We start from the raw sequence: 115343 nt of genomic DNA on the forward strand, positions 1-115343 counted from the left end.
CGCTCCCGGCTACCGGCGCCAGGGATTCGAGGTTGCCGGCATAGGTCAGGCAGTCCATCACACGGACTTCGTCCAGGGTATTTTCGATGATATGACGAACTACGGCAGAGCCGATAAAGCCTGCGCCACCTGTTACAAGAATCTTCATGATAATCTGGTCCGAAATAGTTTCTTTAATAAAAGGGCACGTCATTTTTAAATGCCCTTTTAATATAAGAGAGCAATTAATGAAACTGTTGATATAGAAAAACATGTAATGTCTTTCAATAACAAAAAGTATTTTCATTAAAGGCTTAATAAATTTATGAAAGGAGATTAAGTATTTCTATTGTTTTATTCTCCATTAGGCTGATATCCGCTCTGGACTCTACGTTCAGACGCACCACCGGCTCCGTGTTGGACGTGCGCAGGTTAAAGCGCCACTCAGGGTATTCAATACTGATACCGTCCGTTGTGTCGATGTGTGCGGCCGCCGGCTCATACTGCGCCCGGATGCGCGCTATCGCCTCCGCCGCATTCCCCAGCTTGCGGTTGATCTCCCCCGACGCCGGGAACGCCGCCTGGCGGTCCGCCACCAGCGATTTCAGCGAACTGTTCTTCAGGCACAGCAGCTCCGCCACCAGCAGCCACGGGATCATCCCGCTGTCGCAGTAGGCGAAGTCGCGGAAGTAATGGTGCGCGCTCATCTCCCCGCCGTAGATGGCGTCTTCCTGGCGCATCCGCTCCTTGATGAACGCATGCCCCGTCTTCGACATCACCGGCTGGCCGCCGCTGCGGGTCACGATGTCCACCGTGTTCCACGTCAGACGCGGGTCGTGAATGATTTTCGCCCCCGGCTGCTTCTGCAGGAACGCTTCCGCCAGCAGGCCGACAATGTAGTACCCCTCGATAAACGACGCCTCGTCATCGAACAGGAAGCAGCGGTCGAAGTCGCCGTCAAAGGCGATACCCATGTCCGCCTGATGCGCACGCACCGCGTCGGCGGTGTCCTGGCGGCACTCCGGCAGCAACGGGTTCGGGATACCGTTCGGGAAATGGCCGTCCGGCTGGTGATGCACCTTGATAAAGGTCACCGGCGCCCCGGCCGCCGCGAAGCGTTTCTCCACCTCATCAATCACGTGTCCCGCCGCCCCGTTGCCGGAGTTCACCACCAGCTTCAGCGGACGGGTAAAGTTCGCCAGGTCCACGTAGCCCATCAGGTGGTCGACGTACTCCTTCAGCACCGATATCTGACGCAGGGTTCCGCGACGCGCCGGGTCCACCGGTGGGAACTGGTTTTCCTCCGCCAGGCGCTGGATATCCCGCAGGCCGGTGTCGCCGCTGATGGGCTTCGCGTTCTCGCGCACCAGCTTCATGCCGTTGTAGTTCATCGGGTTATGGCTCGCCGTCACCTCGATGCCGCCGTCCACCCCGAGGTGGAAGGTGGCGAAGTAAATCTCTTCGGTGCCGCTCAGGCCGATATCCAGCACGTCGGTGCCGGCGTCCATCAGCCCGCGGGCCAGCGCCAGCTTCAGCGACTCGCTGGTGAGGCGCACATCGCCTCCCACCACTATCTTCCCGGGTTTCAGAAATTCGCCGTAGGCGCGGCCGATACGGTAGGCGATGTCCTCGTTCAGCTCCTCGCCCAGTTCACCACGGATGTCATAAGCCTTAAAGCATGTTAACTGTGTCATTCTGCGTTTTGTCCCGAAAAAAATTAGCAACGACCATACTGGTCTTTAATACGAATAATGTCGTCCTCGCCGAGGTACGACCCCGACTGGATCTCCAGCACTTCCAGCGGAATACGGCCCGGGTTTTCCAGGCTGTGCTCGGCGCCAATCGGAATAAAGGTGGACTGGTTCTCGGTCAGCAGGAACTGCTTGCCGTTGACCGTCACCTGGCCGGTGCCGGCGAGGATGACCCAGTGCTCGGCGCGGTGGTGGTGCATCTGCATCGAGAAGGCGCCGCCCGGTTTCACCGTGATGCGGTTGACGTTGAAGCGCGGGGTCTGGACCACCACGTCGCAGCGGCCCCAGGGACGGTAAATCTCGCGGTGGCGCTTGTACTCGCTGCGCTGGTTCTGCTTGAGGAACTCGACCGCCTTCTTCACGTCCTGGGAACGCTCGCGGTTCATCACCAGCACGGCGTCCTTGGTGCTGACAATCACCAGGTTCTCCACGCCGATGGCCGCCACCAGCTTCTCGTCGCTGTTGATGTAGCAGTTTTCGCTGTTGTGCACCCACGCGTCACCGCTGAGGACGTTGCCCTGCTCGTCTTTCGGGCTGACCTCCCACAGGGCGGACCAGGAGCCGACGTCGCTCCAGTCGGCATCGAGACCGACCACCACCGCGTCGGCGGTTTTCTCCATCACCGCGTAGTCGACGGACTCGTCCGGGCACTCGCAGAAAATGTCATGCGGAATACTGATGAAGTCGCTGCCGTTGTCGGCGGCATTGACCGCGGCCTGGCAGGCTTCGAGGATATCCGGGCGGAATTTGGCCAGCTCGGAGAGGTATTTTTTGGCGCGGAACATAAACATGCCGCTGTTCCAGTAGTACTCCCCGGAGGCGAGGTAGGCCTCGGCGCGCTCGCGGTCCGGCTTCTCCACGAAGCGGGCCACCTGGTATGGGGTGTGGGCGCTGTCGGTGAGCGCCACGCCGCGCTGGATGTAGCCGTAGCCGGTTTCCGGGGCGTTCGGCACGATACCGAAGGTGACCAGATGGCCTTCATCGGCATACTGCTCGGCGACGCGGATGGCGTCGTGGAAGACCGGCTGGTTATTGATGATATGATCGGCAGCGAGCACCAGCATCAGCGGGTCGTCGCCGTGGCGGGTGGCCTGGAGGGCCGCCAGGGCGATGGCCGGGGCGGTGTTGCGCCCGACCGGCTCAAGAATAATGTTGTTGGACAGCTTGTTGAGCTGACGCAGCTGTTCGGCCACCAGGAAGCGGTGCTCTTCGTTACAGATGACCATCGGTTCATGGATTTCAAGGCCCGAGAGTCGGGTGATGGTTTCCTGCAGCATGGAGTTCTGCCCGTACAGCCGGAGGAACTGTTTCGGGTAAAGCTCGCGAGACATCGGCCAGAGACGACTGCCGGTACCGCCAGCCATTATCACAGGAAGTAACATATTAATTTCCTTTAATTAAAACCCTGTTATTTAACACCCAGTAATTTACTGAGGCCAGAAGCAGATTAATATAGGCGTACAAGATAATAAATATGGCAAATTCTTAAAAAGGTTAAAAATTAGATATTAGAAATATTTTTAGAAAGGAAATGCTTAAGGTCAGGTTGCAACATTAAATATAAAATTAAAAACAGTCAGGCCAAATGGCCTGACTGTGTGAAGAAATTTATTCCAACCACTCTGTGTGGAATACACCTTCTTTATCAGTACGCTTATAAGTGTGCGCACCAAAGTAATCACGCTGAGCCTGAATCAGGTTAGCTGGCAGAACTGCGGAACGGTAGCTGTCGTAGTAGGCAATTGCGGCAGAGAACGTCGGTACCGGAATACCATTCTGCACGGCATAAGCCACCACATCACGCAGCGCCTGCTGATAGTCATCAGCGATCTGTTTGAAGTACGGCGCCAGCAGGAGGTTAGCAATGCCAGCGTTTTGCACATAAGCATCGGTGATCTTCTGCAGGAACTGCGCACGAATGATGCAGCCAGCGCGGAAAATCTTAGCGATCTCGCCGTAGTTAAGATCCCAGTTGTATTCATCAGAAGCAGCACGCAGCTGGGAGAAGCCCTGAGCATAGGAAACGATTTTACCGAGGTACAACGCGCGACGCACTTTTTCGATAAATTCCGCTTTATCACCGGCCGGTTGAGCCTGCGGACCACTCAGCACTTTCGACGCGGCTACACGCTGGTCTTTAAGCGAAGAAATATAGCGAGCAAACACGGACTCGGTGATCAGAGACAGAGGTTCGCCGAGATCCAGTGAGCTCTGGCTGGTCCACTTGCCGGTACCTTTGTTTGCTGCTTCATCAAGAATAACATCAACGAGGTATTTACCCTCTTCATCCTTCTTGGTGAAGATATCTTTGGTAATATCGATCAGGTAACTGCTTAGCTCGCCTTCGTTCCATTCGGTGAAGGTTTGCGCCAGCTCTTCGTTGGAAAGTGCCAGACCGCCTTTCAACAGCGCATAAGCTTCAGCAATCAGCTGCATGTCGCCATACTCGATGCCGTTATGAACCATCTTCACATAATGGCCAGCACCGTCAGCACCGATATAGGTCACACATGGCTCACCGTCTTCAGCAACTGCAGCAATCTGCTTCAGAATCGGAGCAACCAGCTCATAGGCTTCTTTCTGCCCACCAGGCATGATGGAAGGCCCTTTCAGAGCACCCTCTTCACCACCGGAAACACCGGTACCGATAAAGTTAAAACCTTCGGCAGACAGCTCGCGGTTACGACGGATTGTGTCCTGGAAGAAGGTGTTGCCGCCATCAATGATGATGTCGCCTTTGTCGAGGTAAGGCTTCAGGGAATCGATGGCGCTGTCGGTGCCAGCCCCGGCCTTCACCATCAACAGGATACGGCGTGGTGTTTCGAGGGATTCAACGAACTCTTGTACTGTATAGTAAGGGACCAGCTTCTTGCCTGGATTTTCGGCAATCACTTCTTCGGTCTTTTCACGGGAGCGGTTGAAAACGGAGACGGTATAACCACGGCTTTCGATGTTGAGCGCTAGGTTGCGCCCCATCACGGCCATACCGACAACCCCGATCTGTTGCTTGGACATTACATACTCCTGTCAGGTGTGGTCACTGCGACAAATTCGCAGTTTAAGTGGTCACTATGTTAGCGCAAAGATGACAAATATAATAGAGAAAGGATATTGAAAAATCTGAACTGAACAGGGCTTATTCAAGGTTAAAAACACTATAAAAAACAATCAATAAGCGCGGTATGAATAAAAATAAAGCATGCCAGTCTGAACACATTACTACCTGAGTATCAGATATGCCAACAAATCTTTAAAAAAAGGATATGTTAAATTTAACCTCAACAAAAAAAATTAAGTATCATAATTTGTAAAATTCAATATGCAGACTTATTAATAAACCCTTTAAAAACAGTTAGAAAAATTATTTTTAAATCCAACCAAATACTCCACCCACGGATATATAACAGATCGTACTCAATTCTTTTCTCCATTTTTTCAAGAGTATCCGTTTCCCCTCTCCATCCATTAATTTGTGCAAGACCAGTAATACCAGGTTTAACTTTATGCCTCAGCATATATCCTTGTATCAAAGATCTATATTGTTCATTATGTGCAACTGCATGAGGTCTTGGTCCAACAACAGACATTTGGCCAAAAAGAACATTAAAAAATTGAGGTAACTCGTCCAAGGAAGTACTTCTTAAAAATCTACCTACTTTCGTTACCCTGGTATCATTCTTAGTTGCTTGTTTAACACTGCTGTCATTTTCCATAACCGACATACTTCTAAATTTCCAAACTTTGATAGGTTTACCATCCATACCGTATCGTATTTGCCTAAATATAACTGGCCCAGGTGAGGTAAACTTAACGGCACATGCAATAACAATCAGAATTGGCGAAATAATAAACAGAATAATCGATGCGACGATTATATCCTCAAGTCGCTTAAAAACCATATTAATGCCATTCAATGGTGTATCGAAAAGAGGAACGACAGGAACTCCGTTAATTTCTTCGGTACGTGACTGCAGAATATTGAATGTGAATATATCAGGTATTAATAAAACAGAACAAGTAGTATTAGTTAGCTGAGAAATAACATTTTTAATTACAGCTTCATCCTTCATGTTTAAAGCGATATAAACTCTATCAATTTTACCATCTTTTGCTTCATGAATTAGTGCATCCAAACTTCCACCATAAGGAACACCATCTAAATCTATTTGCGCATTATCATCATATATTCCCTTAACTACAAAACCTAACCATGGCTCCTCCATAAACCCTTTAAGTAAGTTGATACCTACAGGGGTTGCCCCAACAACAGCAACAATACGGTTGTTATAGCCTAATTTCCTTAGAAAACCAGCACATAACCGAATTCCAGAACGGCAAAAAACAAACCCGATCGTAACAAAAAAAAACCAAATAATTAACACATGAAATGGAATATCGAAAGATGGCGTAAGTGATACTATACCCAGTGTTAATAAAAAACTAAGGGACCAATTTTTAAGAATAAGAATTAATTCAGTAGAAATTTTAACACCACGCCAGGAACGATAGAAATCAGTAATCCCACCTATCATTTGGAAAATCACTATTACCGACAAAGCAATTACAAGATCTTTATATCCGAAGTCAACCCCACTGAAAACACAAACTAAATATAACCCAAGAAAAACAATAGATATGTCTGAAAATCTTTGAACCATTGATATTAAAGATGCATTAGCATTAGCACGAGCACGATGCGTGAAAGTTTTCATAGAAATCTCACCATAACCATGGCAGGGTATTGTTTAAACATAAATATTTTTAACCCCAAAACGTTTAATAAGTGATTTTTTTAGATTCCTGAAATTTTAACCACTTGTCCTTAATGAAATTGTCCATTTCGTTTTTAAATCGCGATGATGAAAATCTAAGAGAATTTAACCGACAATTTTCAGGTTCGAAAATTTCAGAATTCTTTTCGAAAGCATTTACTTGACTAATAATCGATTCAATAGTTTGTTCACTGAAAAATAAACCTGTTGGATTATCTACTCCTAAAGGCCGGATTGTTTCCAGCGAACCTCCTTTGCCAAATGCAATAACAGGGGTCCCGCAAGCTTGAGCCTCAACAGGGGTTATACCAAAATCTTCTTCAGCTGCAAAGACGAAAGCTTTTGCGTTTTGCATATGCTCTAACATTATATGATTGGGTTGATATCCCAAGATTTCAACATTTTTTGAAGCTTTTGACTTTACCTTACCTATTTCACTGCCATCACCTATAACTACCAGTTTTTTTTCAGGCATTTTAGAAAATGCTTCAACAATCAAGTCAATACGCTTATATGGCACCATTCTTGATGCAGTAAAGTAATAATCTTCCTTTTTATCATTGAGTGTAAATCGTTCTACGTCTACAGGAGGATAGATGACCGTAGACTCACGATTGTATACTTTTTTGATACGCCTTGATATAAATTGAGAGTTTGCAATGAAATGATCAACTCCATTAGCCGTTCGATAATCCCAAAGTCTGATTTTATGTAATAAGTATTTTACAATAGAGGCTTTAATTCCTTTATTAAAGCCTGCTTCCCGTAGATATTGGTGTTGTAAATCCCATGCATAACGTATTGGTGAATGGACGTAACTTATGTGTAATTGGTCAGGACCGGTTAAAATACCTTTAGCAACAGCATGACTACTAGATAGAATAATATCATGCGAAGAAACATCCAATTGCTCAATCGCTAAAGGCATTAATGGCAAATACTTTTGGTAGTTCTTTTTGGATTTTGGTAAATTTTGAATAAATGACGTTACAGCATTTTTTCCATGTAATTCATTCCGAGCTTCAGGCTGCAAAAAATCAACTATAGAGTATAGCTCTGAATCTGGAAAAATATCCAGGAATTCTTTTATTACACGTTCAGCCCCTGCATAAGTGACCAGCCAATCAGCAACAATTCCAACATTCGGTTTTTGTGACATAAGGAATCCTAACACACCATAAATTTTTGTTTAAAGGTTCTATATCATAGAAAGACAGTAATAAACCTAAGCTTACCAGCAACCTTTACTTTTAAGAGAACTTACAATTGGTTTATCATCCCAATTATATTTATAAATACCAAACCCCGGTTCTGTAGGATGCGAATTATTTGGTAGCCCATCTCGTATCTGATAAATAATAACAGCAGAAATGCCAATTTTCTTTGCATCACAAATAGCATTACTAATAAATTGGTTTTGCGAGCTTTCACTTACACCTTTATTAGAGTTTGCTGTACTCCAGCCTATTTCTGTAATAAAAAGAGGTTTATTAGAAAATCCCCTACTTTGTTTAATAAGGCTAGACGCATATTTTATTTGTGATAGATAGGCCCAGTAGCCGTTATATGGTGGAGTCCTATATATAACATAAGGATGAATACCAATTACATCAGTATAGTTGGCCATATCTTGTGACAAGAAGACTCTCAAGAAATCCTCAGAAGTAAGACCCAACTCTTTATTAAATGCACCATTAGAAAATTCACCGGTAATGATGACTGACGCCGGATTTATTTTTTTTATGACCGGATAAGCAGCCTTAACTAATATCTTGTAATCGCGAACACTACCTACTGAAGTTGCTCCGGCTGTACCATTCCATTCATTCCATATTTGATAATATTTAACACGTCCCTTAAAATGATTCACCACATATGATGCATATCTTACATATGCATCAATGCTATCTTTATCTGTAGGCTTGTCTCCATTTTGATAATTCTTATTGCCATAAGCCAGTATCAAAATAGGCTCTAAACCTAATGCTTTTTGCTCATTTATTACTTCATCCCATTTTTGCGGGATTGATAATTGGCCTTTATTGATTTCAACATCGCGCCATAAAGCATCCATTCTTACATACTTAATACCAGCCGCTTTTATTTTGGTATTGGCAGTGCTTGGGTTTAACGAAGTCGGATTATTTGATAATAAATGAGCCGCAATTCCTAGGTTGAAATCTTGTGCATAACTGACGGAGAAATAACAAACACAGCATATACATACAAACCATTTTGACATATAAGCCTCATCTGCATAGCAGCTAAGTTATTTAATATTATTGATATAGCCAGAAATATTAGTAAACAAAACAGGTAATGAAAAGTCTTTAGTAGCCTTCTCTCGCCCATTATTAGCAACAATTTTATACTTATCTCTATTAGCGTTAATGTCATTTATAGCTTTATTAAGACTTTTTATGTCCCCTGGCGGAACTAATATACCATAAGATTCATCATTGATTATTTCAGGAACACCTCCAGAATCAGTCGCTATAACAATACGACCGGCAAGCATACCCTCAACTACAACTCGTCCAAAAGGTTCTGGAGAAGTCGAAGAATGTATAAATATATTACACCATGAAAGATGCTCTTTAATATCTAATGAGAAAGGACAAAACTCTACTCTATGTTGCAAATTATAATCTGATACAAGTTTTTTTAAATGATTAAAATATTCATCTTCTCCGAAGTTGGCAGAACCTACAATTCTTAGTTTTACGAATTCAAGATCTTTAATTGCTTCGATTACAATATGTTGCCCTTTCCAAGGAGATATGCGACCTAAAGATAATATATTTAAAGACTCATCATAGAAGTTAATATTATCAATATCTAAAAAATCGTCGCTGTTAACCGCATTTAATATAACTGTACATTGTTTACTATTACCCCCAGAAGATACAAAGCACTCTTTAGTATAAGAAGAATTTGCAATGACATTTGTATGGAATACTTTGGTAAAATTAATGACAGTTTTTATAACAATGGGAGAAAAATTATCTTTTGTCAGTGCGTCTCGCAAGTGAAGTATAACCTTCTTTCTTATACCAATAAGACTCAAAGAAGATATTACATACGATTTAAAAGAGTTTGTATACACTATGTCATACTGCTTCAATAGTTTTCTAATAGTAAATAATTTGGAAGCCAGTAAAAAAGCAGACTTGCAAACTTTGAATATACTAACATCTCTTCTTAACGGATATAATATTTTTTCTAAATCATATAGTTTTACATCAACGTTTTTATCTTGAAGCATTTTGTGAAATGCACCATCTCCGAAGAGTAAAACGGATGAGTTTTCTTTCAAGTGAACAGCTATATCGAATAATGAAAGTTGAGCCCCCCCAATACGAGATGTATGGTCAACAAATATTGTTTTTTTCATGATAGTTCCTTTTTATTGGTGCATATATTTTTAATACGCATAGAAATATACTCACCAAAATTTTTCCATGTATTATTTTTGATAAAGTTAGACAAATTATCAGAGTATATATCTTCTATATTTTCAATCAAGCCGCCAATTTCAGAGTAATTAGAAAAAGTCTTGCATACTCCTTCTTTTTCCAGATCCTTGAATGCCCCAACATCAGGTCCAATAGCAAGACCACCTAAAGCAATGGTATCCATTAATGCACCAGAACTTGAGATGGAACCTGACTTGTAAGGAAATAATACGCACTTACTGTCTTCAATTAACAAAGCTAATTCTGAAAAATCGACTTTCCTATTGTGAATTTCAATGTTATTTGGGCAATAATTCAAAAGCTCCTGAAAATAACTTTCATTTTTACACCTACCAATTATTAGCATTTTATCAATATTTATTGTTTTTGTAGAACTATAGAATTTTAGAAACTCCAGTATTCCTTTATAAGGTTCAATAGTCCCCCAAATAATTGCATCATATTTTTTATTTTCTTTATTGATTTTGTAGGGTGGTGATTTTATATTTATTAATGAATTATTAATTGGATGATGTACGAATATAATTTCGCCTTTTGTCTTTTTATTACCTTTTAAAAAATCCTCAGCCTGCCTAGAATGAGTGATAATTATATCACTTTGATTATACAACAAATGCAACATTAGTTTAACAAGCTTATTCTTCCCTTTGTGCGGAAATATATTATGCATTACCCATATGATTTTTACATCCCGTACTCTTAGAACAATAAAAATAAAAACAGCAATAATAAATTGAATTATCGCAAACCTTTTAGTCGCAACATTCTCTATCCAATTTAAAATCACAACATCGCTCTTAAAAGAAGAGAAAAAGAAGTCTAAAATGTCCACGGAACACTTTGATTTCTTATTGATGTTAAAATCAGTGTTTAAGGAATCAATAAACTCTTGGCAATAGGGATTGTTTACTACTTTTGCTTCATCATTCCGAGGTGGTGGATAAAAATATATGTTCATTATATTACCTAGACTTGGCTTTCGCTTTTTTTAAAGCAAGTAAGTTGATAAAGACATAGTCTTTCAATGAAATGTTATATTTCTTGAGCTTTGACAACCAATAAAAAAAATTATAAAAATAGTTTTTTCCATTGAAGAAACCACTATACGCTAGTGTATGAATGTTTTTTTTACGTTTCAACTTACCTAAGTCTTTTATAATTATATGTTTGATTTGCTCGTCTTGTTCATTAAGATTGGAGCATTCTGATAAAAATTTATTATACCAATTATACTCATATACAATAGCTTGTAGTTTTAACTCAACAGAACCAGAAGATGAAATAGTTATCGGACTTCTTCTGTAATTTAATAAGGGCTTATTAATATGAATGATACCATTATTCCGCATTGCTTGATATGCAGTTATATCATCAGATGCCCAAGCTAACTTATTATAAAAAAAACCATTATTTTCAATCAGGAACTTACGTTTATAGATAAAATCAGAAATAAATTGCTGACGAAATCCATTTAATCTATGCCACATGTTATCTAGCAAAGATTCATATTGAGGCCAACTTTGAGTTAACGATATAGTAACTGAATTTTCGTCAATTATTTTTGATCTGCAGTGGAATACATTAAACTCTGGATACTTCAAGATTGTATTATAAAACTCTTGGAGATAATTCTTATCCAAGGTATCATCATCACCCATCAGTAAAAAATAGTCACCTGTTGCAAATGATAAACACTTATTCCAATTACCTATAACTTCTTCAGCACCATAATTTTTTTCATTTCTAGTATAAATTATGCGATCGTCATTAAACTTATGTATTATACTATCCAGATCTTCTGGAGATGCATCATTTACAATTATTAACTCAAAATTTACATATGTCTGATTAATTATACTTAGTACGCAATCATATAAATACTTAGCCTTGTAAGCTGGTATGCCGATCGAAAATTTAATGTCATTCATTCTATATCCCATTATTAATTAAAAAACCTAAGAGTATTGGTATTTTAGTTTGTTAACCCTGCTGAGATTATCCATTTCTAATAGATAAAAAGAAATACATATTGGTATTATGTCTTTAAATATCCATGACGATGTTACAGATACACATGCTATATAAATTATAAACATCTTTGCGTAAACAATATCAGAAGAAACAGATTGTTTAGCAGCTCGCAGAAACATGAGTATATATAGAAATAACCCAATAAAGCCAAATCGAATAAAGACTTCTGCATATCCAACGTCACTTAAAAAATAGGCAAATTGCTCTTTAATGTTCACTTCCTTATGCCCATATAGTGACTCTACATGTGGAACCCCGTTCCCAAAAATATCAGTGAATATATTTTTGGAATAAGAGGTTAAAAAATATTGATACTCTAATAGTCTAACATTTTCATTACCCGTGTTATGATCTTGTAACTGTTTAGTACTAATGTAGATTAGTCTACTTACTAAACTATCATCGTTCACATTAATATTAATGCCATTCACTATGATAACGAGAGTAGTTAAAGCAACTATAATCCAAAGCCATTTCGTTTTTCTCAAGAGATATACTGTAGAAATCAAAAAACTAAACAGAATCATTTGGCGAGCAACTTGCAATATAATTATCGCGAATAAAAACACAAAGCATATAATCCATTTAACATTTCGCTCATAAGCATATTTAGTTACAGCAATAAAAAAACCAAGAACTAGAAAACCCTTCCCTTCTAATGATAATCTAAAAATACCTCGGCTATCGTCAATGCCAGCATCAGGGTCAGAACTAAAAATCACTTGTGGGGCTTTTATCATACCATAGCACCATAAGATTATATAAACACAACAAAAAAGGAATGCAATCCTCTCTAATTGTTCTTTTTCGGGTTTTACTTTCATTAAAAGGAAAAAATATATCAACCCTAAATATGGTGCTGTCGCCCTAAAAGATAATATTATATCTTGCCCCCAAAATAGTAAGGAGCTGAACATGGAAAAAACGATAATTAAAAGTAAAAGACGAAATGGAATTTCATACTTGGATTTTCTCTTTATTTTAAAAAGACTTGGCAGTAAATAAATGATCAATCCCGAAATCATTGCAAAAAATAACAATTTTGCAATAGTTACATTAATGCTAACATAATGATAGAATTGATAAAAAATTACGGGGTATATATATAACATATAAAGCCCGATATTATTTTTATTTATTTTCATTACAAATCTCTTTAAATAATCTTGTTGTTATGGTTTATAATTTCTATATCACCAATAGCACCCATCTTCAACTTTTGAAAACCCCTCAATCTTAGTTTTTTGGCCGGGTCTAACCCAATGCTCATTATAAAACCTACTAATTTGTGGCAAATCATCCCAACGTTTTCCTTTAATACCGAATAGAACCTGAGTCCACCCAGCCAGATGAATTGATTGTTTCCCTAAATCCTTTATAAAAGAAGCTAAAGGTAAACCGTAGGCTCCACAGCCAATTATTGCCACATCGAAATCCATTTTCTTAATATCATTTTGCATCTTTTCTAACGCCTCAAACCATGTTTTGAACTCAGTTTTGTTATCGAGCATAGAAACTATTGGTTTGTATGTTAGTAGTTCAAAGTTAGGTAATACATCAGGATCTGACCATATATTCTCGCGATTCTCATATTGGCTTTTTATTTCATCAATGAATGGATGTATAACTAAAACTTTACGTCCCTCTAAATTTTTAGTCCAAGGTTGCTTATATAAAAACGGCGCGTAATATCCATTTAAATTTACTTTAACTGAGTTTACTAGGTCTTGGGAAAAGTACTTTTCATTATAAATATAACTACCAAGCACATCGATATTTTTAATTCCCTGATGATAAACTTGATAAAATTGTGCTAATAACGAACAATCATTAGGAAAGAAACCGGCGTTACTGCATAATGAATCAAGTTTAATCTTCCACCAAAGTGTTGGTTTTTCACCTCGAAAATAATCAATATAATCTTTTAAATTATAGGACTTTTGCTTATTACATAGATGAGATACAAGTGCATTCAATTCTATGGTGCCAAATTTAGCTACCATAATTGGTTTTTGGCTTTTGATTATGTTTGAAATATAATCATTTGCCTCCTGCCCCTTTAGTTGCACATAACCTTCATATAATTTTGTACCTTCTTTTCGCCCAGTAGCATAGACTATTATTTTTCGAATAATTCTAAAAATCACCATGGCTTCAACCTATAAGTATTATTTAAATTTATCGAGCACTGGGAAAGGAGCAATCGACAATAAGTTATCCTGCATTTTTTTAAGATCAGTGGTTATCCTACTGATTTTGGCATGTTCTAAAAATGCCGATTCATAATCTTTTACTAATTCTTCATAGTTTTCAAAACCATCGTATGGCTTAATTCCTACAGAATCAAAATAATCATAGAATTTTATACCATCAGTATTTATATCATTATGCTTAATCCACAATGTAGGTATATCATATGCTTGCGCTACAATGACTCCGTGCAGTGAAGTAGAAAGAATGTATTCACAAGAAATTATCTCATCAACAACAAACTCTATATCCTTCGTTTTTAAATCTATAACTTTTATATGTTTATTACTTCCATACTTGTTTTTAAAATAATCATAGTCTTTAAGGTGAGGAATGATACCAACCTTATACTCTATTTTCTTTTTAGGGTAATATACTCGTGGTAAAAGTAAGCCAGGATCCCCCCAAATAGAACAATATGGAAATCCTTCTTTATGGAGCTTTTCTGCTGAGAACCGCCCTCTCACAGCATGTAATGTGCCACCTTCGGCCCTCTCAAAATTGTTCATATAGCCACTTCCCCAAACGGAAAAGTTATTTCGTGAGCGATCAAGCAAAGAACCGATTCCTAATACAACATTCTCGCGACTGTTATACGGTAACATTCGATTAAAATCGTACTTTCTGAATGTTAAAAGACATTTTGCCAATGACCTTAACTCTTTATAATATGATGGTGTTTTGTAATTTCTATATTTAACAGGTAGCCCTGATAATTTTGATATCAAATAAGGATTAAGTGCATCCCCAAAGTTTTCAATATTACACCAATGTACTTTAACTTCTTTCATTATTTTAACCTTTCTTTTTAAGTATTTTTGACATTTTGTTAAATAAATAAATTCTTTCTTCGTTTGTTATACCAATAGAACAAATTGTGGTTATCGTACAAATGAAACAGAGCATGAAAATAATTACAATGGAAACTATATCTTGACCTACTAACCAATAATTCTTGACTAATATTGGAATAACTGAAGCTATTACAGATACACTCAAACAACTAAAAATTACTTTTTTGAAGTATATAATTATTTTTGTTTTTAATAACTCTCTGTAAATCAATAACCTGACTACAACACAAATTAATGAAAGCGCACAAGTAAGAATTACTGTTACTTCAGGCGATAACCCCAAACTTAACAGCATATAGGCAAGAGGTACAGACGTCAGCAGGATGCAACCAACGATAGTTTGATATTTTCTTATATTACCTGTGGCTTGAATGGCTGAAGTTACTGTACCTGAAATAGTTTCAATCAAAATATTAATAATTACTAGCTGACAAAATAATACTGTATGGGGAGGAATGTTTATTAGCCACCATTTCAATATTGTGTCTGTTTCTAGCAGAAACGGGAGCGCAACCACAAACATAAAATAGTACGTGACGCGAGAACTTAATAGTACGATACGTTCCATTTCATCATGCTTACCCTCAGCATATAACTTAATAATATGAGGGTTTGCAGCCATCTGAACATTTCCAACAAATGTTGTAACTTGAGCCTTTATTTGATAAGAAATACTTCTCGCAGCGTTTACTACTGGTCCAAAAAAAATATTTAATGTAATGTTTATCCCTTGGTCAACCATTATATTTGCTATTGATGTAAAAGAATTCCAACCAGCATAACTCGTTAATTCTGAATATATTTTTCTTTCTTTTACTAACATTAACTTCGTTTCTATAAATGCTAACTTACAAAACACATAGTATGCGAAAGTTATTACGACAGCGACCAAAAGCATTAATAATGAATACAACTTCAACTTATCAAATGAAATATATACAATGGTGAAAGCTAAACCAAGTTTAAGCAATGCCTCAATGATACTGCTCCAGGCAAAAAAACTCATTCTTTCTTTTGCAATAATAAAAGATGTAAATGGCACCCTAATGATTGTAAATATAAATGTAAAGATGGACGCATGATATACAAATATAGCAGCGTCATATCTTTCTTTAGGTATATTTAAATGATTACTAACGAACCAATAACCAACAGATTCCGCAAGAATAAAGATAATGATTGCAAAAGCAAGATATATAATAAATGTTGCAGAGAATAGCCCTCTTAGTTTTTCAACATTACCTTTACCTATTTCATATGAAAAAAATCTTTGGGATGCACTAGCCATTGTATTGCTGATAAACGAAAACATCAATACAACACCACCAGTCACATTATATATGCCAAAATCGGTAACCCCTAACGTATTTAGTACAACTCTCGACATATATAAATTAACTAGTAGCATTATGCTCATGCGTATATATAGCATGAAAGCATTCTTTGCGACTTTTTTACCACTCATTATTGTATCCACGGTTAATAGACATGATATCTATATGATTTTGACATATCGATAAGTCAGGAAAGGCATATCATTTAACCATGATATGCCCATCTCTAATTATTTTTTATCTGTATAGCTATAACCGTAATGATTGTATCCGTAACTATAGTAACTGCTTGCTTTTTTAACTACACCATTTAAAATACATCCTTTAACTTTCACACCGCTTTGTTCAAAACGTTTATAACTTACTTCAATTTCTTTCGCAGTATTTAGTTCAAATCTAGCAATTAGCATTGTTGTTCCTGCATAATTGCCAATTATTGCTGCATCGGTCACTGCTAAAATAGGTGGTGTATCAATAATGATTAAGTCGTAATTCTGATTTGCCCAATCTAAAAGTTCATTGAACTTCGAATTCATCAATAGCTCAGCTGGATTTGGCGGTACTATACCTCGAGATATAAAATCAAAACCGGGCTCTTTCAATCGTTTAACTGCCTTATCAACAGTCACTGTACCTGAAAGTATTCCCGATAAACCATTGTCGTTTGATACATTAAATAGTTTATGCGTATATCCTTTGCGTAGATCAGCATCGACGAATAAAACTTTCTTACCAGTTTGTGCGATTACTGCGGCTAAGTTAGTACTAACAAAAGTCTTACCTGCGTTCGGGCTAGCACCAGATATCATAAGGATGTTGTTTCGAGATTCTAACATTGCGAAATGAAGGCTCGTTCTTAATCCCCTTATAGCCTCTATAGCTAGATCTGCAGGGTTCTCGACAGCTAAAAATCCAGCAGAATACTCACTATTCGCTTTCTTTTTAACACTAATTGTTTTTGCTGCCTGCATTGCTTGTTTAGAAAAGGCCTCTGCTACCGGAATACTCGCATAGACATTAATCCCGATTTCCTCTAGTTGCTCTGGTGACTCAATTCCTCTTCTAAGGAAAATTTGTAAAAAGACTAGTCCAATCGACACAACCCCACCACCTATTATACCAAGAAGCACAATAATGGCTTTTTTAGGTTTTATTGGCTTTGGCTGAGTAACGGCATTGTCGATAATTCTAACGTTGCCAATGGCACTGGATTTGGCAATGTTTAATTCTTGCTGTCTGTTCAACAACTGCATGTATACTGCTCGCCCAGACTCGACATCGCGACTTAAACGGAGTATTTCCTGTTGCGTTTCTGGCATAGCAGCCACACGCTTATTCAGTTTTCCTTTCTCATCCTGTAATGTTTTCCTTTTCTCCATTAATGCTTTATATGTTGGATGCTCTTTTGTATAAAGTTGTGATATTTCTGATTCTCTAAATGTCAATTCATTTAACTGATTATCGACATTAACAATTTGATCCAATACTGATTTAGCTTCTAAGGATAAATCAACCGAATCATTTTGGCGTCTGTACAGATTTAATTTATCTTCTGCATTATCTAACTCACTCCTTACTTTAGGTAATTGAGCACTCAAAAATTCTAAACTTTTTTCATCCTGCGCAGCTTGTCTAGATATGTTTTGAGCTAGATAATTATTACTAATACTATCAATAATATTCTCAATTAGTTTTGGATTGTCACCTATTAAAGATAATATTAATATCCCGGTGTCTTTTCCTTGATCAGAAACTGTTAATTGTTCCTGGATATCTGAAATTGCTTTCAACTTGCTAACATAGGATACAGTAAAAGAGGTGCCGGGTTGAGCAGATATACTGTCAACTTTAATCGAAACGCCTTTCTCCTCAACTAATTCTCCAACAACACCTTTGAACTTGAAGTCATCCGTTTCAATTATATAATTTTTTTCATCCTGAACTATCAAGTTAACCTGAGGTGTATCACCGTCCATTTTCGGTATATAGAGATTGGAAATTTTAACTTCTGACTCTTTTTTACCAGAAATTCTAGCCCAACCTCGTCCAAATAAAGGGAAATAATTCTCCTGCACACGAATTTGTAAATTCAAGTCATCGACAGTTTTACCTAAAATCATTCGTGATTGTAACAGTGCAATTTCCGGAGCGGATTGTGGCTGACTATCAGGTAACATTTGACTCAAATTACTTAAAATTGCGTTTGCTTGTTTTTGCTCTACTTGGACTAATGCGTCAGCTTGATAAATTGGGGTTGAAAAAATAGCATACACTAAGGCTAATAACGTGAATAATGCAGTTATTGAAATAATTAGTTTACGATGATCAATTAACTCACCGATGATTCGACCTAAATCTATTTCATCTGCTTCTTTTGTATTGGTATGTTTATTTCCCGATGACATGAAATTGTTCCTGATCTTATGAGCTTAATTTTTCAATCCAGCTATCGCCAGCTAGTTTGATTAATTGATATACAGATGCGAATGCTTCGTCACTTTTCCGATACGGATCGGGAATCTCTCGATGATTCATCCAATGACCAAAAAGCATTGTTTTACCTCTAGCTTCAGGAGCTAACTTTCCAATTTCTTCAATATGAGTTTTATCCATGACTAATATCAACTCATATTTCCTCGCTAACTCAGATGTGAACTGTCTAGCTTTGTGACCCGCTAGGGAGAGATCGTTTTGCAAACTTATTTTTTCAGCACTCGGATCTGCGGAACGATCCACTAATGCTCCAGTTCCGGCCGAGTCTATTTTTTTGGTTGGTAGATGTTTTCTCAAATATCTTTCACCAATGGGAGAGCGACATATGTTCCCTGTACAAACGACAAGAATTGAATCGAACATTTATGGCCAGTCCTTAATGAATTTTGCTGTTTCAGTCATATCATGTACACCAGAAATGGTTGGTACAAGCTGCGAAATTACGCGATTCCAACGAACCAAAGGTGCAGTTGTCACATACACAATATCATATGGTTGTAACTGAAACTCAGTGCCAAGAACCATAGCAGAAGCATCTTGCGCATTAAGTTGATAAATATTTGCTATTTTACCCTGCTTATCACCCTTTAACTGGCGAATGACAAATACCCCTGTTGCGTCGCTGAATGCTTGAGACATACCTTCGGCATTACCTAATGCTTCCGCTAAAGTCATTCCACTCCGATCCATTTTCATGGTACTTTGTTTACCCACTTCGCCCATAACAAACACTTTCAGATCGTCATTGCGGGGTACAAAGAGAATATCTCCGGGGAAAAGCAAGTGGTTCTCAGTTAAGTCGCCTTTTTGCATTAACGCGTACAATGAAACTTTAGTATCTTTACCGTCATGCGTTAATACAACATTTCGCCAATCTGCATCAGGGGCGAGACCTCCTGCAGCGTTAATAGCATCCATAACTGTTAATGGAATGTTCGTTATCGGCTGCTGGCCCGATTTTGCAACCTCACCGGTTACATAGACTTTCTGAGATCGAAACGCTGCAACGCTTACATCCACCTGCGGGCTTTCAATATAGGTGGTCAAACGGCTGGCTATATCCTGACGTACTTGGCTAAGGGTTTTCCCCGCCACCTGTACCTTACCGATATAAGGATAGAAAATAGTGCCATCGGAGTTAACCCAGTTACCAGTGTCGCTGGCGCTTCGGTATTGGCCTGCAGGCGTTGTCAATTCTGGGTGATCCCAAACAGTGACCATAAGTACATCGCCAACCCCAATGCGATATTCATAACTACGCAGTAAATTATCCAGCTGCGGATTAGGACGAGCAAGTACACTTTCAGGGCGAAGCTGATCGATCAGCCCCGGCGTCATTGGATACACATTAACCAGTTTATCCAGATCGTAGTCGCTGTCCGGCAGCTCAACCACGTTCTTCCGCAGACTATTTAACCCTTGACCGGGGATAATCGTACAACCCGATAAAAACCCGATTGCCAACGCTAATGCCGAAAATCTAACAAGTTTTTTCTTCATAATGTCACATCATCAGTAAATCAAAATTTGCCAATTCCTGAGCAGCTGTCATAGCCGTTGCTTCCCTGCCGGCTTATGGAGAGATAAAAGCTGACTGCGTCCTGCAGCGCTACCACCCTCTCTCCCCTGTTTTCAGCATTCAGCCTTATAAACTAAACGGTATTTCTATCCCTGCGCTGGCCCCAACGTCATCGCTGTCGCTGTTGTTTGCGTTGGTGTACCACAGTGAAGTATTCAAACGGACCGACTGATAAACATCTCCGCTCCACCCCAGCTGTACACCCTTCAAGGTATCAGCATGAGGGAATGCTTTATTGATCGACTGATCCTCCGGGTTAACCTTCGCGTATACCAAACGCGTGCTCCAGCGCTGGTTATCCTCCGTAATAAGCTCAACCTTACCGGCAACGAGTTGACCATCCCCGCCCATCGCATCACCCAGCGGATAGCCCTGCTGATAGTAACCATCTTTATAGATGTGATGGTTGTAGCTGTAATTGGTTCGGCTCATATTACTGCGTGTATCATGCGCTTCCAGATACCAGTTAACCGCATCCTTACCCCAACCGTGATGGCCTTCCACTCCGCCCAAAAACATATTCGCGGATGGCAGATAGCCAGACTCATCTTCACCAATCATTTGTCCATAGAAACTTACTGGCCAGCCGAGGGTTGGCTCGAGTTTAAACTTAAAATCAAACCCTGCCAGTTGGTTACCCGGCTCGTTAGCCGTACCAGTATTATCTTTTCCGGTAAAGCCATCCCAGAAGCTGCTAAAGGATTGCGGGCGCCCTTCCCCACCCCACTGCATAATACGCGATGCGCCTAATTCTAAAGACTGGAACGGTGTGAAAGTAAAACGTCCGCCGATAATTTTGGCATGGGGTACAGCGGTATATTGATTCATTTGACTAGCAGAGATTTGGTACTGCCATGGGCCCACCCAGCGCAGCCACCAGGTTTCCGGCGCCGCCTGTTCGGCTCTCTGCATCAGGAAACCGGTCATCGGCCGCATCGCATCCCCGCGGATCAAGCTACCTTCATACCCAGGCCCCCACCACTGCGGAACCTGACCAAAGGAGAGCCACTGGTTCCAGAACTTCACCGCGCCGTAGGCGCCGCTGGCGTTGAAACGCGATCCGTTGCTGATTCGCTCTCCCCCTTCAACGTTGCCCTGGAGGTGAACGTCCCACCACTCGCCGCTGTTATTGAACGCCAGGCCTAACGAATTATCCGCCGGCTGCGTCTGGCCAAACCCCTGCGGGGTGCCCGGCTGGTCGGTTGAGGTGTAGCCGGTGACCCGGAAATCAGCTTTTAAAGCAGACAGTCGCTGGTTGATACGGGCCAGGACCACTTGTTCAGAAGAATAGGACGGTTTGGCCTTTTTTAGCGCCCGGGCGATTTCTTCCTGACTTAGCGGCCAGGTTGACAAGCTCAGATGGATGACCCCACGATCGGAAAGCCAGGCAAGGTCGTTACGCAGATCATTATCATTTACTACTAACCCGGCCGCGTAAGCCTGGACTCCCAGTGAGGAAAGCAAGCCCAGCGTCACGGCAATGCGCGCAATTTTTATCATTGTACAAGATCCATTTTCAGCCCCGCTGTCGTATCTCAATGAGAATGAGGGGAATACCAAGATAGAAAGCGCTCGCGGCACCAGCTGACTTCACTGTGCAACACCTGCGAGGCAAGTACAGTTACCCTAAGCTGCTTGTCACCCTTATCACATCCACCCAGCTCACAATGTAGGCGAATTTTACCGTACAGGCTATCGATGAGACGGGAAAGTTGGTGTACAGGCGATATCAGCAGCCGCTCCTGACCCCTTATATGGGGATATCTGATGAGCATGATAGATATCTTATGGCGTTAATCACCCAAAGTGCATCGATTTTTATAGACGTTCAGAGAAGGTATTTTGTGCAGCAGCACGTGGTTTCAGCGACGCTACCGCCCCTGGCTTAACAGCTACCAGCGCACTGACTACCTGAACGGCGTATTTAATCGGCCTGTGGGTGATAAATTGGTCAGGCCTTTATTTTTTGCGGCGTTAAGTCTACGGGATTTCGGTCACAATTGGGAGTCTTGCTGCCGAATATCTGCCAATTAATCCCATCCGCTGTTTTATTGGCGGAAAATAGCCGGCTCGCCAATAAAGATTATTTATTGTTCTCAACTATCGAACATCTGCCTGGCGCTGCCACACCAGCACAGATACAGCTAACCAGTTGAAAAAATTAAAATTTCTTGCGCCACTGACATCATCCAAAAATCAGATGATGGCGCCATAGTCAACTACAATTTCTAATAGTTTCTCGTTGCTGGGTTATTCATCCAACGTGGAACAGGTGCTTTCTGAACGCATTTAAGAAACGTCTGACCACGGCTATATCCAGGCAAATTGACAATAACAATGTAGTAGCACTGCGTTATTTCATAAATATGAATTATCAATTACCTGGCATATAGTAGATTATTTTCTTATTTGTCTAATTAACCGGCGAAAACTTAATTTCCCCTGTAAAACAAATGGCGATTACCAGACCTGCTTGTGAAGGTCTTCTCTGGTAAAAGGTTTATCCAGCGGCCCAATTGCGGTGGCGATTTGCCCCAACAGGGATTGAGTCGGTGCTTTACTGCCGCTATGTAACAGGACAAGCGGGACCATCACCAGGCACGCAACCCCACCCCAAGGTATAGTCTTATTGTCGGAATTAGAAATGCCTTTTTGCAGCAACAGGAACAAAGCGCTGCCAGCAGCACCGAGCAGCAGGCCAGCGATCACTTCCGAGACGGAATGCGCATGGATGACCAGCCGTGAATAACCCACTACAGCGGCCAGAATATAGCCGGTGGCGACGGCTGCTTTTTGCAAACCCGTGGAAAAACGGGCACTGAGCAGCCACAGGAAGATAGGCCAGAAGGCTGCGGAGAGCGCTGAATGGCCGCTGAAGCCGGTGTAATCCAGCTCGCGAATGCCCAGGCCCCAGCCCATAAAGGCCAGTTTGGAGGCGCAGACGATGGCGCCGGTGATGCCGAACAGCAAACTCCACTGCCACGCCAGCAACCGCGACGTTTTACGCAGTATCAGGACAATAAACAGCGCCGCTGCGCTGGGCAGCAAAACGGTGCTATCGCCAAAAAATGAGATGAGTTGCCAGTTCATATACCTGTGATCCTTCGATGATGTCCACTGCCGTGCTCAGGGATTATCCGTAATGTCTGTACCAGCTCGCATGCCAATTCATTTCACATTTTTATGCATGCAAGTGAGATGTTTAAAGCGGAAACATGATCGCAGTCAAGTTTTATTTTTGGCTGACGTTGACCGCTTTCCCTGCGCTTTAAGAATTGTCGCACTAAGTGACTATTCACAAAGCATTATTGCCGCTACTCCGACCATTGCACCACAGAGGCCAGAGACAAACTACCAGAAGTCTCCGAAGCCATACGTTTCTTTACAATCGTTATAACATTCACGTTATGAATAATTTCTGCATAACGTTATGAGCGGCGTGGCGAAAGCCTTTGCCCTGCCGCTCATCTTCACACCAGCTGTCAGGCCAGCAGTTTTTTAATGCTTTCGCGGAATTTGGCGCCTTCTTTCAGGTTACGCATTCCGTAGGTGACGAAGGCCTGCATGTAGCCCATTTTTTTACCGCAGTCATAGCTTTCGCCGGTCATCAGCATCGCATCAACGGACTGCTTCTTCGCCAGTTCGGCAATGGCATCGGTTAGCTGGATACGGCCCCAGGCGCCCGGCTCGGTACGCTCCAGTTCGGCCCAGATATCTGCCGACAGCACGTAGCGGCCCACGGCCATCAGGTCGGAGTCCAGGGTCTGCGGTTCGTCCGGTTTTTCAATGAACTCGACGATACGCGCCACCTGCCCTTCGGCCACCATCGGCTCTTTGGTCTGGATCACGGAGTATTCGGAGAGGTCCCCCGGCATGCGTTTCGCCAGCACCTGGCTGCGGCCGGTCTCGTTAAAGCGGGCGACCATAGCGGCGAGGTTATAGCGCAGCGGGTCTGCGGTGCCGCCGTCGAGAATGATATCCGGCAGCACCACGACAAACGGGTTATCCCCGACTACCGGGCGGGCACAGAGGATGGAGTGGCCCAGACCCAACGGCTGTGCCTGGCGCACGTTCATGATGGTTACGCCCGGCGGGCAAATGGCCTGGACTTCTGCCAGCAGCTGGCGCTTCACACGCTGCTCAAGCAGGGCTTCCAGCTCGTAGGAGGTATCAAAGTGGTTTTCCACCGCATTCTTCGAGGAGTGCGTCACCAGGACAATCTCTTTGATCCCGGCGGCGACGATTTCGTCAACAATGTACTGAATCATTGGCTTATCAACGATCGGCAGCATCTCCTTAGGAATTGCCTTTGTGGCCGGCAGCATATGCATGCCTAGTCCTGCGACCGGAATAACCGCTTTCAAATTCGCCATATTCATCTTCACCTGTTTGGTTGCAAAACACGCAGTTTTGCAAAATTGTACATGTCACAAATCCATTGGAACTGATAATACACGGATACTGCCCGGGCATCTGCCCGCCAAATTCTTAAATTCACTGTCACCTAAAAGAATACACACAACTTTCTTTTATCAACAGGTCGAAGTGAGAATAATCTTATTCTCCATCGGGTTATTCAGCGGCCCGCTTCCCTGCACAGCGCGATGTCGCCGCGAGGCCCGTACATCGCGGCCTTTGGCACGCAGCCCCTGCCAGCTGCTGGCTGCGGCGTTCATATGTCCGGAAAGAATAGATATAGATAATTAATTTCGCCAGGCAATATATTTCAGCATAAACAGCCAGATATGGCAGGATAATAACCGTAAACCACGGCAGAGAACTGCGATCGGCGCTATTCTGCGCTCACTTCATGATGTGAATTATGCCGATTTTGTGAGCGGGCTTCGCACTTCACCCGGGGATGAGGAAGGGTGCCTACCGTGGCGAACGACGGGACTGCCCGCGCTTTTGCGCCGGGCAGAACGCAGCGGGTTATGGTTCTGATATCAGCAAGCTTATTCCAGCGCGTTCCGCCATATTGTTATTTTTCCGCTGATCTTTTCTGGAACATAATTCTTATCTGTTCACCTAATTTGCTGGAAATATATCCACCTCCGGCGGAGTGATATCCGCGTCGTTATTGCATTTTAGACTCATCTTATCCATGATCGTGGTAACACATACCGCAGTCGTACAGGTTTTATTACATATGGAATGGATTGCCGATCCGTCAATCTGGGCAGGTCTCGTCACGCTGGTGGTTATCGAACTGGTGTTGGGTATCGATAACCTGGTTTTTATCGCTATCCTCGCCGAAAAGCTGCCGCCCGCTCAGCGCGACCGCGCTCGTATCACCGGTCTGCTGCTGGCGATGGTCATGCGTCTGCTGCTGCTGGCCTCTATCTCATGGCTGGTGACCCTGACCAAACCGCTGATTGTTTTTCACGACTTCAGCTTCAGCGCCCGCGATTTAATTATGCTGTTCGGCGGCTTATTCCTGCTGTTTAAAGCCACCGTCGAACTCAACGAACGGCTGGAGGGGAAGGACAGCGATAATCCCACCCAGCGCAGAGGGGCGAAATTCTGGGCCGTGGTGGCGCAGATCGTGGTGCTCGATGCCATCTTCTCCCTCGACTCGGTGATCACCGCCGTCGGCATGGTCGACCACCTGGCGGTGATGATGGCCGCGGTGATCATCGCTATCAGCCTGATGCTGATGGCCAGCAAGGCCCTGACGCGCTTCGTTAACAGCCACCCGACCATCGTCATCCTCTGTCTGAGCTTCCTGCTGATGATCGGCTTCAGCCTGATTGCTGAAGGCTTCAGCTTTATTATTCCGAAAGGCTATCTGTACGCGGCGATTGGCTTCTCGGTCATGATTGAAGCCCTTAACCAGCTGGCGCTGTTTAACCGCCGTCGCTTCCTGTCGGCCAATCTGACGCTGCGTCAGCGCACCACCGAGGCGGTGATGAACCTGCTGAGCGGCCAGAAAGAAAAAGCTGAACTGGATGCTGACACGGCGTCGTTAGTCGCCGATCAGGATCATCATCCGCTGTTTAATCCGCAGGAACGGTTGATGATTGAGCGGGTGCTGAACCTTAATCAGCGCAGCGTCAGCAGCATTATGACATCGCGCCATGATATCGAGCGCATCAACCTCAGCGCGCCGGAGGAAGAGATCCGCAGCCTGGTGGAGAAAAATCAGCACACCCGGCTGGTGGTGACCGGCGGGAAAGATAATGAAGACCTGCTGGGGGTGGTTCATGTTATCGACCTGCTCCAGCAGTCCCTGCGCCAGGAGCCGCTGGATCTGCAGGCGCTGGTGCGGCAGCCGCTGGTCTTTCCGGAGGGGTTACCGCTCCTCTCCGCGCTTGAGCAGTTCCGTCAGGCCCGCACCCACTTTGCCTTTGTGGTCGATGAGTTTGGTTCCGTCGAGGGGATTGTGACCCTTAGCGACGTGATGGAAACCATCGCCGGTAATCTGCCCAACGAGGTGGAGGAGATCGACGCCCGGCACGATATTCAGCATCATCAGGACGGTTCGTGGACTGTTAACGGCCATATGCCGCTGGAGGACCTGGTGCAGTACGTTCCGCTGCCGCTGGATGATAAACGGGAGTACCACACCGTTGCCGGTCTGCTGATGGAGTATCTGCAGCATGTGCCGCAGGTGGGGGAAACCATTGAGATTGACGGCTATACCCTGCGCACGCAGCAGGTCGACAGCCATCGGGTACAGAAGGTGCAGATCGTCCCGCCAGTAAAGCGGGATGAGCTGGATTATGAGGTGTAATCGTCAGGCATAAAACTGGCCCGGGGTATCCCGGGCGGTGGGATGGATAATCAAACCCATGCCTGATGGCGCTTCGCTTATCAGGCCTACATGGATAGCGACGCAAGCTGATGATATTGCGCACATCCCAGGCCGGGTCAGGCATAGCCGCCACCCGGCATCGACGTGACATCACACTTTGACGACATTCTTTCATCACGGGGAATTGATGCTCTAGAGCAGCCACACTGCCTGATGGCGCTTCGCTTATCAGGCCTACATGGATAGCGACTCAAGCCGATGATATTGCACAAAACGTAGGCCGGGTCAGGCGCAGCCGCCACCCGGCGTCAACGGGGCTCCACACTTTGACGACATTCTCTCATCACGGGGAATTGATGCTCTACAGCAGCCACACTGCCTGATGGCGCTGCGCTTATCAGGCCTACATGGATAGCGACTCAAGCTGATGATATTGCGCACATCCCAGGCCGGGTCAGGCGTAGCCGCCACCCGGCATCATCGTGACATCACAATTTGACGACATTCTCTCATCACGGGGAATTGATGCTCTAGAGCAGCCACACTGCCTGATGGCGCTGCGCTTATCAGGCCTACATGGTTAGCGACGCAAGCTGATGATTTTGCGCAAAACGTAGGCCGGGTCAGGCGCAGCCGCCACCCGGCATCAACGTGGCATACCCTTTGACGACAATCTCACAGCCCGGAAGGCCCGGGCCGCGGTGGTGGAGATTACAGCTTATCGAGCAGCTTTTTGGCGTCTTTGCTCTCTTTGCTGCCTTTATTACGCTCAACCCAGTCGTTGAGGCGCTGCTTCGCTTCATCCTGTAGCTGTTTCCGCAGGATCTGATCGACCTGCAGGCTGTAGCTCAGCGACTGCCAGTCGCCGTAGATGCGCAGCGGGATGGCGGTCTGTTTCAGGCGGTCGATAAGTTTGCCCTCCCCTTTCCAGCCGCCGAGCACGCGCACGTTAAAGCGCATATCGCAGTTCTCTTTCTGCAGATCGAGCTGACCTTCGCCGGTCATCGCCATCATGTCGGACTGCCCCTGCAGGCGGTTCAGCGTCACCACCCCGTTATCCAGCGTCAGCTGGCTGCTCACGGAATCCAGGCGGGTGGCATTGTCGTAATTCTCCTGCGCCCGCACGTTGGTACTGCGCTCCACGGCCTGCTGCACCAGCTGCTGGAAGTTCAGCCCCTCGGTACGGGTATCGGCCATCTGGAGCTGGGCCTGCCCCTGCCAGTGACGGCGGAAATCATCCGCGTCAATGCGCGTTCCGGAAAACTCGCCGGTCAGCGACAGCTTGCCGGTCAGGTTTAATGAATAGTTAAAGGCTTTGATCAGCGAACCGATCTCTACGTTCTGCAGCGCCGGCTGGAATGTCGCCTGCGGTGTGTCGCCACGGGCATCGAGGGTGCCGGGGAGGGAAAGCTGCCCGCCGTCGAGGTTACCCTGCATTTTGCTGACCGTCAGCAGCCCCTGCTGGTTGCTGATTTCGCTCTGCACCTGGGTGAAGTTCAGGCCGCGCCATTGCAGCTGGTCGGCGCTCAGGGCCATCCGGCCGTTAAAGCCGCGCAGGCTCTGGTAATCTTCGCGCTCATCGCTGTCGGCGATCACCGGACGCAGCGGTCGCGTCTGGCTCTGGCCCTGCTGGCTGGCACTGCTGTCGGTCGCTGGCGAGGAGGGCGCCAGCAGGCTGTCGAGATTCAGGGTGGTCGCGTGGAGATCCAGCGACCAGTCCGGGCGATCCCCCAGCACCACGCTGCCGTTGCCGGTAAGGGTGCTGCCGCTGGCCATCAGATTCAGGTTGTCAAAGCGCAGGGTTTTGCCATCTTCCTGCCAGCTGGCCTGCAGACTGCCCTGGCCATTAATGCCATCAGGGGGCAGCTCGGCGCCGCGCAGCTGCCAGCTTAGCTGGCTAAAGTCGGCTTTTAAGGAGTGGGGATAGTCGCCGCCCTGCACGGTAGCGGAGAAGTTCAGCGCCAGGTCGCGCTGGTCGCGGTTGATCCGGCCGGAGAAGTCGACGGTGGCCCGGTGATTCTCATCCTGCTCCATTTGCAGGCGGATATCACGCACGGTCACCTGCTCGCCGTTCTCATGCTGGAAGAAGAGCACGCTGTCGGCCACCTGCAGCTGGCGCACGTCGTAGGACCATCCGCGGTCCTCCGGAGCCTGCGGCAGGGTGTTGTCATGAGGTACCACCGGCGCAGCGCTATCGCGAACCGCCTCGGTTTTCGGGGTCAGCTGGATCACCGCGCCCTTAAGCATCACCTGCTTCACCTGCAGCTGGTGCGAGAGCAGCGGCAGCAGCGCCACGTCGAGGCGCATGTTGTCGGCGCGGATCACCGGCTCTTCGGCGCCCCGGGCGGTCAGCGTCATGCGTCCGCTGAGAATGCTGAGCTGCGGCCAGACGTGCCAGCGCAGCGGGCCATCGAGTTCAAGCTGATAACCGCTGCGCTCTGCCACCTCATGCACCATATAGGCGCGAAAATCGTTGGGATTGACCAGCAATACCAACGAGGTAAGCCCGGCGACAATGACCGCCAGCAGGATCATCAGCGTTGTCAGTATTCGTCTCATGGCACCCTCAGCAACACCCCGTTGACGTTATCAATCCTTGTCGATTCTGCTCGCCACCGCGCCCTGCTGGTCGCGATATTTGGCGTCTTCACGGCGGTTATACGGCCGGGCCGCCGGGCCCGATAATGGCTCAAAGCTCAGCGCGCCGATAGGCATGCCCGGACGCAGCGCCAGCGGCAGTTTGCCGGAGTTGTAGAACTCAAGCACGATGCAGCCGGACCAGCCCGGGTCGATGCGGTGCGCGGTAACGTGCACCATCAGCCCCAGCCGCGCCAGTGAGGAGCGTCCGTCCAGCCAGCCCACCAGATCGGCTGGCAGAGTGACTGATTCATAGGTCACCGCCAGCGCCAGTTCGCCCGGATGCAGGAAAAAGGCCTCCCCTTCCGGCAGGACAATCTCTTCGCTCATCACGCGGTCCAGCGCGGCGCTGACCTCGGCCTTCGGTCCGCTTAAATCGATAAACGGCGCCGTGTGGCCGCGGAAGGTGCGGAATTTATTACCCAGCCGTACATCAACCGTCGCGCCATTAATACGCTCAACGGGTGGGCGCGGATTGATGGCGAGTCGCCCTTCATCCAACCAGGCTTCGATATCTCGGTCACACAGACGCATGGGCTTTCTCCTTATAAGGCTGCTTCCCGCACGCTTCGCGGCGGACAGGGCAACAGGGCTACTCTTTGCACGTTACACAATTCGGCCAGGTTATTCAAAGAACTGACTGATTTTGGCCTTCAGAATATCAATCGCGATGCGGTTTTTGCCGCCGCGCGGCACGATGATGTCGGCATACTGCTTCGACGGTTCAATAAACTGCAGGAACATCGGGCGCACGGTCTTCTGGTACTGGGCCATCACCGAGTCCATAGAACGGCCGCGCTCGTTAACGTCGCGCTTAATACGGCGCATCAGGCAAATATCGAGCGGGGTGTCGACGAAAATAGAGAAGTTAAGCTCGTTACGCAGGCGCGCGTCGGTCAGCAGCAGGATCCCTTCAAGAATGATCACCTTCTTCGGCTCGACGTGAATGGTGTTCGGCGTGCGGGTATGCTCGACGTAGCTATAGACCGGCAGTTCAATCGGCTGGCCGCTTTTCAGCATCTGCAGGTGCTGGAACAACAGACTGTGGTCCATTGAGCTCGGGTGGTCATAGTTGGTTTTGACGCGCTCTTCCATCGACAGATGACTTTGATCTTTGTAATAGCTGTCTTCCGGAATGACGCCAATATGTTCGTCGCCAACTTGTTCACGCAATTCGCGATAGAGAGTACTGGCAATAAGACTTTTGCCAGAAGCCGATGCGCCGGCGATACCTACAATGACGCACTGATGGGACATATCAGTCATAAATTTTTGCGACCTGATTAACCTGGATAGAGATGGAGGGTGGCGGCGGACCGCCAAACGCGGCAATTATAGGGATTTCAGCGTCCCGATACCAGTGGTATGCGCCCCGGACGGCTATTCCGCCGCCGGGATCCAGTCATCGGTATACCAGATATGCAACAGCGCATACGATCGCATCGGCTGCCAGCGACGGGCATAGCGGGCGATGGCGGCCGGGGTCATTCCCGGAAAGCGCTGTTTAATCAGGTAATCATCCGGCAAAAAGATATCTTTCGCCTGCCAGCCGCGCAGAGCAAAGTAGTTTGCCGTCCAGCGGCCAATGCCGGGCAGGCTCTGCAGTTGACGCAGCCCGGCGTCGATGTCCGCTGGCGCCGTCAGGGGCAGCTCGCCGCTGAGTGCCTCCCGGGCGAGGTGGATCAGCGCCTCCGCGCGCCGAAGCGGCATTCCCAGCGCCTTCAGCGCCTGCGGGTCGGCCCGGGACAGCGCCTCTGGCGTCGGGAATAACACATAGCCGGGCGCGTCCGCCAGCGGTTCGCCCCAGCCAGCCGCCACTTTAGCGGTGAGCCGGGCGGCCATCGCCACGCTCACCAGTTGGCCCAGCACCGCACGCACCGCCTGTTCGAAAGCATCCAGCGCCCCCGGCAGGCGCAGCCCCGGCCGCGCCTGGGCCAGAGAGCCCAACGCCCCGGCGACCTGCTGCGGGTCGCAGGCTAAATCAAACAGCTGGCCAATTCGCGCATAGCAGATCTCCGCCACCGGTTGCAGCCCCGGGGAGAGGGTCACCCGCAGGCCCTGCGCCTCTTCGTCCGGCGCCAGATGAATCAGCCCGCGATGCCCTTGAATGCCAAAGCTGCGACTATAGCCTCCTTCATCAAAGCGCTCGACGCCGGCGACGGCACGCGCCTGCAAAAAACCAACCATCCACGCCCAGTCGTAAGGCGGGGTCCAGGGTAACAGCACCATAAGCTCTCCTTTATATAGCGTTTCAATGATAGTCGCCCTTGACCGTCAACGCCTTGCTTTTAAATTCCAGTTGTCGCCATGGCGACGATCCGCTAAAGTCGCCCCCCTTCTTCACCGGCATGGGGATTTTGCAGACGATGTTTATTGGTTTTGACTACGGCACCGCCAACTGTTCGGTGGCCGTAATGCGGGAAAACACCCCTCAGCTGTTGACGCTGGAAAACGGCAGCGCGCTGCTGCCCTCGATGCTATGTGCGCCAACGCGCGAAGCGGTCAGCGAGTGGCTCTATCGCCATCATGACGTCCCCACCCACAGCGATGAAAACCAGGCGCTGCTGCGCCGGGCCATTGCCGCCAACCGCGACGAAGACATCGAGGTGCTGCGCAACAGCGTGCAGTTCGGTCTCGCCTCGCTGCATCAGTATGTTGAAGATCCGGAAGAGGTCTACTTCGTTAAATCGCCAAAATCCTTCCTCGGCGCCAGCGGGCTGAAGCCGCAGCAGGTGGCCCTGTTTGAAGACCTGGTCTGCGCCATGATGCTGCACATCAAACTGCAGGCTGAGAGCCAGCTGCCCGAGCAGATCGACCAGGCGGTGATTGGCCGACCGATTAACTTCCAGGGCCTCGGCGGTGACGACGCGAACGCCCAGGCGCAGGGCATCCTTGAGCGGGCGGCTCTCCGCGCCGGTTTCCGCGATGTGGTCTTCCAGTTTGAACCGGTTGCCGCCGGGCTCGATTTCGAAGCCACTCTCAATGAAGAAAAACGGGTGCTGGTCGTCGATATCGGCGGTGGGACCACCGACTGTTCCTTGCTATTGATGGGCCCGCAGTGGCGGGAGCGCGCCGACCGCCAGCAGAGCCTGCTCGGCCACAGCGGCTGCCGCATCGGCGGTAACGACCTCGACATTGCCCTGGCCTTCAAATGCCTGATGCCCCTCCTCGGCATGGGCGGCGAAACGGAGAAAGGCACCGCGCTGCCGATCCTCCCGTGGTGGAACGCGGTGGCCATCAACGACGTGCCAGCGCAGAGCGATTTCTACAGCACCGCCAACGGCCGTCTGCTTAACGATCTGCTGCGCAGCGCCCGGGATGCCGACAAGGTGGCTCTGCTGCTGAAGGTCTGGCGCCAGCGTCTCAGCTATCGTCTGGTGCGCAGCGCCGAAGAGAGCAAAATCGCCCTCTCCAGCGCCGCCAGCGTCGAAACCGCGCTGCCGTTTATTCAGGACGAGCTGGCCACCGCCATCGCCCAGCAGGGTCTGGAAGCCGCGCTGGATCAACCGTTGACCCGCATTATGGAACAGGTGCAGCTGGCGCTCGATAGCAGCCAGACCACCCCGGACGTGATCTATCTTACCGGCGGCAGCGCCCGCTCGCCGCTGATCAAAAAGGCGCTGGCCGCCCAGCTGCCGGGTATTCCGCTGGCTGGTGGCGATGATTTTGGCTCGGTAACCGCCGGGCTGGCCCGCTGGGCGCAGGTGGTTTTCCGCTAACCCCCTCCTGGCGCTACCGCACAGCAGGTCTGTCCTGATCGTGGCGCTGCAGATTACGCTGGAATATTCCTGGTCTCCCACGCAAAATGGCCTGTTCTTCCGGACAGGCCTGTCCATTCTCCCCCGCTTCCGGGGACGTATTATCCATACCGTAGCCAGACGTCTGCGGTCTGTATCGTTGGCATGCCGCAAGGGGGCGTGATTGAAAAGGGTGTCTGCGATCTTCGCAGCGGTCCGGCGTTGCCGGCCGCGGTTCCTGGCAGGCTGGCTGGTCAGCTGTGGATTACTCTTGCTGCTGGCCGCCCCACAGGCGCAGGCAACAACGCGCCAGGTGGGCATTGATATTCCGGTCCAGTGGTACGCGGACGCCAGCGGCCAGATGACGGTCGATCGCTTCGCCGCCCTGCCCACGGACCAGCTCGCCACCACCCGGCAGATCCCCTCCTTTGGCTATTCGCGAAAAACCTGGTGGCTGCGCAGCGAGCTGCCGGGAACGTGGTTTGCCGGGGAGCCGCGCTGGCTGCAGCTGGGCCCCTCTTTTGTCGACCATCTGACCATTTACTACCGGCCACTGGGCAGCGATGCCCCCTGGACACAGCGCACCTTTGGCGACCGCGACGTCGCCCGCGAGAGCGACCTGCACTACCGGGAAAGCGTGCTGATCCTCCCCCCGCCGCCGACCGACGCCGGCTATGAGGTGGTCTTTCGCCTGCACAGCACCAGCACCCTGATCCTGCTGGCCTCGCTCTCCTCGCCGCAGGAATTTGTGCAGCGGGCGACCGCCGACACCGCTTTCTGGAGCTTCTATTTTGGCCTGGCCGCCGTCGCCAGCGGCGTGGCGCTGTGGCTGGCGCTGGCCCTGCGCCGACGCCTGCTATGGGGCATTTGTCTTTTCTCGCTCAATTATCCGCTGGTTGCCGCCCTGCACGGCTTCCCGGAGTGGTTTTTCGGCAGCGCCGCGCTACCGTACCAGGACTTTATGATCAGCAGCCTCTCTCTGTTCAGCTATGCCACCGCCCTCTGGCTGCACAGCGAGATTTTTGATTTGAAGAAGAATATGCCGCGGCTTCATCAGCTACTGATCGCCGCGGTGGTCCTCAACCTGGTGCTGCAGGTCAGTATTCCGCTGGGGTTTTACGGCTTCGCGATGCAGATTGAAGGGGTGATCTTTATCATTATCACCCCGGTGCTGCTGTTCACCTCCTGGTGGCTGTGGCGCAAAAAAGCCATCGACCGTAACACCCTTCTGCTGGGTCTGCTGCCGCCGTTCTACGTCGCCGCCGCGGTGCTGGTGCAGTTGTCGATCCACGGGATTATCCCGTTCCATGTGGCGATCTATTCCCTCTGGCAGTATGCGCTGATCGTCCACATCATTACGGTGCTGATCATTGCCATCCTGCGGGTACGCGCTGAGAACCGGCAGTTGGAGCAGAAGCAGCGCCTGTCGCGTGAGCTGCAGATTGAGCGCGAAGCCAGCTTCCACCAGCGGCAGTTTATGGGCATGGTGGCGCACGAATTCCGCACGCCGCTGGCGGTGATCCAGGCGGCGCTGGAGAATCTCCGCCTCTCGGCGGCCTCGGCCAGCCAGGAGGCGCGCTTCGATCGCATCGGGCGCGCCGCCACCCGTCTGGTGCAGCTCACCGATAACTGCCTCGCCGACGCGCGCCTGGCCTCCCACGACCTGCACGTCGACCGCCAGCAGACCGCCCTGCTAACGGTGATCAACATGGCCGCCTCGGTGGTGGCCATCTCCCACGACCATTACCTGAACATCCGCCATCACGGCGCGGTGGAAAGCCCGCAGCTGCAGGCCGATGCCGGCCTGCTGTGCATCGCCATCGCCAATCTGCTGGATAACGCGGTGAAGTATTCGCCCCCCGGTGAAATCGCCATCGATATCCGCTCCGATGCCGGGCACACCGAGTTGCGCATTCGCGACCACGGCCCGGGCCTGCCCGATGGGCAGGCAGAGCTGATCTTTGAGCGCTACCGTCGCGGCGAGCACACGTCGCCGGTGCCGGGCGGTACCGGTCTCGGTTTGTATGTTGCGCGTCAGATCGTGCAGGCTCATGATGGCAAACTGTGGCTGGCCGAGCATGGCCCGGACGGCTGCACCTTTATTCTTACCCTCCCCACGGTTGCTTAAGAGGAGAATGATCCATGGCTTTACGACTGGCAATAATTGAAGATAACCCCGATCTGCTGGATGAATTGCTGGCCTGGCTGGGCTATCGCGGCTTCGAGGTGTGGGGCACGCGCAGCGCCGAAGCCTTCTGGCGGCAACTGCACAGCCATCCGGTGGACATCGTGCTGATTGATATTGGCCTGCCCGGTGAAGATGGCTTCAGCGTGCTGAACTACCTGCATGAGCTGGGAAACTACGGCCTGGTGGTGGTCAGCGCCCGCGGCCAGCAGCAGGATAAACTGCAGGCGCTCAGCCTTGGGGCCGATGCATACCTGATTAAGCCGGTTAACTTCGCCCATCTTGCGGAGACCCTCACCGCCCTTGGCGCCCGCCTGCAGCAGGATCGACCGGCCGTCCTCCAGCCGGAGCCAGTCAGCGCCGCGTCCTCCGCTACCACCGGCCTGTGGCGTTTGCATGAAGATAAACTGATCTCGCCCGACGCCCGGACGCTGGAGTTAACCCAGCAGGAGTACCGTCTGGTGGAGCTGTTGATGCGCAATCGCAACGAGGTATGCAGTAAGCTGGACCTCCATGCCTGCCTGTTTTCCCACGAAAGTGAGCCTGACCTGCACCGCATCGACGTGGTGATTAGCCGCCTGCGCCATAAGGCGCGCCAGCAAGGGATCCACCTGCCCGTTCGTGCGATCTTTGGCAAAGGACTGGCGTTTATTTCCTGATCGATGGCGCGCTCTGGGCACTGCGCCGGATATGAATAACTCGCAAGTGTTAATTTTTCTCATTTTCTGAGAGAAATGAGAGGAATGAGACTGACGATGCGCTTAAGAACTTTCTTATAGTGCTAGCACATCAGGATGATGTCGTATGATTTTCAGTGGACAGGAAAACATATAACAAAACGTAATAGCCGTTCGCGGTAAATTCTGACAGCATACAGCACAGACAAGGTAAAAACGATGGCCATGCAAACGTGGTTAATTTTATTGCTATGCATTTTTTTCTTCAGTATCTCTGTATACAGTTTTATTTCCTATCTGAAAGACAGGAGACGGCAGAAGTTTACGTTTAACGATAAGCGTTCGACGCGTCGTAAATAATTCACTTTATAATAATAAAAAACGATTGCAGGTACTTTTATAAAATCAAAACACCGCATACGCCCGGAGGATTTGTCACAGCATGGCGTTATGTTTTGCATAAGGAAATAACGCCATGAGAAACATTAATGTCACCATCAACACCCGCAACACCTTTGTGCGCGAATCGCTGGTCGCCATGGTTAATGACCTCGCCCGCGACGATATGCGGGCCCGTTTCTCCTGGCGCAATAACGACCTGTCAGGCGAAGACATTATTATTTGCGAAGTGATCCCCGGTGAAATTTACCTGTGTAATGCCTTGATTAAAAACAGGAAAAAAGGCAGCTCCCTGATCATTCTCCACAGCTATGACCAGCTGCCGGAAGACGATTTCATGATTAATTGCCTGAAAGGGGTGATTTTTGTTTCGCTGAAAACGGCCAGTATTCCTCAGCTGCTGGCAATCATCAAAAGCGAGCTACAGCATTGCATGGACCCGTCGGCCACTGACGCCACGAGCCGGGAACTGAGCTGCGCCAGCTGCCCGCATCGCGTACTGTCGCGATCGCAGACCGCTGTAGTGCACGGTATTCTTGAAGGGCTGGATATGAGTAAAATCGCCGCCCTGCAGCGCGTCAGTCCCCGCACCGCGGCTTACCATAAGAATAAGATTATGGAAAAATACAGCCTGAATAATAACCATGACTTTTTCCAGTTTATGAATCTGTTACGTGAGCGCTGGTAGGCAAATAGCGAACGGAAGAGAATAAGATATTCCCGTAGTGATATTGTCGGGAATCCGAAAATAGCCGCAGGATGCTAAAAAAGCGCCAGCGCTGCCGAACATAACGTTAAACTCTGACGCTTCCTCGGTATAAAGACGTTACCGCGCGTTTTTATATAAGAAAAAAGACTATTTACGAGGAAAACTGATACTTCGTCACATTGCCCCTGGCGTGCCTGTCAGGGGCCTTTTTTTCCGTGTGGAATAGCGCCCTCAGTGGAAGGGCGCGGCAGGATCAGGCTTCCGCTTTCTCTGCCTCCCATGCCGGTTCATTCCCCTCTTCGGCCAGCAGACCTTCGTTTTTCGACAGCATGGCGGTGGCGATGCCGTTACCCAACACGTTGATGGCGGAACGCCCCATGTCGAGGAAGTGGTCGATGCCCATCAGCAGCAGGATCCCGGCAACCGGAATATTGAAGCTGGGGATCGTGGCCGCCAGCACCACCAGCGCCGAGCGCGGCACCCCGGCGATGCCTTTCGAGGCCAGCATCAGGGTCAACATCATGACCGTAATCTCGCTAAAGCTCAGCGGCACGTTATAGGCCTGGGCGATAAACATCGCGGCGAAGGAGCAGTAGACCATCGAGCCAACGAGGTTAAACGAGTAGCCAATCGGCAGGACGAACGAGACGATATTGCGCGAGCAGCCAAACTTCACCAGGCGCTCAAGGGTTTTCGGATAGGCCGCTTCGGAGCTGCTGGTAGTAAACGCCACCAGCACCGGGTCCTTCAGCATGTTCAGCAGACGGAAGACCTCTTTCTTCAGCACCATATAGCCGACGGCAATCAGCACCGCGCTGGTCAACAGCACCGCCAGGTAGTAACCGCCAATGAATGAAGCGTAGTTGAGCAGGATCCCCAGCCCCTGCGAGGCAATCACCGAGGAAATGGCGGCGAAGATAGCCAGCGGCGCAACGTACATCACATAGCCCGTCACCTTCAGCATAATGTGCGACACCACGTTGAGCGCCGCCACCAGTGGGGCATTAAACTTCTCGCCCAGCGACGCGCCGGCGATGCCAAAGAACATCGAGAACACCACGATCTGCAGGATCTCGTTGTTGGCCATCGCCTCGGTGATGCTGGTGGGGATGGTGTGCGACAGGAATCCTTTCAGGCTCATACCGCTGACCGCCAGACCGGTATCCACCGCCTCTTTCGGCACCGCCAGGTTTAACCCTGCGCCCGGGTGCTGGAAGGTGACGATCACCAGCCCGACGAGAATGGATAATACCGAGGAGGTGATGAACCACACCATCGCCTTCCCGCCTACCCGGCCAATGGTCGCCGTCTCGCCGAGGCGCATAATGCCGACCGTCAGGGTGCTGAACACCAACGGCGCGATGACCATTTTGATCAACCGCAGAAACAGATCGGTCAGCAGCGTAATGTTGTCCGCCCAGGCGGAGATAGTGGTCGGCGTCGCGTAGGCATGGATAGCCGCGCCGGAGAGGATCCCCATCAGCATAAAGATGACGATGAAGAGCGTGAGTTTGTTTGCGTTTGCCACAGCAATGACCCCTGATTATTTAACACGTTGATTTTTAAGTGCATATTTTATTATTATGGAAATGCACTGATTTATTCACCGCATAAATCTAATTAAAGCCCTCCCGGATACAACTGTTTTTTACTTTTTTAAACTAAAAGTTGATATCACCACAGGAATCGGTTGCGAGACCGCCCGGCGTCGCGGCGGTTATCCAGACATTTCTCAACCTTCTTTTCATAATTCCTCCATTTTTACGGCCCCTTCCCTCACTAAACTAGTATCATTCAGCGAAACGCTTCAGGATGAGACCGTAAACTAATGAAAGGCAGTAACATACGTCGTTGGGGCGCCGCGCTGGCGGTAGTGATTATCGCCGGAGCCGCCTACTGGTTCTGGCACGATCGTGACACGAGCGGCAGCAGCGCTCCCGCAGCAGGACAAGGCCCGCAGGGGCCGGGCGGCGCGCGTCATGGCCGTTTCGGCGGCGCGCTGGCGCCGGTGCAGGCGGCCACCGCGACCGAACAAGCGGTGCCGCGCTATCTCACCGGGCTGGGTACCGTGACGGCGGCCAATACCGTGACCGTGCGCAGCCGGGTCGACGGCCAGCTGCTGAGCCTTCACTTCCAGGAGGGACAGCAGGTCAAAGCCGGCGACCTGCTGGCGCAGATCGACCCCAGCCAGTTTAAAGTCGCCCTCGCCCAGGCGCAGGGTCAGCTGGCGAAAGATAACGCCACCCTGGCGAACGCCCGCCGCGATCTCGCTCGTTACCAGCAGCTGGTGAAAACCAATCTCGTCTCCCGCCAGGAGCTGGACACCCAGCAGTCGCTGGTGGTGGAATCCGCCGGCACCGTGAAGGCCGATGAAGCCGCCGTCGCCAGCGCCCAGCTGCAGCTCGACTGGACGCGCATCACCGCGCCGATTGACGGCCGCGTCGGCTTAAAGCAGGTGGATATTGGCAACCAGATCTCCAGCGGGGATACCACCGGGATTGTGGTTCTCACCCAGACGCACCCGATCGACGTAGTCTTCACCCTGCCGGAAAACAGCATCGCCACGGTGGTGCAGGCGCAGAAAGCGGGCAAAGCGCTCAGCGTCGAAGCCTGGGATCGCACCAATAAACAGAAAATCAGCGTCGGCGAGCTGCTGAGTCTCGACAACCAGATCGATGCGACCACCGGGACCATCAAGCTGAAAGCGCGCTTCAGCAATCTGGACGACGCGCTGTTCCCCAACCAGTTCGTTAACGCCCGCCTGCTGGTGGATACCGAAGAGAACGCGGTGGTGATCCCCGCTGCCGCCCTGCAGATGGGCAACGAAGGGCATTTTGTGTGGGTGCTGAACGACGAGAATAAGGTCAGCAAACACAGCGTGACGCCCGGCATCCAGGACAGCCAGAAAGTGGTCATTAGCGCCGGGCTTTCCGCCGGGGATCGCGTGGTCACCGACGGGATTGACCGCCTGACCGAGGGGGCGAAGGTGGAAGTTGTCACCGCCAGCGGCAGCGAGCAGGCGCAGCCCGCTCCGCGCCAGAGCGGTAAACACGGAGCGCGTTCCTGATGCAGGTGTTACCCCCAGGCCGCACCGGCGGCCCGTCCCGGCTGTTTATTATGCGTCCGGTCGCCACCACCCTGCTGATGGTGGCGATCCTGTTAGCCGGGATCATCGGCTACCGCTTCCTGCCGGTCTCCGCCCTGCCGGAGGTCGATTACCCGACCATTCAGGTGGTTACCCTCTATCCGGGCGCCAGCCCGGACGTGGTGACCTCCGCTATCACCGCCCCGCTGGAGCGCCAGTTCGGCCAGATGTCCGGCCTTAAGCAGATGTCGTCGCAAAGCTCCGGCGGCGCCTCGGTAGTCACGCTGCAGTTCCAGCTGACCCTGCCGCTGGACGTCGCCGAGCAGGAAGTGCAGGCGGCCATTAACGCCGCCACCAACCTGCTGCCGAGCGATCTGCCCAACCCGCCGGTGTACAGCAAGGTGAACCCAGCGGATCCGCCGATCATGACCCTCGCCGTCACCTCCTCCGCGATCCCGATGACCCAGGTGGAGGATATGGTGGAGACGCGGGTGGCGCAGAAGATCTCCCAGGTTTCCGGCGTCGGTCTGGTGACCCTCGCCGGCGGCCAGCGCCCGGCGGTGCGGGTGAAGCTTAACGCCCAGGCCATCGCCGCCCTCGGCCTGACCAGCGAAACCGTGCGCACCGCTATCACCAGCGCCAACGTTAACTCCGCGAAAGGCAGCCTCGACGGCCCGGCCCGCGCGGTGACGCTTTCCGCTAACGATCAGATGCAGTCCGCTGAGGATTATCGCCGGCTGATTATCGCTTATCAGAACGGGGCGCCGATCCGTCTCGGCGATGTCGCCAGCGTCGAACAAGGCGCCGAGAACAGCTGGCTCGGGGCGTGGGCCAACCAGCAGCGGGCCATCGTGATGAACGTCCAGCGCCAGCCGGGGGCCAACATCATCGACACTGCCGACAGCATTCGCCAGATGCTGCCGCAGCTCACCGAGAGCCTGCCAAAATCGGTGAAGGTGCAGGTCCTCTCCGACCGGACCACCAACATTCGCGCCTCGGTGCGTGACACCCAGTTTGAGCTGATGCTGGCCATCGCCCTGGTGGTGATGATCATCTACCTGTTCCTGCGCAACGTCCCGGCGACCATTATTCCCGGCGTCGCGGTGCCGCTGTCGCTGGTGGGCACCTTCGCGGTGATGGTGTTCCTCGACTTCTCGATCAACAACCTGACGCTGATGGCCCTGACCATCGCCACCGGCTTTGTGGTGGATGACGCCATCGTGGTGATCGAGAACATCTCGCGCTATATCGAAAAAGGCGAGAAGCCGCTGGCCGCCGCGCTGAAAGGCGCCGGGGAAATCGGCTTCACCATTATCTCCCTCACCTTCTCGCTGATCGCGGTGCTGATCCCGCTACTGTTTATGGGCGATATCGTCGGCCGTCTGTTCCGCGAATTCGCCGTCACCCTTGCCGTCGCTATTCTTATCTCGGCGGTGGTCTCCCTGACCCTGACGCCGATGATGTGCGCCCGCATGTTAAGCCACGAATCGCTGCGCAAGCAGAACCGTTTCTCCCGGGCCAGCGAGCGTTTCTTCGAACGGGTGATCGCCGTCTATGGCCGCGGACTGAGCCGGGTGCTGAACCATCCGTGGCTAACGCTCGGCGTCGCGCTGAGCACTCTGGCGCTGTCGATCCTCCTGTGGGTCTTTATCCCGAAAGGCTTCTTCCCGATCCAGGATAACGGCATTATTCAGGGCACCTTACAGGCGCCGCAGTCGGTCTCTTTTGCCAGCATGGCCGAGCGCCAACAGCAGGTGGCCAGCATTATCCTTAAGGATCCGGCCGTGGAGAGCCTGACCTCGTTCGTCGGCGTCGACGGCACCAACCCGGCGCTAAACAGCGCCCGTCTGCAGATCAACCTCAAGCCGCTGGATGAACGCGATGACCGCGTCCAGACGGTGATCAGCCGCCTGCAGCAGGCGGTGGACGGCGTCCCGGGCGTGGCGCTCTACCTGCAGCCGACCCAGGATCTGACCATCGACACCACGGTGAGCCGCACCCAGTACCAGTTCACCCTGCAGGCGAACTCCCTGGAGGCGCTGAGCACCTGGGTGCCGCCGCTGCTCAGCCGCCTGCAGGCCCAGCCGCAGCTGGCTGACGTCAGCAGCGACTGGCAGGACAAAGGCCTGGCCGCCTATATCAAGGTGGATCGCGACAGCGCCAGCCGTCTCGGCATCTCAATGGCCGATGTCGATAACGCACTGTACAACGCCTTCGGCCAGCGGCTGATCTCCACCATTTACACTCAGGCGAATCAGTATCGCGTGGTGCTCGAGCAGGATACTGAGGCGACGCCGGGCCTGGCGGCACTGGATAATATCCGCCTGACCAGCAGCGACGGCGGCATCGTGCCGCTGACCGCCATCGCCACGGTGGAGCAGCGCTTTACCCCGCTGTCGGTGAACCACCTCGATCAGTTCCCGGTGACCACCATCTCGTTTAACGTCCCGGACAACTATTCGCTGGGCGAAGCGGTGGACGCGATCCTCGCCGCCGAACAGTCACTGGATTTCCCGACCGATATCCGCACCCAGTTCCAGGGCAGCTCGCTGGCCTTCCAGTCGGCGCTCGGCAGCACCGTCTGGCTGGTGGTCGCCGCGGTGGTGGCGATGTATATCGTGCTGGGGGTGCTGTATGAGAGCTTTATCCATCCGATCACGATCCTCTCCACCCTGCCCACCGCCGGGGTCGGGGCGCTGCTGGCGCTGTGGCTGGCGGGGAGCGAGCTGGATGTGATCGCCATCATCGGCATCATTCTGCTGATCGGCATCGTGAAGAAGAACGCCATCATGATGATCGACTTCGCGCTGGCCGCCGAACGCGAGCAGGGCATGCCGCCGCGGGAAGCGATCTACCAGGCCTGTCTGCTGCGTTTTCGGCCGATCCTGATGACGACCCTCGCCGCCCTGCTCGGCGCCCTGCCGCTGATGCTGAGCACCGGCGTCGGCGCGGAGCTGCGGCGTCCGCTGGGGATCGGCATGGTCGGCGGGCTGATGCTCAGCCAGGTGCTGACCCTGTTCACCACCCCGGTGATCTATCTGCTGTTCGACCGCCTGTCGCTGCACCTGAAGCGCCGCTTCCCGCGTCAGGAAGAGGAGGCGTAAGTGAAGTTTTTCGCCCTCTTCATTTACCGCCCGGTGGCGACGATCCTCATCTCGCTGGCCATCACCCTGTGCGGCATTCTCGGCTTCCGGCTGCTGCCGGTAGCCCCGCTGCCGCAGGTGGACTTCCCGGTGATCATGGTCAGCGCCTCGCTGCCGGGGGCCTCCCCGGAGACCATGGCCTCATCGGTGGCCACCCCGCTGGAACGCTCCCTGGGACGGATTGCCGGGGTCAATGAGATGACCTCCTCCAGTTCGCTGGGCAGTACGCGCATCATTCTTGAGTTTAACTTCGACCGCGATATCAACGGCGCGGCGCGCGACGTTCAGGCGGCGATCAACGCCGCGCAAAGCCTGCTGCCGAGCGGGATGCCCAGCCGGCCGACCTACCGTAAAGCCAACCCGTCGGATGCGCCAATCATGATCCTGACGCTGACTTCGGACACCTACTCCCAGGGTGAGCTGTATGATTTCGCCTCCACCCAGCTGGCGCAGACCATCGCGCAGATCGACGGCGTGGGTGATGTCGACGTCGGCGGCAGCTCCCTGCCGGCGGTGCGCGTCGACCTCAACCCGCAGGCGCTGTTCAACCAGGGCGTGTCGCTGGACGCGGTGCGCACCGCCATCAGCGACGCTAACGTGCGCAAACCGCAGGGGGCGCTGGAGGACAGCGCGCACCGCTGGCAGGTGCAGACCAACGATGAGCTGAAGACCGCCGCCGACTATCAGCCGCTGATCGTCCACTACCAGAATGGCGCCGCAGTGCGGCTGGGGGATGTCGCCACCATCTCGGATTCGGTGCAGGATGTACGCAACGCCGGGATGACCAACGCCAAACCGGCGATCCTGCTGATGATCCGCAAACTGCCGGAAGCCAATATTATCCAGACAGTGGACAGCATCCGCGGCCGCCTGCCGGAGCTGCAGCAGACCATTCCGGCGGCCATCGACCTGCAGATCGCTCAGGACCGCTCGCCGACCATCCGCGCCTCGCTGGAGGAGGTGGAGCAGACGCTGGTGATTTCGGTGGCGCTGGTGATCCTCGTGGTGTTCCTGTTCCTGCGCTCGGGGCGCGCCACGCTGATCCCGGCCGTCGCCGTCCCGGTTTCCTTAATCGGTACCTTCGCCGCGATGTATTTGTGCGGCTTCAGCCTCAATAACCTGTCGCTGATGGCTCTGACCATCGCCACCGGCTTCGTGGTGGATGACGCTATCGTGGTGCTGGAGAATATCTCCCGCCATCTGGAAGCGGGGATGAAACCCCTGCAGGCGGCGCTGCAGGGGAGCCGCGAGGTCGGCTTTACCGTGCTGTCGATGAGCCTGTCGCTGGTGGCGGTGTTTCTGCCGCTGCTGCTGATGGGCGGCCTGCCCGGCCGCCTGCTGCGCGAGTTCGCCGTCACCCTGTCGGTGGCGATCGGCATCTCGCTGGCGGTGTCCCTCACCCTGACGCCGATGATGTGCGGCTGGCTGCTCAAAAGCGGCAAGCCCCACCAGCCGACGCGCAACCGCGGCTTTGGCCGCCTGCTGGTGGCCGTGCAGGGCGGCTATGGGAAATCGTTAAAATGGGTGCTCAGGCACAGCCGGCTGACCGGCCTGGTGGTGCTGGGCACCATCGCCCTCAGCGTCTGGCTCTACATTTCGATCCCGAAAACCTTCTTCCCGGAGCAGGACACCGGGGTGCTGATGGGCGGCATTCAGGCCGACCAGAGCATCTCCTTCCAGGCGATGCGCGGCAAGTTGCAGGACTTTATGAAGATCATTCGCGAAGATCCGGCGGTGGATAACGTCACCGGCTTTACCGGCGGCTCGCGGGTCAACAGCGGGATGATGTTTATCACCCTCAAGCCACGGGACCAGCGCCACGAGACGGCGCAGCAGGTGATCGACCGGCTGCGCAAAAAGCTGGCCAACGAGCCCGGGGCCAACCTGTTCCTGATGGCGGTGCAGGATATTCGCGTCGGCGGCCGGCAGTCGAACGCCAGCTATCAGTACACTCTGCTGTCCGATGACCTGTCGGCACTGCGCGAGTGGGAGCCGAAGATCCGCAAAGCGCTGGCGGCACTGCCTGAGCTGGCGGACGTCAACTCGGATCAGCAGGACAATGGCGCCGAAATGGACCTGGTCTATGACCGGGACACGATGTCGCGCCTCGGCATCAGCGTCCAGGACGCCAACAACCTGCTGAACAACGCCTTCGGCCAGCGGCAGATCTCCACCATCTACCAGCCGCTCAACCAGTACAAGGTGGTGATGGAGGTGGATCCGGCCTACACCCAGGACGTCAGCGCCCTCGACAAGATGTTTGTTATCAATAGCGAGGGCAAGCCGATCCCGCTGGCTTATTTCGCCAAATGGCAGCCGGCCAACGCCCCGCTGTCGGTGAACCACCAGGGGCTGTCGGCGGCGTCCACTATCTCCTTTAACCTGCCTACCGGCCGCTCGCTGTCGGAAGCCAGCGACGCCATTAACCGCACGATGACCCAGCTCGGGGTGCCGTCGAGCGTGCGCGGCTCCTTTGCCGGTACCGCCCAGGTATTCCAGCAGACCATGAACGCGCAGGTGATCCTGATCCTCGCGGCTATCGCCACGGTCTATATCGTGCTGGGGATGCTGTATGAGAGCTATGTGCATCCGTTGACCATCCTCTCGACGCTGCCCTCCGCCGGAGTGGGCGCCCTGCTGGCACTGGAGATATTCGATGCCCCGTTCAGCCTAATCGCCCTTATCGGGATCATGTTATTAATTGGCATCGTGAAGAAAAACGCCATCATGATGGTTGATTTTGCCCTTGAGGCGCAGCGTAACGGCAATCTGGCGCCGGAAGAGGCGATTTTCCAGGCCTGCCTGCTGCGTTTCCGGCCGATTATGATGACCACTCTGGCGGCACTGTTCGGCGCCCTGCCGCTGGTGCTCTCCGGGGGCGATGGCTCCGAGCTGCGCCAGCCGCTGGGGATCACCATCGTCGGCGGTCTGGTGATGAGCCAGCTGTTAACGCTCTACACCACGCCGGTGGTCTATCTTTTCTTTGACCGTTTACGGCTGCGTTTTTCGCGTCACTCCTCTCAACCGGTAAGCGAATAACATGACAGACCTCCCGGCCAGCGTGCGCTGGCAGCTATGGATAGTGGCGTTCGGCTTCTTTATGCAGTCGCTGGACACCACCATCGTTAACACCGCCCTCCCCTCGATGGCCAAAAGCCTCGGGGAGAGCCCGCTGCATATGCATATGATCATCGTCTCCTATGTCCTGACGGTGGCGGTCATGCTGCCGGCCAGCGGCTGGCTGGCCGACCGGGTCGGGGTGCGCAATATCTTCTTCACCGCCATCGTGCTGTTTACCGCCGGGTCGCTGTTTTGCGCCCAGGCCAGCACCCTTGACCAGCTGGTGATGGCGCGGGTGCTGCAGGGGGTCGGCGGCGCGATGATGGTGCCGGTCGGTCGCCTGACGGTAATGAAGATCGTCCCGCGCGATCAGTACATGGCGGCGATGACTTTCGTCACCCTGCCGGGCCAGGTTGGCCCGCTGCTCGGCCCGGCGCTGGGCGGGGTGCTGGTGGAGTATGCCTCCTGGCACTGGATCTTCCTCATCAATATCCCGGTGGGGATCGTCGGCGCCATCGCCACCCTCTGCCTGATGCCCAACTACACCCTGCAGACCCGGCGCTTCGATCTCTCCGGCTTTCTGCTGCTGGCCGCCGGGATGGCGACCCTGACCCTGGCGCTCGACGGTCAGAAAGGGCTCGGTATATCGTCACGCTGGCTGGCGGGGCTGGTGGCCGTCGGCCTCGCCGCCCTGCTGCTGTACCTGTGGCACGCCCGCGGTAACGCCCGGGCGCTGTTCAGCCTCCACCTGTTTCGCAACCGCACCTTCTCCCTCGGCCTCGGCGGCAGCTTCGCCGGACGCATCGGCAGCGGCATGCTGCCGTTTATGACCCCGGTGTTTCTGCAGATCGGCCTCGGCTTTACCCCCTTCCACGCCGGGCTGATGATGATCCCGATGGTGCTCGGCAGCATGGGCATGAAGCGGATCGTGGTCCAGGTGGTTAACCGCTTCGGCTACCGCCGCGTACTGGTCGTCAGCACCCTGGGCCTGGCGGCGGTCAGTCTGCTGTTTATGTTTAGCGCCCTGGCCGGGTGGTATTACGTGTTGCCGCTGGTCCTGTTTCTGCAGGGGATGATCAACTCCAGTCGCTTCTCCTCGATGAATACCCTGACGCTGAAAGATCTCCCGGACGATCTGGCCAGCAGCGGCAACAGTCTGCTGTCGATGGTGATGCAGCTGTCGATGAGTATCGGCGTGACCATCGCCGGGCTGCTGCTGGGGTTGTATGGCCAGCAGCATATGAGCCTCGACGCCGCCAGCACCCATCAGGTCTTTCTCTATACCTATCTGAGCATGGCGACGATCATCGCCCTCCCGGCGCTCATTTTTTCCCGGGTACCGGATGACGTCGGCAGTAATACCGTCATCCGTCGACGCAACAGGAGTGGATCGTGAAATTTTGGCGCCCGGGCATTACCGGTAAGCTGTTCCTCGCTATTTTCGCCACCTGCATCGTGCTGCTGATCAGCATGCACTGGGCGGTGCGTATCAGTTTCGAACGTGGGTTTATCGACTACATCAAGCGCGGTAATGAGCAGCGGTTAACCATGCTCGGCGACGCGCTGAGTGAGCAGTATGCCCAGCATGGCAGCTGGGCGTTTCTGCGCAACAACGACCGCTTTATCTTCCAGCTGCTGCGCACCTTCGAACGGGACAATGACGACCACTCGCCGCCAGGACACGGCATGAAGCCGGGTCCGATGGAGGGTCAGGGGCCAGATGGGCCGCCGCCGGATGGGCCGCCCGACGGCCCCAGCGACACCCCGCCGCCGAGGCCGGAAATGCCGCCCCACGGCTGGCGCACCATGTTCTGGGTGGTTGATCAGTCGGGCCGCGTGCTGGTGGGGCCCCGTGAGCGCGTACCGGAGGACGGCACCCAACGCAGCATTATGGTCAACGGCGTGGAGGTAGGCAAAGTGATCGCCTCGCCGGTCGAGCGGCTGACGCGCAATACCGATATTAACTTCGACCGGCAGCAAAAGCGCACCAGCTGGCTGATTGTCGCCCTTGCCACCCTGCTTGCCGCGCTGGCCACTTTCCCGCTGGCCCGCGGCCTGCTGGCGCCGGTGAAGCGGCTGGTGGAAGGCACCCATAAGCTGGCGGCGGGCGACTTTTCCACCCGAGTGACGGTGACCGGCGGCGACGAGCTCGGCCGCCTGGCGCAGGATTTCAACCAGCTCGCCAGCACCCTGGAGCGCAACCAGCAGATGCGTCGCGACCTGATGGCCGATATCTCCCATGAGCTGCGTACTCCGCTGGCGGTGCTGCGCGGCGAGCTGGAGGCGATTCAGGATGGAGTCCGGCGCTTCACCCCCGAGTCCATCCCCTCCCTGCAGGCCGAGGTGGCTACCCTCACCAAGCTGGTGGACGACCTCCATCAGCTGTCGATGTCCGATGAGGGGGCGCTGGCCTACCAGAAAACGTCGCTGGATATCATCACCCTGCTGGAAGTGGCCGCGGGCGCTTTTCGCGAGCGCTTCGCCAGCCGGCAGCTGAGTATTCAGGTGTCGTTCCCGGAGCAGGCGATGATCTTCGGCGACCGCGACCGCCTGATGCAGCTCTTCAACAATCTGCTGGAGAACAGCCTGCGCTATACCGACAGCGGCGGCAGCCTGCTGATCACCGCCAGCCGCAGCGGCCGGATGCTGGTGATTGACTTTGCTGATAGCGCCCCCGGGGTCAGCAATGAGCAGCTGGCCCGCCTGTGCGAGCGCTTTTACCGGGTGGAAGGATCGCGCAACCGCGCCAGCGGCGGCTCCGGCCTCGGGCTGGCGATTTGCCTCAATATTGTCGCGGCCCACGGCGGCACCCTGCGTGCCGACCATTCGCCTTTTGGCGGGGTTAGCATTAAAGTTGAGTTACCTCTGGAACATGATTTACCGAGAGACGTATGACTGAATTGCCTGTAGATGAAAACACCCCACGCATTCTTATCGTGGAAGATGAACCGAAGCTCGGCCAGCTGCTGATTGATTATCTGCAAGCCGCCGGCTATGCGCCTACGCTGATTAACCACGGCGACAAGGTCCTGCCCTACGTTCGGCAGACGCCGCCGCACCTGATCCTGCTGGACCTGATGCTGCCCGGTACCGATGGTCTGACGCTGTGCCGGGAAATTCGCCGCTTCTCCGACGTTCCGGTGGTGATGGTGACGGCGAAAATCGAAGAGATCGACCGACTGCTGGGGCTGGAGATTGGCGCCGACGACTATATCTGCAAGCCCTACAGCCCGCGGGAAGTGGTCGCCCGGGTGAAAACCATCCTCCGCCGCTGCAAGCCGCAGCGCGATCTGCAGGCGCTGGACGCCCAGAGCCCGCTGATTGTCGACGAAGGTCGTTTTCAGGCCTCCTGGCGCGACAAGCTGCTGGACCTCACTCCCGCCGAGTTCCGGCTGCTGAAAACCCTCTCCCAGGAGCCGGGCAAGGTCTTCTCCCGCGAACAGTTGCTCAACCATCTGTATGACGATTATCGGGTAGTGACCGACCGCACCATCGACAGCCACATCAAAAACCTGCGGCGCAAGCTGGAGGCGCTGGACGCCGAGCAGTCGTTTATTCGCGCCGTTTACGGCGTTGGCTACCGCTGGGAAGCGGACGCCTGCCGGCTGGCGTAGTTAGCCTTTTCCCGGCTGGCGCTGCGCTTAGCCGGGCTACACGTTCACCGCCGTCTGCAATCCGTAACCCGGGTAAGGCGTTTACGCCGCAACCCGGGGAATTCCATAAAGCCTATCCCACCAGGCGTTATTAGTGCTGTCAGTGTGAGCACAGCCCAGGTTCAAAATGGCAAACCAATTAGCCATGCTGAAAGATACCCATCTGATATTTACTCCCCTTCGCCGCGGCGCTACAATGCCCGCCCTTAATGTGGGGACACTCCCCAACTCGCCGCACCAGGTGCGGCGAATCTGACCTGTCATCAGAACGAGAACACCATGTTTAAACCAGAACTCCTCTCCCCGGCGGGAACGCTGAAGAATATGCGCTACGCTTTCGCCTATGGCGCTGACGCCGTTTATGCCGGCCAGCCGCGCTACTCGCTGCGCGTGCGTAACAACGAATTCAATCACGAAAATCTGCAGCTCGGCATCAATGAAGCCCACGCGCTGGGTAAAAAATTCTATGTGGTGGTCAACATCGCCCCGCATAACGCCAAGCTGAAAACGTTTATTCGCGATCTGAAGCCGGTGGTGGAGATGGGGCCGGACGCGCTGATCATGTCCGATCCGGGTTTAATCATGCTGGTGCGGGAACACTTCCCGGAGATGCCGATCCATCTTTCAGTGCAGGCCAACGCCGTCAACTGGGCGACGGTCAAATTCTGGCAGCAGATGGGGCTGACCCGTGTGATCCTCTCCCGTGAACTGTCGCTGGATGAAATCGAAGAGATTCGCCGCCAGGTGCCGGAGATGGAGATCGAGATTTTCGTCCACGGCGCGCTGTGCATGGCCTACTCCGGCCGCTGCCTGCTCTCCGGGTATATCAACAAGCGCGACCCGAACCAGGGGACCTGCACCAACGCCTGCCGCTGGGAATACAACGTGGCGGAAGGCAAAGAGGACGACGTCGGCAACATCGTCCACAAATATGAGCCGATCCCGGTGCAGACCGTGGAGCCCACCCTCGGCATCGGCGCGCCGACCGATAAAGTCTTTATGATTGAGGAAGCCAAACGTCCGGGCGAGTACATGACCGCCTTTGAGGACGAACACGGCACCTACATCATGAACTCGAAAGATCTGCGGGCTATCGCCCACGTTGAGCGTCTGACCCAGATGGGCGTTCACTCGCTGAAGATCGAAGGCCGCACCAAATCCTTCTACTACTGCGCGCGCACCGCTCAGGTTTACCGCAAGGCCATCGACGATGCCGCCGCCGGCAAACCGTTTGATACCAGCCTGCTGGAGACCCTGGAAGGACTGGCCCACCGCGGGTACACCGAAGGCTTCCTGCGCCGCCATACCCATGACGATTACCAGAACTATGAGTACGGCTACTCCCTCTCCGAGCGCCAGCAGTTTGTCGGCGAATTCACCGGGGAGCGTAACGGCCCGCTGGCGGCCGTGGCGGTCAAAAATAAGTTCAGCGTCGGCGACAGCCTCGAGCTGATGACCCCGCAAGGTAACGTCAACTTCACCCTCGAGCATATGGAAAATGGCAAAGGTGAAGCCATGCCAGTGGCCCCGGGCGATGGCTATACCGTATGGTTGCCTGTGCCGGACGACCTGCCCCTGCAGTATGCGCTGCTGATGCGCAACTTTACTGGTCAGACAACCAGAAATCCGCACGGTAACTAGTTAATTTGCGTTATTTTTTCACGAAGTAAGGATATTAGAATCGGATCACATACCGTTTCGATCGAAACAGGTATCATCCATTTCGCTGAAAAACATAACCCATAAATGCTAGTTGTACCAGGAACCACCTCCTTAGCCTGCGTAATCTCCCTTACGCGGGCTTATTTTTTTGCCTCTCCTCCGGTCTTCGCTTTCGTCATGCGGTACACTTTATGCAACATTGCGCAATAAAGGTTCCCTTGATGATGTCTACGTTTCCTGCCAGCTTACTGATCCTTAACGGCAAAGGTGCCAATGAACCGCAGTTACGCGAGGCGGTTAACCTGTTACGCGACGAAGGGATCGATATTCACGTCCGCGTCACCTGGGAAAAGGGCGATGCCGTGCGGTTTATCGATGAAGCCCTGCAGCTGAACGTTGAAACGGTGATCGCCGGCGGCGGCGACGGCACCATTAATGAAGTGGCGACCGCGCTGGTGGAGCGCGGCAGCAAGATGGCGCTGGGGATTTTACCGCTGGGCACGGCCAACGACTTTGCCACCAGCGTCGGTATTCCGCAGGATCTGGCCAGCGCCCTCAAGCTGGCGATCGTCGGCCGCGATGTGCCGATAGATATCGCCCGGGTGAATGATAAAACCGGCTTTATTAATATGGCGACCGGCGGGTTCGGCACCCGGATCACCACCGAAACGCCGGAAAAACTCAAAGCCGCGCTCGGCGGTGTCTCTTATTTAATCCATGGTCTGATGCGCATGGATACCCTGAAGCCGGACCGCTGCGAGATCCGCGGGGAGAACTTTCACTGGCAGGGCGATGCGCTGGTCATCGGCATCGGCAACGGCCGCCAGGCCGGCGGCGGCCAGCAGCTGTGCCCGGAGGCGTTGATTAACGATGGTCTGCTGCATCTGCGCATTTTCACCGGCGAAGAGCTGATCCCTGCCCTGTTCAGCACCCTGGCGAATCCGGAAAACTCGCCGAATATTGTTGACGGTGTCTCCTCATGGTTTGAGATCACCGCGCCCCATGAGATGACGTTTAACCTCGACGGCGAGCCGCTCAGCGGCAAAACCTTCCGCATGGAGCTGTTACCGGCGGCCCTGCGCTGCCGGCTGCCGCCCGACTGCCCGCTGTTGCGCTGATCAGGCTTCGCAAAGCAAAGACGCCGCCCGGCTGGTATACAGCAGCCGGGTTCGTTGAATGAGCCTCTGAATGTTGAGGTAAAACGGCACCTGCGGCTGCAGGAAAAACCTGTGCAGGATATCGATCCAAACACCGCACTTACATTAATAGACGATATCTACAACCTAAAACCCCTATAATATCAAATAGTTACCCATTAAAATGGGCGCATCTGCCGTGAGACAATGCGCCATAAAGCTTAGTATTCCGCCACCTCGCGCGCCATTTCGCGCGTATATTGCCGACTGGCGTTAACCAGCATCTGCGAATAGGCCGTCCGCGCCTCGCCGCTGACCAGCGCATCGACCGTCAGGGTTTCGAGGATCTTCCCGTACTGCATCACCGCCACTTTCTGGCATAAGTGGGCAATAACCCCGAGATCGTGGGTGACCATCAGGTAAGTGAGCTTAGCCTCCCGCTGCAATTCTGCCAGCAGGTTAAGGATCTCAGCCTGCACCGACACATCCAGCGCCGACGTCGGCTCATCCAGCAGCAGCACCTGAGGCTCAAGAATCAGCGCTCTGGCTATCGCCACGCGCTGCCGCTGCCCGCCGGAGAGCTGATGCGGATAGCGCTCACGAAAGGCGCGGTTGAGGCCAACTTTATCCAGCAGCGCATTGATCCGCCGGTCGCGGTCGTTGATACGATGGATCTGAAGCGGCTCTTCGAGGATATCGCCAATGGTGTGACGGGGATGCAGCGATCCGTAGGGGTCCTGAAATACCATCTGCACCTGACGGCAGCGCTCGCGGCTAATTTCATGCCCTAAGGGCTGAGCATCGATGGTCAGTTCCCCCTGCCAGTGGGTAAACAGCCCCGCCAGGCACTTGAGCACCGTCGTTTTACCGGAACCGGACTCTCCTACCAGACCGTAGATCTCGCCAGGCTTAACGTGGAAACTGACGTCATACAACACCTGGTTACGCTTCTCCCCCTCGCCAAACGCGAGGTTGAGATGTTGAACTTCAATCATTATCCGCTCCTTAATCCGTTAACCAGCTGGCCTGACGCTGCAGCACCGGCAGTATCGGGCGACGATGCTGCATATCCGGCAGCGAGTTAATCAATCCCTGAGTGTAGGGGTGACGGGCGTTATCGAGATCTTTAGCGGCAATGGACTCCACTACCCGTCCGGCATACATCACCAGTACGCGGTCGCAGAAGCTACGCACCAGGTTGATATCGTGGCTGATAAAAATCAGCCCCAGCCCGCGCGACTGAACCAGGTCGTCCAGCAGGCCCAGCACCTGCAGGCGCACCGACACGTCCAGCGCGGAGGTGGGCTCATCGGCAATGATCAGTTCCGGGTCGGTAATCAGCATCATGGCGATCATGATGCGCTGCCCCTGTCCGCCGGATATTTCATGCGGATAAAGCTGATAAACGCGCTCCGGCTGGCGAATACGCACCACCTCCAGCATCTCCAGCGCCCTGGCTTTCGCCTCATCTTTGCGCCCGGGATGATGAGTAAGCCAGGCCTCGGCGATTTGCTTACCCACGCAGACCACCGGATTAAGCGAATATTTCGGGTCCTGCATAATCATAGAGATACGTTTGCCACGTACGCCGCGCATCTGCGCTTCGCTAAGATGATGCAGATCGAGGTCGGCAAACTGCATCCGGCTGGCGCTGACGCGGGCCTTTTTCGGATGCAGCTGCAGCAGCGCGCGCCCAACGGTGGACTTACCCGAACCGGACTCGCCGACAATGGCCAGCTTCTCATGCCCCAGCTGGAAGGAGACGCCGCGCACGGCGTGGGTCACCGCGCTACCGTTAACAAAGTCGACGCACAGATCGCGCACGTCGAGCAGCGGTGCATTATTCACTGCGGGGATCGAGGATGTCACGTAGGCCATCTCCTAAGAAGTTGAACGCTAAGCTGTTGATCAGAATCGCCAGCCCCGGAATGGTTACGACCCACCAGCACTCCATCATATAAGTGCGCCCGCTGGAGATCATCGCTCCCCACTCCGGCTCTGGTGGCTGCGCGCCGAGGCCGAGAAAGCCGAGGCCGGCCGCGGTCAGAATGATCCCGGCCATATTCATGGTGATACGGATAATGACCGAGGGCAGACACAGCGGCACGATATGGCGCCAGAGGACGCGGGCCGATGAAGCGCCCTGCAGACGCACGGCGGAGATAAAATCGGCCTGGCGCAGCGAGAGCGTTTCGGCGCGCGCCAGACGGGCAATCGGCGGCCAGGCGGTCAGCGTGATGGCGATAACCACGTGCTCCAGCCCCGGTCCTAAAGCGGCGACAAACGCCAGCGCCAGGACCAGACTCGGGAAGGAGATGAAAATATCGGTGACGCGCATCAGCACCATATCGACTTTACCGCCGAAATAGCCGGCACTGACGCCCAGTAGCAGCCCGAGCGGACCGACAGTCACCGAGACCAGCAGCACGATATAGAGCGTGATGCGGGAGCCGTACACCAGGCGACTAAAGATATCCCGGCCAAACTCATCGGTGCCAAACCAGTGCTGTGCATTCGGCGCGACCAGCGCACTGTTCAGGTCCTGTACCAGCGGGTCATAAGGCGCAATCAGCGGCGCGAAAATCGCCACCACCAGCAGCAGAAAGATAATTCCTCCGCCGATGGCCGTGAGCGGATTGCGCGCCATTTTGCCGATAAACCCGACGGCCCGCGCCGCCCGAAAGCGGCGAATCCAGAGAAACGGTCATGATTTTGTCCTCGGGTCAAAGAATTGATACAGCAGGTCGGAGAGCAGGTTGAGCATCACGAAGATCACGCCCACCAGCAGCACGCAGCCCATCACCGCATTCATATCGCCCAGCAGCAGGCTACCGGTAAGGTAGGAGCCGAAACCCGGCCATGAGAAGACGGTTTCAATCAGCACCGCGCCTTCCAGCAGCGCGCCGTAGGCCAGCGCCACCACCGTCAGCAGCTGCACGAGGATGTTACGAAACGCATGGTTCCAGATAACCTGACGCTCGGTCAGCCCTTTCACCCGGGCGGTAATAATGAACTCCTGCGACAGCTGGGCCAGCATAAAGCTGCGGGTCATACGGCTGATATAAGCCAGCGAGTGAAAACCCAGCAGCGAGGCGGGAAGAATCAGATGATTAATGGCGTTCCAGAACACCTGGCCGTTGCCTGCCAGCAGCGCATCAACGGTCATCAGGCCGGTGCGGCGCGGCACCACACCATCCAGCCCGAGGTCTACCCTCCCGGCGCCGCCTACCCAGCCAAGCCAGGCATAGAACACCAGCAGTCCCATCATTCCGACCCAGAAGATCGGCGTCGAGTAGCCCGCCAGGCTGATAATGCGTACCACATAATCGGAGACGCTGTTGCGCCGCGCCGCCGCCAGCACGCCCAGCGGAATACCAAGACCCGCGCCGACAATAATCGCCATCGTTGCCAGCTCCATGGTGGCCGGGAAGACACGGATAATATCGTCCACCACCGGTTTCCCGGTCAGCAGCGCGTTGCCCAGATCGCCGTGCAACAGGTTGACGAAATAGATACCAAACTGGGTGGTCAGCGATTTATCAAACCCCAGCTGCTGGTAAACCTGCTGATAGGTACTCTGGTCAGCATCCGGGCCGACAATCGCCAGCACCGGGTCGATGGGCATGACGCGGCCAATGGTAAAGGTCAGCAGCAGCAGGCCGAACAGTGTAATTACCACCTGCAGCAGCCGTTTGGATAAGCGCCGGCCGCGTGAGCCGGGCGCAAGGATTGCGGTACTCATCCTTTATCTCCTTCGCGGACTTTATAGACGTCACGCAGAAAAGTGGTGGCGGAGGGGTGCGGCTGATACTCCCGTACCTCGTTGCGCACGACGACCGAATCAACCATCTGCGAAAGCGGAATTAAAGCCGGAACCAGCTGGTCGTAGCGTGTCTGGATGGCCTGGTAGTCAGCCACCTGTTTTTGCGGATCGCGTTCCAGCAGGGCCTGGTCAATCATCGTATTAAGCTGCGGGTCGTAAAAACCGGTACGCCAGCCCTGGAAGTTGGTCAGGCGCGCCTTATCGCTGTTATCCGGGTTATAGACCAGCGCGCGCAGGCTGGAGTGCGGATGCGGCTCCATCCCGCTGCCGCCGCGTCCCACCAGCAGATCAAATTTACGCTCGCGCATCGCGCCGTAGATCTGGTTACCGGTGCCGGTGATGATTTTGGCGTTAATCCCCGCCTGCATCAGCGTCGACTGCACGGCTATAGCGATGTTAAGAAATGGCTGATCGGAGAGTACCCGCAGCGTGGTATCAAAGCCGTTGGGATATCCCGCTTCCGCCAGCAGCTTTTTCGCCCGCGCCACGTCCAGCTTATAGCCAGGGTCGGGCAGCGTGGATGGCATGCCCGCCTTAATCGGCCGCTGGTGCAGCACGCCGTAGCCCGGCATCAGCGCTTTATTGATACCCTGATAATCAATCAGATAGCGCACCGCCTCGCGCACTTTCGGATTGGCGAAGTGCGCCTCTTTCATGCTCATCGCCACGTAGTACATGGTGCCGCGCTGCACCGCATCGACGGTCAGCTGCGGGTCGCTGCGCAGGGCGTTGATATCGGAAACCGCCATGTTGTTGGCAATATCGAGGTCGCCTTTTTCGATCATCAGGCGCAGGGTTTGCGACTCCTGGAAATGGCGCAGCACCACGCGGCTCATTTTCGCCTCGCCGCGCCAGTAGTCGGGATTGCGCTTCATGCGCAGCACCTCTTTTGCCTGCCAGGTTTCCAGCGTAAACGGCCCGGAACCGGCTTCATGGGTGGTTAGCCAGCGGTTACCCCAATCGTTATCCTGCTGGTGGCTTTGCACCGTTTTACTGTCCAGCACCCCGAGGTTGCCCAGCGCCGCCAGCGAGTAAATCACCAGTTGCGGATCGTTATCTTTGGGTAATACGATTTGCACCGTGAAGCGGTCCGGCGCGCTGACCTGGCTGTCGATATTTTTCTTACTGAAGCCATAGGATTTCCATACCGAGGCCTGGGCCAGGTTGAGGTGCAGGATGCGCCGCATTGACCACACGACGTCGGCGGCGGTCAGCGGGTTGCCGGAGTGAAACTTAACGTCATCGCGCAGATGAAAGGTCAGGGTTTTGCCGTCGGGGCTGATATCCCAGGATTTCGCCAGCGCGGGCTTAACGGTGGTGAGCTGCTCAGGGTCAAGCTCCACCAGCGAGTCGTAGAGGTTGACCACGATCCCCACCACTTCGTTACCGGTCATCGCCGCCGGGTCAAGGGTGAGCAGGTTATTCATATTCATGCCGATAATGAGCTGATCGGGCGGCGTTTTCGCCACCGCCGCCCCGCTCCCCATCGACATGGCGAGCGCGAGAATACACGCTGCCAGTAAGGAGGTTTTTTTCATATCTCTGTTTGCCTGTACTGTAGGGTACATGTTGCCGGATGGCGGCATTTTCGCCTTATCCGGTCTACCGGGCCGCAGACCCGATAAGCGCAGCGCCACCGGGCATTTATTTTTTTAAATCAGTCGTGGCTAACGGTATTGGCTTCGATATACGCAAAATTAATGTCTTCACCGAGGCCTGGACGTTGTGACAAATGCACAAATCCCTGATCATCCATCGGATCGACAATGCTGTTGAGATAAGCCGCTGGTTCATCGTAGTCGAGGAACGGATGCAGCAGGCCACGCTCATACCAACGGCAGTTACGAATCGCGCCGACCACCGCCAGGCTTGCCGCGCCGTTGCCGTGGACTTCGCAATCCATGCCGAAAGATTCCGCCAGCGCCGCGACCTTCATGGTCGGGGCAATACCGCCCACGCCGTTAGCGCCGGCGCGCAGAATGTCGCAGGCTCCGGCTTTCACCCATTCGGCGCGCATGTGGTGCTTGCCGCCGAAGCTCTCCGGCCCGACGATGGGAATCGACAAGTTTTCCGCCAGCCACGCGTAGGAGGACATCGAATCCTCCTCCATCGGCTCTTCAAACCAGGCGAAATTGAGTTTTTCCAGCGCTTTGCCTATCCACAGCGCCTCGGCGCGGCTGTACCAGTGATAGCCATCAATCATCAGGTCAATATCCGGCCCTACCGCTTCGCGCACCGCCGCGCAGGCTTTAATATCCATTTTGGGATTGGGCGCAAAAGAGATTGGCGGCATCCAGGTGTGCAGTTTGATGGCCTTGTAGCCGCGGGCGACCAGCTTTTCGGCAAAGGCGGCATACTCTTCCGGGGTCGACAGGCCGCCCGGTAGATCGTCGCCGCACATGGTGCTACCGTAAGCCGGGACGGTGTCGCGATAGCCGCCAAGCAGCTTGTAGACCGGCATCCTGAGGCTGCGGCCAATCAGGTCCCACAGCGCTTGTTCAACAAACGACAGCGCGCGCTCCGTTAGCTGATGTGCGCTGCCGCGCTGCCAGTGGTTAAGATCCTGCCAGATACGCTCGCGGTTAAACGGGTCCTGTCCCACCAGCACTTTGCGAAAAAAAGTATTCACCACGAACGGGCGCACGACTTCCGGAGGCGCAAACGAAAAACCCTGCGCCCCATCATCAGCGGTGATGGTCAGCATCGCCATTTTGGCCATGCTTTCAGCCCCCGGATGGGAGTGCCCGGCGCTGTCGGAAACCCGACGAGTGGGATACTGGAAAACGGTGACATTTACAGATTCAATTTTCATGCTCAATCCTTATCACGGCCAAATCCGATCGACAGAAGTAAATCGGCAAAGCGGTTTCACATTATTGAAAATACGTTTCAATATATAATCTAAGCACAATTACGTAGCAGTGCCTCGGACAAACACCGCTAAGCAAGGCCATAAATTTGGGCATTGGCACAACAAGACGTGACTGTTTTCACAAAAGATGAGCGAAATGTGAGGCGGATCGGCATGGAGAAAAAAGGGCGTGAGCGCAGAAAAGAGAGTGACCGACCGTGTACATCCCGGGATTTTCTGCGCTCACGAAAGCGTAAGTTATGCGACCGCCGCTGGCTCCGCGTTAAGCGCTTCCAGCAGTTCAGGTAAGGTTTGATAGCGGCCCACCGCGGCCTGATAGCGACCCTGCCGGCTATCTTCGGCAACCACCGCCGTGGGAATACCCGCCGCCTGAGCCGCGCAAAAGCCGTTGTAACTGTCTTCAATCACCAGACACTGGCTGGCGTTGAGATTGAGCTTGCGCAGGGTCGTCAGGTACACCGCCGGGTGCGGTTTGCCTCGTGATTCATCGTCCGCGCTGGAGACCACGTCGAAAAAGTGCCAGAGCGAGAGTTTGTTCAGCACAGCAGCAATAACCTGATGGGATGATGACGTGGCGAGCGCAATCTGATAGCCCGCCTCGCGGAAATAACGTAACGCCTCATGTACGCCGTGCATCGGTTCGCCTTCTGTGGCGATCAGGCCGGTAATACGCTGCAATATCGCGGCTTCAAGCCGCTGCGGGTCGAGCTCAAGCTTAAAATAGCGGCACCAGATGCCGGCGATTTCGTCGAGGCGTTTGCCTTTAGTCAGGGTTTCACACTCAACCACGCTCGCCGTTGCCCCCCACTGCGCGAGAGCGTCAATCTGCGCCTGTCGCCACAGCGCCTCGGAATCAATAATCACGCCATCCATGTCAAAAATAACTGCCTGCATACTCATTCGTTCACCTCATTAAGGCTGGCATGAAGCGCATGCCAGCCGCATCACCTAAGAGAATTCAACCTGCTCGTGGGCGGTTGCTTCCTTGTGGGAGAACCCCGGCTGCTCCACGCGGATAAAGGCGCAGAGGAAAAAGGCCACCACGTACAATGCGGTATAGGCGATCACCACCCCGATGGTGCTGAAGAACGGCAGCAGCACCACGGCAATCGCCGGCGCGAGAAAGTTCGACATCCCCGCCGACAGGTTATAGACCGAAATAGCCGCGCCTTTGTGCTTCGGCTCCAGCGCCGGGAACACGGCGGCCAGCGGCACGAAGGCGGCGACAAAGATCCCGAGGGCGATGGCGGGGATCAACGCCATCGCAAAGCTATGGCCAAAGTGCTGAGGGATGTAGTAAAACGCCAGACTGGAGAGCGCCATCCCGATGCAGCCGAACCAGCGCACCACCTTCATCCAGCCCAGTTTTTCCCCCAGGATCCCCCACAGCACGTTAGAGAAAATGGTGGTGAAGAAGAAGACTGCCCATACCTGGAGCCATTCTGAAGTGGTGAAGCCCAGCTCATCGACGAACATCATCGGCATAATGACCGCAAAGCCGAACAGCGAGAGGGTATTGATAATCCTGACCATGCTCGACAGCAGAATATTGCGGTTGGTATAGAGCAGCGTCGCGGCGCGTCCCAGCTCAGAAAACTTCTGGCGAGTGGTGAGATTCTGCATATGCTGCGGCGTCTGAATATGGCGCAGGGAAGCCAGGGCAATCACGCCTCCGGTGACGCAGAAAGCCAGCGCCAGCCACAGGGTGCCCAGTTCGCCAATATGCGGAATAGTGAAGCTTGGAATATAGCTGCCGAACACGCCGATGCCGATGGAATACACCGCCCAGAACCAACCGATGGCCGAGCTGGCGTTGTCGCTTTTTACGTTGTGAATAATGGCGACGATAAACGAGTAGAGGAACAGCGGATAGGCGAAGCCGCGGATGCCGTAGAAAATCAGGATCAGCGCATAGTTGGCGTGACCGAGGCCGAAAACGAGGAATAGCACGTGGAACACGCACCATAGCACGAAGCCAATCATCATCGTTTTTAGTGGGGTGATGATTTCTGCCACCACGCCGGAAATCCATGCCGACAGCGCGGCGGCCAGGCCGTAGAGGGTAAAGGCAAAGGAGGCCTCCGCCGGAGAGAAGCCGAGCGCTTTGATATAGTGCGACAGAAAGGCTAATTCAAAACCGTCGCCGGTCATAAATACGGCAATGGCGATGTATCCCCAGAGCAGGTTCAGGGGTAAACCGAGCCACTGTTTATTATTGATAGACATAATGACCTCGTTTTCAGGGTACAGGGTGGCCGCTCCGCGACGTGCAACGGAGCGGCTGTTATGATGAAAATCAGTGCTGCCGATAATTCAGATCGTTTAAATACAGGTCTTTAAACTGCGCGTAGCGTTGCATCAGGGTGTGGTGGCGAACGGGATCCGCACGCCAGGTCTGCCAGACTTCCGGTTTTTCACACACCGCGGCAATCGGTTTGCCCGCCGCCAGGCAGGCCAGCCGCGCCGCGCCCAGCGCGCCACCGGTCTCTCCCCCTTTATGGGTCACCACCGGCATAGCGAGAATGTCGGCCAGCAGCTGGGCCCAGAAAGGACTGCGGGCGCCGCCGCCCACCAGCGAGCACTGCGCGATCGGCGTACCGCTCTCTTTCAACGCCTGCAGGCCGTCATTGATACCGAAGCTCACCCCTTCCAGCACCGCGTAGCCAAGCTGGGCGCGGAGACTGGCGTGGGTCATGCCCCAGAACATGCCGCGCGCGTCAGGATCGTTATGCGGGGTACGTTCGCCGGAGAGGTAGGGCAAGAAAAACGGGGCGTGAGCTTTCTCCTCCTCGCTGAGCTCGGCAATTTCCGCCAGCAGCGCCACCTCCGTGGTGCCGGTCAGGCGGCAGAACCACTGCAAACAGCTGGCGGCGCTCAGCATGACGCTCATCTGGTGCCACAGGTTCGGCAGCACGTGACAAAACGCATGTACCGCCGACTGCGGCGCCGGACGATAGGCGTCGGTCACCACAAACAGCACCCCGGAGGTGCCGAGCGAAATAAACGCATCCCCCGGCGAGACCGCGCCGACGCCAATGGCGCTGACCGCGTTATCCCCCCCGCCCCCGGCCACCACCACCGAGGCGTTCAGCCCCCAGCGCGCCGCCACCTGCGGATCAAGGGTGGCGGAAACCTCGCAGCCTTCGACCAGCGTCGGCATTTGGCTGCGCGACAGGCCGCACTTGTCCAGCAGAGCGTCGGACCAGTCGCGCTTCGCCACGTCCAGCCACAGCGTCCCGGCGGCGTCCGACATATCGGAGACTTTCTTCCCGGTCATCCGATAGCGCAGATAATCCTTCGGCAGCAGCACCGTGGCGGTGCGCTGAAAGTGTTGCGGCTCATGACGGCGCACCCACAGCAGCTTCGGCGCGGTAAAGCCTGGCATCGCCAGGTTTCCCGCCACCTGATGCAGCTCCGGCGCCATCTCCTCCAGCTCGGTGCACTCTGCGGCGCAGCGGGTGTCGTTCCACAGAATAGCCGGACGGATCGTCTCCCCCTCGTCATCCAGCAACACCGCGCCGTGCATCTGCCCGGAGAGGCCAATCGCCTTAATGGCCGGCCAGTGCTGCGCGCATTTTTCCCGTAGCGTGTTCATCAGGTACTCCGTCGCCTCCCACCATAACTCCGGCGATTGTTCTGACCAGTGCGGATGGGGCCGCTGAATACTCAGCGGCGCGCTATGGCTGGCGATAACCTCATAGTTCTCATCAATGACCAGCGCTTTGACTTCCGATGTGCCGAGATCGATACCCAGATACATAGCCACCTCTTATTTAATCAGCGTGTAAACGGCGGCGACTTTCTCGCGCATCAGCGCCAGGAAATCCGCGTTGTTGGCCAGGTCACCAAACAGGGCTTTATCGCGGGCGTAGACAGCCACCGGATCCTGAGCCTCATACATCTCATGCACCGCCTGCGCATCCAGGATGCCGTCCTGGTACTGATACGGCAGCGTTCCCTTATGCCACTGCTCCATAAAGACGAAGAACAGCGCCGGCAGCATGGCGGTCGCCTCAGGGCGGACGCCGCGCTGATAGCACTCCTGCAGCGTGGGGGCGATCATCGCCGGAATTTTCGAGAAGCCGTCGGCGGCGACGCGCTGGTTGGTGTCCTGGATATACGGGTTGGTAAAGCGCTTAAGCACCACATCCCGGTAGGTCGGCAAATCAATGCCGTTATCGCCGAGGCAGGGAATGACATCCTCCGTGACGTAGCGGTCGGCAATGGCGTAGATAGCATCGGTGAGCGTGCTTTCATGAATATACTGCTGGCCGATTAAGGTTCCCGCCCAGGCAATGCAGCTGTGCGACGCGTTCAGAATGCGAATTTTCGCCTCTTCATACGGGATGACCGACTCCACCATCTCCACGCCGACCGCCTCGAGGTTCGGGCGGGCATCGCGGAAGTGGTTTTCCACCACCCACTGGATAAAGGTCTCCCCCATCACCGGCGCTTTGTCATCAATCCCGGTTTGCGCTTTGATGCGGGCAGGCAGATCGGCCGCCGGACGCGGGGTGATGCGGTCTACCATGGTGTTCGGACAGGTGGTATTGGCCGCCATCCACTCAATGACCGCCTGTTTGCCGGTGAGCTGCAGGAACTCCACCATGCCGTCGTGGAAACGCTCGCCGTTGTGGCGCACGTTGTCGCAGTTGAGCAGGGTCAGCGGCCCGGCGTTGTCGGCCATGCGCTTCTCCAGGATCCGCGCGAGGGTGCCGTAAATGGTTTTGCACTCGCCTTTCAGGTCGGCCTGCAGATCGGGGTTACTGGTTTCCAGCTGATGGCGGGTGTTCAGGTAGTACCCCCCTTCTGTCACGGTAAAGGCGATAACTTTGGTCTGCGGGTTGGCCCCTTCGTCAATCAGCGGCTGCAGCCCGGCCTGCCACGGCAGCAATTTCTGGATAGAAGTGATTTCTTCATATTCGCGCTCCCCTTCCGGGCTGACGGTCTCCAGGACGTAACGTCCTCCCTGCGCCGCCAGCGCCTGCACCACCTGCTCGGCGTCGTTACGAATATTTCCCGCCGCGATGTGCCAGCGCTTATCCCCGGACGCTATCAGACGATGCAGATACCACGCCTGATGCGCGCGATGAAAAGAACCCAGACCAATGTGAAGCCATGTGAATTGATTGTTCATGTTCTGTTCTCCTTGAGTTGATGGCGCCACTGTAATTGATCATTTGACCAAAATAAGAGCCACGGATCACAAAAGAGCAATTACCCAATTAAATTACAAATGACCAGATAAGAGCAAAAGCTTGCCAGTTATCTCAACCACGGCGAGAATGCGGGTATTCGCCGGGCCAATTGCGAGCCCTGGTTAGCAACTTAGGGCGGGAAACCATGAGTAAAGAAGACGATATCCGGTTGGATCAGAAGGTGCGTGCCGCATGGATGTACTACATCGCCGGTCAGAATCAGAGCGAGATTGCCAGCCAGCTAGGCACCTCCAGACCGGTGGTGCAACGGCTGATCGCCGCCGCGAAAGAAGAAGGGATTGTGTCGATTAATCTGCACCATCCGGTGGCGAACTGCCTCGATTATGCGCAGTTGTTGCAGGAAAAATACGGCTTAATCGAGTGTAATGTGGTCCCCGCCTTTAGCGAAGAAAGCACCCTCGACAGCGTGTCGTTTGGCTGCTATCAGCTGATGGCTCGCTATCTGCAGGATGATAAAGAGAAAATCATCGGCCTGGGCTCGGGCCTGACCCTGAAAAAAGCGCTGCAGCGCATCGATTTTGACAGCCTGAATACCCGCTGCGTGGCGCTGATCAGCGCCATGAACGCCGACGGGGAGTGCAACTATTACGATGACGTGCCCCTGCTGCTGACGCGCAAAATAAAAGCCAAGTACTATCAGTGGCCGGCGCCGCGCTACGCCCACAGCGCAGAGGAGTATGAGATGTGGTGCACCAACCGCTTATTCCGCAGCGTCTCCGGCGTCGCCCGAGAGGCGGACGTGATTTTTGTCGGCATTGGTCCCCTGGGCACACAAAGTCCGATCTTTAAAGACGGGTTTATCAATCAGGCGCAAATGGATGAGCTGACCGCGCGCGGCGGCATCGGAGAGATCCTCGGACGGTTTATCGATGCGGAAGGCCACGTGGTAGACAGCGAGATCAACCGCATGATCACCAGCTATGATATCCGTCAGAACTACTGCCCGCGTATTGCCGCGGCCTGTGGAGAATACAAACGACCGGCGATCCTGGCGGCCCTTAAAGGCGGCTGGATCAATGGTCTGGTGACCGATGAACATACCGCCCGCTGGCTGCTGACGCGGTAACGGCGCGGCCTGAAGGCGCATACACAACGGTAACCCCGGTGCGCGTCGCGCCACCGGGGATCCCAACGATACCGGTGCTTATCAGGCGATAGTCACTTTCCCGTCGAGGTAGACGTCCTGCACGGCATTGATCAGCTTCACGCCGTCAGCCATCGATTTCTTAAACGCCTTCCGGCCGAGGATCAGCCCCATACCGCCGGCGCGTTTATTGATCACCGCCGTGCGCACCGCGTCGGCAAGGTCTGTCTCCCCGCCCGCAGCGCCGCCGGAGTTAATCAGCCCGGCGCGGCCCATATAGCAGTTGGCCAGCTGGTAGCGCACCAGATCGATGGGGTTATCGCTGGTCAGTTTGCTGTACACCCGATCGTCGGTATAGCCGAAGTTAACCGCTTTGTAACCGCCGTTATTCTCCGCCATTTTTTGCTTAACGATATCGGCGCCGATGGTGGCCGCCAGGTGGTTGGCCTGACCGGTCAGGTCCGCGGAGACATGATAGTCGACGCCGTCTTTCTTGAACGCCGAATTGCGCAGATAGGCCCACAGCACGGTGACCAGGCCCAGCTCATGCGCCCGCTCAAAGGCGGCGGAAATTTCTTCTATCTGACGACGCGATTGTTCCGAGCCGAAATAGATCGTCGCTCCCACGGCCACCGCCCCCATATTGAACGCCTGCTCGACGCTGGCGTAGAGGGTCTGGTCGTATTCGGTGGGATAGCTCAGCGTTTCGTTATGGTTGAGCTTCACCAGGAAAGGGATGCGATGCGCGTAGCGGCGCGACACCGAGGCCAGCACGCCATAGGTCGACGCCACGCAGTTACAGCCGGCTTCGATCGCCAGCTCGACGATATTTTTCGGATCAAAGTACAGCGGGTTGGCGGCGAAGGAGGCGCCCGCCGAGTGCTCCACGCCCTGGTCAACCGGCAAAATGGAAAGGTAGCCGGTTCCCCCCAGGCGTCCGGTATTGTACAGGGTCTGCATATTGCGTAGCACCGCCGGTGGTCGGTTGTTATCCACCATCACCCGATCAACATAATCTGCCCCAGGCAGATACAGCTGGTCGGCCGGAATGGTTATACAACGGTGCTGCAACAGGCTCTCGGCATCTTTGCCCAGCAACTGCGTAATATCAGTCATAGCAATCTCCCGTAAGGCCGGCCGAAGCCGGCATGCATTATCCCAACCCAATTTTTTTGGGCAGGTTAAGCCTGGTACCGACTTAGCCTATTTTCCAGCCGGGGGGCCATTTTTTCAGGAGATTCTGCTGTCCCGTTGCGCTGCCATTTACCACCAGGCGTGGAAATGGTGCACCGGCCCGATGCCGTGGCCCACTTCCAGAGAGTCGGCCTGCGCCAGGGCCGCCGACAGCCAGGCCTTCGCCTCGGCGACGGTGGCCGCCCAGTCCGCATGACGGGGGCGCAGCGCCGCCAGCGCGGCGGAGAGCGTGCAGCCGGTGCCGTGGGTATTTTTGGTCTGCACGCGAGGCGTGGTAAACCGCTGTTCCCCTTCGCGGGTGAAGAGCCAGTCCGGGCTTTCGGCGTCGTCGAGATGGCCGCCCTTCATTAATACCGCGCCGCAGCCCAGCGCCAGCAACGCCCGCCCCTGCTCCAGCATCTCGCGCTCGGTGCGCGCATGGGGGGCATCGAGTAGCGCGGCCGCTTCCGGCAGGTTCGGGGTGATCAATGACACCTGCGGCAACAATCGTTGACGCAGGGTCTCCACCGCCGAGGCCGACAGCAGCGGATCGCCGCTTTTCGCCAGCATGACGGTATCCAGCACCACGTTGGCCACCCGGTAGCGCGCCAGCCGCTCGGCCACGGCTTCCACAATATCGGTCTCCGCCAGCATGCCGATTTTGGTGGTATCGATACGCACATCGCCGAACACCGAGTCGAGCTGTGCGGCCACAAAATCCGGTTCGATGCGATAGACCGACTGCACGCCACGGGTATTCTGCGCCACCAGGGCGGTGATCACCGAGCAGCCATAGGCCCCCAGCGCGGAGAAGGTTTTCAGATCGGCCTGGATACCGGCCCCACCGCTGGGATCGGTGCCGGCGATGGTCAGGGCGTTGATGCGTTTCATCCCTGCACCTCCTGATACAGCGCGTCGAGAAACGCCGGAATAAAGCTGCCAGGGCCTCCCTGACGGGCGGCGATCTCCCCGGCCTGCTTCATCAGCCCGCAGGCGGCGGCCACGTTTTCCAGCCGGTCTCCCGGCAGCGCCGCGCTCGCCGCCACCACCGCCGACAGCGCGCAGCCGGTGCCCACCACCCGGGTCATCAGCGGATTACCCCCCGCCACGCTGAGCACCCGCTCGCCGTCAGTGACGTAGTCCACCTCGCCAGTGACCGCCACCACGGTAGCCAGCCGACGAGCCAGCGCCTGGGCTGCCGGCAGCGCCGCGGCGGCCGTATCGGTGGTATCCACCCCGCGCCCGCCGGCGCTCATCCCGGCCAGCGCCAGAATTTCAGAGGCATTGCCGCGAATGGCCGCCGGCTGCAGGGCCAGCAGCTCATGACAAAAGTCCGTGCGCACGGTCAGTGCGCCGACCGCCACCGGATCCAGCGTCCAGGGCTTCCCGGCCTGATGGGCGTGCTCTACCGCGGCGCGCATGGCCACGGCGCGATCTTCGGTCAGGGTACCGACGTTAATTAACAGCGCATCGGCGATGGCGGCAAACTGCGCCGCTTCGCGGGGATCGATCACCATCGCCGGCGAGGCGCCGACGGCCAGCAGAACATTGGCGGTAAAGGTCTGCACCACGTCATTGGTCATGCAGTGGACTAGGGGGGAATGGGCGCGCAGCAGGTGGCGCAGGTGCGCGACAGGCGCGGGATTCAGCAGCTCAGGCATGGTTTGCTCCCGCCAGACGAGGGAGAAGCAATGACCCTGCGGTCTCTGACTTCCCTACGCTGGCATTATCCAGATCAGGTGGTACGGGTATTTCTCAGCCTTCAACGAAGAAGGGCACCCCGAGTCATAAAAGCGGTACAACATTTCCAGTCAGCAGGGTACGAAATGTGGCGGTGTAACACAAGCCAACCTGATTTCTTTTCCCGTTTATGTAAGTACTACAAAAGGAGTAAAACACGCATTTTTTGTAAGCAAAACTGGATGAATGTTAATGCATGGTTATATTTAGAAAATCTGTAACAAACAGTCACCTGCATTAGATCGGTAAAACCGAACGAACCATGCAATTAATGAGGATTCCAATGAAATTGACCCCGATAGTGAAAGGGTTAGCGTTAGCGGGTTTATTAAATAGTCTCGCTTTCGCCGCCTGGGCGGATACGTCAGCCAAAGAGGCGACCGAAGCGACCAAAAAAGCGAACGATGCCCTCTACAATCAACTTCCCTTCTCCGATAACACCGATTTCACCAATGCGCATAAAGGCTTTATTGCCGCCCTGCCGCCGGAAGTCATTAAAGGCGAACAAGGCAATGTTATCTGGGATCCGGGCCAGTATGCCTTCATCAAAGAAGGGGAAAAAGCGCCGGAGACAGTGAACCCGAGCCTGTGGCGCCAGTCGCAGTTGATTAACATCAGCGGCCTGTTTGAAGTGACGGACGGGGTCTACCAGATCCGCAACCTCGATCTCTCAAATATGACGATTATTGAGGGTAAAGAGGGGATCACCGTCGTTGACCCGCTGGTCTCGGCAGAAACCGCCAAAGTGGGCATGGACCTGTACTACAAAAACCGCGGTAAAAAACCGGTCGTCGCGGTGATCTACACCCACAGCCACGTTGACCACTACGGCGGCGTGCGCGGGGTGGTTGATGAGGCGGATGTGAAATCCGGCAAAGTGAAAATCTACGCGCCAGCCGGCTTTATGGAAGCCGCAGTGGCGGAAAACATCATGGCCGGGAACGTCATGAGCCGCCGCGCCAGCTATATGTACGGCAACCTGCTGAAACCAGACGCCAAAGGCCAGGTGGGCGCCGGTCTGGGTACCACCACCTCTGCGGGTACCGTCACCCTGATTGCGCCAACCAACATTATTGACAAGGACGGTCAGAAAGAAGTTATCGACGGCCTGACCTACGACTTTATGCTGGCGCCGGGCTCCGAAGCGCCGTCAGAAATGCTGTGGTATATCGAAGAGAAGAAACTGATCGAATCCGCAGAAGACGTCACCCATACCCTGCATAACACCTACTCGCTGCGCGGGGCGAAGGTCCGTGAACCGCTACCGTGGTCGAAATATATCAACCAGGCGATCGTCCGCTGGGGCGATAAGGCTGAGATCATTATGGCTCAGCACCACTGGCCGACCTGGGGCAACGAGAACGTGGTTAACCTGCTGAAGAGCCAGCGTGATCTGTATCGTTACATCAACGACCAGACCCTGCGGATGGCTAACGAAGGCCTGACCCGCGATGAAATCGCCGCTAACTTTAAGCTGCCGGACAGTCTGGCCAACACCTGGGCTAACCGCGGCTACTACGGCTCGGTCAGCCACGATGTGAAAGCGACCTACGTGCTGTATCTCGGCTGGTACGACGGCAACCCGGCCACCCTCGACGAACTGCCGCCGGAAGAAGCGGCGAAGAAATTCGTCGATTATATGGGCGGCGCGGATGCGATCCTGAAGAAAGCGAAAGAAGATTACGACCAGGGTAACTACCGCTGGGTCGCCCAGGTGGTCAGCAAAATTGTCTTCGCCGACCCCAACAACCAGCAGGCGCGTAATCTGGAAGCCGATGCCCTGGAGCAGTTAGGCTATCAGGCGGAGTCCGGCCCGTGGCGTAACTTCTACCTCACCGGCGCCCAGGAGCTGCGTAACGGCGTGGTGAAAGGCCCGACCCCGAACACCGCCAGCCCGGACACCGTCCGCGCCATGACCCCGGAAATGTTCTTTGATTACCTGGCGGTCCATATCAATGGCGAAAAAGCGGGTAATGCGAAGTCGGTGTTCAATATCGATCTGGGCAATGACGGCGGCAAATATAAGCTGGAACTGGAAAACGGCGTGCTGAACCACACCGCGAATGCGGAAGCCAAAGAGGCGGATGCCACCCTGACGCTGGATCGCGCCACCCTGAATAAAATCATTCTCAAAGAAGAGACCCTGAAGCAGGCGGAAGAGAAAGGGGAAGTTAAAATCAGCGGTAACGGGGCTAAACTCGATGAAATGCTGGGCTATATGGACAAGTTTGACTTCTGGTTTAACATCGTGACGCCGTAATGATCTGCTGACGGCTATCCTGAGTAACAAGGCGGCGAGCCCGCCTTGTTACCCTTCTCAGCGTCGTTCAATAGTCCACGGGCAGCGGGCGATCGATAGAGATAAGCTTGCCCCGTTTCATGGTGATGTATCCTCCCGCCTTTAAGTCCGCCAGCACGCGAAACACATGGGTGCGCGAAAGATTGGTACGTCTGATGATAAATAACGCCAGTCCCTCATTTTCACCCTCATGGGTGTGCTGTCGATAAAGATAGCGATATAACATCGGGCGAATCGTCTGATAGCTGGTCACCTGACGGCGTTCATTGTGCAGGTCGATGGTAAAGATACTCATGAACACCAGCACTTTCGCCAGCGCCTCAACGCGCTGCGGATGATTTTCAATAAACAGACGATCGAAGGCCGCGTAAGTGATTTTTCGCAGCGTCACCGGGCCACTGCCTGTATATTCAAATTTCGCCAGCGGGCAATACCGCTCCATCAGGCCAATCGGCATATACTCAATTGAATTACCGATACTCAAGCCATCATCCGGCATTAATATTGATAACGAACCCTCGGTACAAAAATAAATATAACCCGACTCCGGGCGCCATTTTTTATTAGCGGTGAGAATAATCTCTTCACCTTCCGTAACGATATCGGCAAAAAAGTCGGCTATGGCTAACGTTTGATAATAACTATGTATTTCCTGGAAATTCATCCTCTGCCCTCGCCTGCGCCGTTAGCAACAGTATAGCAGCCCTCGTCCGGCGAAGACGAGCGGATCCTTAAGCAACACCCTGTCAGTCCCATATGGGACTATTCAGCACAATATTTGTCTTTAGAATAAACCGCATGTCATTCATTTTTAAAAACGGAAAACATTTCTTTATTTCCGCGGAATAAATTACCTGAGAGGTAGTCATGAAATTAAATCAGATAGCCAAAAATCTGGCGCTGGCCGGAATGTTATCGTCTTTGTCGATAACCGCCTTCGCCGCCGCGCCACAACAGGATGCCACACCGGCCACACGTGAGGCGAATCAGGCGCTATACAACAAACTGCCGTTTGCGGATAAAACCGACTTTAACAACGCCCATCAGGGTTTTATCGCCCCCCTGCCGCCAGCGATGCTCAAAGGCGCACAGGGAAATACTATCTGGGATCCCGCCAAATATGATTTCGTCAAAGAAGGCGAAAAGGCGCCGGACACTGTTAATCCCAGCCTGTGGCGACAGTCACAATTACTCAATATCGGCGGCTTGTTCAAAGTTACCGACGGTGTTTACCAGATCCGTAATCTCGATCTTTCCAATATGACCATTATCGAAGGCAAAACCGGGATTACAGTCATCGACCCCTTGCTGAGCGCCGAACCGGCCAAAGAGGCTCTGGCGCTCTATTTTGCCCACCGGCCGAAAAAACCGGTGGTGGCGGTGCTGTTTACCCACAGCCATGTGGACCACTACGGCGGTATCCGTGGCGTAGTCGATGAAGCTGACGTGAAAGCCGGTAAAGTGAATATTTACGCCCCTGCCGGCTTTATGGAGGAAGCGGTTTCCGAGAACATCATGGCCGGTACTGCGATGAGCCGCCGCGCCAGCTACATGTACGGCAACCTGCTGAAGCCGGACGCTAAGGGACAGGTCGGCGCTGGCCTCGGCACCACCACCTCCGCGGGTACCGTCACGCTGATCCCACCGACCCACTACATTACCCATACCGGTCAGCAGGAGGTGATCGACGGCCTGACCTATGACTTTATGATGGCGCCGGGCTCGGAAGCGCCGTCTGAAATGCTGTGGTATGTCAAAGAGAAGAAAATGATCGAGGCGGCAGAGGATGTGACCCATACCCTGCACAATACTTATTCGCTGCGCGGCGCCAAAATCCGCGATCCGCTGGCGTGGTCGAAATACATCAACGCCGCCATCGACCGCTGGGGCAACGAAGCGGAAGTGATTATCGCTCAGCACCACTGGCCGACCTGGGGGAACGACAATATCGTTAAACTGATGAAAGGTCAGCGCGATATGTATCGCTATATCAACGATCAGACCCTGCGTATGGCGAACTTAGGCATGACCCGCGATGAGATCGCCGCCAACTTCAAGCTGCCGGATTCGCTGGAGAAACAGTGGTCCAGCCGCGGCTACTACGGTTCCGTCAGCCACGATGTAAAAGCGACCTACGTCTTCTACCTCGGCTGGTTCGATGGCAACCCGGCCACCCTCGACGAACTGCCGCCAGAGCAGGCGGCGAAGAAGTTCGTGGAATATATGGGCGGCGCCGATGCCATCATGCAGAAAGCCAAAGCCGACTACCAGCAGGGGAACTACCGCTGGGTGGCCCAGGTGACCAGCAAAATCGTCTTCGCCGATCCGCACAATCAGCAGGCGCGTGATCTGGAAGCCGATGCCCTGGAGCAGCTCGGATATCAGGCGGAAGCCGGGACCTGGCGCAACTTCTACCTCACCGGCGCTCAGGAGCTACGTAACGGCGTGCAGAAACTGCCGACGCCGAACACCGCCAGCCCGGATACCGTGCGGGCGATGACGCCAGAAATGTTCTTCGATTACCTTGGGGTGCATATCAACGGCGAAAAAGCCGGGGCGGCTAAAGCGGTCTTTAACATCGACCTGGGTAAAGACGGCGGCAAGTACAAACTGGAGCTGGAAAACGGTGTGCTTAACCATACCGCCAACGCGGTGGCGGACAACGCCGACGCCAGCATCACACTCAGTCGCGATACTCTGAACAAGATAATCCTCAAGCAGGAAACGCTGAAGCAGGCTGAAGCTCAGGGCGAGGTCAAGATTAGCGGCAATGGCGCTAAGCTCGACGAAATGCTGAGCTACATGGACACGTTTGCCTTCTGGTTCAATATCGTCACACCATAAGCGTTTAACGCGGACATCCCCCGTCGCCGGTCAGGCCGCGGGGGATTTTTTGATCCCCCCGCCACGACAATCAATGCGCGGAACAGGCATCAGCGCGACGCAATTCTCCCTGCAGCAGGGAAAAACAGGCTTCGATAAGCGGCGGCAGCGCCTGCGGGCCGCGCATCAGGGCCACCGTACGGGTCAACGCCGGCTGCTGCAGGTGGGCGATCTTGAGCGCCGGGTCCTGCAAATGGGTAGTGTACAGCGCCGGCAGAATGGCCACCGCTAAGCGCGAGCGCACCAGTCCATACAGGGTTTCGATATAGTCCACCTGATAGCGGGTGGTCAGCGTCAGGCGATGGCTCTCCACTAATGCCGCCACCAGCCGCTGAATATTACCTTTCGAGAACACGGCAATGTCCCGCCCCACCAGCTGTTTCCACGGCAAGTGCGCCTGCGCGGCCAGCGGATCGTCGCGGTGCAGCACCGCCACGAAGGGATCTTCGCGTAGCGCATAGACCAGCAGTTCACCAGGCACAGAACTGTCGATCGCCCCGATGCCGAAATCAATCTCGCCGCGCTGCAGCGCCTGGATAAGCGCATCGTTGGTCTGATCGTGAAATTCAATGCGCAGACGCGGAAAGGCCTGGGCCAGGGTCTGCGGCAGCAGCGGAAACAGCAGCGAACTGACCGACGGCACCAGACCGATGCGCACTGTCCCGTCGCCGCCCGCCTCGACGATCTGCTGCATATCGAAAAAGGCCGCCTGCGCCACGCTGAGGATCCGCTGGGCGTGGGGTAAAATCGCCGCCCCCAGTTCAGTCAGGGTGACCGCCGAAGCGGTACGGTTGACCAGCTTGCCGCCGAGCACCGTTTCAATCTGCCGCAGCGCGCTGCTCAACGCCGGCTGGCTAATCGCCAGCCGACTGGCGGTATCGGTAAAATGGCGCAGCTGGGCCAGAGTGACGAAATACTGAAGCTGTTTAAGAGAGAGCGCGGGCAGCCGCTGCCAGGGTTCGTTCATTATCGGGTTCGCTACGGTGGTCCTGCACAATAACCCGAGCTTATCGGGTGATAAATTTATTCATCTGGGCAAACGTTTGCTGTGCCCATAGAGTATCCGCATTATCCTTGTGCCGGAGTGGTTATGTCCAGCAATGCTCAAGTCCGTCGTCGCGCCGTGCAGGCCGCGCGCGGCGAATCCCCGTTTGATCTGCTGCTGGTCGATGCGCAGATCGTCGATATGGCCACGGGCGAAATTCGCCCCGCTGACGTCGGTATCGTCGGCGAAATGATCGCCAGCGTCCACCCGCGCGGCAGCCGCGCCGACGCCCATGAAGTGCGTTCCCTTGCCGGTGGCTACCTGTCCCCCGGCCTGATGGACACCCACGTACACCTCGAAAGCTCGCACCTGCCGCCGGAGCGCTACGCGGAAATCGTCCTCACCCAGGGCACCACCGCGGTGTTCTGGGATCCGCATGAGCTGGCCAACGTCCTCGGCGTCGATGGCGTGCGCTACGCGGTTGACGCCAGCCGCCATCTGCCGCTGCAGGTGATGGTCGCCGCGCCGTCCAGCGTCCCCTCCACGCCAGGCCTCGAAATGTCCGGCGCCGATTTCGCCGGCGCGGAGATGGAGACCATGCTCGGCTGGCCGGAAGTGCGCGGTGTTGCGGAAGTGATGGATATGCACGGCGTGCTGCACGGTAGCGAACGGATGCAGGAGATTGTCCAGGCCGGTCTCAACAGCGGCAAACTGATTGAAGGCCACGCCCGCGGCCTGAGCGGCGCTGACCTGCAGGCCTACCTCGCCGCCGGCGTCACCTCCGATCATGAACTGACCTCAGCGGACGACGCGCTGGAAAAACTGCGCGCCGGTCTGACGATCGAGATCCGCGGTTCGCACCCCTATCTGCTGCCGGATATCGTCGCGGCGTTAACAACGCTGCCGCACCTCTCCTCGCAAATCACCGTCTGCACCGATGACGTACCGCCGGATATGCTGCTGGAGAAAGGCGGGATCATCGCCCTGCTTAACCTGCTGATCGAGCACGGTTTACCGGCGGTCGATGCGCTGCGATTCGCCACCCTCAACGCCGCTATTCGCCTGCAGCGCCACGATCTCGGGCTGATTGCCGCCGGGCGGCGCGCGGATCTGGTGGTGTTTGATTCCCTGGAGAAACTGGTGGCCCGTGAAGTCTACGTAGGGGGGGAACGGCTGGCCCATGCTGGCCGCCTGCTGAAGCCGATCGCCCCCGCGCCGGGCGTGACGCCGCCGCGCGATACTTTGCAGATCGCCCCCCTCCGCGCCGATGACTTTATTCTGCGCGTCCAGGACATTCGTCACGGCGTCGCCCGCCTGCGTCATATCCGCGGCGCGCGCTTCACCCAGTGGGGCGAAGTGGAGGTGCAGGTTCGTGACGGGAAAGTCCAGCTGCCCGCCGGCTTCAGTCTGATCTGGGTTAAGCACCGCCACGGTCGCCACCAGGCGACACCGCAAATCGCCCTGCTCGAAGGCTGGGGTGAGCTGCGCGGCGCCATCGCCACCAGCTACTCCCACGACTCGCACAATCTGGTGGTGCTCGGGCGCGACGCTGATGATATGGCGCTGGCGGCCAACCAGCTTATCGCCTCCGGCGGCGGGATGGCGCTGGCGCAACAGGGCGAGATCCTTGCCCATGTGGCGATGCCGATTGCCGGCATGCTGTCGGATCTCCCGGCCGCCGAGCTGGCGCGTCAGTTCCGCGAGCTGCGCGATCTGAGCAGCCAAGTCGCCGACTGGGAACCGCCGTACCGGGTGTTCAAGGCCATTGAAGGAACCTGCCTTGCCTGTAACGCCGGGCCGCATTTAACCGATTTGGGTCTGACCGACGGCGGCAGCCGTCAGATAGTCGACCCGTTGATAGCCTGCCGGGAGACCCCGGAGCCAACCGATCACAACAATAATCCTCAGGGAGCCTGAGCATGGCCGATAACACACTTCACTCATCCGACCGCGCTAACTGGCTGGAGCGCCGCTTTGCGCTGCGCTCGCGCGGCGGTACGCTACGCACCGAATGCCTGGCCGGGATCACCGGTTTTCTCGCCGCCGCCTATTTACTGGTGGTCATCCCGGGGCTGCTGGCGATCGGCGGGATGGACAAAGGCGCCGCCACCACCGGCACCATTCTGGTCTTCGTCGTCGGCTCTCTGCTGATGGCGTTTTATGCCAACCTGCCGTTTATCGTCGGCCCGGGGATTGGCGGCTCGGTGCTGGTGGGAGTGACGCTGGCCGGTAGCGAAGGGATTGGCTGGCAGACTGGCCTCGGGATTGCCTGCTGGTCGGGGATCCTCTTCTTTCTGCTGACCCGCTTTGGCCTGCGCGAAGTGGTCACCCGCTCGGTGCCGCAGTCGATCAAGCTGGGGCTCACCGCCTCCATCGGCCTGTTTGTCGCCGTGCTCGGCTTTCGCAATGCCGGGCTGTTGCTGGCCAATGCTAAAACCAACGCGCTGATGCTCGGCGACTTTCTCGCCCCCGGCGCGCTGGTGGCGCTGTGCGGCCTGTTCCTGGCGATAGCCCTGCAGGCGCGTAAGGTTCCGGGCGCGATTTTGTGGGCCATTCTGTGCGCCACGCTGGTGGGCATCCCCTTCGGCGTCACCCATCTGCCGACAAGTTTTATCGACGTTCCCCATTCGCTAACCCCGGTGCTGGGGCAGGTTGACCTGCTGGGGGCGTTAAACATCGCCTTCCTGCCGTTCCTGTTCGTCTTTTTCGCCTCTGAGTTTTTCTCCACCATGGGGACGACGCTGGCGGTGGGCGGCGAGGCGGGTCTGCTGGATGAAGAAGGCAACATGCCGCAGATTAATCGCCCGTTTATGGTCGATTCGATTGCCGCCGCGCTCGGCCCGTGGGTGGGCATTCCGGCGGCGACGGCGCTGATTGAGTCTTCGGCGGCAGCGGAAGCCGGCGGCAAAACCGGCCTCACCGCGCTGTCGGCGGCGGTAATGTTCCTGCTGATGCTGCTGTTCACGCCGGTGGCGTTGATGATCCCGAAAGAAGCCACCGCCCCGGCGCTGATCCTGATTGGCCTGAACATGTTCAGCGGCCTGCGCAAAGTGGATCTTGGCAACTTCACCGACGGGCTGCCGGTGCTGATGATGGTGATGATTACGCTTATCGCCAACAGCTTTGGCACCGGGATTGCCGGCGGGCTGCTGTTTTACATTGTGATCAAGGCCATCGCCGGTAAGTGGCGGGAAATCCCGATTGGCCTGTGGGTGCTGGCTGTCCCGCTGGTGTATTACTTCGCGACCTTAGTCAGGCATTAAGCCCTTCACAATGTGATTTCACCTCTTCATATAACAAACGCACCGCGGCAGAGAGCTGTTTGCGGTGCGGACAAATCAGATTCAACGGCACCACATCCCCCTGATAACGCGGCAGCAGGCGCCGCAGGCGCCCCGCCCGCAGATCGTCGCTGACATCGAGCATCGATTTATAGGCAATGCCCTCCCCGGCCACCGCCAGCCGACGGATCACCTCGGCGTCATCGCTCATCACCGTGCCGGAGACCTTCTGCTGCTGAACCACGCCGTCGAGGCTCAGCGACCAGCGGTCGAACGGACGGCCGCGCAAAATGTAGATCAACGCATTGTGCTGGCTGAGCTCCTCGAGGGTCTGCGGCTCGCCGTGGCGGGCGATCCACTCAGGCGAGGCCACCAGCACCCGACGATTTTCCGGCGCCACCGGCAGCGAGATAAACGAGGCATCGTCGTTATTGCCATAGCGAAACGCGACATCCACCGGATCTTTAAACACGTCGGTCAGCTGGTCGGAAAAGAGCAACCGCAGACGCAGCGCCGGGTGGCGTTGGCGGAAATCGCGGAACAGGGTCAGGAGCAGGTTACGCCCGAGGTCCGACGGCACGGCAATCTGCAACATGCCGCGAATTTCATCATCCGGGGTCTGGATCTTCTGCAGACCGGCCTCGAGGGTATCGAGCATCTGGGTGGCGTAGGGCAGCCAGGTCTCCCCCTCCGGCGTCAGGCGCAGGCTGCGGGTCGAACGGGCAAACAGGCGAATATTGAGGATCGTCTCCAGACGCTTAATCGCCGCGCTGACCTGCGCCGGCTGCTGCCCGGATTCGCGCGCCGCATCGCTAAAACTGCCCAGTGCCGCGGCGCGGACAAATAAGGTCAGATCTTCCAGCCTGAACATGCCGATTCTCCCCTGCTTCAGATTGCTCCCAAAATACGCATCACCGTCGCTGCAACGCAAGCGGCACAAGACTTGTGCCGTGTTTTGCTTACACTTTTTAAAAATCCAGTGCTTGCCATTTCAGCAACGCATCAGGAATGATACGAGGCTGCTAATTTGAGTCCAGGTAATATTGAGGAAATTATGCGTAAAACAAAAATGATGCTTCTGGGCGTACTTCTTGCCACCGCTGGCGCCAGCTGGACGGCTACTGCCGCGGGGATCGATCAGTATGCGCTGAAAGAGTTCACTGCCGATTTCACCCAGTTTCACATCGGCGACACCGTTCCGGCGATGTACCTCACCCCGGAATACAACATCAAACAGTGGCAGCAGCGTAACCTGCCTGCACCGGACGCCGGTAGCCACTGGACCTACATGGGCGGTAACTACGTGCTGATCACCGATACCGAAGGCAAAATCCTCAAAGTGTACGATGGCGAGATCTTCTATCATCGCTGAACCGCGCAACCTCCACGTCCGCCCCGGCGAGCCAGCGGACTCTCCGGCGCTGCGCCAGATCTTCCTGCGGGCGCGCAGTTTATCGTGGACCTGGCTTCCCTCCGCGGCGTGGCGGCTGGAGGATTTCGATGCCGCCACCGCGGATGAACAGCTGTGGGTCGCGGAATGCGACGGCCAGCCGGTGGGCTTTGCCGCCGTATGGACCGCCGATAATTTCCTTCACCATCTGTTTGTCGACCCCGACTGGCAGGGCAAACATATCGGCAGCGCGCTGCTGGCGCAGGTCGAACGGACCTTTACCGCCAGCGGAACGCTGAAGTGCCTGATGGAAAATAAAAACGCCCTGCGCTTCTACCAGCGTCATGGCTGGACCATCGAAGCACAGGGCGCGTCGCCCGAGGGCAGATACTGGCTGATGCGCTCGCCGCGGCCTTAAACGGCGCGGAAGGCAATCTCACCCGGGATCACTTCTCCCTGCCAGTACATCTGGGCCGCCACCCGGCCCGCCAGCTGGCGGTAGATGTCGGTAAATTCGCTGTCCGGACGCGCCACCACCGTCGGCGTGCCGTTATCCAGATCTTCCCGCAGCGTAATATGCAGCGGCAGCTGGCCCAGCAGCTGGGTGTGATATTTCTCGGCCAGTTTTTGCGCGCCGCCGGTGCCGAAGATAGGCTCGTGGTGCCCGCAGTTGCTGCAGATATGCATGCTCATGTTTTCCACGATCCCCAGCACCGGCACTTCCACTTTCTCAAACATCACGATGCCTTTTTTGGCGTCGATCAGCGCGATGTCCTGCGGCGTGGTGACCACCACCGCGCCGGTCACCGGAATGTTCTGCGCCAGGGTCAGCTGGATGTCGCCGGTGCCCGGCGGCATATCCAGCACCAGGTAGTCGAGATCCGGCCACAGGGTCTCCTGCAGCATCTGCATCAGCGCCTTGCTGGCCATCGGACCACGCCAGACCATAGCGTTGTCGTCGGTCACCAGGTAGCCGATAGAGTTGGTGGCCAGGCCATACTTGATGATCGGCGCCATATGGGTGCCGTCCGGCGAAGTCGGGCGACTGTCTTCGGCGCCCAGCATGGTCGGAATCGACGGACCGTAGATATCGGCATCCAGAATGCCCACCTTCGCCCCTTCCGCCGCCAGGGCCAGCGCCAGGTTTACGGCAGTAGAAGATTTACCAACGCCGCCTTTGCCGGAGCTGATGGCGATAATGTTCTTCACGCCGTTGACTCCGGGCTGGTTTTTCACGCGCTTGAGGGTCGCGATGCTGTGGGTCAGCTTCCAGTCGATGGCCTTCGCGCCGGTGATGCGCAGCAGCTCGGCGCTGCACTGCTCTTTCAGCACTTCGAAGGCGCTGCTCCAGACGAACGGCATCTGCAGCTCAATATGAACGGTATCGTCCAGCCAGGCGACATGGTGCAGCGCCTTGAGGGCGGTGAGATTATGCTTCAGGGTTGGGTGCTGGAAATTGGCCAGCGTCCCGGCGACCATCGCACGTAGGCGCTCAGGGGATTTGGCCTGGGATTGCGAATTCATCCCGACTCCTTTGTTGTTTTGAGATGCTTTCAGTAATCACAGAGTTTATCACAGCTAACGATTATCCATATATGGGCAGCCATTTATGGCGCACCCACAGCCCTTTTGGTAATATCGGAAGCCCTTTTTACAACAGAAGATGTAATGCTCACTATGACTCAAGTCGCGAAGAAAATTCTGGTAACGTGCGCCCTGCCGTACGCCAACGGCTCCATCCACCTCGGCCACATGCTGGAGCACATCCAGGCTGATGTCTGGGTCCGTTACCAGCGAATGCGCGGCCACGAGGTCAACTTCATCTGCGCCGACGACGCCCACGGCACGCCGATCATGCTCAAAGCGCAGCAGCTCGGTATCACTCCGGAGCAGATGATTGGCGAAATGAGTCAGGAGCATCAGACCGATTTTGCCGGCTTCGACATCAGCTATGATAACTATCACTCGACGCACAGCGACGAGAACCGCGAGCTGTCGGAGCTTATCTACACCCGTCTGAAAGAGAATGGTTTTATTAAAAACCGCACCATCTCTCAGCTCTACGATCCGGAAAAAGGCATGTTCCTGCCGGACCGTTTTGTGAAAGGCACCTGTCCGAAGTGCAAATCTCCGGACCAGTATGGCGATAACTGCGAAGTGTGCGGCGCGACCTACAGCCCCACCGAACTTATTGACCCGAAATCGGTGGTCTCCGGCGCCACGCCGGTAATGCGTGACTCCGAGCACTTCTTCTTCGACCTGCCGTCGTTCAGCGAAATGCTGCAGGCGTGGACCCGCAGCGGCGCGCTGCAGGAGCAGGTAGCGAACAAGATGCAGGAGTGGTTCGAATCCGGCCTGCAGCAGTGGGACATCTCCCGCGATGCGCCGTACTTCGGCTTCGAAATTCCCAACGCGCCGGGCAAATATTTCTACGTCTGGCTGGACGCGCCGATCGGCTACATGGGCTCCTTCAAGAACCTGTGCGACAAGCGTGGCGACACCACCAGCTTCGACGAATACTGGAAGAAAGACTCCACGGCCGAGCTGTATCACTTTATCGGCAAGGACATTGTCTACTTCCACAGCCTGTTCTGGCCGGCGATGCTGGAAGGCAGCAACTTCCGTAAACCGACCAACCTGTTCGTGCACGGCTACGTGACGGTTAACGGCGCGAAGATGTCCAAGTCGCGCGGGACCTTTATTAAGGCCAGCACCTGGCTGAACCATTTCGATGCCGACAGCCTGCGCTACTACTACACCGCCAAGCTCTCTTCGCGCATCGATGACATCGACCTGAACCTGGAAGACTTTATCCAGCGCGTTAACGCCGACATCGTCAACAAGGTGGTTAACCTCGCCTCGCGCAACGCCGGCTTTATCAGCAAGCGTTTCGACGGCGTGCTGGCCGCTGAGCTGGCCGACCCGGCGCTGTACAAAACCTTCACCGACGCGGCAGAAAGCATCGGCGAAGCATGGGACAGCCGCGAGTTCGGTAAGGCCATCCGCGAAATCATGGCCCTCGCCGACGTGGCTAACCGCTACGTCGACGAGCAGGCGCCGTGGGTGGTGGCGAAACAGGAAGGCCGCGACGCCGACCTGCAGGCCATCTGCACCATGGGCCTGAACATGTTCCGCGTGCTGATGACCTGGCTGAAGCCGGTGCTGCCGCAGCTGGCCGCACGTGCGGAGGCATTCCTCAACAGCGAACTGAGCTGGGATGCCATTCAGCAGCCGCTGCTGGCGCATAAGGTGAATCCGTTCAAGGCGCTGTACAACCGCATCGAGATGAAACAGGTGGAAGCCCTGGTGGAAGCCTCTAAAGAAGAGGTGAAAGCCACTGCGGCGCCGGTCAGCGGCCCGCTGGCGGACGATCCGATTCAGGAGACCATCAGCTTTGACGATTTCGCCAAAGTCGATCTGCGCGTGGCGCTGATTGAAAACGCGGAATTCGTCGAGGGCTCCGACAAGCTGCTGCGCCTGACGCTGGATCTCGGCGGCGAGAAACGTAACGTCTTCTCCGGCATCCGTTCCGCTTACCCGGATCCGCAGCCGCTGATTGGTCGCCTGACGGTGATGGTCGCCAACCTGGCGCCGCGCAAAATGCGCTTCGGCATCTCCGAGGGCATGGTGATGGCCGCCGGCCCTGGCGGGAAGGATATCTTCCTGTTAAGCCCTGACGACGGCGCGAAGCCGGGTCAGCAGGTGAAATAACAAAAAAGCCGGAGAGTATCTCCGGCTTTTTTTTGCCCGGCGGCGCTACGTTTGCACGGGCCTACGGGTTTTGTAGGCCGGGTAAGACGAAGCCACCACCCGGCTAAATATCACGCCTTCGGGTGATGCACCCGGTGGGTCAACCCGCGCAGGAAGTTGCGCATAAACTGATCCCCGCACTCGCGGTAGTTTTTATGCTCCGGGGCGCGCATCATGGCGGTGATTTCCGGCACCGACACGCGATATTTCTGCTCGCTCATGATCGCCTGGATATCGTCCGTTTTCAGCGAGAAGGCGATCCGCAGCTTTTTCAGCACCGTGTTGTTATTCACCCGACGCTCCAGCGCCAGCTCCGGCGCCGAATCATCTTTGCCGCGCTTGTCATAGATAAGGCCGTTGAGGAAACCCGACAGGATAATATCCGGGCAGCGGACAAAGCCCTCTTCATCCTCTTTCGTCATCCAGGTATCGAAGCTGGCGGCGGTGGATTCCATATCGCAAAGCGCAAGAATACGCACCATATCGTTATTATTGGCTTTCAGGGTGTAGCGCAGGCTACGAAGAATATCATTACTGAGCATGAGTGCCTTTTACTGTCGATGTTGCAATGGGGCGCAGTGTAGCAGTTTTACAGGCCAATCGCTTCTTTCAGGCTTTTTAAATAGCGCCGGCTCACCGGCACCGTTTGCCCGGCGCGCATCAGCAGCTCCGCCTGGCCGTTCTCTTCCAGACGAATCTCCTTCAGGTGTGCCATATTCACCAGATACTGGCGATGGCAGCGCAGCAGCGGCGTGCGGCTCTCGAGGGTGCGCAAGGTCAGCTCGGTAAAGCCCTCTTTTCCTTCGCGATCGGTCACGTAGATGCCGCTCATCCGGCTGCTGACGAAGGCCACATCCTCCATCTGCAGCAGCCAGATACGGCTGTGGCCGGTACAGGGAATGTATTTCAGCGTCTGCCGGGCATCATCCAGCAGCGACACGTCCTGCAGGCTGCGCTCCTGACGCAGGCGAGCCAGGGTTTTCTCCAGCCGCGCGGCCTCAATCGGCTTGAGCAGATAGTCAAAAGCGTGCTCCTCAAAGGCTTTCACCGCGTATTCATCAAAGGCGGTGAGAAACACGATATAGGGACGATGCTCCGGGTCGAGCATCCCGACCATCTCCAGGCCGCTGATGCGCGGCATCTGGATGTCGAGAAACAGCACGTCAGGGCGCAGCTTATGTACTGCGCCAATCGCCTCCACCGCGTTGCCGCACTCGCCGACGATCTCGATATCGCGCTGAGTCTCCAGCAAAATGCGCAGATTTTCCCGCGCCAGCGGCTCATCATCGACGATCAATACTCTCAGCATGCATTCTCCTCCAGGGGCAAACGTAGGGTGACACGGGTAAAGCGTTCCGGTTCACAGGTGACGCTGATGCCGCAGTCGGCGCCAAAACGCGCCCGCAGACGCCTGTCCACCAGATTCATCCCCAGCCCGCTGGCCTGGGGGTTGGCCCGGTACAGTCCGGCGTTATCTTCGATATCCAGCTGCAGCCAGCGATCGTCCTGGCTGGCGCGAATGGTAATTTCGCCGACGCCAAGATGTTGCGATGTGCCATGCTTAATCGCGTTCTCCACGATCGGCTGCAGTGTGAAAGCGGGCAGCTGGTGATGCGCCAGCCCCTCGGGCACCGCCATCTGGATCTGCAGGTTAGCCTGGAAGCGAGCCTTCTCAATCTGCAAATAAGCGTTAACGTGCTCGATCTCATCGGCAAGAGTGACAATTTCCGTTGGCCGTTTCAGGTTCTTACGAAAGAAGGTCGACAGATACTGCACCAGCTGGCCGGCCTGATCGCTGTCGCGGCGGATCACCGCCTTCAGCGTGTTAAGCGCGTTAAACAGGAAGTGCGGGTTGACCTGAGCGTGCAGGAGCTTGATTTCAGATTGCGTCAGCAGCGCCTTCTGCCGCTCGTACTGCCCGGCGAGGATCTGCGCCGACAGCAGCTGGGCAATCCCCTCCCCGAGGGTGCGGTTGATCGAACTGAACAGGCGATTTTTCGCCTCATACAGTTTAATGGTGCCTATCACCCGCTGGTTCTCACCGCGCAGGGGGATCACCAGCGTCGACCCCAGCTTACAGTGCGGATGAATCGAGCAGCGGTAAGGCACCTCGTTGCCGTCGGCGTAGACCACCTCCCCGGTCTCAATCGCCCGTTGCGTATACGAGGAGGAGATAGGCTTGCCCGGCAGATGGTGGTCGTCGCCGATGCCGGTAAACGCCAGCAGCTTGTCGCGATCGGTGATCGCCACCGCACCGATATCCAGCTCCTGGATCAGCACCAGGGCCACCTTCATACTGTTCTCTTCGTTGAATCCCTGACGCAGTATCCCCTCGGTCGACGCCGCCACCTTCAGCGCCGTGGCGGAAAAGGCGGAGGTGTATTTCTCGAACATCGCCCGTTTATCCAGCAGAATGCGCATAAACAGCGCCGCACCGACGGTATTGGTGACCATCATCGGCGCGGCAATGCTCTGCACCAGATGCAGGGCGTCCTGGAACGGGCGGGCAATCAGCAGAATGATCATCATCTGCACCAGCTCGGCCACGAAGGTGATCGCCCCGGCGGTCAGCGGACTAAAGACTTTGTCCGGCCGGCCGCGTTTGACCAGCACGCTGTGCACCAGCCCGCCCAGCAGCCCCTCGACGATGGTGGAGACCATGCAGCTTAAAGCGGTCATTCCCCCCAGCGAGTAGCGGTGCAGGCCACCGGTCAACCCCACCAGCCCGCCGACCACCGGGCCGCCGAGCAGGCCGCCCATCACGGCGCCGATGGCGCGGGTGTTGGCGATGGAGTCTTCGATATGCAGACCGAAATAGGTCCCCATAATGCAGAAAATGGAGAAGGTGACGTAGCACAGCAGCTTGTGCGGCAGGCGAACGGTGACTTGCATCAGAGGGATAAACAGTCGGGTTTTGCTCATCAACCACGCGATGACCAAAAATACGCACATCTGCTGAAGCAGCAGCAACACCAGATCAAACTCGTACATACCCGCAAACCACACATTACTGAAAGCGCGTACCATACCCTGACTGGCGAAAACTTTCTTTGAAGCCCTGCATAAAAATGAAAAATGACGGACAGGATCACACTTTTTTCCGGCGCGTTGCTCAGTAAACGCGGCAAAAACCCCGGCGCGGCGCGCTAAACCGCAATTAATGTTTCATTAACACCTGTGCTTCACCGTATAATCCCCCTGTTAACATCAGGAGCCTATTATGAAGCCAGCGAAAATCGCGGTCGTCACCCTCTTCTTACTTATGGCCATCGGCGGGATCAGCGGCGTGATGCTGGCCGGCTATTCCTTTATTGTGCGTGGCGGTGTCGGCTGATCCAGCGGGTCAGACGCTCAAACGCGCGGTCGACGATAATCGCCGCCAGCGCCACCAGCAGCGCCCCCTGCACAATATAGGCGGTATTAAAGCCGCTCAGACCGATGATGATCGGCGTCCCGAGCGTACTGGCCCCCACCGTCGAGGCAATGGTCGCGGTACCAATATTGACGATGACCGAGGTGCGGATCCCCGCCAGTATCACCGGGGCCGCCAGCGGTAGCTCCACCTTATACAGACGCTGCCAGCCGGTCATTCCCATCCCTTCGGCCACCCCTGACACCCCCGACGGTATCGACCCCAGCCCGGCCAGCGTTCCCTGCAGCACCGGCAGTATGCCATACAGCGCAAGGGCGATGAGCGCGGGCAGCCAGCCAAATCCCAGCACCGGCACCGCCATCGCCAGCACCGCCACCGGCGGAAAGGTCTGCCCGATAGCGGCGATCGTCTCCACCAGCGGGCGAAACGCGCTGCCGGCGGGCCGGGTGACCGCCACCCCGGCCCCCAGCCCCACAGCGGTTGCCGCGAGACTGGACGCCACCACCAGCCAGCCGTGATCGAGGGTTAGCGCCCAGAAGCTCTCCTGCAGATAGACCGGCCGCGGCAGTTCCGGGAACAGCCGACTGAACAGCGGCGCGCTGTAGGGCAGCCCTACCAGCAGGCCGATAAACAGCGCGATAAGCCACCACAGCGGCTCACGAAGCGCCTTCATGGCTCATCTCCTGGCGCAGCAGATCGGCAAAATGCAGCGTGCCGCAGGGCCTGCCTTCGGCATCGACCACCGGCAGCGCCTCGCAGTGCCGGGCGACAAACTGCGACAGCGCTTCCCGCAGGGTCATGGTGACGGTCAGCCCCTCACCCGCCAGCCGTTCGCCGGGACGCAAATAGTCCCCCACCTCGCGCAGCGACAGCAGGCGAACGCCCAGCTCACTGCGGCCAAAAAAGGTCTGCACAAAACTATTTTTTGGCCGCAGGAGCATCTCCAGCGGCGCCCCCTGCTGGACCACCTCGCCCCCGTCCATCAGCACCAGGTGGTCCGCCAGACGCAGCGCTTCGTCAATATCATGGGTCACCAGCACAATCGTCCGGCCCAGCAGGCGGTGGATGCGCAGCATCTCCTGCTGCAGCGCCTCGCGGGTCACCGGGTCGAGGGCGCCGAAGGGCTCATCCATCAACAGCACCTCCGGATCCGCCGCCAGCGCCCGCGCCACCCCCACCCGCTGCTGCTGGCCGCCGGAAAGCTGATGCGGGTAACGGTCGCGCAGCGTCGCCTCCAGCCCTAACAACGCCATCAGCTCGTCGACCCGGTCGGCGATCCTCGCTCGCGGCCATTTTTGCAGCTGCGGCACAGTGGCGATATTCTGCGCCACCGTCCAGTGCGGAAACAGGCCGATGGACTGGATGGCATAGCCCATCCGCCGCCGCAGGGTCAGGACCGGCTGCTGGCGGATGTCCTCGCCGGCAAAACGAATAGTGCCCCGGTCCGGCTCCAGCAGGCGGTTGATCATTTTCAGCGTCGTCGACTTGCCCGAGCCGGAGGTCCCCACCAGCACCGAGAAAGCGCCTTCGCGCAGCTGCAGGGTCAGATCCTTCACCGCCGGATGGCCGGCAAACACTTTACTGACCCCGTCAAACTCAATCATTGGCCTCTCCTTTTAGCCAGGCGCCCCACAGGGCGAACAGGGCATCCACCACCACCGCCAGGGCAATGGTCGGCACCACACCCAGCAGCACCAGATCCAGCGCACTGCTCAGCAGCCCCTGAAACACCAGCGCGCCAAAGCCGCCGGCACCGATCAGCGCAGCCACCACCGCCATGCCGACGGTTTGCACGCTGACCACCCGCAGGCTGCGCAACAGCACCGGCATCGCCAGGGGAATCTGCACCTGACGAAAGCGCTGCCCGGCGCTCATGCCCATCGCCGTCGCGCTCTCCAGAGCATCCTGCGGCACCTGCTGCAGGCCGGTCACCACCCCGCGCACCAGCGGCAGCAGCGCGTACAGCGTCAGGGCGATCAGGGCTGGCGCCACGCCGGTCCCGGAGACGCCCAGCTCGCCCAGCGCCGGGAAATAGCGCGCCAGGCCGGCAAGTGGCGCAATCAGCAGGCCGAAAAGCGCCACCGACGGGATAGTCTGGATCACATTGAGCACAGTGAAGGCCGGCGCCTGCCAGCGCGGACGTCGCCACAGCCATACCCCCAGCGGCAGGCCAATGAGCAGGCCCGGCAGCAGGGTGCCGAACAGCAGAAGCAGATGCTGGCGCAGGGCGTCGTCAAACACCTCCTGGCGGTTGGCATACTCCTTCAGCAAAGAGAGCTGATCGAGCGCCCCGACGGCGAGCAGGATGATGGGCAACAGCCAGACTTGCGCATTGAGCAGCCAGCGCCACAGCGGCCGGACGGTAAGATGACGGATGGCCTCGCTGGCCAGCAGCAGACAAAGCGCCAGCGACAGCCACAGACCGCTGCCGGGCGAGGTGCGCGCCAGCGGCGAGCCATGTCGGGAGAGTTCAAGTGCCGCCTGTCCGCTGCCCCAGATAAGCAGCGGGAAGAGCAGTTCGGCCAGCAGCAGGTGAAGAAGCGGCACGACCCTGCCTGGCAGCCAGCAAAGCAGCATCCCGGCAAGGGCTGCCGCCAGCTGAATGCCGGCGAGCCAGGGCATCACCAGCCACAGCCCACGCCCTTCGCCGGAGAGTAAGCGATTCGGCGCGTAAGTGATAAACGGCAGCGCCAGCGTAACCAGCAACAGACCTGTCAGCAGCAGGCCGACGCGGTGAGTACAGCGAATGGTCACCGGTGGCTTACTTCAGCAGGCCTTTCTGCTGCAGATAATCTGCCGCCACGCGCTTCGCATCCTGGCCTTCCACCGCAATACGGGCGTTCAGATGCTGCAAGGTTTTTTCATCGAGGCTGGCAAAGACCGGCTTCAGCCAGTCGGCGATTTGCGGGTAGGCCTTGAGCACTGCCTCACGCACCACCGGCGTCGGGGCATAAATCGGCTGCACGCCCTGCGGGTCGCTCAGCGTCTGCAACCCCAGCGCCGCGACCGGGCCATCAGTGCCGTAGGCCATCGCCGCGTTAACGCCCGAGCTCTGCTGCGCCGCTGCTTTGATGGTCACCGCCGTATCGCCCCCGGCCAGCGACAACAGTTGGTTCTGGTTGAGGTTGAAGCCATACGCTTTTTCAAACGCCGGCAGCGCGTCCGGGCGCTCAATAAACTCCGCCGAGGCCGCCAGCTTAAATTCGCCGCCCTGCTGCAGATAGCGGCTGAGGTCGGCCAGCGAGGTCAGGTGATTTTTCTCCGCCAGGTCCTGGCGCACCGCGATGGTCCAGGTGTTGTTCGCTGGCGCCGGGGTGAGCCATACCAGCTGATGTTTCTCCTGGTCGAGACGCTTCACCTTCTCATAGCCCTGCTGGGCATTCTTCCACGCCGGGTCGTTTTCATCTTTAAAGAAGAAAGCGCCATTGCCGGTATATTCCGGGTAGATATCCAGCTCGCCGGCGACAATCGCCCCGCGCACCACCGGCGTGGTGCCGAGCTGGATTTTATTAATCGTTTTTACGCCGTGGCTTTCCAGCACCTGCTGGATCATATTGCCCAGCAGCGCCCCTTCGGTATCAATTTTCGAGCCGACCTTAACCGGCTCCGCCGCCTGCAGCGGCACACTTATTATCAGGGCGGCCAGCGCCAGCGCGCCGGACCATTTCATTGCCATCTTCATCCCGCTTCCCTCAGTTCTTTTGCGCTTCGCTTACAGAAGCTTAAGAGAAAAGCGTAGTCCATTTGCTGGCGATACGAAAAAGAAAAGGCCGATTAATCGGCCTTTAACGTGTCACGTTGAGCTTAAGGGCTATTCCTTACAACAGTTCAAACTCGCTCTGCTTCACGCGGGCGGAGTCCACGCCGATAAAGACATTGAATTTGCCCGGCTCAGCAACGTATTTCATCTGCTGGTTCCAGAACTTCAGCGCGTCGACGTCAATCGGGAAGCTGACGGTTTGCGTTTCGCCCGGCTTGAGGTTGACCTTTTTAAAGCCGCGCAGCATTTTCACCGGCCGGCTCATGGAGGCAGTGACGTCCTGCAGATACAGCTGAATGACCGTTGCCCCTTCGCGTTTACCGGTGTTGGTCACCTGCACGCTGGCGGTCACGCTGCCGTCGCGCGGCAGGGTGGCTGACGACATGGTGACATCGGAGACGCTAAAGGTGGTGTAGCTGAGGCCGTAACCAAACGGATACAGCGGGCCGTTGGCTTCATCGAAGTAACGCGAGGTGTACTTGTTCGGCTTCTCCGGATTATACGGCCGGCCGGTATTCAGGTGGCTGTAGTAGGTTGGGATCTGCCCCACCGAGCGCGGGAAAGACATCGGCAGTTTGCCCGACGGATTGTAATCGCCAAACAGCACATCGGCGATGGCATGGCCACCTTCGGTGCCGGCAAACCAGGTCTCCAGCAGCGCATCGGCTTGCTGATCCTCTTTCACCAGCGCCAGCGGACGCCCGTTCATCAGCACCAGCACCAGCGGTTTGCCGGTGGCTTTGAGGGCGGCAATCAGATTGCGCTGGCTCTGCGGCAGAGTGATGTCGGTGCGGCTGGAGGCCTCATGCGCCATGCCCTGTGCTTCGCCCACCACGGCAACCACCACGTCGGATTGCTTCGCCGCCGCGACGGCTTCGTCGATCATTTCCTGCGGCGAGCGCGGGTCAACCTGCACCGCTTTCTCATACAGGTTAAGGAAATCGACAATGCCTTTATCGTCGGTAACGTTCGCCCCTTTGGCGTAAATCACTTTACCGTTATCGCCCAGCGCTTCTTTAATGCCGGTCAGGACGGTCACCGACTGGTCTGCCACCCCGGCCGCGGACCAGCTGCCCATCATGTCGCGTTTGCTGTCCGCCAGCGTGCCAATCACCGCGATGGTGCCGGATTTTTTCAGCGGCAGCGTATCAAGACGGTTTTTCAGCAGTACCAGGCTTTCACGGGCCACTTCGCGTGCCTCTTTGCGATGCAGGCGGCTTTCCGCGTTGGTGTCCTGCGGGTCAGAATCTTTTGGCCCCAGGTGGCTGTACGGATCGTTGAACAGCCCCATGTCATATTTCACGTTGAGCACATGACGGGTGGCGTCATCCAGCTCGGCCATGGTCACCTTGCCAGACTTCACCAGCTCCGGCAGGTACTTGCTGTAATACTCGTCACTCATGCTCATGTTGATGCCGGACTTGAGCGCCACGCGCACCGCGTCTTCCGGATCGGAGGCCACGCCGTGCTTAATCAACTCTTTGATGGCGCCGTGGTCGGAAACCGTGATGCCTTTAAAGCCCCACTGGTCGCGCAGGACGTCTTTCAGCAGCCAGGAATCGGCAGTCGCCGGGGTGCCGTTCAGCGAGTTCAGGGCCACCATCACCGCGCCGCTGCCGGCATCAAGCCCGGCTTTATACGGCGGCATATAGTCGTTGAACAGGCGCTGCGGACTCATGTCGACCGTGTTGTACTCTTTCCCGCCCTCCACCGCGCCGTAGGCGGCGAAGTGCTTGACGCTGGTCATCACTGAATAGCGGTCCGCCGGACTCTTGCCCTGCATCGACTCCACCATCGCCTGGCCCATCATCGTGGTCAGATACGTGTCTTCCCCGAACCCTTCGGAAGCGCGTCCCCAGCGCGGGTCGCGGGAGACGTCGACCATCGGCGCCCAGGTCATGTTCAGGCCGTCATCGGCGGCTTCATAAGCTGACACGCGGCCCACGGTCTTCACCGCGTCAAGGTTAAACGATGAGGCCAGGCCGAGGCTTATCGGGAACACGGTGCGCTGGCCGTGCAGCACATCGTAGGCAAAGAACAATGGGATCTTCAGGCGGCTAAGCTGCATCACCTGATCCTGCATCGTGCGGATATCCGGACGGGTGACGGTGTTAAAAATCGCCCCCACCTGACCGTCTTTGATCATTTCACGGATCGCTTCTTTCGGGTTATCCGGGCCGACGCTTATCAGACGCAGCTGGCCGATTTTCTCGTCCACCGTCATTTTTTTCAGCAGGTCGGTGACAAAGGCATCCCGCGCCTGCGGGGTCAGAGGGTGGTTACCAAACAGTTCATCCGCCAGCGCGGGTTGCAGCGCCAGACTCACGGCGACGCCTACAGTGCAGAGCCATTTCATTGTTATCTCGCTTTTTCTCAGACGGGGACTCGGTAAAACATAATAAAAACCGCAGTTTGCCATATATATAAACAACGCGCCCGCAGAATGCTAAGGTTCTTCTCTGATTTTTGCGAAACATTCATGCATCAAATTGTCATACAAAGCGCTATGCTTATCCTCGATATTTCGCGCACCACCACAAGGAGTGGAACATGTCATCTGCACCCACTAATACCCATAAAACGTTTCTGGCGGATCTGGCGCGCCTGGTTGGCCCTTCGCATCTGCTGACCGACCCGGCAAAAACCCAACGCTACCGCAAAGGCTTCCGCTCCGGTCAGGGCGAGGCGCTGGCGGTTGTCTTTCCCGGCACCCTGCTGGAACTCTGGCGCGTGCTCAACGCCTGCGTAGACGCCGATAAAATTATTCTGATGCAGGCGGCCAACACCGGCCTGACCGAAGGTTCGACCCCCAACGGCAATGATTACGATCGCGAGATCGTGATTATCAGCACTCTGCGCCTGGATAAACTGCATCTGCTGGACAAAGGCGAGCAGGTGCTGGCCTGGCCCGGCACTACCCTCTATTCGCTGGAAAAAGCGCTCAAACCGCTGGGTCGCGAGCCGCACTCAGTGATCGGCTCGTCGTGCATCGGCGCATCGGTGATCGGCGGGATCTGCAACAACTCCGGCGGTTCGCTGGTGCAGCGCGGGCCCGCCTATACCGAGATGTCGCTGTTCGCGCAGATTGACGCCGACGGCAAGCTGAAGCTGGTCAACCATCTGGGCATTGATCTCGGCAGCACGCCGGAGCAGATCCTCAGCCGCCTCGACGACGAGCGCATCAGCGATAGCGATGTACTGCACGACGGCCGCCACGCCCACGATCACGACTATGTGACCCGCGTGCGCGATGTCGATGCCGACACCCCGGCGCGCTACAACGCCGACCCGGACCGCCTGTTCGAATCCTCCGGCTGCGCCGGCAAGCTGGCGGTTTTCGCCGCGCGTCTGGATACCTTCCCGGCGGAAAAACGCCAGCAGGTGTTTTACATTGGCACCAACCAGCCGCAGGTATTGACCGAGATCCGCCGCCATATCCTCGCCGAGTTCCAGCATCTGCCGGTGGCGGGGGAATATATGCACCGCGATATTTACGATATCGCCGAGAAGTATGGCAAGGACACCTTCCTGATGATCGACAAGCTCGGCACCGACAAAATGCCGTTCTTCTTCACCATGAAGGGGCGCACCGACGCGATGCTGGATAAAGTCTCGCTGTTTAAGCCGCACTTTACCGACCGCTTTATGCAGAAGCTCGGCCACGTCTTCCCGGCGCACTTACCGGAGCGGATGAAAACCTGGCGTGATAAATATGAACACCATCTGCTGCTGAAGATGGCCGGGGATGGCATCGAAGAAGCGCAGCGCTGGCTGACGGAATACTTCCAGCAGGCCGAGGGAGATTTCTTCGCCTGTACGCCAGAAGAAGGCAGCAAGGCATTCCTGCACCGCTTTGCCGCCGCGGGAGCGGCCATCCGCTATCAGGCGGTGCATGCTGATGAAGTCGAAGATATTCTGGCGCTGGATATCGCCCTGCGCCGCAACGATACCGAGTGGTTCGAACATCTGCCGCCGGAGATCGACAGCCAGCTGGTGCATAAGCTCTACTATGGCCACTTTATGTGCCATGTGTTCCATCAGGATTACATCGTCAAGAAAGGAGTCGACGCCCACGCTCTGAAAGAGCAGATGCTGGAGTTACTGAAAGCGCGCGGCGCCCAGTACCCGGCGGAGCATAACGTGGGCCATCTGTATGAGGCCCCGGAGAGCCTGAAGCAGTTCTATCGCCAGAACGATCCGACCAACAGCATGAACCCAGGGATTGGTAAAACCAGTAAGCAGAAATACTGGGGTGAAGCGGCACCAACGCCGGTCTCCCCGGCGGATCCGCAATAATCAGCGGCAGGACTATTCAGCCTGGCGCTTCTGTATTACGCTGCACGCCGGAGAATGTCTCTCCGGCAGATTCAGGAGCGCCGCCATGCCCGCAGAGGCCCCGTTACTCGACAGTGATTTAGAAATTCGTGAAGCGCTGCCCGACGATGCGCACGCCATCGCCGCGCTGTATGTCTGGCACGTGCTCAATGGCCGCGCTTCCTTTGAAGAGATCCCCCCTACCGTTGACGAAATGCGTAAACGGATCAAAACCGTCCGCGATAACGGGCTGCCCTGGCTGGTGGCGCTGTGGCGCGGCGCCATCGTCGGCTACTGCTACGCCACCTTCTATCGGCCTCGTCCGGCCTATCGCTACACGCTTGAGGAATCGATCTACGTGGAATCCGGGATGGGCGGGCGCGGCATCGGCAGCGCGCTGCTGTCGCAGCTGATCGCCGAATGCGAGAAAGGCCCGTGGCGGCAGATGCTGGCGATCATCGGTGATGGCCATAACAATGCCGGTTCGCTGGCGATCCATAAAAAGTTTGGTTTTACCGTGGCGGGTCAACTGCGCAGCGTGGGCTACAAGATGGGCGACTGGCGGGATACGTTGATTATGCAGCGCGCGCTGGGTGACGGCGACTGGACGCTGCCGGAGTGATATCCGGCGTCAAATCCCCGGCTCGCGGCGTAAACGCCTTAGCCGGGCTACCGTTCAGCGAGGTTCCGGAGAGGCGTCAGCCGCCATCCGGCACAAACACCAGCACTCGGCCTGATTGCCCGGCGGCGCTGCGCTTGCCGGGCCTACGAAGGGGGCGAACCCGGTGCCAAATAATGTAGGCCGGATAAGGCGCGAGCCGCCATCCGGCACAAACGCGGCACGGTGTCGGGTATATTGTCCGGCGGCGCTGCTCTTGCCGGGCCTACGAAGAGGGCGAACCGGGTGCCAAATCACGTAGGCCGGATAAGGCGCGAGCCGCCATCCGGCACAAACGCGGCACGGTGTCGGGTATATTGCCCGGCGGCGCTGCGCTTGCCGGGCCTACGAAGGGGGCGAACCGGGTGCCAAATCACGTAGCCCGGATAAGGCGTCAGCCATCATCCGGCACAAACACCGGCACTCGGCCTGATTGCCCGGCGGCGCTGCGCTTGCCGGGCCTACGAAGGGGGCGAACCCGGTGCCAAATCACGTAGCCCGGATAAGGCGCAATGCGCCGCCATCCGGGGGACATGCAGATTAATCGTTCTGCGCGGTCTGCGCGCCGCCTTTCAGCATCGCCTCTGCCATCTGCGCTTCGCGCTGCTTTTTATAGCTCAGCGCCGAGGCGGGTACCGGCATCACCTTCCCGGTCTCGATCCAGGTCCGCAAGCGGCTGGCGTCGGCGAAGTGGGTGTATTTACCGAAGGCATCCATCACTACCAGCGCCACCGGGCGTTGGTTAATCACCGTACGCATAATCAGGCAGTGGCCGGCAGCGTTGGTGAAGCCGGTTTTGGTCAGCTGAATGTTCCAGTTATCGCGATACACCAGATGGTTGGTGTTGCGGAACGGCAGGCTGTAGGCCGGATGGGCGAAGGTGGCAGTCTCTTCTTTGGTGGTGCTCAGTTGGCCGATCAGCGGATACTGCTCGCTGGCGATCAGCAGTTTGGACAGATCGCGGGCGGTAGAGACGTTATGTACCGACAGGCCCGTCGGCTCCACGTAGCGGGTATGGGTCATGCCCAGCGCCTGCGCTTTGGCGTTCATGGCGCGAATAAAGGCGTCGTAGCCGCCAGGGTAATGATGCGCCAGGCTGGCGGCCGCGCGGTTCTCAGAAGACATCAGCGCCAGCAGCAGCATTGTGCGGCGGCTGATTTGACTGTTGAGCCGCACGCGGGAGTAAATCCCTTTCATTTCCGGCGTCTGGCTGATATCCACCGTCAGCATCTCATCCATCGGCAGATGGGCATCGAGCACCACCATGGCGGTCATCACTTTGGTGATCGACGCCATCGGGCGCACCAGATCCGGCTGGCTGGCATAGATGATTTTTTTGCTCGCCAGATCGACGATCATGGCGCTGCCGGAGGCGATATCCGGCTGCGAAGCGGCAACCGCCGCGGAGGTGTTTGCTAACGCCTGGGGCGCAAAAGGCACAGCCAGCAGCAAGGTCAGGCTGAGCAAAGAGACTCGAAATTTCGGCATCATGGGCATTCTGAAAAGTATTTTTGCACGTTATGGAACGTACGCCGCGAGGTTAAGTGGGCAACATCGCTGGCAAACGCCATCATACCGCGCCGTAAGGCCCTGCGCCTAATAAGAATCGTGAAGAAATGCTGCATTGCCGACACAAAATACATATTTGCCGGCAATGCATAATAACCCGAGACGTCCGATCAGAAGAGTCGGTAGCCATACCCCCACAGTACCACGGTGATCGCCAGCAACACTTCCAGCACCAGTACCCCGATGGCCAGCGTCGAACTGGCGAAGCTTAACCCCTCTTCCCGGTTAATGCTCAGGAAGGTCGGGATGCCCAGGTAGAGCAGATAGCCGGTGTAAAACAGCGCGATGGTACCGATCAGCGCGCACAGCCAGACCAGCGGATAGAGCGCCACAATCCCGCTCAGGAACAGCGGCGTGGCCACATAGCCGGCAAACACCATGCAGCGTTTCAGCGAAGGCTGCTGCGGATACTGCCTGGCCATCCACCAGATAACCCGCCCCATGATCGCCACCCCGGCCAGCATCACGGCGTAAAACAGTACCGCCAGCGCCAGACCGGTCAACATCGACAGTTTAATAACGGTGCCGTCGCCGAAGTTCCAGCCCAGCTGCGTGGTGCCGATAAAGGCGCACACCACCGGAACCGCCGCCATCAGCAGCACATGGTGCGTATAGTGATGAGAAATGGTTTCATTCTCGCTCTTAATCACGCTCATTTCCCGGTTGGGATGAGCGAAGAGCCCCCAGACATGGTTCATAGCGTCCCCCTTGTCACGGCTTCGTACTGCACTGATCCAAGTATAATTCACCCTGTAGATTATTTTGTGTACAGCGCAAAAAATCTGCGTCGCCGCGTTTTGGTCAGCAGGGTGTATGATTAACAGGTGATGAGATAAGGAGATAAGCTGTTTATGGATATCAATCACCTGATTTCCCAGTATGGCTACGCGGCGCTGATCGTCGGCAGCATAGCGGAAGGTGAGACCATTACCCTGTTGGGCGGCGTCGCAGCGCATCAGGGGTTACTGAAGTTTCCCCTGGTGGTGATCGCCGTCGCCCTCGGCGGGATGATTGGCGATCAGCTGCTCTATCTGCTCGGCCGCCGCTTCGGCGGGCGCATTCTGCGCCGTTTCGCCAGCCAGAAGGCGCGAATACGTAAAGCGCAGCGCATGATCCAGCACCGGCCGTGGCTGTTTGTCATCGGCACCCGCTTTATGTATGGCTTCCGGGTAATCGGCCCCCTGCTGATCGGCGCCAGCCGCCTGCCGCCGCGCATTTTCCTGCCGTTGAATATTGTCGGAGCGCTGGTGTGGGCCCTGCTGTTTACCACCATTGGCTATCTCGGCGGCGAGGTGGTTGGCCCGTGGCTGCACCATCTGGACGCCCATCTGAAGCACTGGATCTGGCTGATCCTCGCGGTAGGACTGGTGGTTGCCGCCCACTGGTGGCTCAGGCGGCGAGAAAGGAAGAAGAAAGACTAAACGGCGCACCCGCAGGCGCGCCGTTGCGCCGGTTATTTCACGCTCTGGTGATAGCCGCCTCCGAGAGCAGAAGTCAGCTGAATGCTGGCGTCAATCCACTGGCCGTGCAGGCGCAATGCGGTAATGCGCTCCTGCAGCGCCGGGAGCTTCGCCATACTGACTCTGGAGCCTGGTAAGATCCCCGCCGCCATTCGGGCCTGCGCCAGGTTCACCACCCGCTGGGCGTCTTTTTCAACCTGCTGCTGCTGCTGGCTTTTGGCCATCAGCGTCTCGACCTGGCTGGCGGTTTTCGCCACCTGGTTGACGGCATCCACCACCGCTTTGTTGTACTGCGCTATCGACAGGCTGTTCTGCGCGCTGGCGATATCCAGATTGGCATTGAGGCGACCGCTGTCAAAGATCGGCAGCGTCAGCCCGGCGGTGACGCCCATCTGCTGCGCCGAGTGACGGAAAAGATCGCTTAAGTGCAGGGCATCCTGCTGCAGGAACGCCATCAGATTGATGTCTGGATAAAACGCTGCTTTCGCCGCGTCCACTTCACTCAGCGACGCCTCAATATACCAGTGAGCGACCTGCAGATCCGGGCGGCGCGCCAGTAGCTCATAGCCGAGGGTATCAGGCAGCTGCGCGCTGACGGTCGGCAGGCTGACCGGTTTGAGGTTCAGCGACTGACTCTGGCTGTTGGTCAGGGCCATCAGACGTGCTTCAATCTCTTTCATCGTGCCCGCGACGTCCGCCAGCTGCTGGTCGGTTTTGCTGACGTTAATATCATTCTCCGCCCCTTCGGCAGAGTTGGTGATCCCGCGCTGCAACAGCGCCTTGTCGACCGTCACGATATTATTTTGCTCACTCTTCACCTGCTGCAGCACGGCTTGAATCGCCGCTTCCGTCTGCCACTGCCAGTACAGGCGCGCCACGCTGCCGGAGAGCAGCTCGCGGGTCTGGGCCTGCTCTGCCACCTGAGCTTTCAGCTCGCCGATACGGGCTTTTACCAGCGCGCGGTTTTTGCCCCACAGGTCCAGATCCCAGCCGGCGGTCAGGCCGAAGGTGCCGTTGGTGTACCACGGGCCGGTGTTGCCGTCGGTGTCGGTGGCGAACGGCCCCATCAGGCCTTCAGCGGACATTTTCTGCCGTTCGATATCGGCGGAGAAATCCATCTCCGGGCCAAGATTCGCCTGCGACATTCGCGCCTGCGCTTCGGCAAGCCTGATGCGCTGTTCGGCAATTTGCATATCCGGCGCATTAGCGAGTGCGCGCTGAATCAGATTATCCAGTTGGGCATCGTGGTAGTCTTTCCACCAGTCGGTCTGCGGCCAGCCATTTTTCACGGCGGCAGGGAGATCCATGGAAACATGGGAGGCTGGAATTTGCTGCTGCGGCGGATTAGCAACCTCATGAGATGGCGCGCAGCCAGCCAGCGCGATGGCCAGGGGCAATGCCGCCAGCACGCTTTTATTTAATATCAATTTCATTAGACAGGTCAGATAACTTAATCAGGTTGGTTATCATAAGTTAATTGAATTAAACGCGTTTAGTAAAGCGCGTGACTAAATTATTAGTTAGCTAAAAATAAACAACCTTATCAATTCAAGGGATGAATATGAGTCAGAATATTTATGACGACCCGCAGTTTTTTGCCGGCTATGCGACCCTCGATCGCTCGGTGAAGGGACTGGATGGCGCACCGGAGTGGCCTTCCCTGCAGGCAATGTTGCCGCCGATAACCGGTTTGCGGGTGGTGGATCTCGGCTGCGGCTACGGCTGGTTTTGCCGCTGGGCACAGCAGCAGGGAGCCAGCCAGATAACCGGTTTTGATATCTCCCAGCGCATGCTGGCGCAGGCGCGGGAGATGACCCGCGGGGATGAGATTGTCTACCGCTGCGCCGATCTGCAAACCCTGACGCTGCCCGCCAACAGCTGCGATCTGGTCTACAGCTCGCTGGCGCTGCATTATTTACCGGACATTGCCCCGCTCTTCGCCACCCTGCAGCAGGCGCTGGTTCCCGGCGGCACCCTGGTCTTTTCCGCCGAACATCCCATCTATACCGCCCCCTTGCAGCAGGGCTGGCGGGTGGATGACCAGGGACAGAAAAGCTGGCCGGTCAGTCACTATCAGCAGGAGGGTGAGCGCGTCAGCAACTGGTTTGCCGAGGGCGTCATCAAGCAACATCGCAAGCTCTCAAGCTGGATAAACGCGCTTATCGCCGCGGGTTTTGTGCTGGAGCAGCTGGATGAGTGGGGTCCGAGCGCCGAACAGATTGTCCAACAGCCCGCCCTGGATGAAGAGAAAGAACGTCCGATGATCTTTTTACTGCGCGCGCGTAAACCGGGCTAATCCCCCGCCCGGCGATGGCCGGGCGGGCATCCTTTACGCTTTCAGGCTGGCGCCGCGGCTGGCAATCACCTCTTTATACCAGTCAAAACTCTTCTTCTTACTGCGCGCCAGGGTGCCGGTGCCGTCATCATGACGGTCGACATAGATAAAGCCATAGCGCTTCGACAGCTCCGCCTTCGAGGCGCTCACCAGGTCAATCGGCCCCCAGCTGGTAAAGCCCATCAGCTCAACGCCATCGTCAATGGCTTCCCGCGCCTGCACCAGATGGTCGTTCAGGTAACTGATGCGGTAGTCATCGTTAATGCTGCCATCGGCTTCCACCTTATCCTTGGCGCCCAGACCATTTTCCACGATAAACAGCGGCTTCTGATAGCGATCCCACAGCACGTTCAGCAGCGTACGCAGGCCCAGCGGGTCTATCTGCCAGCCCCACTCCGAGCTCGCCAGGTGCGGGTTCGGCACCATGCTGAGAATATTGCCGCGCGCCTGCTGGTTCAGCGCCTCGTCGGCGGTGACGCAGCCGGTCATGTAGTAGCTAAAGGAGATAAAGTCGACGGTGGTTTTCAGCGCCTCGCGATCGGCATCGGTAATGGTGAGCGTGATGCCGTTGTCGCGGAAAAAGCGCTGCATATAGCCCGGGTACGCGCCGCGCGCCTGCACGTCGCCAAAGAACTGCCAGCTGCGATTCTCCTGCAGCGTCTCAAACACATCTTCCGGTTTGCAGCTCAGGGGATACATCAGCCCGCCGAGCAGCATATTGCCGATTTTGCCCTCGGGCACCAGCTCGTGACAGGCTTTAACCGCCAGAGCGCTGGCCACCAGCTGGTGGTGAATCGCCTGATACACCTCGCCTTTGCTGCTGCCGGCCGGCAGGCCGACGCCGGTCATCGGAGCATGCAGCGACATATTGATTTCGTTAAAGGTCAGCCACAATTTGACCTTATTTTTATAGCGGCTGAACACCGTGCGGGCGTAGCGCTCAAAGAAACCAATCACCTCCCGGCTGCCCCAGCCGCCGTAGTTTTTTACCAGCGCCCACGGCATTTCATAATGCGACAGCGTCACCAGCGGGGTGATGTTGTGCTTCGCCATCTCGTCGAACAGCTTGTCGTAGAACGCGAGACCGGCTTCGTTGGGCTCGGCGTCATCGCCATTGGGATAGATGCGGGTCCAGGCGATGGACACCCGCAGGCAGTTAAAGCCCATCTCGGCGAACAGAGCGATATCTTCCGGGTAGCGATGGTAAAAATCGATCGCCACATCCTTAATACCGCTGTCGCCGGGTACGCGCTCGACCACCTCGCCGAACACGCCGTGCGGCTGCACATCGGAGGTGGATAAGCCTTTGCCCTCTTCCAGATAAGCCCCTTCCACCTGATTCGCCGCGGTCGCGCCGCCCCATAAAAAATCCGCCGGGAATGTTTTCATCTCTCTCTCCTGTGATTAATGGCTGACTGACAACAGCGGCTGGCCGGCTTCGACGGCGCTGGACGCCACCGTATCAATTTCCCGGTAGTCGTCGCTGTTGCTGATAATGATCGGGGTCGCCAGGTCGTAACCGGCATCCAGAATCGCCTGACGATCGAACTCGATCAGCAGATCGCCGGCCTGCACCCTGTCGCCCTCTTTGACATGTGCGGTAAACGGCACGCCGTCGAGTTTGACCGTGTCGATGCCGACGTGGATCAGCAGCTCAATGCCGCTGTCGCTCTGCAGGCCGATGGCATGTTTAGTCTGAAACAGGGAAGCCACTTCGCCCGGAAACGGGGCAATCACTTGGCCCACCGCCGGGATAATGGCAACCCCTTTACCGAGCAGGCCGCTGGCGAAGGTGCTGTCCGGCACCTGCTCGAGGGCGATAACGCTGCCGCTCATCGGCGCCAGAATATCGTTTGCCGAGGCCGGGGCTACCGTCACGGCGCCCGGTGCAGCGCTGGCGCGCGGCATGCCGGCGAAGAAGGTCAGCACGCAGGCAAGCACGAAAGCCACGCCGGTGCCGATAAGCCCGCCCCAGACACTGGCGTCAATCCCGCCAGGCGGGATCATCTGCGCCGGGAAAAAGATATTCGGCACACCGAACGAGTAAGCATGGCTATTACTGAAGGCAGTGATCGCCCCGCCGATGGCGCCGGCGATACAGCCGAAGATAAACGGACGACGCAGCGGCAGGGTCAGACCGTAGATAGCCGGCTCGGTGATGCCAAACAGCCCGGCAGAGAAGGCGGAACCGGCCAGCATCCGCTGACGCGCATCGCGGGTGGCCAGCAAAATCCCCAGAACCGCCCCCACCTGGGCAATCACCGCCGGAAGAATAATCGGCAGCATGGAGTCGTGACCAAGTACCGTCATGTTGTTGATCATCAACGGCACCAGCCCCCAGTGCAGGCCGAAAATAACGCACACCTGCCACATGGCGCCCAGTACCGCGCCCGCCAGCCATGGGGCAAACGCATAAATGAACTGGTAGCCGTTGGCCAGCAGATGGCTCAGCCAGGTGGCGACCGGGCCAATCACCAGGAAGGTGAGCGGGACCACCACCGCCAGGCAGATCGCCGGAGTGAAGAAGTTTTTCATCGATGACGGCAACAGCGCGTTGCTCTTGCGCTCCAGCCAGCAGCAGACCCACGAGGCGAGAATAATCGGGATCACTGACGAGCTGTAGTTGATAAAGGTCACCGGGATGCCGAGAAAGTGCTCCACCGCCGCGCCCGGCGCCTGGCTGGCCTCAAAGGCCTGAATCATCAGCGGGTGGGTTAACGCCCCGCCAATCACCATCGAGATAAACGGGTTGCCGCCAAACTTCTTCCCGGCGGTATAGCCAAGAAACAGCGGGAAGAAAAAGAACAGCGCGTCGCTGGCGGCAAACCAGATTTTATAAGTCCCCTGCTCCGGCGTAAGCCAGCCGCAGGTCACCGCCAGCGCCAGCAGGCCTTTCAGCAGACCGGTCGCCGCCATCACGCCGATAAACGGTGTAAAAATGCCGGAAATGATGTCGATAAGCTGGCTTAACACCGATCCTTTAGCCGCTTTTTCCCCGGCAACCGGTTCGCTGTCATCGCTTAACCCCGCCTCCTGGCGCACCGCCAGCCAGACGTCGTGAACGTGGTTGCCAATCACCACCTGAAACTGGCCACCGCTCTCCACCACCATAATGACGCCCGGATTGGCCTTCAGCCCTTCGGCATCGGCTTTGCCGTTATCTTTCAGTTTAAAACGCAGACGTGTCGCACAGTGAACCAGACTCACAATGTTCTCTTTGCCGCCGACGCGGTTGAGAATATCCTGCGCGAGTGCTTTATATTCCATGCTCTTTTCCTTACTGCCGCTGCCCGCAGACAACCGGCGACTGAGTAGTAAAAAATAAAAAAACCCGAGAACCACGCCGGTGGGCGTCGCGCTCAGGTTTTGCCTGCATCATGCAGTAACAATCCAGTTTTGTTGGGGGAATTAACGCCCCTCTTTTCTTACCCGTGCGATATGAATGGCAAGAAACATAATCTCTTCGGTGGTCAGCGACCGCTGATACTGCTTTTGCAGATGCGTCGCCACCGTTTCCGCACACTTCCACGCTTTGGCGTAGTTATCTTTCACCGCGCTGTGCAGCGAGACGTCGTCATCTTCCACCACCGTGCGCGTCAGCATCCGCTGGGCGAAAAATTTCAGGTGGGTAACGAAGCGCTGATAGCTCAGCGACTCCTCGTCGTAATTCAGCTGCAGCTGATACTTCACCAGTTGCAGGATCTCCTGCATCACCCGGGTCACGTGCATGACCTCCGGCATTTCGCTGTTGAGCTGCGCCGTCACCAGATGCAGGGCGATAAATCCGGCTTCATCCTCCGCCAGCTCCACGCCAAGCCTTTTGGCAATAATGGCCCTTGCCTCCTGGCCCAGCGCGAACTCCTTCGGATACAGCCGCTTAATCTCCCACAGCAGCACGTTACGCAGTGCGATACCCTTTTTCTGCCGCTCGATAGCAAAATGACAGTGATCCGTTAACGTGATGTACAAACTTTCCTGTAGCTTGCCCAGCCGCCCGCGTGCCAGTTCGATAATGCGATCGCAGGTGGTCATCACTTCTAACGGTATCTGACTGAGTAACTCACCTAAGCGGCCTACCAGTTCATCGCTCTGTAAGGCGAAGACTTTTTCAATTTTACTGTCGTCCAGCACGTCGCCCGGGCGTTTCTGAAAGGCCAGCCCTCGCCCCATCACCACCTGTTCGCGCCGGTGCTCGTCGAGAACCACCACCACATTGTTATTGAGTACTTTGGCGATTTGCATATAGACCCCAGAAACAAAAAAACCTGACCCCCGACGAAACGCCAGGTGATCAGGTTTTGCCTGCCGCAGCAGTTGCAATCCAACACCCGCACTGTAACAACTTCTGCTGCGCGCTCAACCTGACAAGTGAAAAAACGTGATTAAGATCGCGACTATCAGAAAGTCACCACCGTTTTCCACTCCACCACCCACGCGTCCTGGGTCTGCGCGACGCCGCCCGGACGGTGCCAGTACTGCAGGCCCGGCTGCAGCTCCAGCCAGGAAACCGGGCGGAAGCGATAATAGAGCTCGCCGTTCAGCGAATGACCGGCCACCGGCTGGTAAGCCGGATCGTTATAGTCGGTGGCCCCGCTGATCTGGTTCATATAGCGCTGGTTGCGTGCGTAGTGGCTGCTCATGTCGATCCACGTCAGACCAAAGCCAATCCAGTCCTCCGGGCGGGCGTCAAACAGCCCGCGGTAGCGCATTGAGGCGGCGACGGCGGAGTGGATATAGTTGCTGCGCTGGTCGCTGAGGCTGCCGCTCAGCGAGACGCTCATCCCCCGCAGCGGGTCGTCGGCGTGGCGAGTGATCTGCTGGTTCAGGCCGGCGTACATAAACCAGGTGCTGTCGTGCTCAGCGTAGCCTTGCGGATCGGTCGCCCCGGCGCCGCCGGATTTGCCGCTATAGAGGTCGGTTTGCGGTGCGTTAGTCCAGACCACACCCAGGTTATAGGCTCCCGGCAGGCCATTCATCAGCGGACGGGTTTCGATCTCCATCGGCAGTAAAATGCCTTTGCTGCCCTTCGTCGACCAACTCCAGGCGTGACTGCGCGCGGTAGCCTGCGGGTTTTGCTCCATCACCCCGCCTTTCAGGGTGACCGTCGGCGTCAGTTTGTACTCCAGGGTGGTGCCCCAGGTGTGGATGTTCCAGTTATTCCAGGTCAGCGAGTTGGCCGATTTACCACCGCACTGGGTCAGCAGCTGAAAATCGCAGGGTATGATCTGGTCGAAGGTTTGCACCTTGTTCATCATGCCGATGCGCCAGGTCAGGCGACGGTCGTCAAAGCTGCGGGCAAAGGTCAGCCAGCCGAGGCGGGTGATCGACCCGCCTCCCCAGCTCTCCTGCGACAGATCGTTGAAACTCACCCGCGGATCCTGCAGCCGTTTCGTGGTGAGGTTATCATCGTGGTTACGGTTGACGATGTTGCCTTCGAGACGCGCATCCGGTATGCCGGTCCAGCGCTCCAGATCCTGGGTAAAGGTCAGCGCTACCTGGTCAATATAGGCCAGGTGTTTATCATGGTCATAACCGCCTCCGGCGTTGTATGCCATCTCGTTAAGATACCCGAGATTATAATGAAAGCCGTTCTCTTCGAGGATCGGACGAATGCCCAGCATATCGCCCAGCAGCCCCTGCTGCCCGGCTTCGAACCCCAGCACGCTGCCGTTCCACGCCGGAGTTTCCGCGGTGCTCACGGCAGGCACCATTGCCGCCAGCGCCGCGCCGATCAAAATCTGATTTATTTTTTTGTTATGCATTGTGATATCCACCGTGACTGAATAAAAACAAAGGGGATCCCCAGGCTATTTATTTACCTGTTTTCTTTTTTAAAAAATGAATGGCAAGGGGCGTCCGCCGGTAATAAAACCGCGACGATGCCAGAGAAAGCGTTAATTACAATTCATTGTTTTACATCATCATTTTTCACCATTAAATTTTAGCCAAAAAAAAACCTAAGCACTTTCCGCCACGAATGACGAAAGTACTTAGGTTTTGCCTGGGTTCAGTAGCAATCCTGAATTGATTGACCGCACATTATCACTTTATTCAACTCATGCCTACCAGCAATAGGCAGGCAAGTAATAATATGTGAACCAAATAACAGTATGGCGTTTAATAACGGGCAATGGCCGCTGCTATTTCAGCAGATGTTTGCAGGGCACGAATTTCATTAAACAGGGTCAGCGCCTCGCTATATTCCTTGCGTAAATAGCCTAACCACTGCTTAATTCTCGCCACATGATACAGACCGGTGTCGCCCTGCTTTTCCAGGCGGGTATATTTTTGCAACAGCTGGACCACCTGCGGCCACGGCATCCGCGGTTCATTGTATTTGATCACCCGGCTGAGGTTCGGTACGTTGAGCGCCCCGCGGCCAATCATCACCGAATCGCAGCCGGTGACGGCCATACAATCCTGGGCGCTTTGCCAGTCCCAGATCTCGCCGTTGGCGACCACCGGAATGGTCAGACGCTGGCGGATCTCACCGATCGCCTGCCAGTTAATGCGTTCGGCTTTGTAGCCATCTTCTTTGGTGCGGCCGTGAACCACCAGCTCGCTGGCCCCGGCCTGCTGTACGGCATCGGCGATTTCGAAGCGCCGTTCGCCGCTGTCCCAGCCGAGTCGCACCTTGACGGTCACCGGCAGATGATCGGGAACCGCTTCGCGCATGGCTTTCGCGCCGCGATAGATCAGCTCCGGATCTTTCAGCAACGTCGCCCCGCCGCCGCTGCCGTTCACCAGCTTAGACGGACAGCCGCAGTTTAAATCCACACCCCACGAACCCAGCTCTACCGCGCGGGCGGCGTTTTCCGCCAGCCACTCGGGATATTGTCCCAGCAGCTGGACGCGCACGCGGGTTCCGGACGGCGTGCGACTCTGGTGATGCAGTTCCGGGCACAGCCTGTAGAACGATTTTACCGGCAGCAGTTGATCCACCACGCGCAGAAATTCGGTGATGCACAGATCGTAATCGTTAACCTCGGTCAGCAGCTCGCGCACCAGCGAATCGAGCACGCCTTCCATCGGCGCCAGTAGAACACGCATATCGTTACCCGGAAAAAAAAGAGGCGCTATGGTAGCGCCTCCGGGCATTGGTTGAAAGCGCTCAATGCGTCTGGCCCGCCGTACGCCGTTCCCCGTTCGGCGAATGCGGCAAAGCGAGGAGATAATCTCTATGCTTTACAGGAGTCTGCGCCGTCTCATGCCGCCTTTATTTGCCGCGCCTCGTTCAAAAAGGTAGCGTGGGACCCGATATACCCTAAGCTGCGAGCTGTCGGGTCCTGCCAGGAGAGGCTATTGTTCCCGTACGCTATCAGCGCTATGCGTAGAATTCATGATGTGATCGGTAGCACATTTTAGGGATTAATTGTATGATGAATTCACTTCATCAAGGGTTATTACCATGAGTAAATCGCTGACTATTATCTGGCAGTACCTGCGGGCCTTCGTCCTGATTTACGCCTGCTTATACGCCGGAATTTTTATCGCCGGGCTGCTGCCCATCACTATCCCCGGCAGCATCATCGGCATGCTGATCCTCTTCGTGCTGCTGGCGCTGCAAATTATGCCGCCGCAGTGGGTCAATCCTGGCTGCAATATCCTGATCCGCTATATGGCGCTATTGTTCGTGCCCATCGGTGTCGGCGTGATGCAGTACTGGGATCTGCTGCGCGCCCAGCTGGGGCCTGTGGTTATCTCCTGCGCCATCAGCACCCTGGTGGTATTCGTGGTGGTGAGCTGGAGCTCTCACCTGGTGCATGGCGAACGTAAAGTGATTGGGCAAAAGGAAAAGAAAAATGATGCATGAAATCTGGTGGTCGCTGCCGCTAACCCTGATCGTCTTTTTTCTCGCCCGCAGGCTGGCGGCCCGCTTTAAGTTCCCGCTGCTCAACCCGCTACTGGTGGCGATGGTAGTCATAATTCCGTTTCTGCTGCTGACCGGGATCTCCTATGAGCGTTATTTTGCCGGCAGCAAAGTCCTGAACGATCTGCTGCAGCCGGCGGTGGTCGCGCTGGCCTTTCCACTGTATGAGCAACTGCACCAGATACGCGCGCGCTGGAAATCAATCATCACCATCTGCTTTATCGGCAGCTGCGTGGCGATGATCACCGGTACTACCGTCGCCCTGCTGATGGGCGCCACGCCGCAAATCGCCGCCTCTATTCTGCCTAAGTCAGTCACTACGCCGATTGCCATGGCGGTCAGCGGCAGCATCGGCGGCATTCCGGCCATCAGCGCCGTGTGCGTGATTTTTGTCGGCATCCTCGGCGCGGTATTCGGCCATACGCTGCTTAACCTGATGCGCATTCGCACCAAAGCGTCACGCGGCCTGTCAATGGGTACCGCCTCGCACGCCCTCGGCACCGCCCGCTGTGCGGAACTGGACTATCAGGAAGGGGCGTTTAGCTCGCTGGCGCTGGTGCTGTGCGGGATCATCACCTCGTTGATGGCGCCGTTCTTATTTCCGCTGATCCTCGCGGTGGTGGGGTAAAACGTGATTTAAGTCACATCTTTTAATGCAACAAATCAAAGTTGCACAAACAGTGAGACATTCATCACATATGAGACCGCTGGACGCCCGTACACTGGCTTCCCATTACATTGTTATGAGGCAACGCTATGCACTCACGTTTTCAAGCTGCTTTGACGACTCTGGCAGCAGACCTGCAGGCGGCCATCGCCCCGATGCTCGCCGACCCGCACTTCCCGGCGCTGCTCGAAGCCGATCAGGTGGCGACGCTGCAGCAGGCGACAGGTCTGGACGAAGACGCGCTGGCCTTTGCGCTACTGCCGCTTGCTGCCGCCTGCGCACGCGCCGACCTTTCTCATTTTAACGTCGGGGCTATCGCCCGCGGCGTCAGCGGCCGCTGGTACTTTGGCGGCAATATGGAATTTCTCGGCGCGACCATGCAGCAGACCGTTCACGCGGAACAAAGCGCCATCAGCCACGCCTGGCTGCGCGGCGAGACCTCCCTGCGCGCTATTACGGTGAACTACACGCCGTGCGGCCACTGCCGTCAGTTTATGAACGAACTGAACAGCGGACTGGCGCTGCGCATTCATCTGCCGGGTCGCGAAGCGCATGCCCTCCAGCACTATCTGCCGGACGCCTTTGGTCCGAAAGACCTGGAGATCAAAACCCTGCTGATGGATGAACAGAATCATGGCTTCCCGGTGAGCGGCGATGCCCTGACCCAGGCAGCCATTCAGGCCGCCAACCGCTGCCATGCGCCCTACAGCCACTCGCCCTCCGGCGTGGCGCTGGAGCTGAAAGACGGCACCATTTTCAGCGGCAGCTATGCGGAAAACGCAGCGTTCAATCCGACGCTGCCGCCGCTGCAGGGGGCGCTGAATCTCCTGAGCCTCAATGGCTATGATTATCCCGATATCCAGCGGGCAATCCTCGCGGAGAAAGCCGACGCGGCGCTGATCCAATGGGATGCGACCGTCGCCACCCTGAAGGCGCTGGGCTGCCAGAATATTGAGCGGGTACTGTTAGGTTGATCGGCCTGCCAGCCTGAGCAGATTGCCGGATGACGGTTTCGCCTTATCCGGCCGACCTGTTATACCGTGATGTTGTCGGGTGGCGCTACGCTTACCCGACCTACCGTCCGATCCATTGCGAGCTGAAGATCTCTATGTCGGGTGTCGGCTCACGCCTTCCCCGACCTGCGTTCGGCGATCTGTCTATATTGCTGAAAATCCCCGCAATCAAACGCGGGTTTCTTGCGCTTACCCGGCGGGTAAAGTAGCCTGAAGACTCCGTTGTCTATTATTGAGCCAAGTTCATGTTAAAGCGTGTGTTCTACAGCCTGTTAGTCCTGCTCGGCCTGCTGCTGTTGACCGTGCTGGGCCTTGACCGCTGGATGAGCTGGAAAACCGCGCCCTATATCTATGATGAGCTGCAGGACCTGCCCTACCGTCAGGTCGGTGTGGTGCTGGGCACCGCCAAATATTACCGCACCGGTGTCATCAATCAGTATTATCGCTACCGCATCCAGGGTGCGCTGAACGCCTACAACAGCGGCAAGGTCAACTATCTGCTGCTGAGCGGCGATAATGCTCTGCAAAGCTACAATGAACCGATGACCATGCGTCGGGACCTGATTAAAGGCGGCGTCGATCCCGCCGATATCGTGCTGGACTATGCCGGCTTCCGTACGCTCGACTCGATTGTCCGCACCCGCAAAGTGTTCGACACCAACGACTTTATTATCATCACCCAGCGCTTCCACTGCGAACGGGCGCTGTTTATCGCCCTGCATATGGGGATCCAGGCCCAGTGCTACGCGGTGCCATCGCCGAAGGATATGTGGAGCGTGCGGCTGCGCGAGTTCGGTGCCCGCTTTGGCGCGCTGGCAGACCTCTATATCTTCAAACGGGAACCGCGCTTTCTCGGCCCTCTCATCCCGATTCCGGCTCAACAGCATGACGTACCGGATGACGCCCAGTCCTACCCGGCAGTCACCCCGGAGCAGCTGCTGGAGCTGCAGAAAGAAAAGTAGCCACCATCAACGCATTCGTTTCAGATATAAAAAACCCGCGCCAGGCGCGGGTTTTTTATGCGTTCAATCTTATTTCTTACGGGCGTATTTCAGGGAGTCCAGCGCCACGGCGAAGATAATAATCGCCCCCTTAATGATGTACTGCCAGTAAGGGTTGACGCCGATATAGGTCAGGCCGTAGTTGATGACGGTAAAGATAATCACCCCGGTCACCACGCCGAATACGGTCCCTACCCCGCCGCTGAACGATACGCCGCCTACCACGCAGGCGGCAATGGCGTCCAGTTCATACATAAAGCCGAGGTTATTGGTCGCCGAGCCGATACGCCCGGCTTCCAGCAGGCCGCCGAAGGCGTAGAACACGCCGGAGAGGGCATAGATCATCAGCAGGTTCAACGCTACGTTAACCCCGGAGACTTTCGCCGCTTCCGGGTTACCGCCGATAGCGAAGATGTTTTTACCAAAACGCGTCTTGTTCCACAGGATCCAGACAAAGAAGACGGCAATCAGCGCGTAGAAGGTAATGTAGGACAGGCGGAACGAGCCCAGCGCCACAAACCCTTGGGCGAAATGGGAGAAGTGGCTGTCAAAACCGGAGATCGGCGACGCGCCCACAAAGTCGTAGTACAGCGAGTTAATGCCGTACACGATGATCATGGTGCCGAGGGTGGTAATAAACGGCGTCACGTTCAGGTAGGCGATGACAATCCCGTTAATCAGGCCGATGACCGCCCCGATGGCGCACACCAGCAGGATCACCAACGGGATCGGCATGGTCGCCATATCCGGGAACACCTTGTTGGCATTATCCACCGCCTGCAGCATGGTGGCGGCAATGACCGCCGCCAGTCCCACCTGACGTCCGGCGGAGAGGTCGGTCCCCTGCGTGACGATAAGTCCGGCCACGCCCAGGGCAATAATAATACGCACCGAGGACTGGGTCAGAATATTACTCAGGTTGAGCAGACTTAAAAATGTCGGATCCTGGAAAATAATAATGGCCAACAGGACCAGAAGGACGACATATATCCCACCCTCTTTCAGGTAAGTGAGAAAACTCTTTTTATTTAACGCACTCATGTGAAGCCCCTGATCTTAAAGGTGCAATGACGCAAGACGCAGTATCTCGTTTTGCGTGGTGGTTTTAGTCTCAACAATGCCCGCGACAAGGCCATTGCTCATCACCAGAATGCGGTCGGTAATCCCCAGCAGTTCCGGCATTTCGGAAGAAATAATAATGATCCCTTTGTCTCTTTTAGCCAGCTCGGCAATCAGCTGGTAGATCTCGAATTTTGCGCCGACGTCGATACCACGCGTCGGCTCATCCAGCATCAGGATCTCCGGCTGGGTCAGCAGCCAGCGGCCTATAATGACCTTTTGCTGGTTACCACCGGAAAGCGAACCGATCTGCGTATGCTGGCCGGGGGTTTTAACGCGCATCGAGTCAATGACCCACTGGGTATCGCTCTTCATTCGCGAATTATCCAGCAAGCCAAGGCTGTTTTTATATTTCTTAATATTGGAGATCAGCGAGTTAAAACCGATATCCAGATAGGCGTAAATCCCTGTGGACCGCCGCTCCTCGGTCACCAGTGCAAAACCGTGGTTAATCGCCTCGTTGGCGCTGTGGTTGTTGATCTTCTTACCGTGCAGGGTGATGGTGCCGCTGGCCTTCTCACGGATCCCGAACAGCGTCTCCACAATATCGGTGCGTTTAGCGCCCACCAGGCCGGCGATACCGAGAATTTCGCCTTTATGCAGGTCGAAGGAAATATCACGAATGGACGGCTGGCGCAGCGACGTCAGATTGCGCACCTCGAGGATCACTTCGCCCGGGGTGTTTTCGCGATCCGGAAAACGCTGATTGAGCGAGCGCCCGACCATCATGGCGATGATCTTGTCCATATCCAACCCTTCCAGCGGCTGGGTGGCAATCCACTGGCCGTCGCGCAGGATGGTAATTTCATCGCACAGCTGGAAAATTTCTTCCATCTTGTGCGAGATATAGACGATACCGCAGCCGCGATCTTTCAGCTTGCGGATGATCTTAAACAGATGGTTGACCTCTTTTTCCGTCAGCGATGACGTGGGCTCATCCATGATGACGATTTTAGCGTCATAGGAAAACGCCTTGGCGATCTCAATCATCTGCATCTGGGATACCGATAAGGTGCCGACGCGGGCGCGCGGGTCGATATCAATATCCAGTTCATCAAAAATCGCCTTGGTATCCCGGTACATTCTCTCCTGATCGACGAACATGCCTTTAGTTGGATAGCGCCCAAGCCACATGTTATCCATGACCGAACGCTGTAATACCAGGTTTAATTCCTGATGCACCATCGATATACCGTTTTCCAGGGCTTCTTTCGCCGAATGGAAATCGATCTCTTTTCCCTGAAAAAGAATGCTACCGGAATCTTTTTGATAGATCCCAAAAAGGCATTTTAATAATGTCGATTTGCCGGCGCCGTTCTCACCCATTAACGCATGAATGGAGTGCGGACGAACCTTCAGGTTGACATTATCAAGAGCCTTGACGCCAGGAAACGATTTGTTGATGTTGGTCATCTCCAACAAATACTCGCCTGACCGTTCGCTATTATTGCTGACCATAGTTATACCTGGCTGCGTTCATGCACGCCCCGTCCGGCGCAATAACGCCAGCAGGAGTCTGGTTCTGTATCAGGAATAATCGGGCGTGGATGAACCACGCCCGCAACTCACATCACGATTATTTGCCGGTAAACTGGCTCAGGTTGTCTTTATCGACGCCCACGTAAGGTACGCGAACAATCTTGTTCTCAATTTTCCAGTTGGTGCCCGCCGCGGCTTCTTTACCTGCTGCAAGGTTTTTCGCCAGATCGAAGGTTGCTTTCGCCTGGTTGTTGGCATCATTCAGCACGGTACCGGCCATCGCACCGGATTTCACCAGCGCCAGCGCTTCTGGCAGGGCATCGACGCCGAATACCGGAATGCTGCTCTTGTTGTGCGCTTTCAGCGCTTCAACCGCACCCATCGCCATGGCATCGTTGTTGGCGATCACCACTTCAATCTTGTTCGCATTCGGGCCGGAGAGCCAGGCGTCCATTTTGTCTTTCGCCTGAGCGGTATCCCACATGGCGGTATCCAGCTGCAGCTGTTGGGTCTTCAGACCTTTATCATTCAGCTCTTTGATAACGTAAGTGGTACGCGCTTCCGCATCCGGATGGCCCGGCTCGCCTTTCAGCAGGACGAACTGGATCTGGCCATCTTTGTTCAGATCCCAGTTCGGGTTGGCTTTCCAGTGCTTGGCGATCAGATCGCCCTGAATAATCCCGGACTCTTTCGAGTCGGTACCGACGTAATAAGCTTTGTCGTAACTATCCAGTGCTTTGCGGGAAGGCTCTTTGTTGAAGAACACCACAGGAATATTCTGCCCGCGCGCTTTTTCGATCACCGTTCCCGCTGCCGCCGGGTCAACCAGGTTAATCGCCAGCGCCTTCACGCCTTTCGCCAACAGCACGT

89 protein-coding genes, 4 pseudogenes and 1 riboswitch (1 of these 94 running past the window's edge) are annotated in these 115343 nt (G+C 55.5%); of the genes and pseudogenes, 32 read left to right on the plus strand and 61 right to left on the minus strand.

Annotated features, from left to right (window positions below):
* The 18 genes from CWM54_RS16805 to CWM54_RS16885 form a co-directional block, all read right to left on the minus strand.
* Window positions 1-148: NAD-dependent epimerase/dehydratase family protein (locus CWM54_RS16805; RefSeq protein WP_133124474.1), on the minus strand; the 148-nt coding region annotated here is incomplete at its 3' end.
* A gap of 154 nt (window positions 149-302) precedes the next feature.
* On the minus strand, window positions 303-1673 hold the full coding sequence (gene rfbK, locus CWM54_RS16810; protein ID WP_100697880.1) for an O9 family phosphomannomutase RfbK: 1371 nt from the start codon (window positions 1671-1673) through the stop codon (window positions 303-305).
* Between the two features lie 23 nt (window positions 1674-1696).
* Window positions 1697-3112, minus strand: a complete 1416-nt coding sequence (locus tag CWM54_RS16815; protein ID WP_012967599.1) for a mannose-1-phosphate guanylyltransferase/mannose-6-phosphate isomerase — start codon at window positions 3110-3112, stop codon at window positions 1697-1699.
* A gap of 226 nt (window positions 3113-3338) precedes the next feature.
* Window positions 3339-4745 carry an NADP-dependent phosphogluconate dehydrogenase gene (gndA, locus tag CWM54_RS16820; protein ID WP_100697882.1) on the minus strand — a complete coding sequence of 469 codons (1407 nt, stop codon included), beginning with the start codon at window positions 4743-4745 and terminating at the stop codon, window positions 3339-3341.
* A 299-nt stretch (window positions 4746-5044) separates the two neighbouring features.
* On the minus strand, window positions 5045-6442 hold the full coding sequence (wcaJ, locus tag CWM54_RS16825) for an undecaprenyl-phosphate glucose phosphotransferase (RefSeq protein WP_074388097.1): 1398 nt from the start codon (window positions 6440-6442) through the stop codon (window positions 5045-5047).
* 64 nt (window positions 6443-6506) lie between these two features.
* A complete protein-coding gene (locus CWM54_RS16830; protein ID WP_100697884.1) occupies window positions 6507-7661 on the minus strand; it encodes a glycosyltransferase family 4 protein in 1155 nt (384 codons plus the stop codon).
* Between the two features lie 72 nt (window positions 7662-7733).
* Window positions 7734-8744 carry a cellulase family glycosylhydrolase gene (locus tag CWM54_RS28100; RefSeq protein ID WP_133123765.1) on the minus strand — a complete coding sequence of 337 codons (1011 nt, stop codon included), beginning with the start codon at window positions 8742-8744 and terminating at the stop codon, window positions 7734-7736.
* 27 nt (window positions 8745-8771) lie between these two features.
* The gene (locus tag CWM54_RS16835; protein WP_074388095.1) at window positions 8772-9896 is read right to left on the minus strand and encodes a glycosyltransferase family 4 protein; all 1125 of its coding nucleotides are present in this window, start codon (window positions 9894-9896) and stop codon (window positions 8772-8774) included.
* Complete coding sequence (locus CWM54_RS16840; protein ID WP_133123764.1) at window positions 9893-10936, minus strand: hypothetical protein; 1044 nt, start codon at window positions 10934-10936, stop codon at window positions 9893-9895. Before CWM54_RS16840 ends, CWM54_RS16835 begins: the two co-directional genes overlap by 4 nt.
* A 4-nt stretch (window positions 10937-10940) precedes the next feature.
* Window positions 10941-11906, minus strand: coding sequence for a glycosyltransferase family 2 protein (locus CWM54_RS16845; protein ID WP_165785941.1), 966 nt, complete (start codon window positions 11904-11906; stop codon window positions 10941-10943).
* A 27-nt stretch (window positions 11907-11933) separates the two neighbouring features.
* On the minus strand, window positions 11934-13154 hold the full coding sequence (locus CWM54_RS16850; protein WP_074388093.1) for a hypothetical protein: 1221 nt from the start codon (window positions 13152-13154) through the stop codon (window positions 11934-11936).
* Between the two features lie 48 nt (window positions 13155-13202).
* Window positions 13203-14159 (minus strand): hypothetical protein, encoded by a 957-nt coding sequence (locus CWM54_RS16855; protein ID WP_074388092.1) that lies wholly within the window; start codon window positions 14157-14159, stop codon window positions 13203-13205.
* An 18-nt stretch (window positions 14160-14177) separates the two neighbouring features.
* On the minus strand, window positions 14178-15050 hold the full coding sequence (locus CWM54_RS16860) for a polysaccharide pyruvyl transferase family protein (RefSeq protein ID WP_133123763.1): 873 nt from the start codon (window positions 15048-15050) through the stop codon (window positions 14178-14180).
* 4 nt (window positions 15051-15054) lie between these two features.
* Window positions 15055-16578, minus strand: a complete 1524-nt coding sequence (locus tag CWM54_RS16865; protein ID WP_100697890.1) for a lipopolysaccharide biosynthesis protein — start codon at window positions 16576-16578, stop codon at window positions 15055-15057.
* Window positions 16579-16677: 99 nt separating this feature from the next.
* Entirely contained in the window at window positions 16678-18852 is a 2175-nt protein-coding gene (locus tag CWM54_RS16870; protein WP_100697892.1) for a polysaccharide biosynthesis tyrosine autokinase, read from the minus strand.
* Between the two features lie 16 nt (window positions 18853-18868).
* On the minus strand, window positions 18869-19303 hold the full coding sequence (locus tag CWM54_RS16875; RefSeq protein ID WP_100697894.1) for a protein tyrosine phosphatase: 435 nt from the start codon (window positions 19301-19303) through the stop codon (window positions 18869-18871).
* Entirely contained in the window at window positions 19304-20440 is a 1137-nt protein-coding gene (locus tag CWM54_RS16880) for a polysaccharide export protein (RefSeq protein WP_074388088.1), read from the minus strand.
* A 145-nt stretch (window positions 20441-20585) separates the two neighbouring features.
* Window positions 20586-22019, minus strand: a complete 1434-nt coding sequence (locus CWM54_RS16885) for a capsule assembly Wzi family protein (RefSeq protein WP_100697896.1) — start codon at window positions 22017-22019, stop codon at window positions 20586-20588.
* Window positions 22020-22350: 331 nt separating this feature from the next.
* Between CWM54_RS16885 and CWM54_RS29520 the strand changes: the two are divergent.
* Window positions 22351-22434: pseudogene (locus CWM54_RS29520) on the plus strand (hypothetical protein); the annotation flags it as partial.
* Between the two features lie 545 nt (window positions 22435-22979).
* On the opposite strand, the gene CWM54_RS16890 reads toward CWM54_RS29520, so the two are convergent.
* Both CWM54_RS16890 and galF read right to left on the minus strand, forming a co-directional pair.
* Window positions 22980-23609 (minus strand): phosphatase PAP2 family protein, encoded by a 630-nt coding sequence (locus tag CWM54_RS16890; protein ID WP_074388086.1) that lies wholly within the window; start codon window positions 23607-23609, stop codon window positions 22980-22982.
* 315 nt (window positions 23610-23924) lie between these two features.
* Window positions 23925-24898, minus strand: a pseudogene (gene galF / locus CWM54_RS16895) (GalU regulator GalF).
* 770 nt (window positions 24899-25668) lie between these two features.
* Between galF and CWM54_RS16900 the strand changes: the two are divergent.
* Window positions 25669-27252: a TerC family protein gene (locus CWM54_RS16900; RefSeq protein WP_100697898.1), complete on the plus strand. Its 1584-nt coding sequence runs from the start codon at window positions 25669-25671 to the stop codon at window positions 27250-27252.
* 732 nt (window positions 27253-27984) lie between these two features.
* On the opposite strand, the gene asmA is transcribed toward CWM54_RS16900, so the two are convergent.
* From asmA to alkA, 4 genes are all read right to left on the minus strand, one after another.
* The gene (gene asmA, locus CWM54_RS16905; RefSeq protein WP_100697900.1) at window positions 27985-29832 is read right to left on the minus strand and encodes an outer membrane assembly protein AsmA; all 1848 of its coding nucleotides are present in this window, start codon (window positions 29830-29832) and stop codon (window positions 27985-27987) included.
* Between the two features lie 30 nt (window positions 29833-29862).
* Window positions 29863-30444, minus strand: a complete 582-nt coding sequence (gene dcd, locus CWM54_RS16910; RefSeq protein WP_004151145.1) for a dCTP deaminase — start codon at window positions 30442-30444, stop codon at window positions 29863-29865.
* 90 nt (window positions 30445-30534) lie between these two features.
* A complete protein-coding gene (gene udk / locus CWM54_RS16915) occupies window positions 30535-31176 on the minus strand; it encodes a uridine kinase (protein WP_002912442.1) in 642 nt (213 codons plus the stop codon).
* A 114-nt stretch (window positions 31177-31290) separates the two neighbouring features.
* Entirely contained in the window at window positions 31291-32139 is an 849-nt protein-coding gene (gene alkA, locus CWM54_RS16920; protein ID WP_100697902.1) for a DNA-3-methyladenine glycosylase 2, read from the minus strand.
* 137 nt (window positions 32140-32276) lie between these two features.
* On the opposite strand from alkA, the gene yegD reads away from it, so the two are divergent.
* The 5 genes from yegD (at window position 32277) to CWM54_RS16940 (ending at window position 37596) form a co-directional block, all read left to right on the plus strand.
* On the plus strand, window positions 32277-33629 hold the full coding sequence (yegD, locus tag CWM54_RS16925; protein WP_023322982.1) for a molecular chaperone: 1353 nt from the start codon (window positions 32277-32279) through the stop codon (window positions 33627-33629).
* Between the two features lie 289 nt (window positions 33630-33918).
* Complete coding sequence (locus CWM54_RS16930; RefSeq protein WP_100697905.1) at window positions 33919-35775, plus strand: sensor histidine kinase; 1857 nt, start codon at window positions 33919-33921, stop codon at window positions 35773-35775.
* 14 nt (window positions 35776-35789) lie between these two features.
* Window positions 35790-36491, plus strand: a complete 702-nt coding sequence (locus tag CWM54_RS16935) for a response regulator transcription factor (protein ID WP_061153908.1) — start codon at window positions 35790-35792, stop codon at window positions 36489-36491.
* A gap of 237 nt (window positions 36492-36728) precedes the next feature.
* A complete protein-coding gene (locus tag CWM54_RS28715) occupies window positions 36729-36869 on the plus strand; it encodes a small membrane protein (RefSeq protein ID WP_046621842.1) in 141 nt (46 codons plus the stop codon).
* A gap of 115 nt (window positions 36870-36984) precedes the next feature.
* The gene (locus CWM54_RS16940; protein ID WP_100697907.1) at window positions 36985-37596 is read left to right on the plus strand and encodes a helix-turn-helix transcriptional regulator; all 612 of its coding nucleotides are present in this window, start codon (window positions 36985-36987) and stop codon (window positions 37594-37596) included.
* A 274-nt stretch (window positions 37597-37870) separates the two neighbouring features.
* Here the strand turns inward: CWM54_RS16940 and CWM54_RS16945 are convergent, their stop codons facing one another.
* The gene (locus tag CWM54_RS16945; protein WP_100676375.1) at window positions 37871-39145 is read right to left on the minus strand and encodes a dicarboxylate/amino acid:cation symporter; all 1275 of its coding nucleotides are present in this window, start codon (window positions 39143-39145) and stop codon (window positions 37871-37873) included.
* Window positions 39146-39445: 300 nt separating this feature from the next.
* On the opposite strand from CWM54_RS16945, the gene CWM54_RS16950 reads away from it, so the two are divergent.
* The 8 genes from CWM54_RS16950 (at window position 39446) to yegS (ending at window position 53338) form a co-directional block, all read left to right on the plus strand.
* A complete protein-coding gene (locus CWM54_RS16950; RefSeq protein WP_100681751.1) occupies window positions 39446-40684 on the plus strand; it encodes an MdtA/MuxA family multidrug efflux RND transporter periplasmic adaptor subunit in 1239 nt (412 codons plus the stop codon).
* Window positions 40684-43806 carry an MdtB/MuxB family multidrug efflux RND transporter permease subunit gene (locus CWM54_RS16955; RefSeq protein ID WP_100631173.1) on the plus strand — a complete coding sequence of 1041 codons (3123 nt, stop codon included), beginning with the start codon at window positions 40684-40686 and terminating at the stop codon, window positions 43804-43806. The genes CWM54_RS16950 and CWM54_RS16955 overlap by 1 nt, the downstream gene beginning before the upstream one ends.
* On the plus strand, window positions 43807-46884 hold the full coding sequence (mdtC, locus tag CWM54_RS16960; RefSeq protein WP_100697909.1) for a multidrug efflux RND transporter permease subunit MdtC: 3078 nt from the start codon (window positions 43807-43809) through the stop codon (window positions 46882-46884).
* Between the two features lies 1 nt (window position 46885).
* Window positions 46886-48301 carry an MFS transporter gene (locus CWM54_RS16965; protein ID WP_100697911.1) on the plus strand — a complete coding sequence of 472 codons (1416 nt, stop codon included), beginning with the start codon at window positions 46886-46888 and terminating at the stop codon, window positions 48299-48301.
* On the plus strand, window positions 48298-49800 hold the full coding sequence (gene baeS / locus CWM54_RS16970; protein ID WP_100697913.1) for a two-component system sensor histidine kinase BaeS: 1503 nt from the start codon (window positions 48298-48300) through the stop codon (window positions 49798-49800). The genes CWM54_RS16965 and baeS overlap by 4 nt, the downstream gene beginning before the upstream one ends.
* A complete protein-coding gene (gene baeR / locus CWM54_RS16975; protein WP_004201558.1) occupies window positions 49797-50519 on the plus strand; it encodes a two-component system response regulator BaeR in 723 nt (240 codons plus the stop codon). The genes baeS and baeR overlap by 4 nt, the downstream gene beginning before the upstream one ends.
* A gap of 318 nt (window positions 50520-50837) precedes the next feature.
* Window positions 50838-52199: a tRNA 5-hydroxyuridine modification protein YegQ gene (yegQ, locus tag CWM54_RS16980; RefSeq protein WP_008804076.1), complete on the plus strand. Its 1362-nt coding sequence runs from the start codon at window positions 50838-50840 to the stop codon at window positions 52197-52199.
* Between the two features lie 242 nt (window positions 52200-52441).
* A complete protein-coding gene (yegS, locus tag CWM54_RS16985; protein WP_008804075.1) occupies window positions 52442-53338 on the plus strand; it encodes a lipid kinase YegS in 897 nt (298 codons plus the stop codon).
* 239 nt (window positions 53339-53577) lie between these two features.
* On the opposite strand, the gene CWM54_RS16990 is transcribed toward yegS, so the two are convergent.
* From CWM54_RS16990 to dalD, 10 genes and pseudogenes are all read right to left on the minus strand, one after another.
* Window positions 53578-54351, minus strand: a complete 774-nt coding sequence (locus CWM54_RS16990) for an ABC transporter ATP-binding protein (protein ID WP_100676378.1) — start codon at window positions 54349-54351, stop codon at window positions 53578-53580.
* Window positions 54352-54361: 10 nt separating this feature from the next.
* Complete coding sequence (locus tag CWM54_RS16995) at window positions 54362-55225, minus strand: ABC transporter ATP-binding protein (RefSeq protein ID WP_100698113.1); 864 nt, start codon at window positions 55223-55225, stop codon at window positions 54362-54364.
* Window positions 55197-56064, minus strand: a pseudogene (locus tag CWM54_RS17000) (ABC transporter permease). Before CWM54_RS17000 ends, CWM54_RS16995 begins: the two are co-directional and overlap by 29 nt.
* Window positions 56061-57098: an ABC transporter permease gene (locus CWM54_RS17005; protein WP_012541059.1), complete on the minus strand. Its 1038-nt coding sequence runs from the start codon at window positions 57096-57098 to the stop codon at window positions 56061-56063. Before CWM54_RS17005 ends, CWM54_RS17000 begins: the two are co-directional and overlap by 4 nt.
* Window positions 57095-58717, minus strand: coding sequence for an ABC transporter substrate-binding protein (locus CWM54_RS17010; RefSeq protein WP_087653851.1), 1623 nt, complete (start codon window positions 58715-58717; stop codon window positions 57095-57097). Before CWM54_RS17010 ends, CWM54_RS17005 begins: the two co-directional genes overlap by 4 nt.
* Window positions 58718-58836: 119 nt before the next feature.
* On the minus strand, window positions 58837-59991 hold the full coding sequence (locus CWM54_RS17015; RefSeq protein WP_074388072.1) for a mandelate racemase family protein: 1155 nt from the start codon (window positions 59989-59991) through the stop codon (window positions 58837-58839).
* 297 nt (window positions 59992-60288) lie between these two features.
* The gene (locus CWM54_RS17020; RefSeq protein ID WP_100697917.1) at window positions 60289-60951 is read right to left on the minus strand and encodes an HAD family hydrolase; all 663 of its coding nucleotides are present in this window, start codon (window positions 60949-60951) and stop codon (window positions 60289-60291) included.
* A gap of 48 nt (window positions 60952-60999) precedes the next feature.
* Window positions 61000-62277 (minus strand): D-arabinitol transporter, encoded by a 1278-nt coding sequence (gene dalT, locus CWM54_RS17025; RefSeq protein WP_100697919.1) that lies wholly within the window; start codon window positions 62275-62277, stop codon window positions 61000-61002.
* A gap of 70 nt (window positions 62278-62347) precedes the next feature.
* Entirely contained in the window at window positions 62348-63811 is a 1464-nt protein-coding gene (xylB, locus tag CWM54_RS17030) for a xylulokinase (RefSeq protein ID WP_100697921.1), read from the minus strand.
* A gap of 9 nt (window positions 63812-63820) precedes the next feature.
* Complete coding sequence (gene dalD, locus CWM54_RS17035; protein ID WP_100697923.1) at window positions 63821-65188, minus strand: D-arabinitol 4-dehydrogenase; 1368 nt, start codon at window positions 65186-65188, stop codon at window positions 63821-63823.
* Between the two features lie 206 nt (window positions 65189-65394).
* Here dalD and CWM54_RS17040 point away from each other — a divergent pair, with 206 nt between their 5' ends.
* On the plus strand, window positions 65395-66336 hold the full coding sequence (locus CWM54_RS17040) for a sugar-binding transcriptional regulator (protein ID WP_100697925.1): 942 nt from the start codon (window positions 65395-65397) through the stop codon (window positions 66334-66336).
* Between the two features lie 81 nt (window positions 66337-66417).
* Here the strand turns inward: CWM54_RS17040 and fbaB are convergent, their stop codons facing one another.
* The 3 genes from fbaB to thiM all read right to left on the minus strand — a co-directional run bounded on the left by fbaB (window position 66418) and on the right by thiM (window position 69188).
* Window positions 66418-67470, minus strand: coding sequence for a class I fructose-bisphosphate aldolase (gene fbaB / locus CWM54_RS17045; protein WP_004201578.1), 1053 nt, complete (start codon window positions 67468-67470; stop codon window positions 66418-66420).
* Window positions 67471-67617: 147 nt separating this feature from the next.
* Window positions 67618-68418: a bifunctional hydroxymethylpyrimidine kinase/phosphomethylpyrimidine kinase gene (gene thiD / locus CWM54_RS17050; RefSeq protein WP_023323018.1), complete on the minus strand. Its 801-nt coding sequence runs from the start codon at window positions 68416-68418 to the stop codon at window positions 67618-67620.
* Window positions 68415-69188: a hydroxyethylthiazole kinase gene (gene thiM, locus CWM54_RS17055; protein ID WP_100681759.1), complete on the minus strand. Its 774-nt coding sequence runs from the start codon at window positions 69186-69188 to the stop codon at window positions 68415-68417. Before thiM ends, thiD begins: the two co-directional genes overlap by 4 nt.
* A 34-nt stretch (window positions 69189-69222) precedes the next feature.
* Window positions 69223-69320, minus strand: a riboswitch (TPP riboswitch).
* A 230-nt stretch (window positions 69321-69550) separates the two neighbouring features.
* Between thiM and CWM54_RS17060 the strand changes: the two genes are divergently transcribed.
* A complete protein-coding gene (locus tag CWM54_RS17060) occupies window positions 69551-71527 on the plus strand; it encodes an alkyl/aryl-sulfatase (protein WP_100697927.1) in 1977 nt (658 codons plus the stop codon).
* Between the two features lie 67 nt (window positions 71528-71594).
* On the opposite strand, the gene CWM54_RS17065 is transcribed toward CWM54_RS17060, so the two are convergent.
* Complete coding sequence (locus CWM54_RS17065) at window positions 71595-72230, minus strand: helix-turn-helix domain-containing protein (RefSeq protein WP_100697929.1); 636 nt, start codon at window positions 72228-72230, stop codon at window positions 71595-71597.
* Window positions 72231-72433: 203 nt separating this feature from the next.
* Between CWM54_RS17065 and CWM54_RS17070 the strand changes: the two genes are divergently transcribed.
* A complete protein-coding gene (locus CWM54_RS17070) occupies window positions 72434-74410 on the plus strand; it encodes an alkyl/aryl-sulfatase (protein WP_100697931.1) in 1977 nt (658 codons plus the stop codon).
* Window positions 74411-74480: 70 nt separating this feature from the next.
* Here CWM54_RS17070 and CWM54_RS17075 read toward each other — a convergent pair whose 3' ends face one another.
* Complete coding sequence (locus CWM54_RS17075; protein WP_165785944.1) at window positions 74481-75419, minus strand: LysR family transcriptional regulator; 939 nt, start codon at window positions 75417-75419, stop codon at window positions 74481-74483.
* 120 nt (window positions 75420-75539) lie between these two features.
* Between CWM54_RS17075 and CWM54_RS17080 the strand changes: the two genes are divergently transcribed.
* Window positions 75540-77351 carry an adenine deaminase gene (locus tag CWM54_RS17080; protein ID WP_100697935.1) on the plus strand — a complete coding sequence of 604 codons (1812 nt, stop codon included), beginning with the start codon at window positions 75540-75542 and terminating at the stop codon, window positions 77349-77351.
* A gap of 2 nt (window positions 77352-77353) precedes the next feature.
* Complete coding sequence (locus CWM54_RS17085; RefSeq protein ID WP_100681765.1) at window positions 77354-78697, plus strand: NCS2 family permease; 1344 nt, start codon at window positions 77354-77356, stop codon at window positions 78695-78697.
* Here the strand turns inward: CWM54_RS17085 and CWM54_RS17090 are convergent.
* Window positions 78687-79586 carry a LysR family transcriptional regulator gene (locus CWM54_RS17090; RefSeq protein ID WP_100697937.1) on the minus strand — a complete coding sequence of 300 codons (900 nt, stop codon included), beginning with the start codon at window positions 79584-79586 and terminating at the stop codon, window positions 78687-78689. The genes CWM54_RS17085 and CWM54_RS17090 overlap by 11 nt on opposite strands.
* Before the next feature lie 183 nt (window positions 79587-79769).
* Here CWM54_RS17090 and CWM54_RS17095 point away from each other — a divergent pair, with 183 nt between their 5' ends.
* Window positions 79770-80087, plus strand: coding sequence for an RcnB family protein (locus CWM54_RS17095; protein WP_002912749.1), 318 nt, complete (start codon window positions 79770-79772; stop codon window positions 80085-80087).
* A complete protein-coding gene (locus CWM54_RS17100; RefSeq protein ID WP_100697939.1) occupies window positions 80062-80523 on the plus strand; it encodes a GNAT family N-acetyltransferase in 462 nt (153 codons plus the stop codon). The genes CWM54_RS17095 and CWM54_RS17100 overlap by 26 nt, the downstream gene beginning before the upstream one ends.
* Here CWM54_RS17100 and apbC read toward each other — a convergent pair.
* Window positions 80520-81629, minus strand: a complete 1110-nt coding sequence (apbC, locus tag CWM54_RS17105; protein WP_008804054.1) for an iron-sulfur cluster carrier protein ApbC — start codon at window positions 81627-81629, stop codon at window positions 80520-80522. The two genes, CWM54_RS17100 and apbC, sit on opposite strands and share 4 nt — an antisense overlap.
* 153 nt (window positions 81630-81782) lie before the next feature.
* Between apbC and metG the strand changes: the two genes are divergently transcribed.
* Complete coding sequence (metG, locus tag CWM54_RS17110; protein ID WP_100681812.1) at window positions 81783-83816, plus strand: methionine--tRNA ligase; 2034 nt, start codon at window positions 81783-81785, stop codon at window positions 83814-83816.
* Between the two features lie 110 nt (window positions 83817-83926).
* On the opposite strand, the gene CWM54_RS17115 is transcribed toward metG, so the two are convergent.
* From CWM54_RS17115 to CWM54_RS17125, 3 genes are read right to left on the minus strand one after another with little or no spacing between them, the layout of a single operon-like run.
* Window positions 83927-84397, minus strand: a complete 471-nt coding sequence (locus CWM54_RS17115) for a DUF1456 family protein (protein WP_074388059.1) — start codon at window positions 84395-84397, stop codon at window positions 83927-83929.
* 47 nt (window positions 84398-84444) lie between these two features.
* Window positions 84445-85164, minus strand: coding sequence for a two-component system response regulator BtsR (gene btsR / locus CWM54_RS17120; protein ID WP_061153886.1), 720 nt, complete (start codon window positions 85162-85164; stop codon window positions 84445-84447).
* Window positions 85158-86846, minus strand: a complete 1689-nt coding sequence (locus tag CWM54_RS17125) for a sensor histidine kinase (protein WP_032740117.1) — start codon at window positions 86844-86846, stop codon at window positions 85158-85160. The genes btsR and CWM54_RS17125 overlap by 7 nt, the downstream gene beginning before the upstream one ends.
* A 229-nt stretch (window positions 86847-87075) precedes the next feature.
* Between CWM54_RS17125 and CWM54_RS17130 the strand changes: the two genes are divergently transcribed.
* Entirely contained in the window at window positions 87076-87189 is a 114-nt protein-coding gene (locus CWM54_RS17130; protein ID WP_002912762.1) for a protein YohO, read from the plus strand.
* Here CWM54_RS17130 and CWM54_RS17135 read toward each other — a convergent pair.
* From CWM54_RS17135 to bglX, 5 genes are all read right to left on the minus strand, one after another.
* Window positions 87164-87901, minus strand: coding sequence for an ABC transporter permease (locus CWM54_RS17135; protein WP_061153884.1), 738 nt, complete (start codon window positions 87899-87901; stop codon window positions 87164-87166). The two genes, CWM54_RS17130 and CWM54_RS17135, sit on opposite strands and share 26 nt — an antisense overlap.
* Entirely contained in the window at window positions 87885-88832 is a 948-nt protein-coding gene (locus CWM54_RS17140; RefSeq protein ID WP_100697941.1) for an ABC transporter ATP-binding protein, read from the minus strand. Before CWM54_RS17140 ends, CWM54_RS17135 begins: the two co-directional genes overlap by 17 nt.
* Window positions 88825-89982, minus strand: coding sequence for an ABC transporter permease (locus tag CWM54_RS17145; protein WP_100697943.1), 1158 nt, complete (start codon window positions 89980-89982; stop codon window positions 88825-88827). The genes CWM54_RS17140 and CWM54_RS17145 overlap by 8 nt, the downstream gene beginning before the upstream one ends.
* Before the next feature lie 7 nt (window positions 89983-89989).
* Entirely contained in the window at window positions 89990-90910 is a 921-nt protein-coding gene (locus tag CWM54_RS17150; RefSeq protein ID WP_100697945.1) for an ABC transporter substrate-binding protein, read from the minus strand.
* A 136-nt stretch (window positions 90911-91046) separates the two neighbouring features.
* The gene (gene bglX, locus CWM54_RS17155; protein ID WP_100697947.1) at window positions 91047-93344 is read right to left on the minus strand and encodes a beta-glucosidase BglX; all 2298 of its coding nucleotides are present in this window, start codon (window positions 93342-93344) and stop codon (window positions 91047-91049) included.
* A 194-nt stretch (window positions 93345-93538) separates the two neighbouring features.
* Between bglX and dld the strand changes: the two genes are divergently transcribed.
* Window positions 93539-95284, plus strand: a complete 1746-nt coding sequence (dld, locus tag CWM54_RS17160; RefSeq protein ID WP_100697949.1) for a D-lactate dehydrogenase — start codon at window positions 93539-93541, stop codon at window positions 95282-95284.
* An 85-nt stretch (window positions 95285-95369) separates the two neighbouring features.
* The gene (locus CWM54_RS17165) at window positions 95370-95924 is read left to right on the plus strand and encodes a GNAT family N-acetyltransferase (RefSeq protein WP_100697951.1); all 555 of its coding nucleotides are present in this window, start codon (window positions 95370-95372) and stop codon (window positions 95922-95924) included.
* Between the two features lie 576 nt (window positions 95925-96500).
* Here the strand turns inward: CWM54_RS17165 and pbpG are convergent.
* Both pbpG and CWM54_RS17175 read right to left on the minus strand, forming a co-directional pair.
* Entirely contained in the window at window positions 96501-97451 is a 951-nt protein-coding gene (pbpG, locus tag CWM54_RS17170) for a D-alanyl-D-alanine endopeptidase (protein WP_162677216.1), read from the minus strand.
* A 188-nt stretch (window positions 97452-97639) separates the two neighbouring features.
* The gene (locus CWM54_RS17175) at window positions 97640-98227 is read right to left on the minus strand and encodes a Yip1 family protein (protein WP_008804043.1); all 588 of its coding nucleotides are present in this window, start codon (window positions 98225-98227) and stop codon (window positions 97640-97642) included.
* 153 nt (window positions 98228-98380) lie between these two features.
* Between CWM54_RS17175 and CWM54_RS17180 the strand changes: the two genes are divergently transcribed.
* Window positions 98381-98950, plus strand: a complete 570-nt coding sequence (locus CWM54_RS17180) for a DedA family protein (protein ID WP_100697953.1) — start codon at window positions 98381-98383, stop codon at window positions 98948-98950.
* 32 nt (window positions 98951-98982) lie between these two features.
* Here CWM54_RS17180 and mdtQ read toward each other — a convergent pair whose 3' ends face one another.
* Window positions 98983-100422, minus strand: a complete 1440-nt coding sequence (mdtQ, locus tag CWM54_RS17185) for a multidrug resistance outer membrane protein MdtQ (protein WP_100697955.1) — start codon at window positions 100420-100422, stop codon at window positions 98983-98985.
* 128 nt (window positions 100423-100550) lie between these two features.
* On the opposite strand from mdtQ, the gene CWM54_RS17190 reads away from it, so the two are divergent.
* Window positions 100551-101285, plus strand: a complete 735-nt coding sequence (locus CWM54_RS17190) for a class I SAM-dependent methyltransferase (protein WP_008804040.1) — start codon at window positions 100551-100553, stop codon at window positions 101283-101285.
* A 33-nt stretch (window positions 101286-101318) separates the two neighbouring features.
* On the opposite strand, the gene CWM54_RS17195 is transcribed toward CWM54_RS17190, so the two are convergent.
* The 5 genes and pseudogenes from CWM54_RS17195 to dusC all read right to left on the minus strand — a co-directional run bounded on the left by CWM54_RS17195 (window position 101319) and on the right by dusC (window position 108374).
* Window positions 101319-102713: a glycoside hydrolase family 1 protein gene (locus CWM54_RS17195; RefSeq protein ID WP_016161545.1), complete on the minus strand. Its 1395-nt coding sequence runs from the start codon at window positions 102711-102713 to the stop codon at window positions 101319-101321.
* Window positions 102714-102728: 15 nt separating this feature from the next.
* A pseudogene (gene bglF / locus CWM54_RS17200) lies at window positions 102729-104703 on the minus strand (PTS beta-glucoside transporter subunit IIABC).
* 29 nt (window positions 104704-104732) lie between these two features.
* Window positions 104733-105566, minus strand: coding sequence for a transcriptional antiterminator BglG (bglG, locus tag CWM54_RS17205; RefSeq protein WP_100697957.1), 834 nt, complete (start codon window positions 105564-105566; stop codon window positions 104733-104735).
* Window positions 105567-105721: 155 nt separating this feature from the next.
* Window positions 105722-107086: a carbohydrate porin gene (locus CWM54_RS17210; protein WP_100697959.1), complete on the minus strand. Its 1365-nt coding sequence runs from the start codon at window positions 107084-107086 to the stop codon at window positions 105722-105724.
* A 355-nt stretch (window positions 107087-107441) separates the two neighbouring features.
* A complete protein-coding gene (dusC, locus tag CWM54_RS17215; RefSeq protein ID WP_012541036.1) occupies window positions 107442-108374 on the minus strand; it encodes a tRNA dihydrouridine(16) synthase DusC in 933 nt (310 codons plus the stop codon).
* A gap of 358 nt (window positions 108375-108732) precedes the next feature.
* Between dusC and CWM54_RS17220 the strand changes: the two genes are divergently transcribed.
* The 4 genes from CWM54_RS17220 to sanA all read left to right on the plus strand — a co-directional run bounded on the left by CWM54_RS17220 (window position 108733) and on the right by sanA (window position 111836).
* Window positions 108733-109137, plus strand: a complete 405-nt coding sequence (locus CWM54_RS17220; protein ID WP_004201620.1) for a CidA/LrgA family protein — start codon at window positions 108733-108735, stop codon at window positions 109135-109137.
* A complete protein-coding gene (locus CWM54_RS17225) occupies window positions 109127-109822 on the plus strand; it encodes a CidB/LrgB family autolysis modulator (RefSeq protein WP_008804035.1) in 696 nt (231 codons plus the stop codon). The genes CWM54_RS17220 and CWM54_RS17225 overlap by 11 nt, the downstream gene beginning before the upstream one ends.
* Window positions 109823-109950: 128 nt before the next feature.
* Window positions 109951-110835 (plus strand): cytidine deaminase, encoded by an 885-nt coding sequence (cdd, locus tag CWM54_RS17230; protein WP_061153872.1) that lies wholly within the window; start codon window positions 109951-109953, stop codon window positions 110833-110835.
* Window positions 110836-111119: 284 nt separating this feature from the next.
* Window positions 111120-111836, plus strand: a complete 717-nt coding sequence (sanA, locus tag CWM54_RS17240) for an outer membrane permeability protein SanA (RefSeq protein ID WP_004201624.1) — start codon at window positions 111120-111122, stop codon at window positions 111834-111836.
* A 69-nt stretch (window positions 111837-111905) separates the two neighbouring features.
* On the opposite strand, the gene mglC is transcribed toward sanA, so the two are convergent.
* From mglC to mglB, 3 genes are all read right to left on the minus strand, one after another.
* Window positions 111906-112916, minus strand: coding sequence for a galactose/methyl galactoside ABC transporter permease MglC (gene mglC, locus CWM54_RS17245; RefSeq protein ID WP_002912871.1), 1011 nt, complete (start codon window positions 112914-112916; stop codon window positions 111906-111908).
* Window positions 112917-112931: 15 nt separating this feature from the next.
* The gene (mglA, locus tag CWM54_RS17250; RefSeq protein ID WP_074388042.1) at window positions 112932-114452 is read right to left on the minus strand and encodes a galactose/methyl galactoside ABC transporter ATP-binding protein MglA; all 1521 of its coding nucleotides are present in this window, start codon (window positions 114450-114452) and stop codon (window positions 112932-112934) included.
* Window positions 114453-114570: 118 nt separating this feature from the next.
* Window positions 114571-115343, minus strand: partial view of a galactose/glucose ABC transporter substrate-binding protein MglB gene (gene mglB / locus CWM54_RS17255; protein ID WP_061153870.1) — the 3' portion only. The gene runs 226 nt beyond the window's last position; the window shows 773 of its 999 coding nt (coding positions 227-999); the start codon falls outside the window, past its right edge — the gene reads right to left on this strand; the stop codon is at window positions 114571-114573.

It is taken from the genome of Klebsiella sp. D-Nf1 (assembly GCF_002810515.1).
In the GTDB taxonomy this organism is placed as follows: Bacteria; Pseudomonadota; Gammaproteobacteria; order Enterobacterales; family Enterobacteriaceae; genus Klebsiella; species Klebsiella variicola.

Excerpts from the sequence above, each read along its gene's own strand:
- CWM54_RS17100 (WP_100697939.1), top strand. The coding sequence starts at position 80,062 with ATGGCGAGATCTTCTATCATCGCTGAACCGCGCAACCTCCACGTCCGC.
- CWM54_RS16880 (WP_074388088.1), bottom strand. The coding sequence starts at position 20,440 with ATGAAGAAAAAACTTGTTAGATTTTCGGCATTAGCGTTGGCAATCGGG.
- CWM54_RS16965 (WP_100697911.1), top strand. The coding sequence starts at position 46,886 with ATGACAGACCTCCCGGCCAGCGTGCGCTGGCAGCTATGGATAGTGGCG.
- alkA (WP_100697902.1), bottom strand. The coding sequence starts at position 32,139 with ATGGTGCTGTTACCCTGGACCCCGCCTTACGACTGGGCGTGGATGGTT.
- CWM54_RS16890 (WP_074388086.1), bottom strand. The coding sequence starts at position 23,609 with ATGAACTGGCAACTCATCTCATTTTTTGGCGATAGCACCGTTTTGCTG.
- CWM54_RS17015 (WP_074388072.1), bottom strand. The coding sequence starts at position 59,991 with ATGAAAATTGAATCTGTAAATGTCACCGTTTTCCAGTATCCCACTCGT.
- CWM54_RS17130 (WP_002912762.1), top strand. The coding sequence starts at position 87,076 with ATGAAGCCAGCGAAAATCGCGGTCGTCACCCTCTTCTTACTTATGGCC.
- rfbK (WP_100697880.1), bottom strand. The coding sequence starts at position 1,673 with ATGACACAGTTAACATGCTTTAAGGCTTATGACATCCGTGGTGAACTG.
- CWM54_RS16940 (WP_100697907.1), top strand. The coding sequence starts at position 36,985 with ATGAGAAACATTAATGTCACCATCAACACCCGCAACACCTTTGTGCGC.
- gndA (WP_100697882.1), bottom strand. The coding sequence starts at position 4,745 with ATGTCCAAGCAACAGATCGGGGTTGTCGGTATGGCCGTGATGGGGCGC.
- CWM54_RS17220 (WP_004201620.1), top strand. The coding sequence starts at position 108,733 with ATGAGTAAATCGCTGACTATTATCTGGCAGTACCTGCGGGCCTTCGTC.
- btsR (WP_061153886.1), bottom strand. The coding sequence starts at position 85,164 with ATGCTGAGAGTATTGATCGTCGATGATGAGCCGCTGGCGCGGGAAAAT.
- CWM54_RS17195 (WP_016161545.1), bottom strand. The coding sequence starts at position 102,713 with ATGAAAACATTCCCGGCGGATTTTTTATGGGGCGGCGCGACCGCGGCG.
- CWM54_RS17125 (WP_032740117.1), bottom strand. The coding sequence starts at position 86,846 with ATGTACGAGTTTGATCTGGTGTTGCTGCTGCTTCAGCAGATGTGCGTA.
- cdd (WP_061153872.1), top strand. The coding sequence starts at position 109,951 with ATGCACTCACGTTTTCAAGCTGCTTTGACGACTCTGGCAGCAGACCTG.
- yegS (WP_008804075.1), top strand. The coding sequence starts at position 52,442 with ATGATGTCTACGTTTCCTGCCAGCTTACTGATCCTTAACGGCAAAGGT.
- dcd (WP_004151145.1), bottom strand. The coding sequence starts at position 30,444 with ATGCGTCTGTGTGACCGAGATATCGAAGCCTGGTTGGATGAAGGGCGA.
- CWM54_RS16935 (WP_061153908.1), top strand. The coding sequence starts at position 35,790 with ATGGCTTTACGACTGGCAATAATTGAAGATAACCCCGATCTGCTGGAT.
- CWM54_RS16885 (WP_100697896.1), bottom strand. The coding sequence starts at position 22,019 with ATGATAAAAATTGCGCGCATTGCCGTGACGCTGGGCTTGCTTTCCTCA.
- CWM54_RS16990 (WP_100676378.1), bottom strand. The coding sequence starts at position 54,351 with ATGATTGAAGTTCAACATCTCAACCTCGCGTTTGGCGAGGGGGAGAAG.
- mglA (WP_074388042.1), bottom strand. The coding sequence starts at position 114,452 with ATGGTCAGCAATAATAGCGAACGGTCAGGCGAGTATTTGTTGGAGATG.
- CWM54_RS17190 (WP_008804040.1), top strand. The coding sequence starts at position 100,551 with ATGAGTCAGAATATTTATGACGACCCGCAGTTTTTTGCCGGCTATGCG.
- CWM54_RS28715 (WP_046621842.1), top strand. The coding sequence starts at position 36,729 with ATGGCCATGCAAACGTGGTTAATTTTATTGCTATGCATTTTTTTCTTC.
- bglX (WP_100697947.1), bottom strand. The coding sequence starts at position 93,344 with ATGAAATGGCTCTGCACTGTAGGCGTCGCCGTGAGTCTGGCGCTGCAA.
- bglG (WP_100697957.1), bottom strand. The coding sequence starts at position 105,566 with ATGCAAATCGCCAAAGTACTCAATAACAATGTGGTGGTGGTTCTCGAC.
- CWM54_RS17115 (WP_074388059.1), bottom strand. The coding sequence starts at position 84,397 with ATGCTCAGTAATGATATTCTTCGTAGCCTGCGCTACACCCTGAAAGCC.
- CWM54_RS28100 (WP_133123765.1), bottom strand. The coding sequence starts at position 8,744 with ATGTCAAAATGGTTTGTATGTATATGCTGTGTTTGTTATTTCTCCGTC.
- CWM54_RS16870 (WP_100697892.1), bottom strand. The coding sequence starts at position 18,852 with ATGTCATCGGGAAATAAACATACCAATACAAAAGAAGCAGATGAAATA.
- CWM54_RS17060 (WP_100697927.1), top strand. The coding sequence starts at position 69,551 with ATGAAATTGACCCCGATAGTGAAAGGGTTAGCGTTAGCGGGTTTATTA.
- dalD (WP_100697923.1), bottom strand. The coding sequence starts at position 65,188 with ATGAACAATCAATTCACATGGCTTCACATTGGTCTGGGTTCTTTTCAT.
- sanA (WP_004201624.1), top strand. The coding sequence starts at position 111,120 with ATGTTAAAGCGTGTGTTCTACAGCCTGTTAGTCCTGCTCGGCCTGCTG.
- CWM54_RS16950 (WP_100681751.1), top strand. The coding sequence starts at position 39,446 with ATGAAAGGCAGTAACATACGTCGTTGGGGCGCCGCGCTGGCGGTAGTG.
- CWM54_RS16830 (WP_100697884.1), bottom strand. The coding sequence starts at position 7,661 with ATGTCACAAAAACCGAATGTTGGAATTGTTGCTGATTGGCTGGTCACT.
- CWM54_RS17150 (WP_100697945.1), bottom strand. The coding sequence starts at position 90,910 with ATGAAGATGGCAATGAAATGGTCCGGCGCGCTGGCGCTGGCCGCCCTG.
- CWM54_RS16840 (WP_133123764.1), bottom strand. The coding sequence starts at position 10,936 with ATGAACATATATTTTTATCCACCACCTCGGAATGATGAAGCAAAAGTA.
- thiD (WP_023323018.1), bottom strand. The coding sequence starts at position 68,418 with ATGAAACGCATCAACGCCCTGACCATCGCCGGCACCGATCCCAGCGGT.
- CWM54_RS17095 (WP_002912749.1), top strand. The coding sequence starts at position 79,770 with ATGCGTAAAACAAAAATGATGCTTCTGGGCGTACTTCTTGCCACCGCT.
- CWM54_RS17135 (WP_061153884.1), bottom strand. The coding sequence starts at position 87,901 with ATGAAGGCGCTTCGTGAGCCGCTGTGGTGGCTTATCGCGCTGTTTATC.
- CWM54_RS16875 (WP_100697894.1), bottom strand. The coding sequence starts at position 19,303 with ATGTTCGATTCAATTCTTGTCGTTTGTACAGGGAACATATGTCGCTCT.
- baeR (WP_004201558.1), top strand. The coding sequence starts at position 49,797 with ATGACTGAATTGCCTGTAGATGAAAACACCCCACGCATTCTTATCGTG.
- CWM54_RS17225 (WP_008804035.1), top strand. The coding sequence starts at position 109,127 with ATGATGCATGAAATCTGGTGGTCGCTGCCGCTAACCCTGATCGTCTTT.
- pbpG (WP_162677216.1), bottom strand. The coding sequence starts at position 97,451 with ATGATGCCGAAATTTCGAGTCTCTTTGCTCAGCCTGACCTTGCTGCTG.
- CWM54_RS17090 (WP_100697937.1), bottom strand. The coding sequence starts at position 79,586 with ATGTTCAGGCTGGAAGATCTGACCTTATTTGTCCGCGCCGCGGCACTG.
- CWM54_RS17140 (WP_100697941.1), bottom strand. The coding sequence starts at position 88,832 with ATGATTGAGTTTGACGGGGTCAGTAAAGTGTTTGCCGGCCATCCGGCG.
- yegQ (WP_008804076.1), top strand. The coding sequence starts at position 50,838 with ATGTTTAAACCAGAACTCCTCTCCCCGGCGGGAACGCTGAAGAATATG.
- CWM54_RS16955 (WP_100631173.1), top strand. The coding sequence starts at position 40,684 with ATGCAGGTGTTACCCCCAGGCCGCACCGGCGGCCCGTCCCGGCTGTTT.
- CWM54_RS17070 (WP_100697931.1), top strand. The coding sequence starts at position 72,434 with ATGAAATTAAATCAGATAGCCAAAAATCTGGCGCTGGCCGGAATGTTA.
- dalT (WP_100697919.1), bottom strand. The coding sequence starts at position 62,277 with ATGTCTATCAATAATAAACAGTGGCTCGGTTTACCCCTGAACCTGCTC.
- metG (WP_100681812.1), top strand. The coding sequence starts at position 81,783 with ATGACTCAAGTCGCGAAGAAAATTCTGGTAACGTGCGCCCTGCCGTAC.
- yegD (WP_023322982.1), top strand. The coding sequence starts at position 32,277 with ATGTTTATTGGTTTTGACTACGGCACCGCCAACTGTTCGGTGGCCGTA.
- CWM54_RS17165 (WP_100697951.1), top strand. The coding sequence starts at position 95,370 with ATGCCCGCAGAGGCCCCGTTACTCGACAGTGATTTAGAAATTCGTGAA.
- CWM54_RS16865 (WP_100697890.1), bottom strand. The coding sequence starts at position 16,578 with ATGAGTGGTAAAAAAGTCGCAAAGAATGCTTTCATGCTATATATACGC.
- thiM (WP_100681759.1), bottom strand. The coding sequence starts at position 69,188 with ATGCCTGAGCTGCTGAATCCCGCGCCTGTCGCGCACCTGCGCCACCTG.
- CWM54_RS17040 (WP_100697925.1), top strand. The coding sequence starts at position 65,395 with ATGAGTAAAGAAGACGATATCCGGTTGGATCAGAAGGTGCGTGCCGCA.
- xylB (WP_100697921.1), bottom strand. The coding sequence starts at position 63,811 with ATGTATCTGGGTATCGATCTCGGCACATCGGAAGTCAAAGCGCTGGTC.
- mglC (WP_002912871.1), bottom strand. The coding sequence starts at position 112,916 with ATGAGTGCGTTAAATAAAAAGAGTTTTCTCACTTACCTGAAAGAGGGT.
- CWM54_RS17085 (WP_100681765.1), top strand. The coding sequence starts at position 77,354 with ATGGCCGATAACACACTTCACTCATCCGACCGCGCTAACTGGCTGGAG.
- CWM54_RS16900 (WP_100697898.1), top strand. The coding sequence starts at position 25,669 with ATGGAATGGATTGCCGATCCGTCAATCTGGGCAGGTCTCGTCACGCTG.
- apbC (WP_008804054.1), bottom strand. The coding sequence starts at position 81,629 with ATGAATTCGCAATCCCAGGCCAAATCCCCTGAGCGCCTACGTGCGATG.
- fbaB (WP_004201578.1), bottom strand. The coding sequence starts at position 67,470 with ATGACTGATATTACGCAGTTGCTGGGCAAAGATGCCGAGAGCCTGTTG.
- wcaJ (WP_074388097.1), bottom strand. The coding sequence starts at position 6,442 with ATGAAAACTTTCACGCATCGTGCTCGTGCTAATGCTAATGCATCTTTA.
- CWM54_RS17010 (WP_087653851.1), bottom strand. The coding sequence starts at position 58,717 with ATGAAAAAAACCTCCTTACTGGCAGCGTGTATTCTCGCGCTCGCCATG.
- CWM54_RS17020 (WP_100697917.1), bottom strand. The coding sequence starts at position 60,951 with ATGAGTATGCAGGCAGTTATTTTTGACATGGATGGCGTGATTATTGAT.
- udk (WP_002912442.1), bottom strand. The coding sequence starts at position 31,176 with ATGACTGATATGTCCCATCAGTGCGTCATTGTAGGTATCGCCGGCGCA.
- CWM54_RS17175 (WP_008804043.1), bottom strand. The coding sequence starts at position 98,227 with ATGAACCATGTCTGGGGGCTCTTCGCTCATCCCAACCGGGAAATGAGC.
- dusC (WP_012541036.1), bottom strand. The coding sequence starts at position 108,374 with ATGCGTGTTCTACTGGCGCCGATGGAAGGCGTGCTCGATTCGCTGGTG.
- CWM54_RS17180 (WP_100697953.1), top strand. The coding sequence starts at position 98,381 with ATGGATATCAATCACCTGATTTCCCAGTATGGCTACGCGGCGCTGATC.
- CWM54_RS16850 (WP_074388093.1), bottom strand. The coding sequence starts at position 13,154 with ATGAAAATAAATAAAAATAATATCGGGCTTTATATGTTATATATATAC.
- CWM54_RS16845 (WP_165785941.1), bottom strand. The coding sequence starts at position 11,906 with ATGAATGACATTAAATTTTCGATCGGCATACCAGCTTACAAGGCTAAG.
- dld (WP_100697949.1), top strand. The coding sequence starts at position 93,539 with ATGTCATCTGCACCCACTAATACCCATAAAACGTTTCTGGCGGATCTG.
- CWM54_RS17210 (WP_100697959.1), bottom strand. The coding sequence starts at position 107,086 with ATGCATAACAAAAAAATAAATCAGATTTTGATCGGCGCGGCGCTGGCG.
- CWM54_RS16855 (WP_074388092.1), bottom strand. The coding sequence starts at position 14,159 with ATGGTGATTTTTAGAATTATTCGAAAAATAATAGTCTATGCTACTGGG.
- mdtQ (WP_100697955.1), bottom strand. The coding sequence starts at position 100,422 with ATGAAATTGATATTAAATAAAAGCGTGCTGGCGGCATTGCCCCTGGCC.
- CWM54_RS17005 (WP_012541059.1), bottom strand. The coding sequence starts at position 57,098 with ATGAGTACCGCAATCCTTGCGCCCGGCTCACGCGGCCGGCGCTTATCC.
- CWM54_RS16835 (WP_074388095.1), bottom strand. The coding sequence starts at position 9,896 with ATGAAAAAAACAATATTTGTTGACCATACATCTCGTATTGGGGGGGCT.
- CWM54_RS16860 (WP_133123763.1), bottom strand. The coding sequence starts at position 15,050 with ATGAAAGAAGTTAAAGTACATTGGTGTAATATTGAAAACTTTGGGGAT.
- CWM54_RS16815 (WP_012967599.1), bottom strand. The coding sequence starts at position 3,112 with ATGTTACTTCCTGTGATAATGGCTGGCGGTACCGGCAGTCGTCTCTGG.
- CWM54_RS17080 (WP_100697935.1), top strand. The coding sequence starts at position 75,540 with ATGTCCAGCAATGCTCAAGTCCGTCGTCGCGCCGTGCAGGCCGCGCGC.
- asmA (WP_100697900.1), bottom strand. The coding sequence starts at position 29,832 with ATGAGACGAATACTGACAACGCTGATGATCCTGCTGGCGGTCATTGTC.
- CWM54_RS17065 (WP_100697929.1), bottom strand. The coding sequence starts at position 72,230 with ATGAATTTCCAGGAAATACATAGTTATTATCAAACGTTAGCCATAGCC.